Source organism: Streptomyces tardus, from assembly GCF_018101125.2.
In the GTDB taxonomy this organism is placed as follows: Bacteria; Actinomycetota; Actinomycetes; order Streptomycetales; family Streptomycetaceae; genus Streptomyces; species Streptomyces tardus.
In genome coordinates this window covers 1-115343 of record NZ_JAELVF020000003.1, presented here as the reverse complement: position 1 = coordinate 115343, position 115343 = coordinate 1, and the positions used below count along the sequence as shown (strand labels likewise).

General features: G+C 70.8%; 84 protein-coding genes, 1 tRNA gene, 5 pseudogenes and 2 riboswitches (1 of these 92 running past the window's edge). Of the genes and pseudogenes, 28 read left to right on the top strand and 62 right to left on the bottom strand.

The window, feature by feature from the left end; genetic code table 11:
• Positions 1–2036: the 5' portion of a bifunctional acetate--CoA ligase family protein/GNAT family N-acetyltransferase gene (locus JGS22_RS22540; RefSeq protein WP_211038908.1), read on the bottom strand. Its footprint begins 676 nt before the window's first position; only the first 2036 of its 2712 coding nucleotides appear in the window; it begins with the start codon at positions 2034–2036; the stop codon falls past the left edge of the window.
• Between the two features lie 172 nt (positions 2037–2208).
• Here JGS22_RS22540 and JGS22_RS22535 point away from each other — a divergent pair, with 172 nt between their 5' ends.
• Both JGS22_RS22535 and JGS22_RS22530 read left to right on the top strand, forming a co-directional pair.
• The gene (locus JGS22_RS22535; protein ID WP_211038909.1) at positions 2209–2490 is read left to right on the top strand and encodes an HPr family phosphocarrier protein; all 282 of its coding nucleotides are present in this window, start codon (positions 2209–2211) and stop codon (positions 2488–2490) included.
• Between the two features lie 248 nt (positions 2491–2738).
• Entirely contained in the window at positions 2739–2921 is a 183-nt protein-coding gene (locus tag JGS22_RS22530; protein WP_211038910.1) for a hypothetical protein, read from the top strand.
• A gap of 278 nt (positions 2922–3199) precedes the next feature.
• Here JGS22_RS22530 and JGS22_RS22525 read toward each other — a convergent pair whose 3' ends face one another.
• The 3 genes from JGS22_RS22525 to JGS22_RS22515 all read right to left on the bottom strand — a co-directional run bounded on the left by JGS22_RS22525 (position 3200) and on the right by JGS22_RS22515 (position 7100).
• Positions 3200–3958: a M23 family metallopeptidase gene (locus tag JGS22_RS22525; RefSeq protein ID WP_211038911.1), complete on the bottom strand. Its 759-nt coding sequence runs from the start codon at positions 3956–3958 to the stop codon at positions 3200–3202.
• An 11-nt stretch (positions 3959–3969) separates the two neighbouring features.
• Positions 3970–4122: riboswitch (cyclic di-AMP (ydaO/yuaA leader) on the bottom strand.
• Between the two features lie 231 nt (positions 4123–4353).
• Positions 4354–5721, bottom strand: a complete 1368-nt coding sequence (locus tag JGS22_RS22520) for a M16 family metallopeptidase (protein WP_211038939.1) — start codon at positions 5719–5721, stop codon at positions 4354–4356.
• Positions 5722–5753: 32 nt separating this feature from the next.
• Positions 5754–7100 (bottom strand): M16 family metallopeptidase, encoded by a 1347-nt coding sequence (locus JGS22_RS22515; protein WP_211038912.1) that lies wholly within the window; start codon positions 7098–7100, stop codon positions 5754–5756.
• 460 nt (positions 7101–7560) lie between these two features.
• Between JGS22_RS22515 and JGS22_RS22510 the strand changes: the two genes are divergently transcribed.
• On the top strand, positions 7561–10008 hold the full coding sequence (locus JGS22_RS22510; RefSeq protein ID WP_211038913.1) for a DNA gyrase/topoisomerase IV subunit A: 2448 nt from the start codon (positions 7561–7563) through the stop codon (positions 10006–10008).
• Between the two features lie 157 nt (positions 10009–10165).
• Here JGS22_RS22510 and JGS22_RS22505 read toward each other — a convergent pair whose 3' ends face one another.
• A complete protein-coding gene (locus JGS22_RS22505; protein ID WP_236074286.1) occupies positions 10166–11302 on the bottom strand; it encodes a CobW family GTP-binding protein in 1137 nt (378 codons plus the stop codon).
• A gap of 61 nt (positions 11303–11363) precedes the next feature.
• Between JGS22_RS22505 and JGS22_RS22500 the strand changes: the two are divergent.
• A pseudogene (locus tag JGS22_RS22500) lies at positions 11364–12264 on the top strand (ferredoxin family protein).
• A 241-nt stretch (positions 12265–12505) separates the two neighbouring features.
• Positions 12506–13051, top strand: coding sequence for an FBP domain-containing protein (locus JGS22_RS22495; protein ID WP_211038915.1), 546 nt, complete (start codon positions 12506–12508; stop codon positions 13049–13051).
• On the opposite strand, the gene JGS22_RS22490 is transcribed toward JGS22_RS22495, so the two are convergent.
• The 4 genes from JGS22_RS22490 to JGS22_RS22475 all read right to left on the bottom strand — a co-directional run bounded on the left by JGS22_RS22490 (position 13020) and on the right by JGS22_RS22475 (position 18594).
• Positions 13020–14660 carry a monocarboxylic acid transporter gene (locus tag JGS22_RS22490; RefSeq protein ID WP_211038916.1) on the bottom strand — a complete coding sequence of 547 codons (1641 nt, stop codon included), beginning with the start codon at positions 14658–14660 and terminating at the stop codon, positions 13020–13022. The two genes, JGS22_RS22495 and JGS22_RS22490, sit on opposite strands and share 32 nt — an antisense overlap.
• Positions 14657–15199, bottom strand: coding sequence for a DUF485 domain-containing protein (locus JGS22_RS22485; RefSeq protein ID WP_308405847.1), 543 nt, complete (start codon positions 15197–15199; stop codon positions 14657–14659). Before JGS22_RS22485 ends, JGS22_RS22490 begins: the two co-directional genes overlap by 4 nt.
• Before the next feature lie 235 nt (positions 15200–15434).
• Complete coding sequence (locus JGS22_RS22480) at positions 15435–16271, bottom strand: alpha/beta fold hydrolase (protein WP_211038917.1); 837 nt, start codon at positions 16269–16271, stop codon at positions 15435–15437.
• Positions 16272–16479: 208 nt separating this feature from the next.
• Entirely contained in the window at positions 16480–18594 is a 2115-nt protein-coding gene (locus JGS22_RS22475; protein WP_211038918.1) for a DNA gyrase/topoisomerase IV subunit B, read from the bottom strand.
• 419 nt (positions 18595–19013) lie between these two features.
• Here JGS22_RS22475 and JGS22_RS22470 point away from each other — a divergent pair, with 419 nt between their 5' ends.
• Positions 19014–19244 carry a DUF7455 domain-containing protein gene (locus JGS22_RS22470; protein ID WP_211038919.1) on the top strand — a complete coding sequence of 77 codons (231 nt, stop codon included), beginning with the start codon at positions 19014–19016 and terminating at the stop codon, positions 19242–19244.
• 150 nt (positions 19245–19394) lie between these two features.
• Here the strand turns inward: JGS22_RS22470 and JGS22_RS22465 are convergent, their stop codons facing one another.
• The 6 genes from JGS22_RS22465 to JGS22_RS22440 all read right to left on the bottom strand — a co-directional run bounded on the left by JGS22_RS22465 (position 19395) and on the right by JGS22_RS22440 (position 27688).
• Positions 19395–20231 carry a S1 family peptidase gene (locus JGS22_RS22465; RefSeq protein ID WP_211038920.1) on the bottom strand — a complete coding sequence of 279 codons (837 nt, stop codon included), beginning with the start codon at positions 20229–20231 and terminating at the stop codon, positions 19395–19397.
• A gap of 198 nt (positions 20232–20429) precedes the next feature.
• Positions 20430–21998 (bottom strand): RNA polymerase sigma factor, encoded by a 1569-nt coding sequence (locus JGS22_RS22460; protein ID WP_211038921.1) that lies wholly within the window; start codon positions 21996–21998, stop codon positions 20430–20432.
• Between the two features lie 373 nt (positions 21999–22371).
• Positions 22372–23340, bottom strand: a complete 969-nt coding sequence (locus JGS22_RS22455; RefSeq protein WP_308405845.1) for a FadR/GntR family transcriptional regulator — start codon at positions 23338–23340, stop codon at positions 22372–22374.
• Positions 23341–23461: 121 nt separating this feature from the next.
• Positions 23462–25405: an ATP-binding cassette domain-containing protein gene (locus JGS22_RS22450; RefSeq protein WP_211038923.1), complete on the bottom strand. Its 1944-nt coding sequence runs from the start codon at positions 25403–25405 to the stop codon at positions 23462–23464.
• A 194-nt stretch (positions 25406–25599) separates the two neighbouring features.
• Positions 25600–26361, bottom strand: coding sequence for an NUDIX hydrolase (locus JGS22_RS22445; RefSeq protein WP_211038924.1), 762 nt, complete (start codon positions 26359–26361; stop codon positions 25600–25602).
• A 166-nt stretch (positions 26362–26527) separates the two neighbouring features.
• The gene (locus JGS22_RS22440) at positions 26528–27688 is read right to left on the bottom strand and encodes a DUF4192 domain-containing protein (protein WP_211038925.1); all 1161 of its coding nucleotides are present in this window, start codon (positions 27686–27688) and stop codon (positions 26528–26530) included.
• Between the two features lie 139 nt (positions 27689–27827).
• On the opposite strand from JGS22_RS22440, the gene JGS22_RS22435 reads away from it, so the two are divergent.
• Both JGS22_RS22435 and JGS22_RS22430 read left to right on the top strand, forming a co-directional pair.
• Positions 27828–30008, top strand: coding sequence for a RecQ family ATP-dependent DNA helicase (locus tag JGS22_RS22435; RefSeq protein ID WP_211038926.1), 2181 nt, complete (start codon positions 27828–27830; stop codon positions 30006–30008).
• Positions 30009–30739: 731 nt separating this feature from the next.
• Positions 30740–31288: a hypothetical protein gene (locus JGS22_RS22430; RefSeq protein ID WP_211038927.1), complete on the top strand. Its 549-nt coding sequence runs from the start codon at positions 30740–30742 to the stop codon at positions 31286–31288.
• Positions 31289–32177: 889 nt separating this feature from the next.
• Here JGS22_RS22430 and JGS22_RS22425 read toward each other — a convergent pair.
• Positions 32178–32873 (bottom strand): hypothetical protein, encoded by a 696-nt coding sequence (locus tag JGS22_RS22425; RefSeq protein ID WP_211038928.1) that lies wholly within the window; start codon positions 32871–32873, stop codon positions 32178–32180.
• A 13-nt stretch (positions 32874–32886) separates the two neighbouring features.
• Positions 32887–33702, bottom strand: a complete 816-nt coding sequence (rnhB, locus tag JGS22_RS22420; RefSeq protein ID WP_211038929.1) for a ribonuclease HII — start codon at positions 33700–33702, stop codon at positions 32887–32889.
• 63 nt (positions 33703–33765) lie between these two features.
• Here rnhB and JGS22_RS22415 point away from each other — a divergent pair, with 63 nt between their 5' ends.
• The gene (locus JGS22_RS22415) at positions 33766–34056 is read left to right on the top strand and encodes a hypothetical protein (protein WP_211038930.1); all 291 of its coding nucleotides are present in this window, start codon (positions 33766–33768) and stop codon (positions 34054–34056) included.
• A 46-nt stretch (positions 34057–34102) separates the two neighbouring features.
• On the opposite strand, the pseudogene JGS22_RS27610 reads toward JGS22_RS22415, so the two are convergent.
• From JGS22_RS27610 to JGS22_RS22395, 4 genes and pseudogenes are all read right to left on the bottom strand, one after another.
• A pseudogene (locus tag JGS22_RS27610) lies at positions 34103–34336 on the bottom strand (ADP-ribosylglycohydrolase family protein); the annotation flags it as partial.
• Between the two features lie 481 nt (positions 34337–34817).
• Positions 34818–35474 carry a histidine phosphatase family protein gene (locus JGS22_RS22405; protein WP_211038931.1) on the bottom strand — a complete coding sequence of 219 codons (657 nt, stop codon included), beginning with the start codon at positions 35472–35474 and terminating at the stop codon, positions 34818–34820.
• A 239-nt stretch (positions 35475–35713) separates the two neighbouring features.
• Positions 35714–36361, bottom strand: a complete 648-nt coding sequence (locus JGS22_RS22400; protein WP_211038932.1) for a YdbC family protein — start codon at positions 36359–36361, stop codon at positions 35714–35716.
• Positions 36362–36410: 49 nt separating this feature from the next.
• The gene (locus tag JGS22_RS22395) at positions 36411–37214 is read right to left on the bottom strand and encodes an SDR family oxidoreductase (RefSeq protein WP_211038933.1); all 804 of its coding nucleotides are present in this window, start codon (positions 37212–37214) and stop codon (positions 36411–36413) included.
• Positions 37215–37370: 156 nt separating this feature from the next.
• Here JGS22_RS22395 and JGS22_RS22390 point away from each other — a divergent pair, with 156 nt between their 5' ends.
• A complete protein-coding gene (locus JGS22_RS22390; RefSeq protein ID WP_211038934.1) occupies positions 37371–38117 on the top strand; it encodes a dienelactone hydrolase family protein in 747 nt (248 codons plus the stop codon).
• A 124-nt stretch (positions 38118–38241) separates the two neighbouring features.
• Here JGS22_RS22390 and JGS22_RS22385 read toward each other — a convergent pair whose 3' ends face one another.
• Complete coding sequence (locus JGS22_RS22385; protein WP_211038935.1) at positions 38242–41115, bottom strand: vitamin B12-dependent ribonucleotide reductase; 2874 nt, start codon at positions 41113–41115, stop codon at positions 38242–38244.
• Positions 41116–41234: 119 nt separating this feature from the next.
• Entirely contained in the window at positions 41235–41768 is a 534-nt protein-coding gene (gene nrdR, locus JGS22_RS22380; RefSeq protein WP_211038936.1) for a transcriptional regulator NrdR, read from the bottom strand.
• A gap of 489 nt (positions 41769–42257) precedes the next feature.
• Here nrdR and lexA point away from each other — a divergent pair, with 489 nt between their 5' ends.
• Positions 42258–43064 carry a transcriptional repressor LexA gene (gene lexA / locus JGS22_RS22375; RefSeq protein ID WP_211038937.1) on the top strand — a complete coding sequence of 269 codons (807 nt, stop codon included), beginning with the start codon at positions 42258–42260 and terminating at the stop codon, positions 43062–43064.
• Positions 43065–43261: 197 nt separating this feature from the next.
• Here the strand turns inward: lexA and JGS22_RS22370 are convergent, their stop codons facing one another.
• The 3 genes from JGS22_RS22370 to JGS22_RS22360 all read right to left on the bottom strand — a co-directional run bounded on the left by JGS22_RS22370 (position 43262) and on the right by JGS22_RS22360 (position 48240).
• Positions 43262–45262: an ATP-dependent DNA helicase gene (locus JGS22_RS22370; RefSeq protein WP_211038938.1), complete on the bottom strand. Its 2001-nt coding sequence runs from the start codon at positions 45260–45262 to the stop codon at positions 43262–43264.
• A 91-nt stretch (positions 45263–45353) separates the two neighbouring features.
• Positions 45354–46091: a GNAT family N-acetyltransferase gene (locus JGS22_RS22365; protein ID WP_211042729.1), complete on the bottom strand. Its 738-nt coding sequence runs from the start codon at positions 46089–46091 to the stop codon at positions 45354–45356.
• Between the two features lie 13 nt (positions 46092–46104).
• Complete coding sequence (locus JGS22_RS22360) at positions 46105–48240, bottom strand: IucA/IucC family protein (RefSeq protein WP_443742861.1); 2136 nt, start codon at positions 48238–48240, stop codon at positions 46105–46107.
• 317 nt (positions 48241–48557) lie between these two features.
• On the opposite strand from JGS22_RS22360, the gene JGS22_RS22355 reads away from it, so the two are divergent.
• Together JGS22_RS22355 and JGS22_RS22350 are read left to right on the top strand one after the other, a co-directional pair.
• Positions 48558–49769: a trypsin-like serine peptidase gene (locus JGS22_RS22355; protein ID WP_211042731.1), complete on the top strand. Its 1212-nt coding sequence runs from the start codon at positions 48558–48560 to the stop codon at positions 49767–49769.
• 87 nt (positions 49770–49856) lie between these two features.
• Positions 49857–51071, top strand: coding sequence for a trypsin-like serine peptidase (locus tag JGS22_RS22350; RefSeq protein ID WP_211042733.1), 1215 nt, complete (start codon positions 49857–49859; stop codon positions 51069–51071).
• Positions 51072–51219: 148 nt separating this feature from the next.
• Here JGS22_RS22350 and panD read toward each other — a convergent pair whose 3' ends face one another.
• From panD to JGS22_RS22335, 3 genes are all read right to left on the bottom strand, one after another.
• On the bottom strand, positions 51220–51639 hold the full coding sequence (gene panD / locus JGS22_RS22345; RefSeq protein ID WP_211042735.1) for an aspartate 1-decarboxylase: 420 nt from the start codon (positions 51637–51639) through the stop codon (positions 51220–51222).
• A gap of 376 nt (positions 51640–52015) precedes the next feature.
• Complete coding sequence (locus tag JGS22_RS22340; RefSeq protein ID WP_211043812.1) at positions 52016–52312, bottom strand: hypothetical protein; 297 nt, start codon at positions 52310–52312, stop codon at positions 52016–52018.
• Between the two features lie 70 nt (positions 52313–52382).
• A complete protein-coding gene (locus JGS22_RS22335; RefSeq protein ID WP_211043814.1) occupies positions 52383–53252 on the bottom strand; it encodes an IS5 family transposase in 870 nt (289 codons plus the stop codon).
• A 377-nt stretch (positions 53253–53629) separates the two neighbouring features.
• Here JGS22_RS22335 and JGS22_RS26545 point away from each other — a divergent pair, with 377 nt between their 5' ends.
• On the top strand, positions 53630–53767 hold the full coding sequence (locus JGS22_RS26545) for a hypothetical protein (protein WP_236074285.1): 138 nt from the start codon (positions 53630–53632) through the stop codon (positions 53765–53767).
• A gap of 359 nt (positions 53768–54126) precedes the next feature.
• On the opposite strand, the gene JGS22_RS22325 is transcribed toward JGS22_RS26545, so the two are convergent.
• The gene (locus JGS22_RS22325) at positions 54127–55170 is read right to left on the bottom strand and encodes an XRE family transcriptional regulator (protein ID WP_216815116.1); all 1044 of its coding nucleotides are present in this window, start codon (positions 55168–55170) and stop codon (positions 54127–54129) included.
• Here JGS22_RS22325 and JGS22_RS22320 point away from each other — a divergent pair.
• From JGS22_RS22320 to JGS22_RS27175, 7 genes and pseudogenes are all read left to right on the top strand, one after another.
• Complete coding sequence (locus JGS22_RS22320; RefSeq protein WP_211040107.1) at positions 55169–55708, top strand: AAA family ATPase; 540 nt, start codon at positions 55169–55171, stop codon at positions 55706–55708. The genes JGS22_RS22325 and JGS22_RS22320 overlap by 2 nt on opposite strands.
• A 10-nt stretch (positions 55709–55718) precedes the next feature.
• Positions 55719–56482, top strand: a pseudogene (locus tag JGS22_RS22315) (MsnO8 family LLM class oxidoreductase); the annotation flags it as partial.
• A gap of 554 nt (positions 56483–57036) precedes the next feature.
• A complete protein-coding gene (locus JGS22_RS22310; protein ID WP_211040087.1) occupies positions 57037–57168 on the top strand; it encodes a lasso RiPP family leader peptide-containing protein in 132 nt (43 codons plus the stop codon).
• A gap of 96 nt (positions 57169–57264) precedes the next feature.
• Positions 57265–59115, top strand: a complete 1851-nt coding sequence (locus JGS22_RS22305; protein WP_236074298.1) for an asparagine synthase-related protein — start codon at positions 57265–57267, stop codon at positions 59113–59115.
• A complete protein-coding gene (locus JGS22_RS22300; protein WP_211040089.1) occupies positions 59115–59372 on the top strand; it encodes a lasso peptide biosynthesis PqqD family chaperone in 258 nt (85 codons plus the stop codon). Before JGS22_RS22305 ends, JGS22_RS22300 begins: the two co-directional genes overlap by 1 nt.
• Complete coding sequence (locus JGS22_RS22295; protein ID WP_308405842.1) at positions 59369–59842, top strand: lasso peptide biosynthesis B2 protein; 474 nt, start codon at positions 59369–59371, stop codon at positions 59840–59842. The genes JGS22_RS22300 and JGS22_RS22295 overlap by 4 nt, the downstream gene beginning before the upstream one ends.
• A gap of 72 nt (positions 59843–59914) precedes the next feature.
• Positions 59915–60241: pseudogene (locus tag JGS22_RS27175) on the top strand (hypothetical protein); the annotation flags it as partial.
• A gap of 132 nt (positions 60242–60373) precedes the next feature.
• Here the strand turns inward: JGS22_RS27175 and JGS22_RS22285 are convergent.
• The 7 genes from JGS22_RS22285 to miaA all read right to left on the bottom strand — a co-directional run bounded on the left by JGS22_RS22285 (position 60374) and on the right by miaA (position 69504).
• Positions 60374–61279, bottom strand: a complete 906-nt coding sequence (locus JGS22_RS22285) for a FecCD family ABC transporter permease (protein WP_308405841.1) — start codon at positions 61277–61279, stop codon at positions 60374–60376.
• Positions 61276–62319, bottom strand: a complete 1044-nt coding sequence (locus tag JGS22_RS22280) for an ABC transporter substrate-binding protein (protein ID WP_211040090.1) — start codon at positions 62317–62319, stop codon at positions 61276–61278. Before JGS22_RS22280 ends, JGS22_RS22285 begins: the two co-directional genes overlap by 4 nt.
• 57 nt (positions 62320–62376) lie before the next feature.
• A riboswitch (cobalamin riboswitch) is annotated at positions 62377–62552 on the bottom strand.
• Between the two features lie 338 nt (positions 62553–62890).
• A complete protein-coding gene (hflX, locus tag JGS22_RS22275) occupies positions 62891–64381 on the bottom strand; it encodes a GTPase HflX (RefSeq protein ID WP_211040091.1) in 1491 nt (496 codons plus the stop codon).
• A gap of 295 nt (positions 64382–64676) precedes the next feature.
• A complete protein-coding gene (locus JGS22_RS22270; protein WP_211040092.1) occupies positions 64677–66782 on the bottom strand; it encodes a RelA/SpoT family protein in 2106 nt (701 codons plus the stop codon).
• Positions 66783–66987: 205 nt separating this feature from the next.
• On the bottom strand, positions 66988–67860 hold the full coding sequence (dapF, locus tag JGS22_RS22265; RefSeq protein WP_211040093.1) for a diaminopimelate epimerase: 873 nt from the start codon (positions 67858–67860) through the stop codon (positions 66988–66990).
• Between the two features lie 141 nt (positions 67861–68001).
• The gene (locus tag JGS22_RS22260) at positions 68002–68451 is read right to left on the bottom strand and encodes a hypothetical protein (RefSeq protein WP_211040094.1); all 450 of its coding nucleotides are present in this window, start codon (positions 68449–68451) and stop codon (positions 68002–68004) included.
• 105 nt (positions 68452–68556) lie between these two features.
• Complete coding sequence (miaA, locus tag JGS22_RS22255; protein WP_211040095.1) at positions 68557–69504, bottom strand: tRNA (adenosine(37)-N6)-dimethylallyltransferase MiaA; 948 nt, start codon at positions 69502–69504, stop codon at positions 68557–68559.
• A gap of 366 nt (positions 69505–69870) precedes the next feature.
• Here miaA and JGS22_RS22250 point away from each other — a divergent pair, with 366 nt between their 5' ends.
• Entirely contained in the window at positions 69871–70107 is a 237-nt protein-coding gene (locus tag JGS22_RS22250; protein ID WP_211040096.1) for an antitoxin, read from the top strand.
• A 195-nt stretch (positions 70108–70302) separates the two neighbouring features.
• Here JGS22_RS22250 and JGS22_RS22245 read toward each other — a convergent pair whose 3' ends face one another.
• Positions 70303–71049 carry a class III extradiol ring-cleavage dioxygenase family protein gene (locus tag JGS22_RS22245; protein WP_211040097.1) on the bottom strand — a complete coding sequence of 249 codons (747 nt, stop codon included), beginning with the start codon at positions 71047–71049 and terminating at the stop codon, positions 70303–70305.
• Positions 71050–71215: 166 nt separating this feature from the next.
• Positions 71216–72703, bottom strand: coding sequence for a tRNA (N6-isopentenyl adenosine(37)-C2)-methylthiotransferase MiaB (gene miaB, locus JGS22_RS22240; RefSeq protein WP_211040098.1), 1488 nt, complete (start codon positions 72701–72703; stop codon positions 71216–71218).
• Positions 72704–72802: 99 nt separating this feature from the next.
• Here miaB and JGS22_RS22235 point away from each other — a divergent pair, with 99 nt between their 5' ends.
• Positions 72803–73798 (top strand): TAXI family TRAP transporter solute-binding subunit, encoded by a 996-nt coding sequence (locus JGS22_RS22235; RefSeq protein ID WP_211040099.1) that lies wholly within the window; start codon positions 72803–72805, stop codon positions 73796–73798.
• Positions 73799–73945: 147 nt separating this feature from the next.
• Here the strand turns inward: JGS22_RS22235 and JGS22_RS22230 are convergent, their stop codons facing one another.
• From JGS22_RS22230 to JGS22_RS22210, 5 genes are all read right to left on the bottom strand, one after another.
• Entirely contained in the window at positions 73946–75619 is a 1674-nt protein-coding gene (locus JGS22_RS22230) for an FAD-dependent monooxygenase (protein ID WP_211040100.1), read from the bottom strand.
• 258 nt (positions 75620–75877) lie between these two features.
• Entirely contained in the window at positions 75878–76777 is a 900-nt protein-coding gene (locus JGS22_RS22225; protein ID WP_211040101.1) for an amino acid ABC transporter permease, read from the bottom strand.
• Positions 76774–77421, bottom strand: a complete 648-nt coding sequence (locus JGS22_RS22220; RefSeq protein ID WP_211040102.1) for an amino acid ABC transporter permease — start codon at positions 77419–77421, stop codon at positions 76774–76776. The genes JGS22_RS22225 and JGS22_RS22220 overlap by 4 nt, the downstream gene beginning before the upstream one ends.
• 152 nt (positions 77422–77573) lie before the next feature.
• The gene (locus JGS22_RS22215; RefSeq protein WP_211040103.1) at positions 77574–78488 is read right to left on the bottom strand and encodes a glutamate ABC transporter substrate-binding protein; all 915 of its coding nucleotides are present in this window, start codon (positions 78486–78488) and stop codon (positions 77574–77576) included.
• Between the two features lie 62 nt (positions 78489–78550).
• Entirely contained in the window at positions 78551–79327 is a 777-nt protein-coding gene (locus JGS22_RS22210; protein WP_308405840.1) for an amino acid ABC transporter ATP-binding protein, read from the bottom strand.
• Between the two features lie 442 nt (positions 79328–79769).
• On the opposite strand from JGS22_RS22210, the gene JGS22_RS22205 reads away from it, so the two are divergent.
• Together JGS22_RS22205 and JGS22_RS22200 are read left to right on the top strand one after the other, a co-directional pair.
• The gene (locus JGS22_RS22205) at positions 79770–80480 is read left to right on the top strand and encodes a response regulator transcription factor (protein ID WP_211040104.1); all 711 of its coding nucleotides are present in this window, start codon (positions 79770–79772) and stop codon (positions 80478–80480) included.
• 239 nt (positions 80481–80719) lie between these two features.
• The gene (locus tag JGS22_RS22200) at positions 80720–82138 is read left to right on the top strand and encodes a sensor histidine kinase (RefSeq protein ID WP_211040105.1); all 1419 of its coding nucleotides are present in this window, start codon (positions 80720–80722) and stop codon (positions 82136–82138) included.
• Between the two features lie 138 nt (positions 82139–82276).
• Here the strand turns inward: JGS22_RS22200 and JGS22_RS22195 are convergent, their stop codons facing one another.
• The 8 genes and pseudogenes from JGS22_RS22195 to JGS22_RS26535 form a co-directional block, all read right to left on the bottom strand.
• Complete coding sequence (locus tag JGS22_RS22195) at positions 82277–85288, bottom strand: alpha-mannosidase (RefSeq protein WP_211040106.1); 3012 nt, start codon at positions 85286–85288, stop codon at positions 82277–82279.
• Between the two features lie 563 nt (positions 85289–85851).
• Positions 85852–87141 (bottom strand): glycoside hydrolase 5 family protein, encoded by a 1290-nt coding sequence (locus tag JGS22_RS22190; protein ID WP_236074284.1) that lies wholly within the window; start codon positions 87139–87141, stop codon positions 85852–85854.
• Between the two features lie 287 nt (positions 87142–87428).
• Positions 87429–87917 (bottom strand): hypothetical protein, encoded by a 489-nt coding sequence (locus JGS22_RS22185; RefSeq protein WP_211041138.1) that lies wholly within the window; start codon positions 87915–87917, stop codon positions 87429–87431.
• A gap of 499 nt (positions 87918–88416) precedes the next feature.
• Positions 88417–89178 (bottom strand): isocitrate lyase/PEP mutase family protein, encoded by a 762-nt coding sequence (locus JGS22_RS22180; RefSeq protein WP_211041139.1) that lies wholly within the window; start codon positions 89176–89178, stop codon positions 88417–88419.
• 99 nt (positions 89179–89277) lie between these two features.
• Complete coding sequence (gene recX / locus JGS22_RS22175) at positions 89278–89952, bottom strand: recombination regulator RecX (RefSeq protein WP_211041140.1); 675 nt, start codon at positions 89950–89952, stop codon at positions 89278–89280.
• Positions 89953–89955: 3 nt separating this feature from the next.
• Positions 89956–91101, bottom strand: coding sequence for a recombinase RecA (gene recA / locus JGS22_RS22170; protein WP_211041141.1), 1146 nt, complete (start codon positions 91099–91101; stop codon positions 89956–89958).
• A gap of 417 nt (positions 91102–91518) precedes the next feature.
• Positions 91519–91839 carry a DUF3046 domain-containing protein gene (locus JGS22_RS27455; protein WP_372454339.1) on the bottom strand — a complete coding sequence of 107 codons (321 nt, stop codon included), beginning with the start codon at positions 91837–91839 and terminating at the stop codon, positions 91519–91521.
• Positions 91831–92580, bottom strand: a pseudogene (locus tag JGS22_RS26535) (AraC family transcriptional regulator); the annotation flags it as partial. The pseudogene JGS22_RS26535 and the gene JGS22_RS27455, both read right to left, overlap by 9 nt.
• Before the next feature lie 421 nt (positions 92581–93001).
• On the opposite strand from JGS22_RS26535, the gene JGS22_RS22160 reads away from it, so the two are divergent.
• Both JGS22_RS22160 and JGS22_RS22155 read left to right on the top strand, forming a co-directional pair.
• Positions 93002–97624, top strand: a complete 4623-nt coding sequence (locus JGS22_RS22160; RefSeq protein ID WP_211041143.1) for an Lhr family ATP-dependent helicase — start codon at positions 93002–93004, stop codon at positions 97622–97624.
• A gap of 35 nt (positions 97625–97659) precedes the next feature.
• The gene (locus tag JGS22_RS22155) at positions 97660–98454 is read left to right on the top strand and encodes an Fpg/Nei family DNA glycosylase (protein WP_211041144.1); all 795 of its coding nucleotides are present in this window, start codon (positions 97660–97662) and stop codon (positions 98452–98454) included.
• Between the two features lie 406 nt (positions 98455–98860).
• Here JGS22_RS22155 and JGS22_RS22150 read toward each other — a convergent pair whose 3' ends face one another.
• From JGS22_RS22150 to JGS22_RS22115, 8 genes are all read right to left on the bottom strand, one after another.
• Positions 98861–99241, bottom strand: coding sequence for a helix-turn-helix domain-containing protein (locus JGS22_RS22150; protein WP_211041145.1), 381 nt, complete (start codon positions 99239–99241; stop codon positions 98861–98863).
• Positions 99242–99331: 90 nt separating this feature from the next.
• Positions 99332–99889: a CinA family protein gene (locus JGS22_RS22145; RefSeq protein ID WP_211041146.1), complete on the bottom strand. Its 558-nt coding sequence runs from the start codon at positions 99887–99889 to the stop codon at positions 99332–99334.
• A complete protein-coding gene (gene pgsA / locus JGS22_RS22140; protein ID WP_211041147.1) occupies positions 99879–100577 on the bottom strand; it encodes a CDP-diacylglycerol--glycerol-3-phosphate 3-phosphatidyltransferase in 699 nt (232 codons plus the stop codon). The genes JGS22_RS22145 and pgsA overlap by 11 nt, the downstream gene beginning before the upstream one ends.
• Positions 100574–102046: a 30S ribosomal protein S12 methylthiotransferase RimO gene (gene rimO, locus JGS22_RS22135; RefSeq protein ID WP_211041148.1), complete on the bottom strand. Its 1473-nt coding sequence runs from the start codon at positions 102044–102046 to the stop codon at positions 100574–100576. The genes pgsA and rimO overlap by 4 nt, the downstream gene beginning before the upstream one ends.
• A gap of 59 nt (positions 102047–102105) precedes the next feature.
• Positions 102106–102930, bottom strand: coding sequence for a helix-turn-helix domain-containing protein (locus tag JGS22_RS22130; protein WP_211041149.1), 825 nt, complete (start codon positions 102928–102930; stop codon positions 102106–102108).
• Between the two features lie 227 nt (positions 102931–103157).
• Entirely contained in the window at positions 103158–105872 is a 2715-nt protein-coding gene (locus JGS22_RS22125) for a DNA translocase FtsK (protein ID WP_211041150.1), read from the bottom strand.
• Positions 105873–106018: 146 nt separating this feature from the next.
• A complete protein-coding gene (locus tag JGS22_RS22120; protein WP_211041151.1) occupies positions 106019–106666 on the bottom strand; it encodes a response regulator in 648 nt (215 codons plus the stop codon).
• A gap of 243 nt (positions 106667–106909) precedes the next feature.
• Positions 106910–111211 (bottom strand): HAMP domain-containing protein, encoded by a 4302-nt coding sequence (locus JGS22_RS22115; protein ID WP_236074288.1) that lies wholly within the window; start codon positions 111209–111211, stop codon positions 106910–106912.
• Positions 111212–111717: 506 nt separating this feature from the next.
• Between JGS22_RS22115 and JGS22_RS22110 the strand changes: the two genes are divergently transcribed.
• On the top strand, positions 111718–114324 hold the full coding sequence (locus JGS22_RS22110) for a SpoIIE family protein phosphatase (RefSeq protein WP_211041153.1): 2607 nt from the start codon (positions 111718–111720) through the stop codon (positions 114322–114324).
• A 58-nt stretch (positions 114325–114382) separates the two neighbouring features.
• Here the strand turns inward: JGS22_RS22110 and JGS22_RS22105 are convergent.
• Both JGS22_RS22105 and JGS22_RS22100 read right to left on the bottom strand, forming a co-directional pair.
• Positions 114383–114455, bottom strand: a tRNA-Thr gene (locus JGS22_RS22105).
• An 81-nt stretch (positions 114456–114536) separates the two neighbouring features.
• On the bottom strand, positions 114537–115226 hold the full coding sequence (locus tag JGS22_RS22100) for a DegT/DnrJ/EryC1/StrS family aminotransferase (protein ID WP_211041154.1): 690 nt from the start codon (positions 115224–115226) through the stop codon (positions 114537–114539).
• Positions 115227–115343: the final 117 nt, after the last annotated feature.

The window sequence follows — 115343 nt, the reverse complement described above, 5'->3', positions numbered from 1 at the left end:
AGGGGGACGCTGCGGCCTCCGGCGGCGGGGTCCGCGGGAGCGTCCCGGTCCGCCGCGGCGCCCTCCAGGGCGGCGGTGACGAGGCGGGCGGCGGCGGCCTCGTCCACGTCGTACTCCGGTACGCGGCCCGGCTGTTGGGCGTCGGACCGCCACTGGGCGAGCCTGGTCGCCTCGGCCAGTGCGCGCACCGCGCGTTCGGGGGCGGGGTAGGTGGGGATCCGGCGGGAGCTCAGCTCCTCGTCCAGCCCCTCGATGGCCAGCTGGGCGACGGCGATCGGCTTGTCCGCCGTGCGCGAGGCGTCGAGCAGCGCGTCGGCCAGCTCCGCCGCCGCCCGCCCGGCGACCCACGGGATCGCGGTCACGACGACGGCGTCCGTCTCCGGGTCCGCCAGTGCTGCGGCGAGCGCCGCGCGATAGTCCTCCGGGGTGGCGGCGACGGTGAGGTTGACCGGCGGGGAGGGCCGCAGCCCCCGGGCGAGGCAGGCGTCGTAGGTGAGCAGGCAGAGCGACTCCGCGTTGCCGAGCACCGCGACGCGCGGCCCGGCCGGCATCGGCTGGAAGGCCAGTTGGACCCCGGTGTCCACCAGCTCGGTGACGGTGTCCACCAGCAGTACCCCGGCCTGCCGAAGCAGCGCCGAGACGGTGGCGTCGGGCGTACGGCTGGCGGGAACGGCGTGGCCGGGCGGCGGCGCGCTGGCACTGTGCCTGGCGCCCTTGACGACCACTACGGGCTTGCTCAGCGCTGTGCGCCGCACCAACCTGGTGAACTTGCGCGGGTTGCCGATCGACTCCAGGTACATCAGCACCACGTCGGTGTCGGGATCGTCGTCCCAGTACTGGAGCACGTCGTTGCCGGAGACGTCGGCGCGGTTGCCGGCGGAGACGAACGAGGAGAGCCCGGCGCCCTGGCGGTGCAGGGTGCTGAGCAGCGCGACGCCGATCGCGCCGGACTGGGTGAACAGTCCGATGCGCCCGCGACCCGGCGTCTCCGCGGAGAGCGTCGCGTTCAGCCGTGCGTCCGGCGAGGTGTTGATCAGCCCGAAGGCGTTCGGCCCGATCACCCGCATCCCGTACGAACGCGCCTTGCGCACCAGCTCGCGCTGGTCCTCGCGGTCGATGCGGTCGGCGAAAACGATCACGCCCTGCACCCCGCGCTCGCCGCATTCGGTCAGCACCGGGTCGACCTGGTCGGCGGGGACCGCGAGAACGGCCAGATCCACCGGCTCCTCGATCTCGCCCACCGAGCGGTGGGCGGGTACGCCCCCGAGCCGGTCGGTACCGGCGGGCAGCAGCCGGTTGACGGCGTGGACACGGCCGGTGAAGCCCGCAGCGGCCAGTGAGTCGATCACCGTGCGGCCCGTACCGCCGGGGTTGCGCCCCGCGCCGATCACCGCGATGGAGCCCGGGGCGAGGAGCCGCCGCACCGAGCGGGCCTCGGCGCGCTGCTCCCGGGCGCGCTGGACCGCCAGCGACTTCTCGGTGGGTTCGAGGTCCAGATTGAGGTGGACGGACCCGTCCTCGAAGCTGCGCTGCTGGGAGTAGCCGAAGTCCGTGAAGACTTTGATCATCTTGTGGTTGGCCGGCAGCACCTCGGCCGTGAAACGGCGCACTCCCCGTTCCCTGGCGCAGGCGGCGATGTGTTCCAGCAGGTTGGAGGCGACGCCGCGGCCCTGATGGGCGTCCTGCACCAGGAAGGCGACCTCCGCACCGTCCGCGGGGGCGGAGGCGGGGCGGCCGGTGCCGTCGATGCGGTCGTAGCGCACGGTCCCGATGAACTCGCCACCGACGGTGACCGCGAGCCCGACCCGGTCCACGTAGTCGTGGTGGGTGAAGCGGCGCACGTCTCGGTCGGAGAGCCGAGGGTAGGGCGCGAAGAAGCGGTAGTACTTCGACTCGTCCGAGACCTGCTCGTAGAAGCTGACCAGGCGCCCGGCGTCGTCGGGGGTGATCGGCCGGATCAGCGCCGTGCCCCCGTCCCGCAGCACGATGTCCGCTTCCCAGTGGGTCGGGTAGGCACGCTCTGTAGACCGCTGCATCGCCCCAGGGTAAGGGCAGTTGACCACGTCCGGGCGGGCTCGGAGCACCCGGCCCGCGGTCGGCCGCCCGCCCCCGTGGCGACGGCTCGGCAGGGGCGCGAACGCCGGGGGCGAGCGTGGCGATACGGTCTGGAGAAGCTTGTGAGAGTCTCCGTCTGAAGGGCAGAACACCATGGCAGAGCGCCGCGTCACCATCGGTTGGACTGAGGGCCTGCACGCCCGCCCGGCCTCGATCTTCGTCCGCGCCGCGACGGCCTCCGGCGTCCCGGTGACCATCGCCAAGGGCGACGGCGCCCCGGTCAACGCGGCCTCGATGCTCGCGGTGCTGGGCCTGGGCGCGGAGGGCGGCGAGGAGGTCGTGCTCGCCTCGGACGCGGAGGACGCGGACGCGGCTCTGGACCGGCTGGCGAAGCTGGTCGCCGACGGCCTGGAGGAACTCCCCGAGACCGTCTGACCGCGCTGCGGCACCACGCGGCTCTGCGGTCGCCACAGCGACCGGGCCGCAGCTCCCGCCGCGCCCGCACCGCTCACGTTCTGCGCCGGCCCACTCCGTGCCGGCCGGCGCAGAACAGGCCGCGCCCCCGGAAGCCGTACGACCCCGGCGACCCCCGCGACTTCGTCAACGGCCGGGCCTTCGACATCTCGGCCGAATCGGGGCCGCAACCGAGGCTCCAAGGACTCACGACGCATCTGCTGCCCCTCGTGGGTGCCGGCTCCGGCACCTACGAGCGTCACGGATACGAACAGGCGCTGCGGACGCAGATCGAGCACGGCGTCGTCGACTGCGTCGGCAGCCGCCGCGGTGCCACCGCGTTCGTCCACGAGTCCGAGCAGCGCTCCGCACGGATACGGAAGCGAGCGTCGCACGCGCCGTACACGCGGTGAGCAGGGCCGTACGGACGGGGACGACGTCCTCGCGGACGGGGACGACGGCTTCCGCAGTGTGACGCTCCCGGTCGGGGAAGGCGGGCGGCGGGGGTGCGACAGCACGAAGGACCCCGGGGTGAACCGGGGTCCTTCGTCGCGTCCGCGGTCTGCCACGAGCCGCCGCAGGTGGCGACCGCGTCCGCTGTGGTCGCGGGTTCTCCGCGGCCCGACGCGCGGCCGACACTCAGCAGACAGCCGGTCGCGCGGCGGGTACGGCCTCAGCCGTGGGGGCGGGGTCAGCCGAGGCCGACACCCTTGTCGCGGAGGTAGTTGATCGGGTTGACGTCGGAGCCGTAGGCCGGCGTGGTCCTGGCCTCGAAGTGCAGGTGCGGCCCGGTGGAGTTGCCGGTGGAGCCGACCCGGCCGATGGACTCGCCGGAGGTCACCTTCTCGCCGATGTTGACGTCCATCTTGGAGAGGTGGCCGTACTGGGTGAACCGGCCGTCGTTGTGCTCGACGACGATGTTGTTGCCGTAGGAGCCGCCCCAGCCCGCCTCGACGACGGTGCCGGGCCCGGCGGTCTTCACCGGGGTGCCCTCGGCGGCGGCGAAGTCGATGCCGCTGTGAGTGCCGGAGGACCAGCGGGCGCCACCGGAGTTGTACTGGGTGGTGACGTCGCCGCCCTTGATGGGGCTCGCGAACGCGTTGAGCTTGGCGCGCGAGGACCGGTCGGACCGCTTCTCGCCACCGCGCTCCGCGGCGTCCTTCTCGGCCTTCTCGGACTTGTCGCTCTTCTCGGACCCGCCGGAGACCTTCTCGCCGGCCTCGACGTCATCCTGGTCACCGGAGTCCTCGGAGTCCTCCGCCAGCGGGCCGACGGCCTTGGTCTGGGTCAGACCGGTCTGGTGCTCCGCGGTGGCCGTCAGTGCGGCGGTGGCGGGAGCGGCGAGCGGACCGGTGATGGCTGCCACGAGCGCGACGGCTCCGGCGGCACCCATGCGGTTGCGCTGCTTGCGGGACAGGTTGATCTTGCCGGTGGCACGGTTGAACGCCATGGAGGCGAACTCCTTTCCTTCCTTCTCGCCTACCGGGTTAGCTGACGGGTTCGGAGCAGGAAGGTCTCCTACGGGCGGCTGTCCCAGTTCGGACACAGCCCGATTCACCCCAAGGACTTGAATGGGTCCCCGGCTCCCTCGAAGGGACTCGGCGATGCTGCACGGTCGGTCGCGGTCGCGATCACTTCGGACGAGCAGCGACCACCGAAGCTAAAACGGACATCCGGCGCAGAGCAACCAGATCAGGCACTTTGAGGCACAGCACACATCAACCCAACGAAAAATGCGGCCAAATCGGACATAGTAGGTCCCCCGGTCGTGGCCTGAGCCACAACCGGGGGACCGGACAAGCGACTTCGCCGGAGCTGCTCGAGCGGCTCGCAGCGTCGGGGCGGTCAGCCGGTGACGACGGTCACCTCGCCGATGCCCAACGCCCGCACCTCCTCGCCGATCTTCTCGGCATCGCCCACGAGCACCGTGACCAGGCGGTCCACCGGGAAGGCGTTCACCACCGCGGCGGTCGCCTCGACGGTGCCGGTCTCGACCAGCCGGGCGTAGAGATTGCCCTGGAAGTCGTCCGGCAGCTCCTGCTCGACCTGGTCGGCAAGGGTCCCCGCGACCGCGGCAGCGGTCTCGAAGCGCAGCGGCGCCACTCCGACGAGGTTCTGCACCGCGAAGTCGCGCTCCTCCTCGGTCAGCCCTTCCGCGGCCAGCGTCCGCAGCACCTGCCAGAGGTCGGTCAGCGCCGCGCCCGTCACCTCCGTCGCCACCGAACCGGCGATACCGAGCAGCGCCGCGCCGCTGCCGTCCTGGGCGGAGCGCAGCACGTGGCTGTAGGCACGGACGCCGTAGGTGTAGCCCTTCTCCTCGCGCAGCACCCGGTCCAGGCGCGAAGTGAGCGTGCCTCCGAGGCAGTAGATGCCGAGCACCTGCGCACCCCACACGGCATCGTGGCGGTCCGCTCCGATGCGCCCGAGCAGCAACTGCGTCTGCACAGCGCCCGGTCGGTCCACGATCACCACCCGGCCGCTGTCGTCGGCGGTGATCGGGGTGAGGGCGTACGACTCGGCGGCGGTGCCCTGCCAGCCGCCGAGTGCCTCGGCGATCAGCGCCTCGGGATCCAGACCGGTGAAGTCGCCGACCGCGACGACCGTGGCCGTCGAGGGACGTACGTGCGCGTCGTAGAAGGCGCGCACCGCACCGGCGTCGATCCGGGCGACGGTCTCCTCGGTGCCCTGTCGGGGACGGGAGATCCGGGCGCCCGCGGGGTAGAGGGCGTCGGAGAGGGCGATGGCCGCACGCCGGGCCGGGTTGGCCAACTCGTGGGGAATCTCGTCCAGTCGGTTGGCCACGGTCCGCTCGACCTCGGCCTCGGTGAAGGCCGGGGTGCGCAGTGCGTCGGCGAGCAGCTCCAGCGCCTGCGGCAGCCTGGACACCGGCACCTCCAGGGAGACCCGCACACCCGCGTGGTCCGCGCCGGCGTCCAGCGTGGCGCCGCAGCGCTCCAGCTCGGCGGCGAACTGCTCGGCGTCGTGCTTGGCGGTGCCCTCGGACAGCGCGCGCGCCATGATGGTCGCCACGCCGTCCAGGCCCGCGGGCTCGGCCTCCAGCGGCGCGGTCAACTGCACCTCGACGGCGATCACCTGCTGGCCGGGACGGTGGCAGTGCAGCAGGGTCAGGCCGTTGGACAGCGTGGCGCGCTCCGGCTGGGGGAAAGCCCACGGCCGGGGCCGGCCCGCCTGCGGCTGGGGGTGGAAGTCCATTGCGGGGGCCACGCCCCGGTCGGTCGTCTCGCTCACTGCTCGGCACCTTCCTGCGCTGCCGCGTCAGCGTCGTCCGCCGACGGCTCGGTCGGTTCGTACACCAGCACCGCCCGGTTGTCGGGCCGCAGCCGGGCGGCGGCGACCGCGCGCACCTCCTCGGAGCCGATGTCCAGGACGCGGCTCACCGCGGTGAGCGCGAGCTGGGGGTCGCCGAAGAGCACGGCGTAGCGGCACAGCTCGTCCGCCCGGCCGGCGACAGTGGCCAGCCGGTCCAGCCACTCCCGCTCCAGCTGGGCCTGGGCGCGCTCCAACTCCTCAGCGGTGGGGCCGTGTTCGGCGAAGGCCGCCAGCTCCTCGTCGACCGCGAGCTCGATGTCGGCGATCTGCGCATCGCCCGAGGTCTTCACATCCAGCCATGCCAGGGAGGGCGCGCCGGCCAGGCGCAGCAGCCCGAAGCCGGCTGTCACCGCGAGCCGGTCGCGACGCACCAGGCGGTTGTAGAGACGGGAGGACTCGCCACCGCCGAGGATGGTCAGCGCCACATCCGCGGCGTCCAACTCCCGGGTGCCGTCGTGCGGCAGGCGGTACGCGGCGGTCAGCGCGGGCGAGGGCACCTCCTCGCGCAGCGGCTGCCGCAGCTCCTCGCCGATCACGTCCGGCAGGCTGCCGTCCCGGGGCGCCTGCTTGCCGTCGTGCGAGGGGATCGAGCCGAAGTACTTCTCGATCCAGGCCAGGGTCTGCTCGGGGTCGATGTCGCCCACGACCGAGAGCACCGCGTTGTTCGGCGCGTAGTAGGTGCGGAAGAAGGTGCGCGCGTCCTCCAGGGAGGCGGCGTCCAGGTCGGCCATCGAGCCGATCGGAGTGTGGTGGTACGGGTGGCCGTCCGGGAAGACCATCGCCGTCAGCTTCTCGAAGGCGGTGCCGTAGGGGACGTTGTCGTAGCGCTGGCGGCGCTCGTTCTTCACCACGTCGCGCTGGTTCTCCAGGGACTCCTCGTCCAGGGAGACCAGCAGTGAGCCCATCCGGTCCGCCTCCAGCCAGAGCGCCAGCTCCAGCTGGTGGGCGGGCATGGTCTCGAAGTAGTTGGTGCGCTCGAAGCTGGTGGTGCCGTTGAGCGAGCCGCCCGCACCCTGGACCAGCTCGAAGTGGCCGTTGCCCGGGACCTGCGCGGAGCCCTGGAACATCAGGTGCTCGAAAAGGTGGGCGAGACCCGTACGGCCCTTGACCTCGTGCCGCGAGCCGACGTCGTACCAGAGGCAGACCGCCGCAACCGGCGTCTGGTGGTCTTCGGAGAGCACCACGCGCAGGCCGTTGGACAGCCGGTGCTCGGTCGCTGTCAGCCCTCCTGTGGTCGGAGGAGGTGTGGCCGTGTGACCCATGGGCGGGGCCGTCCCTTCGGTTGTCGGTCATGGAAAAATCGGTGGTCCTGCCGCGAGGGCTGTCATGCGGAGCTTCGCCGGCCGGCGGTGCCCGGCACGCGACATCGCTCCCCGGTCCAGCAAGATCCAAACGGCGGACCGCAGCTGCTGTCACTGTATGCAACCGTGCGGTGGGCGCGCTAAGTTCCCGTCGGGCGGGCATCGGACCCTGCTCGACCCGGAGTTGTCGCACGTTGTCCAGCGGTGCTCGTGCGGCTGTCGTACGGCTGTCGTGCGGCTGTCGTGCGGCTGTCGCCAACCGCCTTGTGGGCCGCGCCGCTTGGGCCGGGCGCCGAAGTGTCAGCGACTGGGTTCACAATGGTCGGCGACCCGCCGGGTCGCCCGGCCCCGCCCGCCGCCTGCCACCACCGCAGGGGCGAGGCCCCGCACCGTCACGGATTCCGAAGGAGCCGCAGCCACAATGGCCCGCCGAGTTACGAAGTCCCCGCCGCCGGAGCCGTTCGAGGAGCGCATCCTCGACATAGACGTCGTGGACGAGATGCAGGGGTCCTTCCTCGAGTACGCGTACTCGGTCATCTACAGCCGTGCGCTGCCCGACGCACGGGACGGCCTCAAGCCCGTGCAGCGCCGCATCCTCTACCAGATGCACGAGATGGGCCTGCGTCCCGAGCGCGCCCATGTGAAGTGTGCGCGAGTCGTCGGCGAGGTGATGGGCAAGCTGCACCCGCACGGCGACAGCGCGATCTACGACGCGCTGGTGCGGATGGCGCAGCCGTTCTCGATGCGCCTGCCGCTGGTCGACGGCCACGGCAACTTCGGCTCGCTGGGCAACGACGACCCGCCCGCGGCGATGCGGTACACCGAGTGCCGCACCGCCCCCGCGGCCGGCCTGATGGTCGACTCGATCGAAGAGGACACCGTCGACTTCGCGCCGAACTACGACGGCAGCGAGCAGGAGCCGGTCGCACTTCCCGCCGCCTACCCGAACCTCCTGGTGAACGGCTCGTCCGGGATCGCGGTCGGCATGGCGACCAACATGGCGCCGCACAATCTCGGCGAAGTGATCGCCGCGGCACGGCATTTGATCAAGCACCCGGGCGCCGACCTGGAAACCCTGATGCGCTTCGTGCCGGGCCCGGACCTGCCGACCGGTGGCCGGATCACCAACATCGCCGGCATCAGGGACGCGTACGCCAAGGGCCGGGGCACCTTCAAGATCCGCGCCACCGTGGCGGTCGAGCAGGTCACCGCCCGCCGCAAGGGCCTGGTCGTCACCGAGCTGCCGTTCGCGGTCGGCCCGGAGAAGGTCATCTCCAAGATCAAGGATCTGGTCAACGCCAAGAAGCTGCAGGGCATTTCGGACGTCAAGGACCTGACCGACCGGGAGCACGGCCTGCGCCTGGTCATCGAGGTCAAGAACGGATTTCACCCGGAAGCGGTACTGGAGCAGCTCTTCAAGTTGACGCCGATGGAGGAGACCTTCGGCATCAACAACGTCGCCCTGGTGGACGGCCAGCCGCTGACGCTCGGGCTCAAGGAGCTTCTCGAGGTCTACGTCGACCATCGCTTCAACGTCGTACGGCGGCGCAGCTCCTTCCGCCGCCAGAAGCGCCTGGACCGACTGCACCTGGTCGAGGGCCTGCTGGTGGCGCTGATCGACATCGACGAGGTCATCGCCCTCATCCGCGCCAGCGACAACGCCGCGGCGGCCAAGTCGGCGCTGATCGAGCGCTTCGAGCTCTCCGACACCCAGACCCAGTACATCCTCGACACTCCGCTGCGCAGGCTCACCCGCTTCGACCGGGTCGAGCTGGAGAGCGAGGGCGAACGGCTCCGCTCGGAGATCGAGGAGCTCACCCGCATCCTGGACTCCGACGCCGAGCTGCGGAAGCTGGTCAGCTCCGAGCTGGCCGCGGTCGCCAAGAAGTACGCCACCCCGCGCCGGACCGTACTGCTCGACGGCGAGACGCAGACGCCGGTCGCCGCCGTCCCGTTGGAGGTCGCCGACGACCCGTGTCGCGTGCTGCTGTCCTCCACCGGCCTGCTGGCGCGCACCGCCGGCGGCGACTCCACCCTGGACACCTCGGGCCGCAGAGCAAAGCACGACGTCATCGTCTCCGCCGTACCGGCCACCGCCCGCAGCGAGATCGGAGCCGTGACCTCGGCGGGACGGCTGCTGCGGCTGTCGGTCATCGACCTGCCGCAGCTGCCCGAGCCCGCTCCCGGGACGCTTGCCGGCGGCGCCGAGATCTCCGAGTTCCTGTCGCTCGCCGACGGCGAGGCGCTGCTGTGCCTGACGACGCTGGACGAGTCCTCGCCCGGCATCGCGCTGGGCACCGAGCACGGCGTGGTCAAGCGCGTCGTGCCCGACTACCCGTCCCACAAGGAGGAGTTGGAGGTCATCACCCTCAGGGACGGCGATCGGATCGTCGGCGCGATGGAGCTGCGCACCGGCGAGGAGGATCTGGTCTTCATCACCAACGAGGCGCAGCTGCTGCGCTTCCCCGCCGGCCAGGTCCGCCCCCAGGGCCGCCCCGCGGGCGGAGTGGCGGGCATCAAGCTCGGCGACGGCGCGCGGGTGATCGCGTTCAGCGCCGTCGATCCGGCTGCCGACGCCGCGGTGTTCACCGCCGCGGGTTCGCCGGACACTCTCGACGGTGCCGCTGTCTCGGCCAAGCTCACCCCGTTCGACCAGTACCCGCGCAAGGGCCGTGCCACCGGGGGCGTGCGCTGCCAGCGGTTGCTCAAGGGCGAGGAAGGCCTGCTGTTCGCCTGGGCCGGGCCCGCCCCGGCACGCGCCGCCACCGCCGCGGGCAAGCCCGCGGAGCTGCCCGAGCCCGACCCTCGCCGGGACGGCTCCGGCGTGCCACTCGCCGTACCCGTCGCGGTGCTGGCCGGACCGGTGTAGCCCGGCCCGGCACCGTTGCCGGGCCGGGCCGTCGCGTCGCGGCCCGGCCCGTCGCGGCGCGGCCTTCAACGGGCCCGTACGGCCGGGGCGTACGGCATCTCCGTCGGATGCCGTACGCCCCGGCCGGCGGCGAAGGCGCGGGCCGGCGAGCCGCGCCTCAGTCGGCCGCGTGCAGCCCGGCCTCGTGCAGCTCTGTCTCGTCCAGCTCTGTCTCGTCCAGCGCGTCCTCGGCGCCCGGGCTGTCGGCGGAACGGGCCTGCGCGGAGGGCTCGTCGACGTAGCGCAGTACGCACCACATGCCGCTGGGCCCGCTCTCCTGCGGGCCGGGCCCGCGGCACTCGAGCAGCTCGGCCCGCAGCGTCGCGACGTCCAGACCCGCGCCGATCAGCACCAGCGCCGTGCTCGGGCGCTCACCGCGTCCCCACGGGGCGGGGGTGAACTGCAGATACCCCCCGACGGAGTGCACCGTCCAGCGCCGGTCGGCACCGTCCGCCCCGAAGTGGACCTGCCCCTTCATCCGGTAGAGCCCGACCGGCCGGGAATCCATCAGCGCCATGAACCTGCGCGGGCTCAGCGGCTCCTCGGTCTCAAAGTCGAGACTCTCGTAAGCGGTGTGGGTGTGCTGGAGTTCGCCCGTCTGCTCCAGGAGCAGGTCCTCGAACGTCAACTGCCGGCCGCCGCCCGGCTCTTCACCGACCGGTCTCCGGTCGAAGAACAACTCCGGGTCGATACGGCCGTGTTCGGCCCCCACCACCGGCGTGGCCGGGCTGACCCGTGCCAGCTCGGCGCGGAGCGCCTCCCGACGGCCGGCGTCCACCCGGTCGGTCTTGTTCAGCACGATCAGGTCGGCGGCCCGCAGATGCCGGTCCAACTCCGGATGGCGCTCCCTGACACCCTCGAACTCGGCCGCGTCCACGACCTCGACCAGACCTCCGTACACGATCCGCTCGTGTGTGCTGGCGAGCACCATCCGGATCAGCGTCTCCGGTTCGGCGAGCCCGCTGGCCTCGACGACGATCAGATCGATGCCCGCGGACGGTTCGGCGAGCCTGGCCAGCACCTCGTCCAGGTCCTCGGTGTCCACCGCACAGCACAGGCAGCCGTCACCGAGCGAGACCATCGAGTCGACCTGGCCGGCGAGCGCCAGGGCGTCGACCTCGATCCCGCCGAAGTCGTTGACCACCGCCCCGATCCGCAGCCCCGCCCGATTGTGCAGCAGATGGTTGAGCAGGGTCGTCTTGCCCGAGCCGAGAAAGCCGGCGATCACCATGACCGGGATACGGCTGCTGCTCAAGGGAGTTCCTCCAGGGTGGTCGGGCGGCCGGCGAAGCGTGACCAAGGTTAGGCTCAGCATCGTGAGCACGTGCACCACCGCCTCCCTCGAACTGGCCGAACCGCTGACCGCCACCGCGGCCACCGCCCGGACCTGGCTCCTGCTGGAACAACCGGGCCCCTGGGGCACGAACGCCCTGACGCACAGTCATCTCGACCCCGCGCTCGCCACCGCCCTGTCCGCAGCGCTGGAAGGCACCGAGACCCGGCTCGCCCTCATCCGCCGACCGGGCCGGCACCCCGACCCGCAGGCGCCCCGGCGGGTGTACGTCGCCCACACCGAGCCCGGCCGGTCCTGGGTGCGCACCACGACCCTGACCGACCCCGCCGAGCTGCTCGACCTCGATCTCGCCGCACTCGGCGAGGGCGAGCACCGCGGTCTGTGGCAGCCCCACGACGGACCGCTGGTCTGTGTCTGCACCAACGGAAAACGCGACCGCTGCTGCGCCCTGCTCGGCCGGCCGCTCGCCGCGGAGCTCACCGCCTCGGGGATCGAGACCTGGGAGATCACTCATATCGGTGGTCATCGCTTCTCCCCCACCCTGCTGGTGCTCCCGTACGGCTACGCCTACGGCCGCACGGACGCCCCAGCGGTCAAGGAGGTGACGGAGGCGCTGCGGGAAGGGCGGCTGGTCACCGACCGTTGTCGCGGACGTTCCGCCTGGGACCGTCCGGGCCAGGCCGCCGAGCTCGCGGTGCGAGAGCTGACAGGTGAGGACGGCGTGGACGCCCTGCGCGTCACCGGCCCACGGCGGCGCCCAGGATGCCGATGCGTGGGCGGTCGAGGTCACCCACACCGACGGGCGCCGCTGGCGGGTGAACATCGTGGCCGCCGCTGACGCTCCACCGCTGGCCGCGAGCTGCGGGGCGGCCCTCAGCAGGCAGCCCCGGATGGAAGCGGTGGCGGTCGCCCAACTCCCCTGACCGGAGCGGCCGTCCGGAGCGGGCGTGAGCACGTGGCTGCGGGTTGCGGGGGCGGATTGCCGGTGGCAGGAGGCGGGAGGCAGCGCTTGCGAGGCACGGCGGACAGCGCCCGAGGGCCGGTCCGACCCCGCGGCAGGCACGGAGGGCCTCACTGGCGGCCCGCCGATAAACCGTTGGCCGCCCTCACCCCTGCGATGCTTCAATCGGCCGGCCGACCCCCGAACTGTGAGGAGAGACCAGCGTGCAGCCGCTGAGCGAGACCGAGATCAGGCAGTCGTTCGTCAACTGTTCCAAGGGCGAGGCGAAGCGGTTGAACCTTCCCCGGGACTTCGCCGGGACCGCCTGGTCCGAGCTGGAGTTCCTGGGCTGGCGCGACCAGGGGACGCCCGATCGCGGCTATCTGGTGGCTCTGATCGCGGGCACCGCCGTCGGCCTCACCCTGCGGGTCCCTCCCGGGAGCAGGCGGAGCCTGCTCAGAACGTCCATGTGCTCGCTCTGCACCACCCGCCACCCCTCCTCCGGAGTGACCCTCTTCGCAGCGCGCAAAGAGGGCGCGGCCGGCCGCCGGGGCAACACCGTGGGCACCTACATCTGCGCCGACCTCGCCTGCTCGCTCTACATCCGGGGCAGACGGACGCCCGATGTGCTGCCCGTCAAGGAGACGTTGAGCCTGGAGGACCGGATCGCACGGGTCGAGGAGAACCTGGCGGAGCTGGTGGACGCCGTCCGGAACCAGGGCCTGTCCTTCGACTCCGCTACGCGGCCCCCGCGCCCGTCAGCGACCTGACCTCGGTCTCCGCGTGCCGGTGCACATCCGCACCGGCCCGGTCGGTGACCGTGCCCAGCCAGCCGGCGAGGAAGCCCAGCGGAATCGAGACGATTCCCGGGTTCTGCAACGGGAAGAGGGCGAAGTCCACTCCGGGGAAGATCGCCGCGGAATCGCCCGAGACCACCGGCGAGAGGACGACCAGGGCCACTGCCGGCAGCAGCCCCCCGTAGACTGACCACAGCGCGCCCCTGGTGGTGAAGCGCCGCCAGAAGAGCGTGTACAGCAGCACCGGCAGGTTCGCCGAGGCGGCGACGGCGAAGGCGAGGCCCACCAGGAACGCCACGTTCAGGTTCTGGGCCAGCAGCCCCAGCCCGATCGCCACCGCGCCGATCCCGACCGCCGAGATCCGGGCCACCGCCACCTCACGGCCGCTCCCGCGTGCGTCCTCTCCACTGCCCTCGAAACCGCCGCCGTCCGCACCCCTGCGCCGCCGTCGGCTGAACGAGGCGTAGAGGTCGTGCGCGACGGCGGCGGAGGAGGCGAGGGTGATCCCCGCGACCACCGCCAGGATTGTGGCGAACGCGACCGCCGCCACCACGGCGAAGAGCGCGGCGCCGCCCGTGGTGCCCGCACCGCCGCCCAGATGCTGCGCGAGCAGCGGTACGGCGGTGTTCCCGGCCGGATTGTCCGCGCGCACCGTCTCACTGCCGAGCAGGGCGGCAGCTCCGAAGCCGAGGACGATCGTCATCAGATAGAAGCTGCCGATGAGGCCGATGGCCCAGACCACCGATCGGCGTGCCGCGCGAGCGGTGGGCACCGTGTAGAACCGGGCGAGGATGTGCGGAAGCCCCGCCGTGCCCAGCACCAGCGCGATGCCCAGGCTGATGAAGTCCAGCCGGGAGGCCGCGCTTTCGCCGAAGAGCAGGCCCGGCCCCAGGAAGTCCTCGGCGTGGCCGCTGCCCTCCGCGGCCCCGGACAGCAGGGCGGCGGGATCTCCGTCGAATCGAAGCAGAACCAGCACGGTCAGGGCGAGCGCTCCGGCCATCAGCAGGCATGCCTTCACGATCTGAATCCACGTGGTGGCGCGCATCCCGCCGCAGGACACGTAGACCACCATCAGCGCGCCGACGCCGACCACCGTCCAGGTCCGCACCTCACCGCTCGACCCGCCGAGCAGCAGCGCCACCAGTGTCCCGGCGCCCACCATCTGCGCGACCAGGTAGAGCACCGACACCACGACGGAGGAAGCGCCCGTCGCCACCCGTACCGGACGCTCGCGCAGCCGGGTCACCAGTACGTCGGCCAGGGTGAACCGCCCGCAGTTGCGCACGAGTTCGGCCGCGAGCAGCAGCACCAGGAGCCAGGCCACCAGGAAGCCGACCGAGTACACCATCCCGTCGTAGCCGTGCAGCGCGATGAGCCCGGCCACGCCGAGGAAGGACGCCGCCGACATGTAGTCGCCCGCGATGGCGAACCCGTTCTCGGCCGGCGAGAAGAGCCGGCCACCCGCGTAGAACTCCTCCGGGGTGCCCTGTCTGCGCCGACCCGCCCAGGTGGTGATCACCAGGGTGACCGCGACGACGACGCTGAACAGCACCACGACCAGCGTCCGCTCACCGCCGGTCATCGCCCGACCTGCCTCGTCCGCAGCTGGGTCTCCCAGCGCAGCTCGAACGCAGCCCGGTCCCGCCGGCGGCCCGCGTTGTGCACATACGCCCAGGTCAGCAAGCCAGTGCTGAGGAACTGCGCGAGCCCGGCGAGTATTCCGATATTCAACGGCCCCTCCCCCACGGGGGTGGCCATCAGCGTGGGGAACGCGGTCGCGGTGACGATGTAGAGCAGGTACCAGCCGAGGAATCCGGCCGTGGCGGGGAAGACGAACCGGCGGTGGCTGCGGCGCACCCACTGGAACTCCGCACTCTGCTGCACGGCCAGATACACCGCGGCTCGCTCGCTGGAGGCGGCGTCCCGGCCGGGCTCGGAGTACGTCGTCACACCCGCAGGACCGTTCCTGCACGAGGGCGGCGCGTACGGTTCGCCCTCGGCGCCGGGATCGGCGGCCTCCGCGGCCCGTCCGGAGGCCAACTCGTCGTACCAGGGGTCCGCCACCCGCAGCGGCGCCGCGGTACGGATACCGGCGTCGCCCGTGGCCTCGTGCTCTGTCACCGCAACTGTCACCCGAACTCTCGTCGCTGCCCGGACCGTTGGCCCGTAGGGGCCGGTGGCCCTTGCTGGGCCGGTGGCCCTTGCAGGGCCGGCTGGCCGAGACCAGAATGGCGAGCGGCGAAGAGCGCGGGGCACGGTAATCCCGGACCTTCACCCCTTCAGGTGACGTGTACTGGACGGGGCCGCCTTCGCGGGGTCGGATACGGTCCGCCGTGCGGCCGTCCTGCGAGACGCGTCAGCCGACCCGGCGGAAGAACTCGACGAGTGCGGCGGTGAGTTCGGCGGGGGCGTCCTCCTGGACCAGGTGCCCCGCCCCCGCGAGGGGCTCGAACTCCGCCCCCGGGATCCGCGCCGCGAGCTCCCTGCCCTTCGCGACCGGGATCCAGGTGTCCTCCTCGCCCCAGCAGACCAGGACAGGCAGATCGATCTCCCCGTACCGGTTCTGGACCTCGTCGGTGTAGCGCTGGTCCGCCTGCGCGATCTGGCGGTAGAAGGCCGGCTGCCCGGCCTCGCCCGACCAGGGCTCCACCAGCCGGTCCAGGACTGCCGGATGCAGCCCCGGTCCGCTCGCGGAGGCGACGTACTCACGCACCAGAGCCCGGTGCAGCGCGGGCGGCAGCTGCTCGAAGACCTCGGAGTGCTCCCCCACCAGCCGGAAGAACGGCGATCCCCAGGGCGCCAGCGCCACGGGGTCCACCAGCGCGAGCGCCCGGTAGCGGGCTCCGTGCAGCAGATGTGCGCGCAGAGCGACCGCACCGCCGAAGTCGTGCGCCGCCACCAGCGGCGGCTGCCGGAGGTCCCAGTGCGCCAGGAGCCCGGCGAAGACCCGGCCCTGAGCGGCCAGCGAAACGTCCTGCCCGGTGGACTGCTCGGAGGCCCCGTAACCAGGCATGTCCCAGAAGAACACCTGGTGGCGGCCGGCGAGGGCGCGAGCGACCGCTCGCCACACAAGGGAGGAGAACGGGGTGCCGTGCAGCAACACCACCGGGTCGCGCCCGGGTTCGCCGAGGCTTCCCCAACGGACCTCGCCCGAGTCGCTTCGGTAGGTGTGCGGCAACGGCCATTCGCCCATGGATCCACTTCCTCCTCGATGCCGACGCCCGCTCGCGCCGCACATGTTCCGCCCCGCCACCCGGCCTGTCGGCCCCCGAACCTCTCAGCCCGGACCTGGACGGCCCCGTGCCCGGACACGGCAGGGCGGCCGGCAGCGAACAGCGAGCGGGGTGGGTCCCCTCCCGCCGGCCTCCGCCGACCCGCACCGTGCTCGCGCCGTCGCGCCCCTAGATGTCGATGCGCGAGCGGTCCAGCGTCGCCGCCGATGTCGTGATGAACTCCTTGCGCGGCGCGACCTCGTTGCCCATCAGGAGGTCGAACGCCTTCTCCGCGGCATCCAGGTCGCTGATGTTGATACGCCGCAGGGTGCGGTGGCGCGGGTCCATCGTCGTCTCGGCGAGCTGGTCGGCGTCCATCTCACCGAGGCCCTTGTAGCGCTGGATGGAGTCCTTGAAGCGCACCCCCTTGCCCCGCAGCTCCAGGACCGTCTGGCGCAACTCGTTGTCCGAGTACGTGTAGATGTACTTGTCCTGGCCCTTCTTGACATTGGTCAGCTCGAGGCGGTGCAGCGGCGGCACCGCGGAGAAGACCCGGCCCTGCTCGACCATCGGCCGCATGTAGCGCTGGAAGAGCGTCAGCAGCAGACAGCGGATGTGCGCGCCGTCGACATCGGCGTCGGCCAGGAAGATCACCTTGCCGTAGCGCGCCTGGTCGATGTCGAAGGTGCGACCGGAACCTGCTCCTATGACCTGGATGATCGCGCTGCACTCGGCGTTCTTCAGCATGTCCGAGACGGAGGACTTCTGGACGTTGAGGATCTTGCCGCGGATCGGCAGCAGCGCCTGAAACTCGGAGTTCCGGGCCAGCTTCGCAGTGCCGAGGGCGGAGTCCCCCTCGACGATGAACAGCTCGCTGCGCTCCACGTCGTCGCTGCGGCAGTCGGCGAGCTTGGCCGGCAGCGCCGAGGACTCCAGCGCCGTCTTCCGCCGCTGGGCCTCCTTGTGCTGGCGCGCGGTGATCCGTGTGCGGGCCGCCGAGACGATCTTCTCCAGCACGGTGCGGGCCTGCTGCTTGTCGTCCCGCTTGGTGGAGGTCAGGAACGCCTTCAGCTCCTTGGCCAGCACCTGGCCCACGATGCGGGCGGCGGCCGAGGTCCCCAGCACCTCCTTGGTCTGGCCCTCGAACTGCGGCTCGGCAAGTCGTACCGTCACCACCGCGGTCATGCCCTCGAGGGCGTCGTCCTTCACGACGTCGTCCTCGGCAACGCGGAGGAGCTTCGCGGACCGGAGCACCTCGTTGACCGTCTTGGTCAGGGACCGCTCGAAACCGCTCACGTGGGTGCCGCCCTTGGGCGTCGCGATGATGTTGACGAACGACTTGACCGTCGAGTCGTACCCGGTGCCCCAGCGCAGCGCGATGTCGACGCCGAGCTCCCGGGTGACCTCGGAGGGGATCATGTGGCCGCGGTCGTCCAGGACCGGCACCGTCTCCTTGAAGCTGCCCTGGCCCTGCAGCCGCAGCACATCGCAGATCGGCCGGTCCTGCGCCAGGTACTCGCAGAACTCGCTGATGCCGCCGTCGTAGCGGAAGACCTCCTCGGCGGTGGACACACCTTCCAGGGTGCGCTGATCACGGACCGTTATGGTCAGCCCAGGGACGAGGAAGGCGGTCTGGCGCGCTCGCGCGTACAGGGTCTCCAGGGAGAGACCGGCCTCCTTCAGAAAGATCTGCCGGTCGGCCCAGTACCGGATCCTGGTGCCCGTACGGGCCTTCGGCACCTTCTTGCCCTTGATCAAGCCGCTGGAGGGGTCGAACGGAGCCTCGGCCCCGGACTCCGTGAACATCCCCGGAACGCCCCGGCGGAAGCTGATCGAATGCGTCCGGCTGTTCCGGTCGACCTCGACATCCAGGCGCGCGGACAGCGCGTTGACGACCGAGGCGCCAACGCCGTGCAGACCGCCGGACGCCGCGTACGACCCGCCGCCGAACTTTCCGCCCGCGTGCAGCTTGGTCATCACGACCTCGACCCCGGACAGGCCCGTCTTGGGCTCGACGTCGACCGGGATACCGCGGCCGTTGTCGCTGACCTCGACCGAGCCGTCTTCGTGCAGCACGACCTCGATGCGGTCGCAGTAGCCGCCCAGGGCCTCGTCGACGGAGTTGTCGATGATCTCCCAGAGGCAGTGCATCAGACCACGACTGTCCGTCGACCCGATGTACATGCCGGGACGCTTGCGGACCGCTTCGAGCCCTTCGAGAACCAACAGGTGACGCGCGGTGTAATTGGAGCTGTCCCGATCCGCTCCGGTGAGCAGTGCGGTGGACGACGTCTCGGCGGTCACGCGGTTCGCTCCTCGCTGAATTCACTGGGGTGGCTTATTGCCGCTCAGAGGGTACCGACCCTTGCCAATGCTGGTGAAACGCCACCCGTGGGTAAACCTATGCTAGCGGCGAATCGTCCAGGCGTTCGATAACTCGCAAGGGTGACGTGTACATCACGTTCCCTTCGGGGCATGAACCATTTAGGCTCCGGGCACGTCCTCACCAACGAGTGGTGCACCCACTCGGAGACGACAACTGGACAAGCGCAACGAAACCGACAAGCTTCTAGAACCAAGCAAACGGCCCTTTCGCCGCCAACCGGCAGCATCCAACCGTCCCGGAAGGCGACTTCAAGGAAAGTGGTCCGAGGCGGGAACATCTCGGACTGGTTGGATGTTGACCCTGGTACGACAGCTCGTCGAGCTAGAGAAGAGGCGACGTGACTACTGTTCTGACACCCGCGAGCCCGCTGACCGCCGCTGACCGCTGCGACCGCTGTGGCGCCCAGGCGTACCTGCGCGTCGTGCTGGCAACGGGCGGCGAGCTCCTGTTCTGCGCCCACCACGGTCGCAAGTTCGAGCCAGAACTCAAGAAGATCGCCGCGGAAATACAGGACGAGACGGAGCGGCTCACCGCCACTCCGGCAACCGTGGGCGACGACGACCGCTGACCCGACGCACAGCGTCCTGACACCGACGAGCTCGGTTCCGGCCCAGGGCCGGGAAGACGACGGGCGGGCGACCACCGAGAGTGGTCTGTCCGCCCGTCGTCGTGCGCGCCCTGTACCGCCCGCAGCCGAGCGACCGACGGCTCGTCCCGCCTAATCGCGCATCCGCCCGGTGATCTCCTTCTCGAGCGCGGAGATCCTCGTGTAGACGCCGGGCTGCCCCGCGACGCCGCAGCCCGACCCCCAGGAGACGAGTCCGATCAGCTTCCCCCCGGCGACCAGCGGCCCGCCGCTGTCTCCCTGACAGGCGTCACGGCCGCCTTCGGGAAGCCCTGCGCAGACCATCGTCTCCGCCCGGAACCGCCCCGCCGCTGCGCCTCCCGGGTAGGCGGTGGCGCACTCCCGGTCCTTCAGCACCCGCACACGCGAGGAGTGCAGCGAGGACGCGTAACTTCCGTCCCCGCCGGTGTCCCCCCAGCCGTACACCGACGCGGACTGCCCGGCGCCGTACGCCGCGTCACCCGCCCCGGCCAGTGGGACCGCAGCACCGGGCAGCGGCTTGGCCAGCGTCAGCACCGCCAGGTCCCCGGCGTTGGTGCGCCGGTCGTAGCGGGGGTTGACCCAGATGTCGCTGACGGCCACTTCGCGGCCCTGCTCGCCGCGCAGATCGTCCCGGCCGGCGATCACACGGAAGTCCCGGACCCGGTCGGGGTCCGCGCCGAGGATCTGCCGGTCGAAGCAGTGCGCCGCGGTCACCACCGTGCGCGCCGAGACGACAGCAGCGCCGCAGAACTGGCCCGATCTGGCGGAGCCGAAGAGCTGCCGGCTCCCGACAGCCACCACCCAGGGGTGGTCGGCGGTGCGGGCGGCGTCACCGCCGATGACGGAGCGGTCCATCGCATGGGCCACGGGCGGCCCGACAGCCGCGACTGCGGTGAGGGCCAGGGACGAGACGAGGGTGGCGGTCAGAGCGCGCGTGAATGTGTTCATACCGCTAGCTGACTTTACGGAATCATCCGGTCACCCGCTGTCCGCCATACCGGCGAAAGTACCCACACCTCGTTGACTTCGCCGCCAGGCCCTTACAGCGACGGCCCGGCCACTCGCCCCGCAGGGAGTGTGGCCGGGCCGTCGTTGACGGGCAACGTCGGTCGCCCTTCGCCTGTCCGGCTCGTCAGTCCGGCTCCGTCAGTCCAGGTAGTCGCGCAGGACCTGGGAACGGGAGGGGTGCCGCAGCTTCGACATGGTCTTCGACTCGATCTGACGGATCCGCTCACGCGTCACGCCGTAGACCTTGCCGATCTCGTCCAGTGTCTTCGGCTGTCCGTCGGTGAGACCGAAGCGCATCGAGACCACGCCCGCCTCGCGCTCACTGAGGGTGTCCAGCACCGAGTGCAGCTGTTCCTGGAGGAGGGTGAAGCTCACCGCGTCCGCCGGAACGACGGCCTCGGAGTCCTCGATGAGGTCACCGAACTCGCTGTCCCCGTCCTCACCGAGGGGGGTGTGCAGCGAAATCGGCTCACGACCGTACTTCTGGACCTCGACGACCTTCTCGGGCGTCATGTCCAGCTCCTTGGCCAGCTCCTCCGGGGTGGGCTCCCGGCCCAGGTCCTGGAGCATCTGACGCTGCACCCTGGCCAGCTTGTTGATGACCTCGACCATGTGCACCGGGATACGGATGGTGCGGGCCTGGTCGGCCATGGCGCGGGTGATGGCCTGACGGATCCACCACGTCGCGTACGTGGAGAACTTGTAGCCCTTGGTGTAGTCGAACTTCTCGACCGCACGGATCAGACCGAGGTTGCCCTCCTGAATGAGGTCCAGGAAGAGCATTCCGCGACCGGTGTAGCGCTTGGCCAGCGAGACCACGAGTCGGAGGTTGGCCTCCAGCAGGTGGTTCTTCGCCCGGCGACCGTCCTCCGCGATGATCTCCAGCTCGCGCTTGAGCTTGGGTGCGAGCTTGTCGGAGTTGGCGAGCTTGTCCTCGGCGAACAGCCCGGCTTCGATGCGCTTGGCGAGCTCCACCTCCTGCTCGGCGTTAAGCAGCGGGACCTTGCCGATCTGCTTCAGGTAGTCCTTGACCGGGTCGGCGGTGGCACCCGCCGCGGCGACCTGCTGAGCAGGAGCGTCGTCCTCGTCCTCGTCGGAGAGCACGAAGCCCTCGTTCTCGTTCTTGCCCTCGGGGGCGGCCTCGTCGCCGGGTTTGCCGGGCTTGGCAGGGGCCTCCACGGCCTCCTCGTCGCCCTCGAGGATCTCGTCGACGACCGACTTCTTGGCCGTCTTCTTCGCGGCTGCCTTCTTGGTGGCCTTCTTGGCCGGGCCCTCGGCAACCTTCTTGGCGGCGGCGGTCTTCTTCGCCACTGCCTTCTTGGCCGCCTTCTTGGCCGGCTTGGCCTCCGAGTCGGCACCGGAGTCGACCGCCTCGGTGGCCGAGGCCGCGGTCGACTGTCCGGCAGCGACGGACTTGGTGGTCGTGCGCCGCGCGGGTGTCTTGGCCGCGACGCTCTTACGGGTGCGCTTGGGCGCTTCGGCGGCACTCACCATCAGCGTCACACCCTCCTCGTCGAGGATCTGGTTGAGGCTGCGCAGAACGTTCTTCCACTGGGTTGGCGGAATCTGGTCAGCCTCGAAGGCCCGACGCACGTCATCGCCGGCGATCTGCCCCTCAGCCTTTCCCCGCTCAATGAGCGCCAACACGGACTCGGACTCGGCGATCTCCGCGGGGAGCGTACGGGATGTGCTGGCCGACACGAACAACCTCTCGGAACGATGGAATTGGCTACGCCCCAGTCCCTCTTCGGAAGGGGCGCTGCGGGCACCGACGGGGATCAGTCGGCACCGGGATGGATGCGGAACGTCGGGGAACGGAACGCCGGCAAGCGGCTCTCCCATTCCCGTTGGCGCTGCTACCTCTTGAGTCATCGCGCTTCCACGGAAAGCGTTACGCCCAATTCGAGTGTCCCGAGTCACAGCCCATGTGTGCAGGTATCAGCACACATCCTGCTATATCACTGAGCCGAACGGTCCCATCGCTGTGCGGCCGGAGACCGTCGTGCGAGCCATCCGGAGAAGGGTTCGCACGACGGTCTCGGAAACGGGAGGACGCGGCTCGCGACTCAGCGCATCCGGCTCAGTGCTCGCGCGGAGCCGGAACGACGTGGTCCGCCGCCCTTCCGGCCGGTGCAGGAGACTCCGACCGCACCGCGAGCAGCTGCCGCATCGCATGCTCGGCACCGGCGGGGTCTCCGCCGCCGAGAGCGTCAACGATCGCCTGGTGCAGGCCGATCGCCGCTTCGGTCGGCCGGTCGCATCCGGTCAGCGGGCCGCCCGACACCTCCAGCGCCGAGGCGACGATCGCAGAGAGATGCTCCAGCATCTTGTTGCCCGCGGCCTGGATCAACAGGGTGTGGAACTCGGCGTCGGCCCGGGCGAAGGTCACACCGTCACCGGCGCCCAGAGCGTGGCCCATGATCTCGACCATCTCCGTGAGGCGCTGCTGCAGCTCGTCCCTGCCGTGGCCGACCGCGAGCCGGGCGGCGAGGGGCTCGATCGTCCAGCGCAGTTCGCAGAGCTCGCGGCGCTGGTCCTCCCGCTGAGGGCCGAAGGCCCGCCATTCGATGATGTCGGGGTCGAGCAGGTTCCAGTCGCTGACGGGTCGAACTCGGGTGCCCACGTTGGGGCGTGCGCTGACGAGGCCCTTCGCCTCCAGCACACGGAGCGATTCGCGCACCACAGTGCGCGAGACCTCGAAACGCTGGCCGATCTCTTCGGGCACCAGCGGGCGATCGGCGCCCAGCTCACCGGCGACGATCATCTGACCGAGCTGCTGAACGAGTTGGCCGTGCAGGCCGCGTCCCCGCGTACCGGTCGTTCTGCGGCCGGAACGCGTCGCCGCGTCGGGTTCGCCACCGTCCCAGCTGGGAGCGCTGGCGCCGGAGCGTGGGGCGCCGGCGGCAGCGCCGCCGGGATATCGGCCGAGCTCACCGGCACCGGTGAGGCTGGAACGGCCGGGCGAGGTCATCATGGAGTGCGCAAGGGTAGTCACGCATCCTTTGTCGGCGGCCAGTTGAGCCACCTTGAGGGCTTTGGTGAAAAGCACACGAAAGGGTGATCGCCGACTCGTACGCCCTTGACGGCCGGACGCACACGGGCGCCGTCGCCCTCCAGCGGAGAACTCGCAGCTGGGAGCCGCTGAAGCAACACCCGAATCGGCACCGCACCTACCGCACTCTGCCGCACAGGGTCCCGAACACATAGGCGCCGAACAAGCTGACGAGCGACAACATCATTGCACTGCCCAGCGGTTGAGCGAGCAGCTGTGCCACCGGCTCCGCCCACTCGTCGGCGGTGAAAGGAAGCGGCACCAGCAGCAGTGCCGTCAGTCGTTCACTCACGGCGGCCAGCGCTTCCACCGCCGGCGGAGCCAGCAGCTCGCGGACCGCCGGCGCCACCAGAAGCGGCACCGCAAGGACGCTCAGGACTCCCGCGAGAAAGGAACGGCAGATCGCTGCGGCCAGGAGACCGGCCCAGGCACTTCCCAGAGCCAGCAGGATCATCCCCATCGTCGCGAGCCAGGCCGGCAGTTGGGGGTTCGGCCCGGTCGAAGAGCCGTACAGGGTGAGCAGAACCGAGGCGTTCAGCGCGACCGAGGCCGCACACAACACCACAGCTACCCCGGCGGCCACCGCGAGCTTCGCCGACAGCAGACCGAGGCGCCTGGGGATCGGCGCCTGGGCCGGAGCCAGCGCCGGGTAGCGATGCTCCTGCCCGAACGCCAGGGCTCCCAACAGCCCGGCCACGGCAGCCACCGGCGGCAGCGGCCAGCCGGCCGGCCAGCCGACGAGCGCCCGGGCCGATTCGTCCACTCCGCCGCGGCCCACCCAGCACGCTGCCGCGAGCGCGGCAAGCAGGGCGGAAGCGACCAGCAGCCAGGTGGACCGCAGCCCGACCAGGCGCCGCAACTCGTACCGCAGCGGCCAGACCGGGCCGGGTGCCGGAACCGCACGCAACCGCGGCGGCAGCGGGGAGACTCCGGACGCGGCGGGCGTCTCCCGTCCCGAGCGGGACCGGCCGAGCGCGAGGCCGAGAGAGGCGATCCCGGCCGGCTGCAAGGCCCTCGACTCGGTGCCGCCGCCGCTGCTGCTTCCCTCACCGACACCCTGACCCGTGGCCTCGAGAGACAGCCGTGCATCGCGGCCGTCGGCTCGGTTCAAAGGCGCGGCGACGGCGGCGGATTCACCCGTCTCGTCGGCGAGCTGATGGACGAGAATGCCGTGCCGGTAGGCCGTCTCCCCCACCATCGCGCAACTGCTGCCGTAGACCGAGATCTGACCTCCGCCCTCGTTCACCACCTCGAGCGCCTCCGGCGACTCGGCGACAGCACTCTGAGCGACCGACGTCGAACGCGCTTGGGGAGGCAGCCCGGCCAGCGGCGAACGGGACTCCCGCAAGAGCACGCTGCCCAAACGCTCGGCGTGCGGGGAGCTGACAGCGACTCGGGGGCGCAAACGCGTGCGCGTGAAAGCCTGCACGTCCTGGTCGGCGACCAGCCGGCCGTCCTCCAGCGTCAGCACTCGGTCCGCGAGGCGCGACGCCTCCCGCGGCTCACTGGTGGTGGTGAGAACCAGCCCGCCTTCCTCTGCGTATGCGCGCAACAGGCCACGCAGCCAGGCTGCTTCGCGTGGCGCCAGCCCCTGCGAGGGATCGTCCAGCACCAGAGTGTGCGGATCTCCCAGCAGAGCAGCCGCGATACCCAGCCGTCGATCCATTCCCAGGGAGAACGTGCCGAGACGCTGATCGGCCAGACCGCTCAACCCGACCACGTCGAGGACTTCGTCGGCTCGCGAGGAGGGAACACCCGCGACTGCACTGAGCATGCGCAGGTGTCCGAGCGCGGTTCGCGCCGGATGCCCCGGGACGTCTCCGACGAGCACTCCCACCTCGCGGTACACGTGGGGCACTCGGTGAAGTGGACGGCCCCGGAAGAGGGTTACGCCCCTGCCGCGACGCAGCTGGAGCATCAGCCGCACCGCGGTCGACTTGCCCGAGCCGGAAGGTCCGCAGAGCACGGTCACATCGCCGGGCCTGGCCTCGAAGGTCAGGTCGGCGACTGAGGGTGGGCGGTTCCGGTGAGAGGCGCTGGTGAGTCCGATGGCCTGGATCATCACTTCTCCCCGCTGAACGCATGAGTGACTCAGGCAAGGTATCGCGACATTCCAGACATATAGCGAATAGCGCGATCCTGGCCGCGCCGCTGCCCGCCGGCGGGCGGTCCAGGAGAACGGGGCCACGGTGACGGCGGCAGTCAAGTGCCGTCCGTCCGAGAGCACTTCGGCGCACTGCCGGAACGGAGGCGACGTCAGATTTCGGGACGCAACATCGGCGGGTTGAGCACCGTGGCCCCGCCGGCGCGGAAGAGCTGCGCAGGCCGGCCGCCCTGACGTGTGGTCGTGCCACCGCTGGGGACCAGAAAGCCGGGCGTACCGGTGACCTTCCGGTGGAAGTTACGCGGGTCGAGCGCCACCCCCCACACTGCCTCGTACACGCGACGCAGCTCCCCCACGGTGAACTCCGGCGTACAGAAAGCGGTCGCGAGGGCCGAGTACTCGATTTTCGACCTGGCCCGCTCCACGCCGTCCGCCAGGATCTGCCCGTGGTCGAAAGCGAGTTGGTCGCTGTCCCGGTCGCTTTCGGGTTCCAGCTCGTCGCCGGCCTCGAGCAGCAGGGTGTGGACCGGCGCCCAGCGCGCCGACTGAGCGTCCCCGCCGGAAACCGGAGCCGGAAGATCCGGCGCGAGCACCAGATGCGCAACACTGACCACACGCATACGTGGATCGCGGTCCGGAGCGCCATAGGTGGCCAGCTGCTCCAGATGAACGCCGGCGGCGCTGCCCGCCGACTCCCCCACCCGGAGCCCCGTTTCCTCCTCCAGTTCCCTGGCCGCAGCCGAACCCAGGTCTTCGGAGGCGGCCACAAAGCCGCCGGGAAGAGCCCAACGCCCCTGGAACGGCGATTCACCGCGCCGGACTGCCAACGCGCACAGTGCGTGTTTGCGCACCGTGAGCACGACCAGATCCACGGTGACGGCGAAGGGCGGGTAGGCCGACGGGTCGTATGGCATGCGGTGATCATAGTCGTCTGCATGACGATAATCAGGCGCTCAGCACACCCGGCGCCAGGACCGCCACCGACTTGGGGTGCCTTGCGGAGCCGAAGGCCGCCACTCGGCGAATGACCCCGCGAGCGCAGCCGCCGGCTGCGCGACACCATCGGGCAGCTCGGGGCGGTCAACTGCTCGCCCATCGCTCGTAGTCGGCTCGCTGCTTGCGCAGACACTGACGCAGCGGCTCCGGGTCCAGGCCCCGGTTGCACGCACTGTGCAGGAGATGCGCGAAGGTGTAGCGGGGATCGAGCCGCAATGCCTGCTCGAGGGCCACACGGGCGCTCGGCTCGTCGCCTCCCGACCAGGCGACCCAGCCGGCAAGGGCGAGCGCGGGGGCGCCGTACTCCGCGTAGGTACCGACGCAGCGCCTGCACAGGGCGCGCCAGAGCCTCAACGCGGGCTCTGCCTCTTCGCCCTCCATCCACTCTGCGGCGCGATCACGGGTCACCCGGTCCTGAAGCCCGACGAGGAGCTCGGCCGCTTCCTCGTCCGCCAGGATTGCGTCGTCCTGGATGTCGTCGAGGCCAGGGCCGACCGGCAGCGTGCTCCTGGATGCGGCGAGGTACCTCCTGCGCAACCTCGCTGCCAGACGCAGGGTTCGCTCTCGGATTCGGGCGCGGCCCTCTTCCGTCACCAGGTCAGGCAGCAACCGCGCCGACGCCTCGCGCAGGGCGCCCTCCTGCCTGCACGCGCGCGGCGGCCCCAGGGGCGCGATCCTTCTCGTCAACTCCTGGGCGGAGCCACGCGTGCGGATGCCGGCGTAGGTGGTAGCAGCCGCAAGCTCCGAGACACCGGACGGACCGAGTCGCCTTCCCTCGGGAGGACAACAGCGGCCGTCCTGGCACAGATAGGTCCAGTACCGGCCGCCGGACAGGAAGAGTGACTCGTGAACCGGCATCCCACGCGCAACGAGGGCTCGGCGCAGCTCTTCCGCCAGTGGTCGGAGCTGCTCTTTCACCGCGGTGCTCGAATCATCCTCGACGGGCTCGCGGCAGAGGTAGACCAAAGAGGCGTCCGGGCGCTCGCCCCGTGCCAGCCCGGACTGCATCAGGCAGTCGGCGAGCTGACCGGCAGTGTCGGGCCACTCCGCCCGAACGGACGGGATGCCCAGCCGGATCCGGCCGCCGAAGCGCCCGCGCCCGCCGTACAGGCCGATGAGGACGATCGAGTCGTCCGGGTGGTAGCCGATCAGGTAGGGAAGCGCGTCCGCGAGCGCTGCGGGTCCCCGCAGTGTGACGTTGGTGAGTGTCCGGGCGGGCGGAACGTAGCTGGTGCCGTGGCTCATGCCGGAACAATCGCCCGGTCGGCGCGTCTCCCGTCGGGCGCTGTCCACAGGCATGGCCATTGGTCGTACGTTCACACCTATACCGAGTTGTCCACAGTGGCGTTGGCGAAGGACGCCACCCATCGGATTGCATGGGGCCATGACGTCCCACGAGCCGCTCGACGCGGCCACTCTCCGCCGCGAAGCCGACGCCGTTCTCGCTCCGCTCGTCGGCGCCCCGGTCGGCGGCGCCGCTCTGCGCGAGGACCAGTGGCGCGCGATCGAAGCCCTGGTGCGCGAGCGCAGGCGCACCCTCGTAGTACAGCGCACGGGCTGGGGGAAGTCCGCCGTGTACTTCGTCGCGACCGCCCTGCTGCGCGCTCGGGGCAGCGGCCCCACAGTGATCGTCTCCCCGCTGCTGGCGCTGATGCGCAACCAGATCGAGGCCGCGGAGCGCGCGGGTCTGCACGCGCGCACGATCAACTCCTCCAACACCGAGGAGTGGGAGGAGATCAACCGCGAGGTGAACGCAGGCACCGTGGACCTGCTCCTCGTCAGTCCCGAGCGACTCAACAATCCGGACTTCCGCGACCAGGTCCTGCCCCGTCTGGCAGCCGCCACGGGGCTGCTGGTGGTCGACGAGGCGCACTGCATCTCCGACTGGGGTCACGACTTCCGGCCCGACTACCGCAGGTTGCGCACCATGCTCGCCGAGCTGCCGGCCGATGTGCCTGTGCTCGCCACCACAGCCACCGCCAACGCGAGGGTGACCGCAGACATCGCCGACCAGCTCGGCACCGGCGCCGGCGAGCACACCGGTCAGGCCCTCGTGCTGCGCGGCGAGTTGGACCGCGAGAGCCTCTCCCTGTCCGTGCTCGGCCTCCCCGACGCCTCACACCGGATCGCCTGGTTGGACACCCACCTCGATGAGCTTCCGGGCTCCGGAATCATCTACACGCTGACGGTGGCGATGGCGGAGGAGATCAGCAGTTATCTGAGCCGGCGCGGCCACCGGGTGGTCGGATACACGGGCCGCACCGAACACGCCGACCGCGCAGCGGCCGAAGCCGACCTCCTAGCGAACAACGTCAAGGCGCTCGTGGCAACTTCCGCTCTGGGAATGGGCTTCGACAAACCCGATCTCGGCTTCGTCGTCCACCTCGGGTCGCCGTCCTCGCCGATCTCCTACTACCAGCAGGTCGGCAGGGCCGGCCGCGGCGTCGAACATGCCGAGGTGCTGCTGCTGCCCGGGCGCGAGGACGAGGCGATCTGGCGCTACTTTGCCTCGCTGGCCTTCCCCGCGGAGGAGCAGGTGCGCACGACCCTCGCCGCACTCGAGCGCTCCGACAGACCGCTCTCGCTGCCCACCCTCGAGACGGTGGTGGAGCTGCGGAGATCTCGCCTGGAGATGATGCTCAAAGTGCTCGATGTCGACGGCGCCGTCCGGCGGGAGCGGGGAGGGTGGACCGCCACGGGACGAAGCTGGGAGTACGACGCCGAGCGGTACGAGCGGGTCGCCCGGCAGCGAGCCGCGGAGCAGGAGGCGATGCGGGAGTACGCGCGTACCGGCGCCTGCCGGATGGAGTTCCTGCGCAGACAGCTGGACGACCTGGCAGCGGCTCCGTGCGGACGGTGCGACAACTGCACGGGAGAGCGCCCCGAGGAGACAGTTGCGTCGGACTCCCTGGCTGCGGCAAGGGGCGACCTGACACGTGCCGGGGTGGTTGTGGAGCCGAGACGGATGTGGCCCAGCGGACTGCCGGCAATCGGCGTGGAGCTCAAAGGACGCATTCCCGCGGGTGAACAGGCCCATGAGGGGCGGGCGCTCGGGCGGCTTTCGGACATCGGGTGGGGCAATCGGCTGCGTCCCCTGTTCACGGCGGGTGCGGCGGACGGCCCGGTGGGGGACGACGTGTTCGACGCCGTGGTGGGCGTGCTGCGGGACTGGGCCACAGGTCCGGGCGGCTGGGCCTCCTCCGAGGCGGGGGCGACTGAGCGTCCGACAGGTGTGGTCGCCTTGAGTTCACGCAGCCGGCCAGAGCTGGTGCAGTCGTTGGGCGCCCGGGTGGCGGAAGTCGGCCGGATGCCTCTGCTCGGCAGCCTGGAGTGGATCGGAGAGGGCCCGCTCGGGCAGACCAACAGCGCCCAGCGGGTGCGCGCACTCCACGACGGGCTGCTCCTCCCGGAAGCCGTGGCGAAGGCGGTCGGGCAGAGCCCGGGGCCGGTTCTGCTGATCGACGACTACACCGATTCGGGTTGGACACTCGCAACAGCCGCTCGTCTGCTTCGCAGAGCAGGCGCGACCGCCGTTCTGCCATTGGTGCTCGCCGTGCAGGGGTGAGCTCGCCGGCTCCGACGCCCGGCTGAGCTGAACGGGCCGGACGGATGGGCAACGCATCCGGCCTGCGGCCGGAGGCGTTGCCCTGAAGCCGGCGGCCTGGTCGTCCGCGTAGGACTGTCGTTGCGGTCTGGCTCAGCAAGGTCCGCGACCGGGGCCGGCGACGCGGCTGTGATCACAGTCGCCGGGACGGTGTCCCTCGAACGAGCTGAGGTACAGAAGACGCCGTTGGCATTCGCCTTCGGTCCGCACGCAAAGCAGCTTGCCCGTGAACTCCGGGCCTCCGCCGAAGGCTTGGCACACTGTGGAGAAGGGAAGGATTGAACGTATGGGGCCCCGCGGCGGAGAGGGTTCAGACCTGCTTCACGGTGGGCGTCGGAGGCTCGGTGACTGCCTTCCTCTCACGGAGACACGCTGTTGACGGAGCCGTCCGGGCAGTTGGGTCCGCCCGACCGCAATGCAGCCAGAGGGAGGGTTGGGGGCGGGAGGAGGCCACTCCCGTACGCCGTGTCGAGTTTTCGGGTCGCCCAGCGGTGGTGAAGGACGAGATCGCTTCTCCTGCCTTCCGTGAACGGCCGCTTGTCTGATCGCGGTTGACCTCTGCGCGCGCTCGCTGCGCGGAGTGCTGTGCGCTGTTGCTTGCACCGTCTGTACGTGCAGTCCGCTGCCGACCATGCGCACTCGCCCCGGCTGTCGGGCGGCTCGGCGCCACCGTCCCGGGAGGAAAGAGCGGTATGGCATTTGGTGTTCTCGGCTCGGCTCCGGCGCCGACACGAGGCGTCCCGACCCGGCTTGGTCGTGTTCTGGAACCCTCCGAATGGGCTGCGGCGGAAATTCCGCTCCTCAACAGCCCGCGAGAGGTGGTGACCGGTCTGCACGATCTTCATCGACCGATTCTGGCGACGGCAGTCGTCGGCGTGCTGGGACCGGACGAACGGGTCACCGCCAGCGCCTCGTTTCAGCACACAGCACGTCCTGACGGATGGGAGCTGCGCAACCTGCTGCTGAGTCAGCTCCGGCGAATTATCCCGCACGATCTGCGCCGTCGTCGTCCCATACGTACCGCTGTACTGCTCTACTACCGCGAGGGCGAGGGCTCTTGGACAGAGGAAGACGGTGCCTGGATGTGGGGCCTGCGCGACGCGTGCTTGCTGCACGGACTGCGCTGCGGCGCCTACGTCACCCTCACCGGTGCGGGCTGGCGCATACTCGGCGAAGGGCGAAGAGGTCGCAGACCGAGCTTCGCCGCGGAGCCGGCTTCGGCGGCACGAATGACCGCTTGAAGCCGGACGAGGGTGTCACCGGCCGAGCTGCCTGCACAGCAGAGGGCAATCAGGCAGACGTACCGACGGGGCGCTGCCCGGCAAAGCAGTCCGGCAAGGCTGCCGGGTGGGTGGGCCGGGGCAGGCGTGGCCCCGCTGGCGTACCTGTCGTTGTGCGCAGAATGCGATGCACTGCATCGGCCGGCCGTGCGGGGAGAATCGGCCGCCGAGGAGGGGCGATCCGCTCGCTCCTGCCGTGGTGGTGCGGCAGTTGATCTGTCTGCGTGCCGCACGGCCGGCGGTCCGGTGACCGAACGTCGGCCGGCGGCATCACGACCGCAGGTGCGTGAACCGGCGGCATCAAATGCCGGATCCGGGCCCACCACGACGCACCGCTCCGCCCCTCGGCAGACACGGGGTGGAGCGCAACAGCCCACTCGGAGCCCGGACTTCGCGAGAGCAGGATGCCGTGAGAGCGGGTCGGTGGGGCCAGATGTCACAGACCCGCACTGCGCAGAGCTGGACGGCAAAACTTGGGCTGCACGCGCCAGGCTCGGAGAGAGACCCGAGCTGAGTACGACCGAGCCTCCGGAAGCCGAGACAGAACACTTCGGCTTCCGGAAGCCGGACAGCGAGAACCAGGGCGCCGAGCGACCTCGGGCGACCGACCGCTCACGGGCCGACGCTCTCCGCGCTGAGCCGCCCAAGCGCCGCCGCTCAAGCGCGCGCCGACAGCCCATGCCCTGTAAGCCCGGCCAAGCACTGTGCCGGTCAGAGCGAAAGGCAGCCGGGGCAGGCGTCACTCGAGCAGCGCCGCTCAGGGGTGAGTGCCGGTCAGCTCAGAGCACCGATCGGGGGTAGCCAGTGAAGGCAGGTGCCTTCAAGCACTCCGCTCAGCGCACTGCAGCGGTCAGAGCAGGGTGCGCAGACGGGACGGGTCGCCGCAGACGATCAACTCGTCCGTGGCCCGCTCCAGTGCCTGCGGCAGCGCGCCGGCGACGTCCGCGTCACTGCCGCCGTTCACCGCGAGGATCACCACGGGTCGGGCAACGGCCTGTGCGGCATGGGAGGCGTGGGCGGCGAACACGTCATCGCCCTCGGCCTGCTGGCGCCAGTACGCATCGTCCCCGAAGCTCAACTCGTGCTGCGCCCACGGATGTTGATCGCCCGTGGTGAGCAGCAGTACGTCCGACGGGGCCCGACCGAGGTCGAGCAGGCGGTCGACAGTCTCGTCCGCGGTGTCGATCGCACCGGCGTCGGTGGTGTCGACGAGCTCGATCTTGGCGGTCGACGCGGTTTCGGTGGCGTCGGTCCTGACCGCGGTCGCAGTGCTCGCGCCGGTGCTCGCACCGGACGCCGGATCGGCGGTCGGATCGCCCGGCCGCTCGGAGGTCTGCGCCGCGCCAACAGCGGGACGCGCACCGGTGGTTGGGCGCGATGGCCCGGGACGGCTGCGGTCTGCGCGCGGCGGTGCGGGACGCGGACCGGGTCGTGGGCCGGCAGAGCCGGAAACGCCAGTGGGCTGTGAGGTACGGGCTGGAGCCGCGGGTTGACGCGGGCCCGGAACGCTGGGGTGAATCTGTGGCTCCTCGGAGCTGAGTGGCATGGTGAATTGTCTATCAAACGCCGTCGCGGGATTCCGCAGCGGGCTCCACCGCGACGGGACGCCCCGAGGGGGGCGAGGTCGGGGCGGGGACCGACGGCGGTGCGAAGAAGTCCAGCTGCCCGTCGACAGCTTCCGGCCGGCCTCCCACACCCCTCGGGGTGGGGACATCTACCGGGTCCGGCAGCCTGGTCTTCTTCAAATGCTGCCATTGCGGCAGGACATCAAGATACGACCAGGTCAACCGGTGGTGCGGAGTGGGGCCCAGTTCCGCGAGTGCCGCCTTGTGCACTGGCGCAGGGTATCCCGCATTGGCGTCGAAGCCGAAGTCGGTGTGCTGCGTGCCCAGTTCGGCCATGAGTGCGTCGCGCCGCACCTTCGCGATGACGGAGGCAGCGGCCACGGCGACGCAGCTCTGGTCCCCCTTGATCACTGTGCGTACTCGCCACGGCGGGCCGAGGTAGTCGTGCTTCCCGTCCAGGATCACCGCGTCGGGCCGTACCGGCAGCTGTTCCAGGGCTCTGGTGGCCGCCAGCCGTAGGGAGGCGGTCATCCCCAACTCGTCGATCTCCTGCGGCGATGCGTGCCCGAGAGCGTGGCTGGTGACCCAACGTGAGAGTTCGACGGCGAGCTTCTCGCGGCGCGCGACCGTGAGCAGCTTGGAATCGGTAAGCCCCTCGGGTGGCCGCCGCAGTCCCGTGACGGCCGCGCAGACGGTCACCGGCCCCGCCCAGGCGCCCCGCCCGACTTCGTCGACCCCTGCGACGACTTTGGCTCCGGTCGTCGCGCGCAGCGACCGTTCGACGCGGTGGGTGGGTGGCTCGTACGGCACAACCACAGCCTACTCGGCCGTGTGTGGCCGACGGTGGGGCACCCGGGAAAGCAGCGGTTCGACGTGCGAAAGCTGCACGGGCGGCTCGACGCTCGGGTGCCGCCCCGAGCACCAGCCGCCGTGGGCGCAGGTGTCGACGTCTCCGCGAACGGCGGCGACGACGACGTCGGCATCGAGCAGGTCGACGGCGCGGCGGAGCCCGGCCTGTGCGACGCTGCGAGGCACCACTTCGGTCACGCCCGCGAGCAGCTCCGCCCCGCAGCCCCGCACGTCCGTCCCGACACGTTCGCTCGCAGCGCGGTGGCCGCCGCGACGGCGACGGAGCCGCAGACGGCTTCCCTCTGCTGTGGGTGACGTACGACGAGAGCTGCGCCTGCGCCACAACGTACGCAGGATCGTCCGCGAACACGGCGCCCGGTGGCACAGTCCTCGTGGCCGTTCCGTTGCCCCCGGAACGGCGTCCTCCGAAAGGCTCGGCCGCCTCGTGCGCCGCGCCTCCCTGACGGATCAGCCGGAGCACGCGGTCGACCGCCGGACCGTAGCCGCGGTCCACGTCGTGGTGGCGGGCGAACGCGGCGGCGCGAGCGTCCTGGTCGAGATGGACTGCCGGTGCGGAACGTTCGTGCCGGAGCAGGCAGTTCCGTGTCGTCCGTCCGGTGCAGGCGCCCGGCTCCGGTCGTCGCTGCCGGACCAGGGCAGGTTCTCCGGGACGAACAACTGCGAGCCCAGAACGTCACCCACGGACAACCCCCGCGGACTCGCCGACGCACGGGCCCTGCGAGCGAGTTCTACGGTCATGGTGGCGGGCGCTCCGTCCGGTGCCGCGACCGTGAGCTGCGGACCGTCCGGCACGCGCCTCCTCCGCGCGTCGCCGCGGCAGCAGCACGAGGTGCCGTGCGCCGGTTCGCCGCGCACCTCCCGCCTGCCTCCTGTACTCGCCACTGCCCGGCCGCCGGCACCCGATCACACCAGCCCCTCCGACCACCCGGCCCCAGACCTCCCGACACACGACACCCCGGCCCCAGACCCTCCCGGCGCCTCGGCGCCTCGGCACCCCGGCGCCTCGGCACCCCGGCACCCCGGCACCCCGGCACGGTCCGCCGAGCCCGGACCGGCTACAGCGTCTCGAAGGGCTCGGGTACACACCAGCGTTCGAAGGGGCGGTCGAGGTGGTAGCGGCCGTCACGGCCCAGGACCAGGGCTCGTGACTCGGCGTTCCCGGGATTGGACAGCGACTCGAACTCGGCCACGCTCCAGTGCATCCAGCGCATGCAGAACAGCCGCATGGTCAGGCCGTGCGTGACCAGCAGGACGTTCTGCGGGTGATCGGCAGCCTCGAAGCTGCGCCAGAGGCTTTCGAGGAAGGCGCCGACCCGGTCGTAGACGTCGGCGCCCGATTCGCCCTGCGCGAAGCGGTAGAAGAAGTGCCCGTAGGTGTCGCGGGCGGCCTTCTGCCGCTTGACCTCGGGAGGGTCCTGCCAGTTCCCCCAGTCCTGTTCGCGCAGTCGCGGTTCCTCGCGGGCGCGGACGAGTGACGGGTCGAGGCCGAGATGGCGGTAGGTCTCCAGTGTCCGGCGGTAGGGCGAGACGTAGGCGGACACACGCTCGCCGTCGAAGTACGCGCGCAGCCGGGCACCCGCCCCCTCGGCCTGCTCCCGGCCCAGGGCGGTGAGCCTGAGTGCGTGGTCGGGCACGTGCTCGTACACCGTGTCGTCGACGTTGCCCTCGGATTCGCCGTGTCTGATCAGAACGATTCTCCGCGGTCGTGCCATACGGCCAGCCTAGGCCGCCGCCGAGAACGGCGGCGCTGGGGTGATCGTGGGCGGCCCCGCGGAGGCCGCCCACGACCGCCCTTCGCAGTATCGGCGGGACGAGCACCGCGTCCCGCGCACGCCGCCCGTTCGAGACCGCCCGCCGCATCCGCGACTCTCCGAACGGGCGCCCGGAGCAAAAGCTCAGAGCAGGAGCCCGGAGCAGGCGCCCGGAGCAGCGTCCGAGCGAAGCCGGGGCCTCAGAGCAGGCTCAGGTCCGGATCGTCGCTCTGACGGGCCTCGATGGTCCACTCCGGTTCCAGGTCGATCACATCGCCGTCGATCGCGGCGATGTCAGCGCCGGTCTGAGCGCGGAAGGCCAGGCGCTCCACTCGTTCCGTGCGGTACTTCCCGCGCTCGGCCGCGGTGTCCCACATGGACAGCACCAGGAACTCGTCCTCGCTGCCCGCCTGCGCGAAGACGCCGCGGACCATGCCCGGCGATCCGGCCATGGCGGGGTTCCAGACCTTCTCCTGCATCAGGGTGTAGTGCTCTATTCGGTCCTCTCGCACCGTGCAGTGCGCCACCCGCAGCAGGTCCGCACCGGAGAACTCGGGGCGGAACCCGGTCTTCACGTCGAAGCGGTACTCGAAGAGCGAGGTGCGGAGGTCGCTGTACGTGCCCACCTGGGCCGACTGCAACCGGTCGTGGGAACGCGCCATGAACGAGTCGTAGAACGCCCGGCTGTCCCAGAACCCGAAGATGTGCACCGTTTCCGGGGTGGATCGGCTCCATCCACCGCCCTGCCCGCGGAAACCGGGCTCGCCCAACAGGCCCGCCCACTTCCGCTGGGCACGTTCGAATCCACGGCGATCGCTTACGGTGCATCGCATCCACTTGACCAGCACCGCGCCATCGTACGGGCATCCAGGGCCCGGATGATCCAGGTCCGGAGGATCAACTCCCGTACCTGCGGCGGAGATACGTCTTGTGATCGACGGCGCCGACAGCTCGGTCCTCGGCCAGCAGCCCGCCCGACCGCACCGCACGCACGGCAGCGCCGGGCAGCCGCAGCGGGAGGACGGGACGCGAACTGCCGCGCGCCCGCCGGCTCATCGAGGCGAGTTCCCGCAGGTCGTGCACGAGCGGCCCGCCCATCTCGGCTGCCCGGCCCGACGGTTCGCCGAGCGCGAGCGCCGCGAGTCGTTCGGCCACCTCGCCGGAGTCGATGGGTTGCAGCCTCGCACCACCCGCAAGGGTGAACATCACCGGCAACCGACTCTGGGCCGCGAACATGTCGGCGACCAGGTCGTGGAACTGAGTCGTGCGCAGGATCGTCCACGGCAGTCCGCAGTCCTGTACAACGCGTTCGGCAGCCAGCTTGGCGCGGTAGTAGAACATCGGCACCCGATCGACACCGACGATCGAGATGTGGACGAGGTGCGGTCTTCCACCGCTCGTCCGCGCCGTGCGCACCAGACGCTGAGTGGCACGCACATCCGCGCTGCCGAGCGTGGTCGCGCAGTGAACGATCGCCGTCACGCCCCGTACAGCGTCGGCGATTCCCGTGCCCTCGACGAGGTCGGCAACCGCCCACTGAGCGGGAGGCCCGATCCGGTCCTCGACAGCGTCCGGTTCCCGGGGCCGGCGACTCATCACGCGTACGGGGGCTCCGTGGGCACGCAGCGCACGCACCACTTGACGACCGAGCGTCCCGGTTCCGCCGGTGACCAGTACGGGGCTGCTGGGCTGTTCGCTCATGGCGCCATCCTGTGGTGCCGGCGCCGCTGCGTCCGGTATCGCCACCCCTCGTTACGAAGCCCGCCATGAACCTCGGCAGGCGTTTCGAGAGCCGGAGAAGGCGTCTCCGGGTGCCGTCCTTGTGCGCGCGACCGGCGGCCGGAAGGATCACTCCACATGCACACCACCGCACTGGAGATCCCCACCGCCGACGGCCTCGCCGACGCCTACGCCGCCTTTCCCGAGCACCGCGGCCCGCTGCCCGGCGTTCTGCTCCACCCGGACGCGTTCGGCCCGCGCCCCGTGCTGGAGTCCTTGGCAGGGGAGTTGGCGAGCCACGGCTACTTCGTGCTGCTCCCGAACGTCCTCTACCGCAACGGGCGCGCGCCGGTGGTCGAACTCCCCTCGCGCATCACCGCGCAGGTCCGTCCGGCGCTCTTCGATCAGCTGATGCCGATGATCGCCGAACACACGCCCGACCGCGTACTGCGCGACGCGGACGCGTACCTGAAGTACCTCGCCGAGCGGCCGGAGGTCCGCAACGGCCCGGTGGCGGCGGTGGGTTACTGCATGGGGGCGGCGCTGGCGCTGCGCACCGCGGCGGCGTATCCCGAACGGGTGGCGGCCGTCGCCGGGTACCATCCCAGCCCGCTGCTCACCGACGCCCCGGACAGCCCGCATCTACTCGCCCACGACGTCACCGCCGAGGTCCAACTGGGTCTGGCCGAGGGGGACATGACGCCGGAGTCGTTCGCCGAGCTGACCGGGGCGCTGGACGCGGCCGGTGTGCGGCACCGCACCGAGATCTACCCCGGCACCGTTCACGGCTTCACCATGGCGGACACCGAGGCGTACGACGCCGCCGCCTTCGACCGTCACCGCAACAGTCTGCCGGCACTCCTGGCCCGCACTCTGCCGAACTGACGCTCCTGTCCGTCCGGTGGCAGCGGAGAGGGAGCCGACCCCTGGCCGACTCCCTCTCCGCTGTGCCGTTCAGCAGCCCGAGCGGTGGGCGCTCACGGCGCGGCGCAGGCCGCGCCGTCCGCCCTCAGCTGCAGCCGCTGGTGGAGCCGCAGCCTTCGCAGAGGTAGCAGCTGCCGGCGCGGCGCATCTTGGTACCGCAGGAGAAGCACAGCGGCGCGTCGGCGCTGAGGCCCAGTTGCATCTCTGCCAGCTCGGTCGAGTTGTGTGCCGCCCCGGTGGATGCGGGGGGCGTGGTGGGCTGCCCGGTGCTCTGCGGCGCCTCGGCGGCGGGGTGGGGCAGGCTGTCCGCCTCCAGCACCTCGTCCGGCTCGTACGAACCGGTCTCCAGGTGGCGCTCGCGCTCGGCCGCGGAGTGGATTCCCAGCGCCGAACGCGTCTCGAACGGCAGGAAGTCCAGAGCGAGTCGACGGAAGATGTAGTCGACGATCGACTGCGCCATCCGGACGTCCGGGTCGTCGGTCATACCCGCCGGCTCGAAGCGCATGTTGGTGAACTTCGAGACGTAGGTCTCCAGCGGAACGCCGTACTGCAGGCCGACCGAGACGGCGATCGAGAAGGCGTCCATCATGCCCGCGAGGGTCGAGCCCTGCTTGGACATCTTCAGGAAGACCTCGCCCAACCCGTCGTCCGGGTAGGAGTTGGCCGTCATGTACCCCTCGGCGCCACCCACGGTGAACGAGGTGGTGATGCCGGGGCGGCCCTTGGGCAGCCGACGGCGCACCGGGCGGTACTCGACGATCTTCTCCGGCTTGGCCTGCTCGGCACCGCCCCCGTCGGACGCGGCGTCCTCCGTCTTGGTGTCCTTGGACTTGGCGGAGAGCGGCTGGCCGACCTTGCTGTTCTCGACGTACACGGCGAGGGCCTTGGTGCCGAGCTTCCACCCCTGGAGGTAGATCTCCTCGACGTCCTCGACGGTGCTGGAGCTCGGCATGTTGACCGTCTTGCTGATCGCGCCGCTCAGGAAGGGCTGTGCGGCGGCCATCATCCGCACGTGCCCCATCGGGGAGATGGAGCGCTCGCCCATGGCGCAGTCGAAGACGCTGTAGTGCTCGGTCTTCAGGCCCGGTGCGTCGACGACGTTCCCGTGGTCGGCGATGTGCGCCACGATCGCCTCGACCTGCTCGTCCTGGTATCCGAGGCGCTTGAGCGCCTTGGGGACCGTGTTGTTGACGATCTGCATGGAGCCGCCGCCGACGAGCTTCTTGAACTTGACCAGCGCGAGGTCCGGCTCGACGCCGGTGGTGTCGCAGTCCATCATCAGGCCGATGGTGCCGGTCGGGGCGAGCACGCTGGCCTGGGCGTTGCGGTAGCCGCTCTTGCGGCCGAGCCGCAACACGTCCTGCCATGCCTCGCTCGCCGCGGCCCAGACGGGCGTGTCGAGGTCGTCGACGCGGGTGGCGGCGTCGTTGGCGTCGGAGTGCTGCTTCATGACGCGCTTGTGCGCGTCCGCGTTGCGCGCGTAGCCCTCGTAGGGGCCCACGATGGCGGCGAGCTCCGCGGACCGGCGGTAGGAGGTGCCGGTCATCAGTGAGGTGATCGCTCCCGCGAGGCCGCGGCCTCCGTGGGAGTCGTACGCGTGGCCGGTGGCCATCAGCAGCGCGCCGAGGTTGGCGTACCCGATGCCCAACTGCCGGAAGTCGCGGGTGGTTTCACCGATCTTCTCGGTCGGGAAGTCCGCGAAGCAGATCGAGATGTCCATCGCGGTGATGACGAGCTCGACAACCTTGGCGAAGCGCTCGGCGTCGAAGGACTGGTTGCCCTCCTCGTCTGCGCGCAGGAACTTCATCAGGTTCAGCGAGGCCAGGTTGCACGAGGAGTTGTCCAGGTGCATGTACTCGCTGCACGGGTTGGAGGCGGTGATGCGACCGGACTCCGGAGAGGTGTGCCAGTGGTTGATGGTGTCGTCGTACTGGATGCCGGGGTCGGCGCAGACGTGGGCGGCCTCGGCCATCTTGCGGAACAGCGCCCGGGCGTCGACCTCTTCCAGTGGCTCGCCCGTCATGCGTCCGCGCAGGGAGAACTTCGAGCCTGCTTCGACGGCCTTCATGAAGGCGTCGTTGACCCGGACCGAGTTGTTGGCGTTCTGGTACTGGACGGAGGTGATGTCGTCCCCGCCGAGGTCCATGTCGAAGCCCGCGTCGCGCAGGGCGCGGATCTTCTCCTCCTCCTTGACCTTCGTCTCGATGAAGGCCTCGATGTCCGGGTGGTCGACGTCGAGCACGACCATCTTGGCTGCCCTGCGGGTCGCGCCACCGGACTTGATGGTGCCGGCGGAGGCGTCCGCGCCGCGCATGAAGGAGACCGGGCCGGAGGCGTTGCCGCCGGAGGAGAGCAGCTCCTTGGAGGAGCGGATGCGGGAGAGGTTCAGGCCTGCGCCGGAGCCGCCCTTGAAGATCATCCCCTCTTCCTTGTACCAGTCGAGGATCGACTCCATGGAGTCGTCGACGGAGAGGATGAAACAGGCCGACACCTGCTGGGGCTGCCGGGTGCCGACGTTGAACCAGACCGGGGAGTTGAAGGCGAAGATCTGGTGCAGCACCGCGTACGCGAGCTCGTGCTCGAAGATCTCCGCGTCCGCCGGAGAGGCGAAGTAGCCGTTCTCCTCACCGGACTTGCGGTAGGTCGTCACCACACGGTCGATGAGCTGGCGCAGGCTCGTCTCGCGCTGCGGGGTGCCGACCGCGCCTCGGAAGTACTTGCTGGTCACGATGTTGGCGGCGTTCACCGACCAGGACTCGGGGAACTCGACGCCCCGCTGCTCGAAGTTGACCGAGCCGTCCCGCCAGTTGGTCATGACGACGTCGCGCCGCTCCCAGACCACCTCGTCGTACGGGTGCACACCGGGAGTGGTGTGGATGCGCTCCACGCGCAGCCCCTTGCTCGCCTTGCCGCCCTTGGTACGGGGACTCCGTGCCGGGCCGCTCGTCGTCTCGGTCATTCCGCCTCCCTGTGCAGGCATAACGCCCTGTGTGCCCCGGAACTTCCCGGATCACGGTTTGTTTCTGATGTGGGCGGGGCCGCTCAGTGGCCCCGGACTGCGCCGCGCGTACGGCGCAGTCAGTCCGCGGTCGCCGGACGGGCCGGGCGCGCGGCACTCGCGGCAGGGGCTCCGTCGCCCCCGCCGGTGGTCGGGGCCGGGCTCTCGTCGTGCCCTGCCCTCAGCTCCTCGATCGCCGCCTCGAAGTCCTCCAGCGAGTCGAACGCCCGGTAAACGGACGCGAATCGGAGGTAGGCGACCACGTCCAGCTCACGCAGCGGGCCGAGTATGGCCAGCCCGACGTCGTGAGTGGACAGCTCGGCACTGCCGGTGCCGCGCACGGCCTCCTCGACCCGCTGGCCGAGCTGGGCCAGTGCGTCCTCGGTGACCGGGCGCCCCTGACAGGCTTTGCGCACACCGACGATGACCTTGTCGCGACTGAACGGCTCGGTGACCCCGCTGCGCTTGATCACGGTGAGTGAGGCGTTCTCCAGCGTGGTGAAACGGCGGGCGCAGTGCGGGCACTGGCGGCGACGCCGGATCGCGGTGCCGTCATCGGCGGTCCTGCTGTCCACCACGCGGCTGTCGGGGTGCCTGCAGAAGGGGCAGTGCATGGCTTCCCCCCTCCTTTCTCACCCTCGCCGGCGCAGCATGACGTGACAGCTCCCCGCTGAACGAACAGCGGGATGGAACGTGCCCCCAGCATAGGCGATCCCCACCTCCAGATGGAGCAGGGGACCACTACTTCTGGTGGCTCGCGCCAATCTAACCACTAGATCTGGGGTCGGAACCCAGGAGACACGCCCGGCGTGTCGCAACCTCGCAAGCCCGCCACACGGCCCGGAGGAGGCTATCGCGGCACCGGCACCACCCCTCCCGGGGTCAGCAGCGAGCCCCCGTCGCCGAGGAGCGGCGAGCGACGCACGCGAACTCGGCCCCGCCGGAGCCCCCGCCCCCAACACCCGCACAGGGACGGCGACATACACCCTCTCCCGCTTCGAGGACCACCGAAACGACACATTTCACTCGAACGTGTGTTTGGCGCAACCTTTCGAAAGCAACTACCGTTGCGACTAGGGAGAACCGCTTGAGAAGGGGCCGACGTGACCACGACCGCAGACAGTGCCAGCATCGCCGCGCAGCAGCGTTCCGGCAGGGACCATCGCGACCTCCCGGAGCACTTTACGGGTGAGGATTCCACCGACGGCGACGAGGGCGCTCCGCCTCCCCGGCCCGGCCGCTCGCTGCCCGGCCGACCGCCGGGGATTCGCGCGGACAGCTCAGGGCTGACGGACCGGCAGCGCCGCGTCATCGAGGTCATCCGCGATTCGGTGCAGCGCCGCGGATACCCCCCGTCCATGCGCGAGATCGGCCAGGCGGTCGGGCTGTCCAGCACCTCCTCCGTGGCGCACCAGCTCATGGCCCTGGAGCGCAAGGGCTTCCTGCGGCGCGACCCCCACCGTCCGCGGGCGTACGAGGTGCGCGGCTCGGACACCCCGGCCAGCGCCCAGACCACGGACACCACGGGCAAGCCGGCCGCCTCCTACGTACCGCTGGTGGGCAGGATCGCCGCGGGCGGCCCGATTCTGGCGGAGGAGTCCGTCGAGGACGTCTTCCCGCTCCCCCGTCAACTCGTCGGCGACGGCGAGCTGTTCGTTCTGAAGGTCGTGGGCGACTCCATGATCGAGGCGGCCATCTGCGACGGCGACTGGGTCACCGTCCGCCGCCAGCCGGTCGCGGAGAACGGCGACATCGTCGCAGCCATGCTGGACGGCGAGGCGACGGTCAAGCGTTTCAAGCGCGAGGACGGCCATGTCTGGCTGCTCCCGCAGAACGCCGCCTACCAGCCGATCCCCGGCGACGAAGCCACCATCCTCGGCAAGGTGGTCGCAGTGATGCGCCGCGTCTGACGGCGACGCGCGGTCGCGGCGTCCTCCTCTCCCTGAGCGGCGCCGCGCACCCCCGTACTCCGCCTGCGCGGCCGGGCACACAGCGGATGCCGTGCGTCCGTCGTCACCCCGCACCGGACCCCGAGACCTCTGCGCCGGCTCGGGGTCCGTCGCTGTGCGCGGGCGGCCCGGGCTCCGCCGCGGGCGGCGCGCTCCGCTCAGCCCGTGGCGGCCGTGCGTGCGGACTCGTCGATCGCAGCGAGCGAGCGGCGCACCTGGTTGCGGTCCGTGGTGTACCAGAAGTCCGGCATGGACGCCCGCAGAAAGCTCCCGTACCGCGCCTTCGCGAGCCTCGGATCCAGCACCGCTACCACCCCGCGGTCCCCCGAGGCGCGGATGAGTCGGCCGGCGCCCTGCGCCATCAGCAGAGCCGCGTGGGTCGCGGCGACCGCCATGAAGCCGTTCCCCCCGCCCTCCTCCACCGCCTTCTGGCGCGCGGCCATCAACGGGTCGTCCGGGCGCGGGAACGGGACCCGGTCCATCACGACCAACTGGCAGCCCGCGCCGGGCACATCGACTCCCTGCCACAGCGACAGAGTGCCGAAGAGACAGGTGCGGTCGTCCTCGGCGAAGCGACGGATCAGCTCACCGAGCGTCTCCTCCCCCTGGAGGAGCACCGGTACGTCGAGCCGGCCGCGCAGATCCTCCGCGGCGAGCTGTGCGGCGCGCATCGAGGAGAACAGCCCGAGGGTGCGTCCCCCCGCGGCCTCCACCAGCTCGGACAGCTCGGAGAGCATGTCGGTGCGGCTGCCCTCGCGGCCGGGCGTCGCGAGGTGCTGCGCGACGTAGAGAATGCCCTGCTTCCGGTAGTCGAACGGCGAACCGACGTCCAGACCGCGCCAGTCGGGCAGGTCCTCGCTCTGCCTGCCCTCCGGGCCGAGGCCGAGGGAAGCGCCCACGCCGTTGAAGTCGCCGCCGAGCTTGAGCGTGGCGGAGGTGAGGATCACCGTGCGCTCGGTGAACAGCTTCTCGCGCAGCAGGCCCGACACGGACAGCGGCGCCACCCGCAGCGACGCGCCGAACCGGTCGTGGCGCTCGTACCAGATCACGTCGTACTCGGAGGCGGCGACGACCCGCTCGGCGACGGTGTGGACGTTCTCCACCGAGGCGAGAGCCTGCTTGCGCACCGCGTCCTCGTCGGTGACGGATCGGTCGCGGGTGTTCCCGAGTGCGGTGATGCAGGTGCGCGCGGCGTCCCGGAGGGCCATCAGCACCTGGGCGAGGTCCTCGGGAACGGTCTCCAGGCGTCCGGGCAGGGCGAGTTCCATCTGGCGCTCGAAGCCCTCGGCCGCCGTCTGGAGCTGGTCGGCCGCCTTCTCGTCGATCAGCTTCGCGGCCCGGCGCACCGCTCGGTTGACCGCTCCCGGAGTGAGCTCGCCCGTCGCGACACCGGTGACCCGGGACACCAGCTCGTGCGCCTCGTCGACAATCAGCAGGTCGTGGTCGGGGAGGATCGGCGCCCCCTCGATCGCGTCGATCGCGAGCAGCGCGTGGTTGGTGACGACGACCTCGGCGAGCTTGGCGCGCTCCCGGGCGGCCTCGGCGAAACAGTCGGCGCCGTACGCGCACTTGGAGGCGCCCAGGCATTCGCGCGAGGCGACGGAGACCTGCGACCAGGCCCGGTCGGAGACCCCGGGGCGCAGATCGTCCCGGTCGCCGTTCTCGGTGTCGTCGGACCAGTCGCGGATGCGCAGCAGATCCTGACCGAGCTTGCTGGTCGGACCTCCCTGCGGCTGCGACGCCGCCTCGAGCGGGTCGAAGAGGCTGTCCTCGTCCTCCTTGGGCACGCCCTCGTGGAGCCTGTGCAAGCAGAGGTAGTTGGATCTTCCCTTGAGCATGGCGAACTCGGCGCGACGGCCCAGCAGCGGCTCCAGCGCCTCGACCGTACGCGGCAGATCGCGCTCCACCAGCTGGCGCTGCAGCGCCAGCGTCGCCGTCGCGACCACCACCCGCTCCGTCTGCGCGAGCGCGGGGACCAGGTAGCCCAGCGACTTGCCGGTCCCGGTGCCGGCCTGCACCAGCCGGTGACTGCCGTCCTCGACGGCCTGTGCGACCGCCTCCGCCATGGCGACCTGGCCCGGTCGCTCAGTGCCTTTGACCGCGTGGACCGCGGCCTGGAGAAGTGCGGTCAGATCCGGGCCGCCTGCTGCTGTGCTCATAGGGCCGTCAGCTTACGCGGGACCTCTGACAACAGCCGCCGTACGGCGATTCCGCCGGGGCACGGGCAGGCAGGGCAGGGCAGGGCGACGGTCACAGCCGGTCGCGGTGGGCGCGGTCGTGCACCATGATCGCGGCCCGTTTGCCCGGCAGATACGCCTCGGCACCGAACCGGAAGCCCGCGCCCAGAAAGGCCGCCACCGACGGGGTGTTGGTGATGTCCGGCTCCGCCAGCACACGTCGGCAGGTGGGCCGGTGGTCGAGCACCAGCGCGGCGACGGTGCGCAGCAGCGCGGTGCCCAGGCCTCTGCCGCGCCGTTCCGCGGGCCCGACCAGCAGATGGACGCCGGTGTCGTGCGGCTGGACCGGGAAACTGCGGGCGAGCGGGTCGAGATCCGCGCGGTAGAGCTCCCAGTAGCTCATGGGCACCCCGTCCAGCAGGCCGAGGCAGGGGACGCTGCGCCCGTCGCCCGAGAGTTGCGGCGCGAGGTGCTCCCGTACGCGCTCCTCGTCACCTGCCAGCTCCCAGTAGCGGGCGACGGCGGGGTCGTTCATCCACTCCGTGAGGAGGCCGAGATCGCGTTCCAGGCGGACCGGAGCGAGTTGGAAGGCGGCACCCTCGCCGAGCGTGGTGGGCGGCCAGCTGTGCACGGAGTCGAGGAGATCGGTGGGGTCGGCCAGCAGCGGTGCCCGGCGCGGCGCGGGCTGCGCGTCGGCGGTCGACTCGCCGTGCGCAGCGAGGAGTTCGGGCGGGAGCTCGACCTCCAGCGTGTCGTCCTCGCTGGGGTCGGGCGGCAGTTCGGCGGCGGGCGCGGGGTCGGAGGCAGTCATCGGTCGTCGTCGTTCAGCCGCGACGGGCCAGCGGGTTGGCGATGGTGACGTAGACGGACTGGGTGTCCACCGGCCCGACCAGTTCGTCGAGCCCGTGCAGTCTGGTGAGGAGGTTGGCCTTGCAGCGCAGCTCGGGCGAGTCCAGGAGCAGGACGGGCAGCGGCGAGGCGGCCCCGGCGGGGCCTGCTGCGTCCGCGTGCGTCGCCAGGAAACTGCGGGCGGCGGCGAGCAGCAGCTCCTCGTCGGCCAGCTGTTCCGCGCCGAGGGCCCCGATGAGGCCGAGGATGTTGTTGACGCCCAGGTAGTAGGCGAAGCGTTCGTCGGTGACCGCGTCCTCGACGTAGCTGTCGCTGGCCGCCCCGACGCCGGGCAACCGGTGCTCCAGCGCCTCGCGGTGCGAAGTGCGCAGATAGTAGCCCTGGTTGTCCCGGTATCGCCCGCCCTGCGGCCAGCCGTCCGGGTCCAGGAGGACCAGGGTGTTCTGCTGGTGCGCCTCCAGCGCGACACCGGCCACGGCGTCCAACCACAGCACAGGGGCGACGACCGTCGACAGATAGCGCAGCAGCCACTCGGTGGCGACGGCTGGGCGGGGGCGGCCGGTGCGACGGGCGAGCGCGGCGACGGTCCGGGCCAGCGGCGAGGCCAGCTGTTCGGCGGGCGCGTCCGGCCAGGGGCGCGGCGAGGTCAACGCGGCGAGGCAGACGGGCCGTTCGCCCGGGCCGAAGGGGTAGTGGCGGATCACCGTGTCGAGGCCGGCGATCGGCTGTCCGTCGGGACCGTCCACGGCGAGCCAGGCGGGGTCGCGGACGATGTCGAAGCCGGGCCCGGCGGGGAAGGCCGCCCGCCACCGGTTGGCGAGTCCGGTGCGCAGCAGCCGGTGGATCTCCACACCGCGGTGCAGCTCCTTGCGGAGGTTCTCCCGGCGCGAGTTGGTGATCCGCAGGCCGAGCGAGAGCTTGAGCATCGCCGCGGTGCCGGGCTGGTGGACCGTGCGGACCGAGGAGGTCGGGTGCCAGTGCGCCCCGGCCGGTCCCAGGTCGAACAGCAGCCGCTCGTCCAGGAGTTGTCGCAGCTGCGGGCGGCGGAGCAGCTCCCGCGCCTGCCAAGGGTGCAGGGGCAGCGGTACGGTCTCGCCGGGAACGGCGACCCCGGGGCCGGCGAGAACGGCCGCCAACCGCGAGGCGGAGACCGTACGTCCGCGCTCGGTCCACGCGGAGTCGGCCGCCAGCAGCGAACGGTCCACGGCGAACCAGTGCAGCGGGAAGCTGCCGCGCAGCTCGGGCGCGAAGTCGCGGCTGTCGCGCTCGTCGAGGTGGTCGCGGCTCTTGGGCGCCGGGTGGAACGGATGCCCGAGCAGCAGCGACTGCTCGGCCTCCAGAAAGACCGAAGTCCCCGCGGGCGGGGCGGGTTCGGCCCGCCGGTGGCGAAGAATCCGCGCGGTCTGCCGCACGGAGTCGACGACTCGGCCGAGCAGGTCGGCGGTCTCCTCGGTGACCGCGGCCCCGGGCCCGGCGGCTTCGCGGACGAGCAGCGCGGCCAGGGTGACGGCGTCCACGGCAGCGCCCGCGGCCCGGTGCCCGGGCGACGCGCTGTCGCGCGCCCCGGGGTCGGCGCACGCCGGGTCGGCTGTCGTGGTCGCGGAGGGTGCGGGCGAGGCGGGGCGCAGCCTCGGAACACCGAAACGGTGCATCCCGGTGGCCGACCAGTGGCGTACCGGAACGATCAGTTCGGCGGCGGAGGCGGACAGTTCGACCCGGAGATCGGGGTACGGACAGCCCTGAGACGGCGCGGGAGCGAGCGCGCGTTCGCGCACCCAGCAGCGGAGCAGGTTCTCCGCGGTGGCGGCGTCGGCGGCGGCGAAGGGGTCGGCGGACTCCCTCGGGTCGGCAGGCTCCACGGAGCGCGGCGGCGCTGGCGAACGCGGCGGCTCTGGCAAACGCTGCGGCTCTCCGGGTTCACACAGGCCGCTAGGCGCCGCGGTCGACGAGCCGTACGGGCCGCAGGGTTCGGTGTCCGGAGTCAGCGGCTCGGTACGGCGCGGGCCGGGCAGCGGCGGGGCGTCACCTGCGGTGCGCCGCTCGCCTGTCGGCGGCGGGAGCAGCAGGCCCGTGTCCGCGCCCGGTTCCTGCGAGCCGCTCAGTGGGTTCACCGATTCCTCCCTTGCCGCGCGGGCGCGCCTCGGCCGGCGGCCCGACCGATACAACGACGCCGTACGCCGGTGAACACGGTTTTCGCGAAGGTTGGTTCACGGATTCACACGGTCGCGGCGCGACCCGGAATGCCTGGTTCCGGAAGACCGGGAGGTGCTGGTCGGCGGCGGTTCCGCCACGCGTTGCGCCGGGTTGGGAACCAAGGACCCGATGGCCGCCGTCGTAGGCGGCACCGGCATAGTGGGGGTCGCCTCCGCTCCGGCGAGGTCCATGACAAGAGGAAAGCAAGTTGATCCACTTCAGGGGGAGTTCATCCATGTCAGCTACCCGCACGGGGACGCGTCGTCGCTCGACGCTGGCCGCGGCAGCGGTCGTCGCGGCGCTCGCACTGACCGCCACGGCCTGTGGACCGGAGGACGAGAGCGACGCCAAGCCGTCCGAGTCCTCGCCCGCGGAGAACGACAAGAGCGGCGACGGCAAGGACACCGTCGGCCTGCCGGAGAACCTTCCGTTCGACCTGGATGACCTGAAGGACTGGAAGGACGGGGCCTGGAAGGACTGGGACCCGGACGGCTGGCTCGGCGACGCCAAGGCCTTCATCAACCCGATCATCGAGGACCTCTGGGACCGCGAGCGGATGGGCGACGCCGAGGAGCCCGACCGCGGCATCGACGAGGACGAGATCGAGGACGAGCCCGCGGGCGACGGTTCCAGCGAGGACGAGGGCGTGACCGACCCGACCCCCTCCGCCGTGCCGGCCAAGCAGGTGCCGACCTCGTACACCCAGAGCGCCCCTGCGCACGGCAAGGTCTTCTTCGACTCGCCGCAGGGCCAGATGGTCTGCTCGGCGACCGCGGTCAAGGACCCCAAGAACCCCGGCAAGTCCAACCTCGTCGCCACCGCGGGCCACTGCGTGCACGGCGGCAAGGGCAAGGGCTGGTTCCGCAACGTCGTCTTCGTGCCGAGCTACAACTCCAAGGGCGTCGCCGGTCCGCAGCTGGAGACCGCGCCCAAGGCCGATGTGACGCCGCACGGCGTCTGGTGGGCCGACAAGGCCGTCACCACCGACCACTGGCGCGGCAACGGTGCCGACAGCGGGGGCCGGGGCGCCGCCCAGGACTTCGCCGTCCTGGACGTCAAGCCGGAGAAGGGCAGCACCAACACCAAATCGCTCGAGGAGACGATCGGCGCGGCGGTGAAGGTCAACTTCGGTTTGCCGAAGGTGACTTCGATGAAGGACCTGACTGCTCGCGGCTACCCCGCGGCCAAGCCGTTCGACGGCGCCCGGATGTTCAGCTGCACCGACAAGCCGAGCCGGGTCACCATCGACCCGAACGAGCCGACCATGTACCGCATCGGCTGCACCATGACCGGCGGTTCCTCCGGCGGCGGCTGGGTCTCCGAGGGCCCGGACGGCGAGGACGAGCTGTACTCGGTGACCTCCATCGGCCCGCTGACCGCCACCTGGCTCGCCGCACCCCGACTGGGCGCGGACGCCAAGAAGGTGTTCGACCAGCTCGCCAAGTGATCGCGGGCGGGGCGGGTCCGAGGCGGACCCGCCCCGCCGTCGTCCCCCAACCGACAGAGAACAAGACCGGCCAGGAGATTCCAGACGATGCCTTCCATACGCAGGTCCTCGCGCAGGCGTCCGGCGCTCGCCGCGGCGGCCGTCGTGGCGGCGCTCGCCGTCACGGCCACCGCCTGCGGCCCCGGTGACGACGAGGCCGGTTCCTCCCCCGACGCGTCCAGCAGCGCGGGTTCGGACACTTCGCAGGGCAAGGGCGGCGACGAGTTCGACCTGAACCTGCCCAAGGACCTGCCCACTTCGCTCCAGGACCTGGAGAAGTGGAAGGACGGCGGCTGGGAGAACTGGGACAAGAAGGACTGGCTGCGCGACGCCGCCGACTTCGTCAACCCCTACATCAAGGACCTGTGGAAGCCGGACCGGATGCAGGACGCCCAGGACGCCACCAAGGACGTCACCGAGGAAGAGGTCGCCGCTGCGTCCGGCCCGCAGGACGACCCCGAACCGCGTCCGGTGCAGGCCTCGAAGGTCAAGACGCCGTACCACAAGCACGCGGCGCCGGTCGGCAAGCTCTTCTTCGACTCCCCCGAGGGCCCCTCGGTGTGCTCCGGCACCGTCGTGAAGGACCCGCGCAACCCGGGCAAGTCCAACCTCGTCGCCACCGCCGGCCACTGCGTCCACGGCGGCAAGGGCAAGGGCTGGTACCGGAACATCGTGTTCGTGCCCTCCTACAACGACCTCGGCCGCCCGGCGAACCAGGTGGGCAGCGGCTCGGCGCACGAGGTGTACCCGTACAAGCAGTGGTGGGCGACCTGGGCGCAGACCACCGGCTACTGGATCGACCGCGGTGACGGTGTCGACGGCGCCCGTGGCGCGAGCCAGGACTTCGCGGTGGTCCAGGTCAAGGCCGAGGACGGCTCCGCCAAATCGGTCGAGGAGACGGTGGGCGCCGCGTTGGAGATCAACTTCAACGCCCCCACGCCCAAGCAGCAGACCGGGCTGACCTCCTACGGCTACCCGGCCGCCCCGCCGTACGACGGTGCGCTAATGCACCGCTGCACCGCCCGTCCGGGACAGCTGACCACCGACCCGAGCCAGCCGGCGCTGTACCGCATCGGCTGCACCATGACCGGCGGCACCTCGGGCGGCGGCATCCTCGCCAACGGCGACGGCGGCAAGGCCCAGCTGGTCTCGGTCAACTCCATCGGGCCGCGTCCCGCGACCTGGCTGGCCGGGCCGTACCTCGGCACCGAGGCCAAGGGCGTCTTCGACGCGATCAGCAAGCGGCACGCGGGCAAGAACTGACGCGGCAGATCGCCAACGGCGAACGTCCCGGTGCTCCGTGCGGAGTGCCGGGACGTTCGCCTGTTGTACGGGCAGCGCACCGTACGCGGCGCGAGGCGGCGTACCCGGTGGTGGAGCGAGGCGTGCGGCGAGTGCGGTGCCGGAGGGGTCAGTGCGTCAGGGCCAACGGACTGCGCTCGGTGCTGCTGCCGGGAACGGGTGCGGAGATGTCACTGCCCAGTTCGACGATGCGGTTGTCGGTGTCGACATGGACCACCCGGGGCTCGTGCGCCCTGGCCTCGGCGTCTTCCATCTGCCCGTAGCTGATCAGGATGACCAGGTCACCGGGGTGGACCAGATGGGCCGCGGCGCCGTTGATACCGATGACGCCGGAGCCGCGCTCGCCCTTGATGGTGTAGGTCTCCAGACGGGCGCCGTTGGTGATGTCGACGATGTGGACGAGCTCGCCGGGCAACAGATCCGCGGCGTCGAGCAGGTCCGCGTCCACGGTGACCGAACCCACGTAGTTCAGGTTCGCCTCGGTGACCGTCGCACGGTGGATCTTCGACTTGAACATGGTGCGCAGCATCGAGGTACTCCTGGACGTAGGCTCCCTGCCTGCTTTTTGCAGGTCAAGTGCGGTTTCCTTACCCTACAACGAGTCGCATGTTCGGGCAGTTTTCCCAGGTTTTTCAGGACCCATGCTGACCGTTTGCTGACTTTTTTGACGCTTCGTCAGGTAAATACAGGAGAGCTTCGCCCACCCTTGGACCCACCGCGACGACTGCACAAGCTTACGCAGCAGCCCCCGAAGCGCGTCCGTGATCGTTGTCACTCTGGCAGGCCTGGGCGGCGGTCAGGAGCCACTGCAGTTGGCTGGCCGCCTGCCACGCTCCGCCGCGGCAGCCAAGCCCAGGCACCTCGTTCCGCCTGAAAGGAGGAGGCTCCCACGGCTAGGCCGTGTTTTAGAAGTCGCGGGCGGCCAGCCATTTGGTGAGGTCGCCCGCGATCCGGTCACGATGGTTCTCGATGGCGATGTCGTGCTCGCGGCAGGTGGTGTCGTGGCGGACGATCTCGAATCCGTCCTCGTCTAGGACGGAGACAGAGGCGAACCAGGCTGGCTCGTCCTCGTCGGGCTGGATGACGATGAAGGTGTTGTCGCTGTCGTTCAGATCGCTGATCAGCATGAATAGGGCATCCTCGGACGGGTCGTCGACGTGGTCGCCGTTCTCGCTGTCGGCGCAGTAGTGCCCGGCGGCCACAGGTCCTCCCCATGTGCGTGCTGATCGAACCGGTGGCCAGGATGGCACGGCCGGACGACCAGCCGATGGGTCACAGCCACTGGTGGATCGCCGCGATCTGCACGGTGGCCTCGAAGCGGACCGCCAGCTTGTCGTAACGCGTCGCCACCGCCCGGTGTTGCTTGAGCCGGCTGATCCCGCACTCGACCGCATGTCGGGCCTTGTAGTCCTCCCGATCGAAGGCCGGTGGCCTGCCGCCCACACGGCCTCGACGCTTGCGGTGGCGGATCTGATCGGCCGGCTCGGCGATGGTGCACCGGATCCCGCGTCTGCGCAGGTAGGCACGATTCGCGCGAGACGAGTACGCCTTGTCACCCCGCACCCGCAGTGGCCTGCGCCTGGGGCGCCCGCCACCGACCTTGGGCACCCCAATCGCTTCGAGGACCGGTTCGAACTGCGGGCTGTCACCCCGCTGTCCTGCCGTGACCAGCAGCGACAGCGGCTTCTGGCCCTGCTCGCAGGCCAGATGAATCTTCGTGCTGAACCCGCCCCTGGACCGTCCCAGGCCGTGATCGTCCGGCTCTTGGCCGACCCCGCCGGGCGGCTCCTTCTGCCCGACCCCGTCTCGGCGGGCACCAGCGGCGTGCTGATGAGCCCGGCAGACCGTGGAGTCGACGTTCACCTCCCACGTGACCAGCCCGGCCGCATCGGCCCGCGCCTGGAGCGAGGCCAGCAGCCGAACCCACACACCCTCGCGTTGCCACCGGCGGAAGAGCCCATACACGGTCTGCCAGGGTCCGTACTCGCCCGGCAGATCACGCCAGGGAACACCGGTCCGCACCCGCCACCGCACCCCGTCGATCAAACGCCGACGGTTCTGCGGCCGACGACCCAACCTCACCGCCGGCAACAACGGCTCCAGCACCGACCACTGCTCATCAGAAAGATCCCCTCGCCCCACACCATGATCATCACGCCGCAAGGCAAGACCCGGAGACCAGTTCTAAAACACGGCCTAATCGAGGTACCTGAGTGCGCGGCAACACAGCAGCCGATCGCCGGTCGGTCCCGACCAACGTTTCTCATGACCATGGCTACAACTCGTCCGGTGACTCCTGGCGGTGACACAGGGCGAGTGTCAATGACGTTTGGAATTCAGCCAGGGCAGAGCGCGAACCGATGCCGCGATCAGGCCCCAGCCTGCCGCAAGGAGCAGTTTTGCCCCTGGACCCGCAGTCGCACCCCGAAGCGACCCGCACTGACATCAACGCGTCGCGCAGGCACCGAAGCGTCGAGCCTGTCCTGATGGACACAGCTGAGGTTGCTGCGACACTCAACATGTCCACGAGCCGGGTCTACGGGGAGGCATCGAAATTGGGCTTGAAGTGCTACAAGCTCGGTCGAGGCAGGAACGCCAAGGTCCTGTACAAGAGGGCCGAAGTCTTCAAGTGGCTGGAGCAGCAGAAGATCCACTAGACGCCGACTCGGTTCCCCTGCTTTGCCGCCCGCACAAACCTCCGCCGCGAGGCGCGGGGTCGACAGTTCCAGGGCGGGGTCATTCCCGTCCTGGAGCGGACCATCCCCGCAGGCGCAGGGTCGACGGCGGGCGGCCCGCCGGGTGTGGGCGTGCCTCCGGACCATCCCCGCAGGCGCGGGGTCGACCAGGCCCGTGTTCGCGCTCCCTCGGCACTGGTAGCCACCGGGGAGGCGCTGCGCGCCCACCGGCCCCCTGCCTTGAGGCCGCTACCACCACCCGAACCCCGCGAATGGACTCAACTCCGCACCACGGAAGGGTACTTGCGCTGCGTCCCGGCCGATCTGGCCCTCGGGTACATTCACGCGGTCATCTCCTCCTTGAGGAGCCTCACCTGTTCCCCGGCAGTATCGGATACCTCCGGCAACGTGTGCCGGGAAACGCGGACGATTCGCTGCAGTTGGTGGGGCCGCCGCTGGCGCGCGGCTTCGGCCGCTGCAGAGCGCAAGGAGTGGGCGGCTCCGCTACGATCGCCCGCCACCAGCTGGACTTGGCCAACCGTTACCGCTTCGATCACTCGCCATTGAGGCGCCGCAGTGGTCGAAGCCGGCGGGCCGAGCAGGCCAACTGCGGCGACGGTGCGGCCGGTAGAGATCAGGCCGCGCAGGCGGATTTCGTAGAGCGCGGCCGGGTTGACAAGCGAGGTGTGGTTGACGGTGTCGACGAGAGCCTCTGCCTCGCTGATCGCCGTGTCGAACAGCTGGCTGTCGCCGAGTTCGCCTGCTGCGCGTACGAGCAGCGGCAGTACGGCTGCGCGGGCTCGCGGGTCGGATGCAAGTGCGGCGGCCTGGCGGAGACGATGTACCGCGGCCCAGTGCAGGCCGGCTTTGCGCAGTTCGTTGCCGTGCATTCGCAGGGCGTAGCTGGTGAACGTGGGGTCCTCGGTGAACCGGGCCAGGCGGACGGCCTTGGCTGTCCAGTGCGCGGCGGTTGGCAGCCGCTCTTCAGGGAGGACGTTGCCCAGAGCGACACCGAGGCCGACGCGTGCGCGGGCGAGCAGGCGCACGACTTCGCGTTCGGCGTGACCGTCTGCGATGCGCGCTTCCCATCTCGCGACCAGCGGCCAGAGTTCGGCCACCGCGTCAGCAGCGTGACCGTTCTGCCGAGCGATGTCGGCGAGCCGGATCGTGGAGGCACCGAACTGGACCATCGCTCGGTGGTCGCTGTCCGCGGGGTCGGTGATTCCCAGAACGTGCGGTGGCAGACGCAGCCGAACAGCGATGTGGCGGCGAGAGGCGAGGTCGTCGAGTCGTCGCCGACCCCGCTCGACAAGCGAGATGTAGGTCTTGTCGTAGCCCAGCGCTTCACCGAGTTGGGACTGCGCCAGGTCGTGGACAGACAACATTCCGGGTGACGGGGGCAGCAGGGGCGTCCTCGTCCTGTCGGGCATCTCCGCGGCGGGCAAGTCGACCGTCGCACAGGCTCTGGCCGAGCGGTTGGACCGGTCTGTTCACGTGCGCGGCGACTTCTTCCGCCGCATGATCGTCAACGGCCAGGTCAACATGACCGCCGACCCGGAGCCGGAGGCCCTGGAGCAGCTGCGCCTGAGGCACCGGCTGGCAGCGGCGTCCGCCGACGCGTACTGCCAGGCGGGCTTCACCGCGATCATCCAGGACATCCTGCTCGGCGAGCACCTCCAGGAGATCACCGAGACGATCAAGAGCCGGCCGCTGGCCGTGGGCGTGCTCGCTCCCAGCCCCGACGCCGTGCTGGCGCGGGAGGAGAAGCGCGCCAAGACCGGGTACGGCCCGGACTGGCAGCCCAAGGGCCTCGAGACGGTGCTGCGCGGAAGCACCCCGGAGGTCGGCCTCTGGCTGGACACCTCCGACCAGACCGTGGACGAGATCCTCAAGCGGGCCTGGACCGAGAGCGCCGTTTCCTGAACGACTCCGCAAGCAGTTCGGCAGCCCGGAGGCTTACGCCCCGGGCCGTATCGACCTCGGCCTCGGCCGCGCGCCCGGCACCGACGGCGCGACGGCCGCCGCCCTGCGCCGCACCGAGCGGCTACGCGAGGGCGCGGACGACTTCCCTCGGCAGCTCGCCGAGTTGACGCACTTCCTCGACGACGACTTCCCGGCCGGCCACCGCTACCACCGCATCCACGCCATCCCCGGCCTCGTGCAGGGGAGTTCGCCCGGCGGCGTCCAGTCGCCCGACCGGCCGCAGATCTGGCTGCTCGGCTCCAGCGGCTTCAACGCCCGCCTCGCCGGGGCGCTCGGGGTGCCGTTCTCCTTCGCGCACCACTTCTCGGCGCAGAACACGATCCCGGCCCTCGACCTGTACCGCGAGTCCTTCCGCCCCTCGGCGGTCCTCGACCGCCCGTACACGAAGATCGGTGTCGCCGCGCTCGCCGCCGAGGACGAGCGCGAGGCCCGCCGCCAGGTCATGACCGGAATGCTGTCCACGATCCGCCTCCGCCGTGGCGACCCCGGCCTCGTCACCACCCCCGAGGAGGCCGAGTCCTACCCGTACACGGACCACGAACTCGCCTTCGCCGAAGGCTGGTTGGCGAACGTCGTGCACGGCACCCCCGACCGGGTGCGCGACGGGTTCGACGAGCTGGCCAAGTGCACCGGCGCCGACGAGGTCATGCTGACCGCCAACGCCCACAGCGCCTCCGCTCCTACGAACTCCTCGCCGACGCCTACGACTTCCCCCGGCTCCCCGCGACCCCTGAGCGGAGAGCGCCGAACGACGTCTTCCCGACCCCGCCGTACAGCACCCCTCGGCCCGCACGGACGGGACGGACGGCGAACAGGGCAGTCGGTGCGGCTCCCGGCGCCGTGCGGACCCGCACGAGGCGGACGGGTGGACGCGGTGCGCAGGGATTTCAATCGTTGAATTCTGCACAGCATTTCACCGCTCCGAGGGAATGCGCGGAGCGGCGGTGACATGAAGTTGCCGCATCGGTGGATCGGCGTGAATGGGCAATGGCATTAAGTGGCCCGTGTGCGAGTCGCGGGCGTTGATGGAACCTGCTCTCACAGGGTCTGAGCTGTCCGTATTCGCTGTCCGTATTCGCTGTCCGTATTCGCTTCCCGTAGTGCCGTTCAGGACTTTATGGGTGACCCTCCTCGGCGGTGCGGAGGGAATCCCGCATTCCGGATGCGGTGGTTCAAATGAATCGAAGCGATCTTGTCCGCCCGTTGACGGCGTGACAGGGTGAGTCTGCGGATGAGGATTCCGTGAATCGATCGAAAAAGGTTATTCCATGCAGAATGAAATGGAATTCGTCGCCGAGTACGAGGCTCCGCTCTTCGAGGAGATGGGCGACTTCCAGGAGGAGACCGGCCTGTGGCCGTTCGGCCCCTCCGCCGACCACTTCGCCCCGGGCTTCATCTGAGGACACGGCGACCCGAATCGCTTCGTGACACCCCCTGGGGGCGCTGGGAAGTCGCGCCCCCAGGGGTACGGAAGGTCCGCAAGAACCGAGGTGAAGATGCTGAAGGCCGGTGTCCCGTTCTTCGTCGCCCTGCCCGACACGGAGGCGGGTCGCGCTGTCGCGCGTCATCCGCTCCTGCAGGACCCGGAGTTGGAGGTCCACACCCACAGCTCGGGGCGACCGTGGCTCATCACCCGCCCGCTGGAAGGGCGACTGCGCATCCTGCGAGCGGGCACGTCCGCCGTGGCCGTCGCCGGTCTCCACGAGGAGGACGCCGGACGGCTGGAACGGGCCCTGCGCAGGCTCCCCGACCGGGACGCCTTCGTCGCGGACGTCTCGCGCCTCGCGGGCGACTTCCACGTGATCGCCGCACACGGCGCGGAGCTGCTGGTGCGCGGGACCGCGTACGGCGTGCGGGCGGTCCACTACACCGAGCTGGAAGGCTGTGTCGTGGTGTCCGACCGGGCGCGCGTACTCGCCGAGCTCACCGGTGCGGACCTGGACGAGGGCGTGTTCGCGACGCATCTGATGGGGGCGTGGACGCACGCGCTGTTCCGGCGGCCGCTGTGGAAGGGCGTACGGGCCGTGCCGTCCGGGCGGTATCTGGCGGTGTCGAGCGGCCGCCCGGTCACGCGGCAGTGGCATCGTGTACCCGAGCCCGAGGTGCCGCTGGCGGAAGGTGCGCGTCGGCTGCGGGAAGAGCTGCTGACCGCAGTGGGCCTGCGCGTCGCGGGCGGTGGAACGGTCAGTGCGGACATGTCCGGCGGTCTCGACTCCACCTCGATCGCCTTCGCCGCTGCACAACTCATGGGCGACAGAGGCGAGTTGATCCTCACCAGCGGCGGTGACAGCGAGGACAGCGAGGACCTGTACTGGGCCCGGCGCGCCGCCAAGCACCTGCCGCACGTCGAGCACGACGTCTTCCACGGCCGCGAACTGCCGCTGTTCTACGAAGGGTTGCTGGATCCGGACGACGCCTTCGACTTCCCCGCCAACGTGCCCGTCTGCCGGGAGCGGGCAGGTGCGGTGCACCGCCGGATGGCGGCCAGGGGTTCCCGGCTGCACCTGAGCGGCATGGGCGGTGACCAGCTCTTCCTCGGACTGCCCGGCCACTACCACGACCTGGTGCTGCGCAGCCCGCTGGAGGCGCTGCACCGACTCCGCGGCTATCGCGTCATGTTCTCCTGGCGCCGGCGGGACGTGCTGCGCGCGCTGCTGGACCGCAGGTCGTACGCCGAGGCGCTGCGCACCTCCCTGCCGGACCCGGGCACGGGGACCGAACTTCTCGGCGTCGACCGTCTCGCCTGGTTCTTCAAGCCCCCCTGCCCGCCGTGGATGACCGAGCACGCCCGCGAGCTGGTCGCCGACGAACTCCGCGCCGCCGCGGCCACCGCCGAGCCTCTCCACCCGTGCCGGGGGCGGCACATGGAGCTCAGTTGCCTGCTCCTGAGCAGCAAACTACTGAACGCGACCGAGGACATGGCGCTGCGGATGGGCATCCGGATCGAGACGCCGTACGCGGACGACCGGGTGATCGACGCCGCGCTGTCCGTGCGGATACCGGACCGGGCGACCCCGTACGCGTACAAGCAGCTGATCGCGGAGGCGATGCGGGGCATCCTGCCGCGTGAGCTGGCCGAACGCCGCACCAAACTGTCCGGAGGGCAGGCGAACGAACGCGGGCTGCGCCACCACCGCTCGGCCATCGCCGCGCTCTGGGACGGCTCGGAGCTCGCCGCCCGCGGCCTGGCCGACGAGACGGTGCTGCAGCGGATGAGCCGCAACCCCAACTCCCGTGAATTCGGCGGCCAGACGCCGGAAGTCGCGCTGAACCTGGAAGCGTGGCTGCGCAGCACCGCCCCCGTCGCCGAGGGCAGGCAGCGCGCCACGCAGAGAGCGAGCAAGTGATGAACGCCGTACTGCCCGAGCACGTCGTGCTGAGCGAGACCGACTACGGGGCCGTTCTGCTGGACCAGCGGCGCAACACCTACTTCCAGCTCAACCCCACCGCCGTGCTCGTGCTGCGCACGGTCCTGGACGGCGGTAGCGAAGAGGACGCCGTCCGGCGCGTGACCGAGACCTTCCCGGTGGCGGAGGAACGCGCCGCCGGCGACGTGGCCGCCCTGCTGGAGCGGATGCGGGCGGCGGAGGTGCTGCAGGCGTGAGTTTCCAGGTGATGATTCCGTGGGAGCAGCGCAACCGCCGCCGCACCCTGCGGGACCGGATCGCGACCCGGCTCGCGCTGACCGCAGGCTACGTCCTGGCCAGGCAGCCGGCGCGGCGGCTGCGGCGGATCATGGAACGCCTCAGCCGGGGTGCGCGCCCGGCGACCAGGGCGGAGACGCAGGCGGCAGTGGACTCGGTGCTGTCGGCGAGCCTGCCGATGCACGGACTGAAGGCCTGCCTGCCGCGGTCGGTGTCGGTGGCGCTGCGCTGCCGGTTGCGCGGTACGTGGCCGACCTGGTGCACCGGCGTCTCCCGCTCGCTGCCGCCGGCGGCACACGCCTGGGTAGAGGCCGACGGCGAGCCGGTCGGCGAGGGCGACGGCGACCGCGGCGAGTTCGCGTTCGTCAAGATGCTCGTCGTCGCCCCGCGCGACGAGCGGACCTACGGGACGGCGCGTACCCGTAGCTGAGCCGCCTGCCCCTCCCCCGGGAGGGGCAGGCGCGCGGGCGCCGCTCGTCGTACGAGCACCGGGGCGTACGGGGTGCCCGACTCTCGCCTGCCGGGACGCCTGCTTGCGTACGCCCGACCGCGTCAGCCGGCCGCCCCGAGCGCGGCGGCCCCGCACCGGTCCGCGGTGAACGAGGCGGTCCCCACCCGCGCCCTCGCCGCGACGAGCGTGCTCGGCGGCGCGGTGGGCGCCGCGCTGCTGCTGACGCTGCCGTCGTCCTCCTTCGAGGCCGCCGTCCCGTGGCTGCTGGCCTTAGCCACCCTGCTGCTCGCCCTCGGCGACCGGCTGCCCCGGCTGCTGCACGCCGTACGGGGGCGGCCGCTCCGGATGGGCCAACGCGCCGTACCGGCCGCCCAGTTCGCCCTCGGCGTCTACGGCGGGTACTTCGGCGGAGCCGTAGGCATTCTCATGCTGTCCTGTGGAGCGTCGGCCTCGGGCTCGACACCGCCGCGGGCAACGCCGCGCGGCTCGTCCAGCTCGCGGCGATCTATCTCAGTGCCTCGACGCTCTTCCTCCTCGCCCTCGGAGCCCAGGGCGACGTACACGGAGACGGGTGTGCCCGGCGCCGGTGAGGACGCGGGTGGCGTGCGGCAGGACCAGGCCGACGAACCCGATCGCGCCTGCACAGCTGACCAGGACGGCCGTGAGCAGTGCGGTCACGCAGAGGAGGACCACGCGGGTACGGGCGACGCGGACGCCGAGTCCGGCGGCGGCCTCCTCACCGAAGGCGAACGCGTCCAGCGTGCGGGCGTGCCCCAGGCAGACAACGAGGACCACGGCAAGCACGACCGTGCAGAGCAGTACCTGTTCCCAGTCGGCCCCGGTGAGCGAGCCGAGCAGCCAGAACAGCACGCCCCGGGTGGTCTCCGCGTCCGCCGAGGTCAGGACGGTGAACGAGGTCAGCGCGGAGAACAGCTGCATGACCGCGACCCCGGACAGGACGACACGGTCGGTGCTGCCGCCGAGGGCGTGGCTGAGCGCCAGCACCAGGGCGAAGGAGAGCAGCGCGCCGAGGAAGGCGCCCGCCGACAGGGACACCACTCCCCCGCCCACACCGAGCACCACCACGGCGACCGCTCCGGTGGACGCCCCGGAGGAGACTCCGAGAACGAAGGGGTCGGCGAGCGGGTTGCGCAGCAGCGACTGCATGACCGCACCGCACACGGCGAGTCCGGCTCCGCACACAGCGGCCAGCAGGGTGCGGGGCATGCGCAGATCCCAGACGATGCCGTCGCGCAGAGGCGCCAGCGTGCTCTCGCCGAGGCCGAGGTGGGCCGCGACGGAGGCCCAGACGTCTCCGGTGGAGATGTCGGCTGGGCCGATCGTCACCGCCACGGCGATCGACGCGAACAGCGCGACCAGGCCGCCGCTCGTCAACACCAGAGGGCGGGCACTCACTTGACGAGCCCGAAGTCGCGCAGACCGGCTGCGACCTTCTCGATCCCCTCGACGGTGCGGATGGAGGGGTTCATCGCCTGCCCGCTCAGCAGGACGTACCGCTTCTTCTGCACTGCGGTCAGGTTGCGGGTGGCGGGGTTGGTCTCCAGGAAGCGGATCTTGGCGGCGGCGGTCTCCGCCGTCTGCTGCTTGCGGGTCAGATCGCCGATCACGATCACATCGGGGTCGCGGTCGGCGACCGTCTCCCAGCCGACCTGGGGCCATTCGTCGTGGGTGTCGGCGAAGGCGCTCTTCGCGCCGACCGCACGGGTGACGGCGCCCGGTGCGCCGCAGCAGCCGGCGAGGTAGGGCGACTGGGAGTTGGCGAACCAGTACATGAGCGAGACGTCGGAGGAATCGAGCCCGGCGGTGGCCGTGCTGACTCGCTTCTTCAGGGACGCGACCAGCTTCTCGCCCCGCGCCTTCACACCGAACGCCCGTGACAGGTCACGTATTTCGCCGTACACGACATCGAGAGTGAGCGGCTCGCTGCGCGATCCGTCGCCGCCGCTGTCGTTGTCCTTGCCCAAGCAGTCGGACGGTGAGACATACGTAGGCACGCCCAGCCTCTCGAACTGAGCGCGGGTGGCGACCCCGCCCTTGCCCAGGGTGGAGAGGAACGAGGCGGTGACGAGGTCGGGTTCGGCGTCCAGGGTCTTCTCGAAGGAGGGCGCGTTGTCGGCGAGGCGCGGTACGGACGCGTTCGCCTTCTCCAGCCCCTCCAGCACCGGGTCGGTCCAAGTGGCCGTACCGGCAACGCGGTCGGCGAGGCCGAGAGAGAACAGGATCTCGGTGGTGCCCTGGTTGAGGGACACGGTCCGCTTCGGGGCGGACTCCAGGGTGACCTTGTGGCCGCAGTTGTCGAGGGTCAACGGGTAACCAGCGGCTGAGGTCCCCTCGGACTTCGCGTCACCCGCGTCGGAGGAGCCGCACGCGGTGATCAGCAGGGCGGACGCGACGAGCAGCGCCGGGGTACGGAGGAGAGCGGGAGCACAGAGCACGGCATGCCTCTGGGGTCGGGGCTCATACGCGGAGCCTGGCCTGTGGACGTCCCCGCGCCGGGGCGCGGGGTGCCAGCAGGTCTTCGGACTCGGGTTCGTCCGGACGGGACGCCTTCCCGGTCTCCCAGTGGCGTCGTGCCCCGCCCGTCCCCCTCACCGCTGCGCGTCAGCTCCGGATTCGCACCGGATTCCCTGACCACGGATGTGGTTCGACTGGCCCGTGGAGGTTACCAAGGCAATCGCCGGGTCAACTCGTGTGCTCAGTCTTCCGGGTACGGCACCACGGTGCTGGTGTTCTGGCACGAGGCTCAGCCGCCTCGAACACCGCGGGCCCGCGGCCGAGCCCGGTCTCCCCCTCAGGGGTGCGAAACCGGCCTGCGGCGCGGGCCGTTCGGTGCGGTCATACCGACCGCTTCACAGCGCAGCGCGGCCATCTCGGACCGCTCCTGTGAAGCATGCCCCTACGGGCCGGCCGCTCGGCACGTCCGTCTCGGAAACACCGCTCATCACACCCGCCGGCCCGCTCAACGCGGCCCGGGTGCCTGCGCGTCGGCGGCTCACCCCTCGGAGGTCACCCCTCTGCGGCGACGGGCTGGTACGGCCGCAGCAGGGCGGCAAGCTCCTCGTGCACCCGGACCTTCATCAGGGTGCCTTCGGCCGTGTGCTCCTCGGAGAGGATCTCGCCCTCGCCGTGGACGCGGGAGACCAGCGCCCCCTCGGTGAAGGGCAGCAGAGCCTCCAACTCGACCTCGGGACGGGGCAGTTCGCTGTCGATCAGCTCCCGCAGCTCGGCGATGCCGAGACCGGAATGCGTGGAGACGGCGAGCGCGTGCGGCTCCGAGCGCAGCAGCCGCTGCACCGTCAACGGGTCGGCGACATCCGCCTTGTTGATCAGAACGATCTCGGGGACGTCCACCGCGCCCACGTCCCGGATCACCTCGCGCACGGCGGCGAGCTGCTCCTCCGGCACCGGGTGGGAGCCGTCCACGACGTGGAGGATCAGCGTCGAGTCGGCGACCTCCTCCATGGTGGACCGGAACGCCTCGACCAGGTGGTGCGGAAGGTGGCGCACGAAACCGACGGTGTCGGCCAGCGTGTACGCCCGCCCGCTCGGCGTCTCGGCCCGGCGCACGGTCGGGTCGAGGGTGGCGAACAGGGCGTTCTCCACCAGGACTCCGGCACCGGTGAGGCGGTTGAGCAGCGAGGACTTGCCGGCGTTGGTGTAGCCGGCGATCGCGACGGACGGCACCTGATGGCGTCGCCGCTCCTGCCGCTTGACGTCCCGGCCGGTCTTCAGCTCCGCGATCTCGCGGCGCATCTTCGCCATCTTCTCGCGGATGCGCCGACGGTCGGTCTCGATCTTCGTCTCACCGGGGCCGCGAGTGGCCATGCCGCCACCGCCGCCACCGCCCATCTGCCGGGAGAGCGACTGGCCCCAGCCGCGGAGCCTGGGCAGCATGTACTGCATCTGGGCCAGGGCCACCTGCGCCTTGCCCTCCCGGGACTTCGCGTGCTGGGCGAAGATGTCCAGGATCAGCGCGGTGCGGTCGACGACCTTCACCTTGACCACGTCTTCGAGATGGATCAGCTGGCCGGGGCTCAGCTCACCGTCGCAGACCACGGTGTCCGCGCCGCTGCTCAGCACGATCTCGCGCAGCTCCTGGGCTTTGCCCGAGCCGATGTAGGTGGCCGGGTCCGGCTTCTGCCGCCGCTGGATCACGCCGTCGAGCACCTCGGCGCCCGCCGTCTCGGCGAGCGCGGCCAGCTCCGCCAGGGAGTTGTCCGCCTCCTCGGCGGTGCCCGAGGTCCAGACGCCGACCAGCACGACCCGCTCCAGACGCAGCTGGCGGTACTCGACCTCGGTGACGTCCTCCAGCTCGGTGGAGAGTCCCGCGACGCGGCGCAGAGCCGCGCGCTCGGAGCGGTCGAGCTGGTCGCCGTCACGCTCCTCGTCGATCGAATGACTCCAGGCGACGTCCTCTTCCATCAGGGCGTCGGCCCGGCGCGTGCTGCTTTCGGAGCTTTGCTGAGCGCTGTGGGGAAGAGAAGAGGAGTGGGTCATTGCGTCCTTACGTCGAGGAGTGGTGCACGAAGGTGCGTGCTCTGCGGTAACGCGCGGGGGTCGCGGGAGTATTCCCGCCGGCCCGCTGTCCGCCGCCCGATCTGCGGGCGGGGCCGGCCGCGGTCGGTCACGGGAACGATGGTCCCACGGGCGTGTGCGGGCGTCACCCCGATTTTCCAGCGCGTCAGCCTCGCGCGTCAACGGCGCCGTCAGCCGCCGCGCCCGTACCCGCCGGCCTCGACCGCGCGGCGGTCGCCGGGGCGCTCGCGGGAAAATCGCCGGTGCTCGGGGCGGCTCAGTGCACCGGCTTGGTCACCCGGGCCACGTCGTAGACGCCCGGCACCGCGCGCATCGCACGCATCAGTGCCGGCAGCTCCCGTGAGTCGGCGAGCCGCAGGGTGTACGTGTGCCGCACCCGCTGCTCGCACGGTGGCTCGACGGCCGCGTAGAGCACCGCCGCGCCCTGGACCGCGATGGTCTCGGTCAGATCGGCGAGCAGCTGCTGCCGGCCGAACGCCTCCGCCTGGAGCGTGACCCGGCACGCGGCTCTGCCTCCCCGCCACCCCACCGCGACCTGCGCACGGCCGGCGTCGCGCATCCTGCGGACGGTGGCGCAGCTGTCGCGGTGCGCCGTCACATTGCCGCCGCGCACCAGGAAGCCGGTCACCGCGTCGGGCGCAACGGGGGTGCAGCAGCGGGCCAACCGCACGGTGTGGCCCGGGAGTTCCTCCGCGACGGCGCCGCTGCCGGCCGAGGCGGCGCTCGGCGGCGCGTCGTGGAGGCTGTCGCGCTGCGCCTCCGAAGTGCCCGCCACCGGCTCGGGTTCGGCGCCGTCGGCTTTTGCCGCACCGGCCTGGCCGGCCGGCGACTCCAGCTCGAGCCGACGGCGGATGGAGATGCGGGCAGCGGGCGTACGGGCGTGGTCGAGCCACTCGGGGGACGGTCCGGAGCCGCCTTCGGCCGCCATCAGCAGTTGCAGCACGTCGCCGTCGCGCAGGACGGTGGCCAGAGTGGTCAACCGCCCGTCGACCCGGGCGCCGATACAGCGATGTGCCTCCTCGCCGTATCGGGCGAACGCCGCGTCGAGGCAGGTGGCGCCACCCGGGAGGTGGAGGGCTGCCGTCCCGGCGGCGCTGCCCGGCTCACCGCAGAAGACGGTGATCTCGCGGTCCTGCGCGAGATCGTCGCGCAATGCGGCCCAGAAGGTGTCCGGATCGGGGGCGTGGCTCTGCCACTCCAGCAGCCGGGAGAGCCATCCGGGCTGGGTCGGGTCGGAGCGCTCGCCGTCGGCGGCGGGCTCGGCGGCGGGCTCCGCGCGGTGCGGATTGCCCAGCGCGACCACGCCGGCCTCGGCGACCTTGTGCATGTGGTGGGTGCGCATCAGCACTTCGGCCACGCGGCCCTGAGGGTCGGCGAAGGCGGTGTGCAGCGACTGGTAGAGGTTGAACTTCGGCACCGCGATGAAGTCCTTGAACTCCGAGATCAGCGGAGTGAAGCAGGTGTGCAGCTCGCCGAGGACGGCATAACAGTCGGCTTCCTCTCCCACCAGGATCAGCAGTCGGCCGAAGTCGCACGGGCCGAGCTCACCGCGTTTGAGCCGCGAACGGTGCACGGAGAGCAAGTGCCGCGGCCGGATGAGGACTTCGGCGGTGACCTTCGCCTCGCGCAGTATTCCGCGGACCTGCTCGGCGATTTCCTCCAGCGGATCGGCGGCTGCCCGATGGTCGCGCACCAGCTCGCGGGTCCGCACGTGCTCCTCCGGGTGGAGGATCGCGAAGACCAGGTCCTCCAGCTCGGTCTTGAGCGCCTGCACTCCGAGGCGCTCGGCGAGCGGGATCAGCACATCGCGGGTGACGGTGGCGATCCGCACCTGTTTCTCCGGCCGCATCACGCCCAGCGTGCGCATGTTGTGCAGCCGGTCGGCGAGCTTGATCGACATCACCCGGACGTCATTCCCGGTGGCAACCAGCATCTTGCGGAAGGTCTCGGGCTCGGCGGCGGCGCCGTAGTCGACCTTCTCCAGCTTCGTCACGCCGTCGACGAGATAGGCAACCTCCTCGCCGAACTCGCTGCGCACCTGCTCCAGCGTGACGTCGGTGTCCTCGACCGTGTCGTGCAGCAGCGAGGCGGTCAGCGTCGTACCGCCTGCGCCCAGTTGGGCGAGGATCAGGGTCACCGCGAGCGGGTGCGTGATGTACGGGTCGCCGCTCTTGCGCATCTGGCCGCGGTGCGAGGACTCGGCGAGCAGGTAAGCCCGCCGCAGGGCGTCGAGGTCGGCGTCCTGGTGGTGTCTGCGGTGGGCCTGGACGACGTGCTCCAGAGCGTGCGGCATACCGCCGCGGGAGGCCGTGCCCACCAGTGCAGCCCTGCCGAGCTTTCGCAGGCTCCGTACTGCGCTCATGGGCAGCCCCCTGGGTGTCGCGCCGTCAGTTACCCGATGCTATCCATCCCGCGGAGGCTCGCCGACGGGTCCCCCAAGACCGTGTGCGGGATCACTCCTTCGAGCGAAAAGTCGTGCCCTTCGTCCTCATCGGCCCGTCCACCGCGGGGAGTTGACGTCCGACACTGCCCCGGGGAGAGCCGACCGGCCGCCGAGCAGCCTTCGATCAGGCGCCCTCGAGCAGCGAGGGGTCGAGAATGCCCTCGGCGACGACGACGGCGGGGCCGGTCATCTCCACCTCGCCATCGGCGCGTTCGGTGATGATCAGGGAACCGCCGGGCACGTCCACGGTGTACGTCACCGTCTCGCCGTCGGCGGCCGGGTCCAGACCGTCTCGACGTGCGGCGGCGACCATCACCGCGCACGCCCCGGTGCCGCAGGAGCGGGTCTCGCCCGAACCCCGCTCGTGCACCCTCAGCGCCACGTGCCGCGGACCGCGGTCGACGACGAACTCGACGTTGGTGCCGTTCGGCACGGCCTCGGCGGGCGCCACCCCGGGCGCTTCGAGCAGCCGTCCCGCCTCGTCCAGGGAGTCGACGAAGGCGACGGCGTGCGGGTTGCCCATGTCCACGTGACGCGCGGACAGACTGCGCCCGTCCACCGTGACGGTGAGCCCGGGGCCCGGCAGCACCGCGCGGCCCATACCCACCGTGATCGCCCCGTCCTCGCCCAGCGTCACGCGGCGCACGCCCGCCCTGGTGGCGACCGCAAGCTCTCCGGGCTCCGCCAGCGCCATCCGCTCCAGACAGTGGGCGAAGACCCGTACGCCGTTGCCGCACATCTCGGCGACGCTGCCGTCGCTGTTGCGGTAGTCCATGAACCACTCGGCGGCGTCCGCCATCGCGCGCGCCTCCGGGTGGGCGGCCGAGCGGACGATGCGCAGCAGACCGTCGGCGCCGATCCCGGCTCTGCGGTCGCACAGCCGCGCGACCTCGGCGGCGGACAGCTCCAGGCGGCCCTCCGGGTCGGGGATGATCACGAAGTCGTTCTCTGTGCCGTGGCCCTTGAGGAAGGTGATCGGCTGCGCTGGGGTGCTCACACGACCGATCGTACGGGAGCACCCATGGGCACCCCGCGGGGCGTTCACCCGCAGCGGGGCTCTCGCCGGAACGGGGTGCCGTCGGCCGGCGGGCGCAGGCTGATGCCGTCGGCGGGCCGGGAAGGTGCCGGCGGCCGACCGCTAGCGCAGGGTGGCCACTCGCAGCGCGGCGAGCACCACGAGCAGGGCGACCAACAGGGCGTACAGGGCGACCACTCGCCAGTCCGCCCGGCGCTCGCCGCCCCTCGGCGGCAGACCGGGCCAGGAGAGTCCGACCCGGCGGGCGGCCATCATGCCCCAGCCGGCGGCGCAGCAGCTGATCAGCAGTCCGAGCATGGCCACGACTGCTCCGCCACCACCGAACTCGAAGGCGAGCGGGAAGGCGAACATCAGCGAACCGACAGCGGCCAGAGCGACGATCGGGGTGATCTGCCACAGCCTCAACCGGCGCGGTGGCCGCAGCTCGCCGTAGGACTCGCCGCTCTCCGCGACCGGGGCACTGTCCTCGCTCGGGGCGGGGGCCGTCAGGGGATCGCTCGACACCTGCGACGGCAGCGCAGGATCATCGTTTCTGCGAGGGCCGGCATCCATTGCCACGCGCCCTCCCAACTCCCGACATCGCGGCTCCGATCGTCGATGATGGCACGCCTGCACGCGCCTCCCGGCCGGACTGAGCGTCCCGATGCCATCACGTGATCAGGCTGTGACCGGGCGATCGATCAACGCCAGTGACCGTGCGAGGAGTTCCGCTCTTTCGGGTACGGCCCCGCTCAACCAGTGCACACGCTCGTCCCGGCGGAACCAGGTGTCCTGGCGGCGCGCGAAGCGTTTGGTGGCGCGTACGGTCTCGGCGCGCGCCTCCTCCAGGGTGTACTCCCCCGCCAGCGCTCTCAGCACCTGCTGGTAGCCGAGGGCCCGGGAGGCGGTGACTCCCTCGCGCAGCCCCTGCTGCTCCAGCGCCTCCACCTCGGCGACCAGCCCCGCCTCCCACATCCGGTCGACCCGTACCGCGATGCGCTCGTCCAGCTCCGGCCTGGCCACGTCGACTCCGATCTGCAGGGTCCGGTACACCTCGCGACGCTCGTCGGTCGGGGGAAGGTGCGCGGTGAAGGGGCGGCCGGTGATCTCGACGACCTCCAGCGCCCGTACGATCCGGCGTCCGTTGCTCGGCAGGATCGCCTCCCCCGCGGCCGGGTCGACGGCCGCGAGCCGCGCGTGCAGGGCGCCGGGCCCGAGGCGGTCGAGCTCCTCCTCCAGCCGCGCCCGCACCAGCGGATCGGTGCCCGGGAACTCCAGGGCGTCGATCGCCGCACGCAGATAGAGCCCGGAACCGCCCACCAGCACCGGGGTGCGACCGTCGGCGAGCAGTGCGTCGATCCGCTCTCTGGCCAGCGTCTGGTACTCGGCGACGCTCGCGGTGACGCTGACGTCCCAGACGTCCAGGAGATGGTGCGGCACGTTCCGACGCTCGGATTCGGACAGTTTGGCGGTGCCGATGTCCATCCCGCGGTAGAGCTGCATCGAGTCGACGTTGACGACCTCGCCGCCCAGTGTGCGGGCCAGCGCGACGCCGAGGTCGGACTTGCCGGCCGCGGTGGGGCCGACGACGGCGATGACCTGAGGGGCGCAGACACGACTGTTCACGCGCGCCAGTCTCCCAAACCCGGAGGACGGACGGGACCGTGCGTCCGCTCGGGTCCGCGGCGTACGTACGGTCCGGGGCGGGGTGCGGGCGGTGGCGGCTTCCACCCGGCGCGGGCCTGCGCCGGCACGTAAAATCGGACAGCGAGAGAAGACTGTCCGTCCGGAATGCGGAACGTCCCGTTCCTCGGGGCGGATACGATCAAGCGGCTTCGCGGAAGGTCCCGGACCACCGTGCGCGTGGGCGCCGACCCCTCACCGCTTGCGCGGAGGGTGCGGCAACTGCAGGGGTGCGGTGCGGCCGTGGACCGCACCGACCGCGAATCCGCCCGCAGGAACTCACCGTTGGACTCACGGAAGGCAGCCGTCATGGGAATCATGGAAAAGATCAAGGGCCTCCTCGGACAGCACAGCGACAAGGTCGGCCAGGGGCTGGACAAGGCCGGGCAGGCGGTCGACTCCAAGACCGGCGGCAAGTACAGCAAGCACATCAGGACCGGGACCGACAAGGCCAAGGAAGCCCTCGGCGACAACGGCAAGGGTGACGGCGGCAAGGGTGACGGCGGTCGGAGCGGCGAGGGCGACGACGGCACCAAGGGCCGCTGAGTCCCGCACTCCGCCCGGCCCCTGCGGATGCGGGTGCCGCGGCGTCCAGCGGTCGGCTCGTACGGAGAGGGTGCTCCCCTGCGAGTGCGAGCCGACAGCGCCGCTGCGCAGCCGGCGCCGGCTGTGCCCCGAGCCTGCGGGCGCGCGGGTCGCTTCCCGGGGGAGTGCAGGAGGTCTTCAGGGAGCCGCGAGGCCTCAGCTCCAGGACGCGACCAGGTACCCGACGCCGTACGGGGCGCTGTCGTGCAGGAGCCGGCCGCTGAGGCCGGCGTCCTCCGCCGCGCCGGCCAGCACCTGCCAGGGTGCCCGGCCCGCGGCGAGCAGCTCTCCGCCGAGATCGGCGTCCAGTGCGCCGAGGGCGGCGTGGTCGGCTTCTGCAAGGGCACGTGCGGCAGCCGCGTCGAAGTGCGCGGCCCGCTCGTCGAGATAGCCCGGTGCCTTGAGAGTGCGGCACGCGCTGCCGTCGCCGAGGACCAGCAGGGCCAACCGCTCCTCGCCCGCGGCCAGTCGACGGCCCTCTCTCAGGCATTTCGCGGTCGGCAGCGCACGGTCCACGCCGAGGCCGGAAACCGGCGCGGCCCGCCAGGAAACCGAACGCAGCAGCCACGCGCCGACGGTCAGCGGCGCCGGCAACTCCCGTACCGCCGCCGGTGGTTCTCCGCCGGCTTCGGTGGCAGTCTCCTCAAACCGGGCCCGGCCCAGGACGAACTCCGCGGGCACTCCGAAGCCGTGCAGCCCTCCGACGCTGCCCGCCGGGTACTGCCCGCTCCCGTCCCGCTCCACCGGGGCGAGGACCACCAGCCGCTCCGGGCGGGCCGCAGCGAGGGCCGCAAGCGCCTCGGCGCAGGCGTCGCGCACCGCGTCCAGCTCCGCCACAGCACCCTCCGCGACCTCGGGGACGAGAACCGGCGGGCAGGGGCAGACAGCGGCAGCGGCAAGCATGTCCGCAGCCTACCCGCGCCCCTCCCTGCGCCCGGCCCGGCGGAGTCCGTCGCCCCTCAGCGGGGGCAGCGCGTCCCAAGAGGCCCGTGAGCAGCGCGAGTTGGGCGAACGGGCCCCGCACCTGTCCACGAGCCGCGGCGGAGGATCGGACGTACGAGCCGTCGGCTCAGCAGGCGCTGCAGCCGCCCGTCGGAGCGGGCAGCGGCTCGGGTGCGCCGATCTTCGGCAGCCCGAGCATCACGCCGCCGCCCCCGGCCCCCTCGGGCGCGGCCTGCCGCGCTTCCCAGGCGTCGCCGGCACGGGTACGGCGCACCCCGAGCGGCTTGCCCTCGGCGAGCAGGTGGTGCGGGGCGGCGTAGCTGATCTCGACGGTCACCATGTCGCCGGGGCGCACGGGCTCCTCGGGGCGGGTGAAGTGGACCAGGCGGCTGTCCGGTGCCCGGCCGGAGAGCCGGCGCGTCTCGCCGTCCTTGCGTCCCTCGCCCTCGGCGACCATCAGCTCCAGGGTGCGGCCGACCTGGCGCTTGTTCTCCTCCCAGGAGATCTCGTCCTGGAGCGCGACCAGGCGCATGTACCGCGCCTGGACGACCTCCTTGGGGATCTGCCCGTCCATCTCGGCCGCGGGGGTCCCGGGGCGCTTGGAGTACTGGAAGGTGAACGCCTGCGCGAAGCGTGCCTCGCGCACGACGTGCAGGGTCTCCTCGAAGTCTTCCTCGGTCTCGCCGGGGAAGCCCACGATGATGTCGGTGGAGATGGCGGCGTCGGGCATCGCCGCGCGGACGTTCTCGATGATGCCGAGGAAACGCTCCTGGCGGTACGAACGCCGCATGGCCTTGAGGACCTTGGAGGATCCTGACTGCAGCGGCATGTGCAGCTGCGGCATCACATTGGGCGTCTCGGCCATGGCCGCGATCACGTCGTCGGTGAAGTCGCGCGGGTGCGGCGAGGTGAAGCGCACCCGCTCCAGCCCGTCGATCCGGCCGCAGGCGCGCAGCAGCTTGCTGAACGCCTCGCGGTCGCCGATGTCGCTGCCGTAGGCGTTGACGTTCTGCCCGAGCAGGGTGATCTCCGTGACGCCCTCGGCGACCAGCGCCTCGATCTCGGCGAGGATGTCGCCCGGCCTGCGGTCCTTCTCCTTGCCGCGCAGGGCGGGAACGATGCAGAAGGTGCAGGTGTTGTTGCAGCCGACCGAAATGGAGACCCAGGCCGCGTAAGCGCTCTCCCGGCGCGTGGGCAGCGTGGAGGGGAACGCCTCCAGGGACTCGGCGATCTCGACCTGCGCCTCTTCCCTGACCCTCGCGCGCTCCAACAGCACCGGCAGCTTGCCGACGTTGTGGGTGCCGAAGACGACGTCGACCCAGGGCGCCCGGCGGACGATGGTGTCCCGGTCCTTCTGCGCCAGGCAGCCGCCGACGGCGATCTGCATACCGGGCCGGGACGCCTTCTTCGGCGCGAGCTGGCCGAGGTTGCCGTACAGCCGGTTGTCGGCGTTCTCCCGCACCGCGCAGGTGTTGAAGACGACGACGTCGGCACCGTCCGCGTTCTTGGGCGCACGTACGTAGCCGGCGTCCTCCAGCAGACCGGACATCCGCTCGGAGTCGTGGACATTCATCTGGCAGCCGAAAGTGCGCAGCTCATAAGTCTTGGCAGTCATCTCAATCGACCAGGGTACGCGCATCCCGAAGGCACTCCTCCCCGCCCACCGCGAACGCGGGGGTCGGCCGCCGGGCCCGCGGATGGCAGGATCGGGCGCATGGTGAGGTTCCCGGCCCGCGGGCCGAGCAGACGGCATGTGCTGTGGGCGGTCGGCGCCCTGGTCGTGGTGGTCTCGCTGCTGTGGTGGATGACCCCCGGCGGGCGCGACCGGCCCACCGGGACCGCGACGCTCGCCACCGGCGTTCCGTCGGGGGTGTACGCCCGCTACGGAACGCTGCTCAAGGAGCGGCTCCCCCGCGATCTGCCGGAGGTCGAGCTGGGGCTGCGCCCGAGCCAGGGTTCGGTCGACAACATCGAGCAAGTGGTCGCCGGCAAGGTCGACTTCACCATCGCCCAGGCCGACGCGGTGGCGGCGTACCTCACCTCGGGAGGCAAGGATGCCTCCCGGCTGCGGGCCTGCGCCCGGCTGTACGACGACTACGTGCAGCTCGTCGTCCGCGCCGACTCCGATGTCGAGTCGGCGGCCGACCTGCGAGGGCTGAAGGTCGGTGTCGGCCAGCGGCAGTCCGGTGTGCGTCCGGTCGCCGAACGACTGCTGCGCGCGGCGGGGTTGGACCCTGCGAAGGACGTCCGCCAGGTCTACGAGGGCATCGGCCTGATGCCCGAACTCCTGGAGAACGGCGGCCTGGACGCCTTCTTCTGGACCGGCGGGCTGCCCAGCAGCGCCATCCAGGACCTGGCGGCCAGCAGCGACATCCGACTGGTGGAGCTGGGCAGCCTGGTGCCGGCGCTGCACGCCCAGGATCCGCAGGCCCGCCATTACCGTGCCGCGGTGATGCCGGCGGACGCCTACCCGCAGGTGCAGCAGGGCGAGGCGGTGGAGTCGGTGGCGGTGGCCAATCTGCTGGTGACCACAGACCGCGCGGAGAAATCGCTCACCGAGGGCCTGACCAGGGCACTTATCAAGAACCGGGACTACATCGGCTCGCGGGTGCACGCCGCCCAGCGAGTCGATCTGCGCACCGCGATCTACACCGACCCGCTCCCTCTGCACGAGGGCGCCCAGCGCTACTACCGCACCGTCAAGCCCTGACCGCCGCCGCCTTGGGCGCCCGATCCGTCCGCCTCCGGGCACGGCAAGACCGAGACGTTCTCGCGCCCCGGCACGACTGAGCGCGGCGGGACCCGGCCCGGTACGACGAGCCCGAGCCCGACGACTCGAAGCCGCCGCCGCGTGCCGTTACGCAGTGCCCTGCCCCGCCACCCGCGCGCCGTCCTCCGCCGGCTCCCGGCCGGGAGCCGGGTCCGGGTCCGTAGCACCGCCGCCCCTGGACGACCCCGCGGGCGGGCCGCCGTCCGACGCACGGTCCCGCCCGTCGGCCCAACCGGCCAACGTCGCGACGACGCGGCCGAGTTCCTCGCGGTGGACCCCCGGCAGCGCTGCCGCGAGATAGCCGTCGGGACGCACCACCAGCACCGTGTGCGCCGCCGCCCCCGGGTAGGACTCGGTGACGAACAGCTCGGCGGGAGCGGGCAACGCCCGCACGGCGGCGGCCAGTTCCGGCATCACCCCTGCGTTGAGCCAGTGCCGGCTGTCCCACACCGCGGTGCCGGGCGCCACCAGGACGACCAGCAACCGGGCACCGAGCCGCTCGGAGAGCGCCTGGCGGGTGCCGTCCAGCGCGGTCAGCGGGATGTCCTCCGCGCGCTCGCCCGGCTCGGTGGCGACGCCGCCACCGAGCGGCGCGGTGGTGAGCGGGGAGCCGCGGTGCTCCGGCGCGGCGCCGAGCGTCCCGCGGCCCAGATGGCCGTCGGTGAGGAGCGTCAGCCGGCTCCGGGCACCACCGGGGAGCAGGGTGCGCAACGCCCCGGCGTTGCGCACCAGGGGCAGCGCCTGGTCCACCGCGCGCAGCCGGGCGACGACGGCGCCGCGGCGCTCCTGCTCGTAGCTGTCCAGCAACCCCTCGTCGCCGGCGCCGAGCCGGTGCAGGGCGAGTTTCCAGGCCAGGTTGTCCACATCCCGCAGACCCTCGTCGACGGCCTGGGTGCCGAGCGCCCCCAGCAGATGCGCGGCGTCCCCGGCGAGCAGGACCCGTCCTCTGCGCCACTGCCGTGCCAGGCGCTGGTGGGCGGTGTGCACCCCGGTGTCCAGCAGCTCGTACGCGGGGTCCTGCTCGCCCGTCCAGGCCGCGAGCGTCTCCTGGATGCGCTCCAACAGGGCGTCGGGCGTGACCAGTTCACCGCGCGCGGGCAGCAGCCAGTCCAGCCGCCACACCCCCGAGGGGAGCGCCCGGGCGCAGACCTCGCCGCCCTTGCCGCCGGGCATCTCCCGGTGCAGCAGCGCCTCTTCCGGCCAGGGAAGTGCGACCCGCAGTGCCGCGACCGCGTGCCGTTCCACCGCCGTGCGGCCGGGGAACCGGGTACCGAGCAGCTTGCGGACCGTGGAACGGATGCCGTCGCAGCCGACCAGATGGCTGCCCCGCCAGACCTCGCCCTGCTCCCCCTTGGTGCGCGCACGCACCCCGTCCTCGTACGCCTCCAGCTCGACGACCTTGCTGTGGTCGACGATCCGCACCAGCCCGGTGCGCCCGGCCGCGGCGCGGAAGGCCTTGCGCAAGGTGTGCTCGGGCACGTGTAACGGGGCGTCGGCGGGGGTGAAGTCCCGCTGCTCCAGCACCTGTCCGCGACGCAGGGTGCGCCACACCATCCAGCGCGCGCCGGGAAGCGGTTCGGGAGCTATCAGGCGCTGTACGAGCGCGGCGGTGTCGGGCCGCAGTACGCAGCTGCGCGCGGGCCGGGGGGTGATCCGCCCGTCCCCCGCGTCCAGCACGACGGTGGGCACCTCGTGGCGCGCCAGCGAGAGCGCGAGCGCGAGACCGACCGGGCCGGCACCGACGATGATCACCGGTTCCACGGCTGCGAGACCTCCCGGCCCCGCGAGCGGGTCTCACTGCAGGCACGGTGGCCTGCGCTCTTGTGGGGACGGGGAGTTGACGCGAGGCGGCGGCCGTGGAGCGTGATCACACCCGGTATGCAACCCACTGCCCGTGCACGCGTCAAGTGAGCATGGGGTGGGCACCGACGCACCGAAGGGGAGCAGCGCCGACCTCGCGCTGCTCCCCTTCGCCGCCCGCGCCCGTGCGGGTGCTTCACACGGGCCGGTGCGGGTACTTCACTTGCCGTCCTTGCCGTCCTTGCCGTCCTTGCCGTCCTTGCCGTCGAGTGCCTTGTCCGGCTCCGCGACGGGCTCGGCGTCGGCAACCTTGATTCCGGTCTTGGCACGCCGGCCGCGCTTCTCCAGCCAGGTCGCGAACCAGGACAGCAGCAGGCAGATGCCGACGTACAGCGCACCCACCGCGCCCAGGAGAACGACCTCCGGGTTGGCACCGTTGATGAGGGTGTTGTCGGAGAACTGCCGCGCGACGTACAGCAGCTCCTCGTACACGATGATGTAGCCGAGCGAGGTGTCCTTGAGGGTCACCACCAGCTGGCTGATGATCGTCGGCATCATCGCGCGGACGGCCTGCGGGATCTGGACGGTCAGCATGACCTGGCTCTTGCGCATGCCGATCGCGTACGCGGCCTCGACCTGCCCCTTGGGCACCGAGAGGATTCCGGCGCGCAGCACCTCGGCCTGGACCGAGCCGTTGTAGACGGTCAGACCGAGGACCAGGGCCCACATCGGGTCGTTGATGAGGAAGCCCTGCCAGAACACGAAGATCGTGATCAGCAGCGGCACCGCACGGAAGAGCTCGATGAAGGCGGTGGCGAACCACCGGATCGGCAGGTGGTCGGAGAGCCGGGCGACCGCCAGCAGCACGCCGAGGACCACCGAGAAGATCCCGGCGAAGAAGAACGCCTTCAACGTGGCGACCAGGCCCTCGAAGATGCGCTCCTGTGTGGAGGTGTACTGCAGGATCTCCCACATCTCCGGCGCCAACTGCCCGGTGCGGGCGAGCCGGAAGACGATGAAGGCCCCGACACCCAGCAGGGCGATCCCGCCGACCACGGAGAGGATCAGGTTCCGCGCCTTGGCCCGGGGGCCAGGCACGTCGTAGAGGACTGAGCTCATCGCGCGACCCCCAGCTTGCGCTCCAGCAGTCGGAAGAGGCCGGAGATGGAAAAGGTGATGATGAGGAAGGCGACTGCGATCCAGAAGAAGACGAACAGGATGTTGTAACCCATGTCGCTGAGGTCCTTCTGGGTGCCGAAGAGCTCGGCGTTGCTGAAGGCGCCGGCGATCGCCGAGTTCTTGGTCAGCGCGATCATGATGCTGCTCATCGGGGCGATCACTGTTCTGGTCGCCTGCGGGAGCACGATCAGGCTCAGGGTCTGGGTGAAGGTCATTCCCAGGCTGCGAGCCGCTTCGGCCTGGCCGACGTCGACGGTGTTGATGCCCGAGCGGACGGCCTCGCACACGAACGAGGAGGTGTAGAAGCTCAGGGCCAGGACCGCCAGCACGTACGGGCTCATGCCGGGGAAGAGGACCTTCGGCAGGATGAAGAAGGCGACCACGAAGAGCAGGACGAGCGGGGTGTTGCGCAGCAGGGTGACCCAGGCCGCGCCGAACCAGCGCAGGGGCGGGATCGGCGAGACCCGGCAACCGGCGATCACCACTCCCAGCACAAGGGCGATCAGCGCGCTCGCGGCCGTGAGCGAAAGGGTTCCGATGAACCCCTCCCGGAACAACGGCAGGTTGTCGAGCAATACGTTCATCTAGGTCTCCGCGTTAATCTCCGCGCGGGCGGGGAGCGGGATGGGCAGGACAGAGGGTGCCCCGTACGCCCTCGAGTGCGGACATACGGGGCACCTCGTGCTTCACGCTTCGATCGGCCCGAACAGCGGGGTCCGGTCCGGTGTCAGCGGATTCAGGAGCGGTCGAGCTTCGGCGGGTCGACGAACTCCGAGCCGGAACGGCCGAGGGTCGCCTCGTACGCCTTCTTGTAGTCGCCGTTCTCGATGTGCGCCTCGATCGCGTCGGAGACCGCGTCCTTGAGCGCCTTGTCGCCGAGCTTGATGCCGACGCCGTAGGGCTCGTCGCTGAACGTCTCGCCGACGACCTTGAGGTCGTCGGGGCGCTGCGCCGCGTAGCCCTTGAGGATGGCGTCGTCGGTGGTCATCGCGTCGACCTGGCCGTCGACCAGCTGCTTGACGCAGTCGGTGTACTTGCCGAGCTCGATGGTCTTGGCACCGTACTCGGACTTGTTCTCCGTGATGTTGCGCAGCGGAGTGGAGCCCTTGATGGAGCAGACCGTCTTGCCCTTGATGCTGTCCGGGCCCTTGATCGCGTCGTCGTCCTTGCGCACCAGGAGGTCCTGGCCGGCCATGTAGTACGGACCGGCGAAGGCGACCTGCTTCTTGCGCTCGTCGTTGATCGTGTAGGTACCGATCATGAGGTCGACCTGGCCCTTGGAGACCGCCGTCTCACGAATGGAAGAGTCGATCGTCTTCCACTGGATGTCCTTCTCCGGGTCGAAGCCGAGGTCGGCCGCGATCATCTTCGCGATCTCGACGTCGAAGCCTTCGTACTTCTTGGAGCTGGGGTCCTGGAAGCCGAGGTACGGCTGGTCGGCCTTGGAACCGACGATGAGCTTGCCGCGCTTCTGGGCCGCCTTCAGCACGGGCGAGTCGACGTCGACGTCGTCGGCAACGGTGTACGTGGGGACCTCGGGGCCCTCCTCGTCGTTGTCGTCACCGGCGCTTCCCTCCTTGCCGCAGGCGGTGAGAGCGAGTACGACCGCCACGGAGGCGGCCAGGGCCGCGCTGGTCTTGCGGAGTCTCATGACTGAACTTCCCTCGTCTTCGGTTGATGTGCCTGGCCCCGCCGGGCCGCTGCGTCGTGTCTTCAGTGCTGGAGGATCTTCGACAGGAAGTCCTTCGCCCGGTCGCTGCGCGGGTTGCTGAAGAACTGGTCGGGAGTCGCCTCTTCGACGATCTTTCCGTCGGCCATGAAGATCACGCGGTTCGCGGCGGATTTGGCAAAGCCCATCTCGTGCGTGACGACGACCATCGTCATTCCCTCACGAGCCAGCTGCTGCATGACCTCGAGAACCTCGTTGATCATCTCGGGGTCGAGGGCGGAGGTGGGCTCGTCGAAGAGCATCACCTTCGGCTCCATCGCCAACGCCCGAGCAATCGCGACGCGCTGCTGCTGACCGCCGGAGAGCTGGGCGGGGAACTTGTCCGCCTGAGCGCCCACACCGACGCGGTCGAGCAGCTCGCGGGCCCGCTCGTCGGCCGCGGCCTTGCTTTTGCGGCGCACCTTGGTCTGGCCCAGCGTCACGTTCTCCAGCACCGTCTTGTGTGCGAAGAGGTTGAACGACTGGAAGACCATGCCGACATCGGCCCGCAGCTTGGCCAGCTCGCGACCTTCCTCGGGCAGCGGTTTGCCGTCGATCTCGATACGACCGGAGTCGATCGTCTCCAGACGGTTGATCGTGCGGCACAGCGTGGACTTGCCGGACCCGGAGGGACCGATCACGACGACGACCTCGCCCTTGGCGACAGTCATGTCGATGTCCTGGAGCACATGCAACGCACCAAAGTGCTTGTTGACGTTGTCCAGTACGACCAGCGGGTCCGCCGCGCCTGCGGCGTCCTTAGTCACCGATACTTCACCCATCGGCGTCACTCGCTCCCTCCTCATCGGTTGAGGGGACCTTAATGACCTGCGTGAACCGCCGTCAGTACATCTGAGGGGAAATTGAGCATAACGATCCCGTCACACGTCAACACCCTACGTAAAGGACCCGACCGGCAGCGTACCGGCCGGATAACGGAAGAACCCCTGGTGGGCGCAGAAGTCTTGACGCGACTGGCCCCCGTAAGCGTGGATGCGTAATCTGCGGCGCCGTACAACGAAAGAGCCCGCAGGGCTCCCGAAGTGCACGGACGCTCGTGGGGAACGGGTCCCGCGAGTGCTCACGGGACCTTGGTCGCCCACGGTCGGCCGGGTCACGTTGCGCGGGCTCTCACGGGGTCGGCTCGCAGACAGCGAGCCGACGGCGCACGGAACTGCCGAAATCGGCGGTGCCCGTCGCCGCAGAGTACGGAAGGAAGGTCCTATGCGGCTTCTGCTGGTCGAGGACGACACACATGTCGCCGCTGCCCTCACCGCCGTACTGGGGCGGCACGGCTACACCGTGGTGCACGCCGGCAGCGGCGAGGAGGCCATGCAGGCGCTGCTGCCGGTCGTCGGCGGCACCCCGTTCTCGGTGGTCCTGCTGGATCTGGGCCTGCCGGACCAGGACGGCTTCGAGGTCTGCGGACGCATCCGCCGCCACAGCAGCATCCCGGTGATCATGGTCACCGCCAGGGCGGACGTGCGTTCCCGCATCCACGGTCTCAATCTCGGGGCCGACGACTACGTGGTGAAGCCCTACGACACCGGCGAGCTGCTGGCCCGCATCCACGCGGTGAGCCGCAGGCACCCCGTCGACGATCTGCCCGAGCAGCCCGGCGACGACCGGCCCGGACGCGGCGTACTGCACTTCGGCACCGTCGCCGTCGACCTGGACACCCGACGGGTGCAGGTCGACGAGGAGCTGGTCTCACTGACCCGCAAGGAGTTCGACCTGCTCGCGCTGCTCGCCGGACGCCCCGGCGTGGTCTGCCGCAGGGAGCAGATCATCAGCGAGGTCTGGCAGACCAGTTGGGAGGGCACGGGCCGGACGCTGGAGGTCCATGTCGCCTCGCTGCGCTCCAAGCTGGGGCTGCCCCATCTGATCGAGACGGTGCGCGGCGTGGGGTACCGGCTGATCGACCCGGCGGGGTGACCTGGCCCCGGCGGGGTCGGCCGGGTGGACCGTGCTGCGGGGCCTCCGGGACGGCTTGAGCACCGCGGCTTCAGCGGCCGGAGCCTCGTGAGCAACCGGACCGCTTGTGGCGATCGGGCCGCCTCGTGAGCAACCGGGCCGCCTCGTGAGAGCCCGGATCGCCTCGTGCGCGGCCCGGATCGGTGGGTGGTGGCGGACAGCCCGTCGCTCCGCGGTCCCGCGTCGACTACGGTCATGCGGTGCGCGCCCGCCTTCTGCCCCTGCTGATCCTGCTCTTCGCCGGTGTCCTGCTGGCGCTCGGCTTCCCGTTGGCGATGAGCATGGCGGCCACCGAGCAGCAGCGGGTCGTGATCGACCGGATCGACGACACCACACGCTTCGCCTCGCTGGCCCAGTTCGTCACCGTGCCGCCCACCGACAGCAGCGACCCCAAGCGCCCCACCTCCGAACGCAACGAGCGGCTCTCCGCGCTCACCAGCGAACTCAGCCGGTACCACCAGCTGTACGGCATCCGCGCGGGTGTCTTCTACCGCGACGGGAAGGTGATGGCGGCCTCGCCCGGTGACTGGCGGCTGCCCGAACAGGGCGAGGGCGCGCAGGCGTTCAACGAGGCGTTGGCGGGACGGCGGAGCCAGGACCCGCCACAGGTCTGGCCGTGGCAGGACCGGCGCATAGCGGTTGCCTCCCCGGTGGTGCGCGACGGGGACGTGGTGGCCGTCGTGCTGACCGACTCCCCCACCGACCAGCTGCGTTCCCAGATCCTGCGCCACTGGCTGCCACTGGCGCTCGGAGAGGCGTTCGCCATGCTCTGCGCGGTCGGCGCGGCCGTACAGCTCACCCGCTGGGTGCTCCGCCCGGTCGGGGTGCTGGACAAGGCGGCCCACGACATCGCCACCGACCAGCTCGCCGCCAGGGTCGTCGCCTCCGAAGGGCCGCCGGAGCTGCGCCGCCTGGCGCGCTCCTTCAACGAGATGGCCGGCCACGTCGAGGAGATCATGGAGCAGCAGCGGGCGTTCGTCGCGGACGCCTCGCACCAGCTGCGCAACCCGCTCGCCGCGCTGCTGCTGCGCATCGAACTTCTCGGCCTCGAACTCCCGCCGGGCAGCGAGGAGTTCGCCTCGGTGGAGGCCGAGGGCAAACGCCTCGCCCGGGTGCTCGACGACCTGCTCGGCCTCGCGCTGACCGAACACAGCCGGCCCGATCTGCGCCTGACCGACGTCGGCGCCCTCGCTGCGGAACGGGTCGACGCCTGGCGGGTTTTGGCCGAACGGCGCGACATCATTCTGCGTACCTCCGGCAACAGCGCAGTCACCGCCTGGGTGGACCCGGTGGGGCTCTCCAGCGCGCTGGACGCCGTGGTCGACAACGCGCTGAAGTTCACCCCCGCCGGGGAGACCGTCACGGTGTCGGTCTCCCCGGACCGTGAACAAGTGACCATCGTGGTGGCCGACGGCGGGCCGGGGCTCACCGACGACGAGTTGGCACGGGTGGGCGACCGCTTCTGGCGCAGCGGCCGGCACCAGAACGTCAAGGGCTCGGGCCTCGGGCTGTCCATCACCAAGGCGCTGCTGGCGGCGGGCGGCGGAACGCTCTCGGTGGAGCCCAACCGTCCGCACGGTCTGCGCGTGGTGCTGGTGGTCCCCCGCAACGCGTCGTAGCGGGCCGTCCACGCCCGTCGCCGTTCGAGCCGCACTGCCGGCCCACGCCTCGTCGAGCGGGCGCGGGCCGGCGAACTCCGGCCGCCTGCGACGGGTGCCTCCGGAGTGGAGGTCCCGTCGTCCGCTCCGCCGCCCGGTTCAGCGGGAAAGGCGGAGGGTGAGGATCTGGAACGGACGGAGCGCCACCCGCACCCCCTCGTAGCCGGAGACGACCGCCTCGGCGTCCTCCTCCCTCGGCCGTTCCAACAGATCGACGGCGGTGACGGAGGTGATGGGGAAACCCGGCGTCAGCGCGGCGACGGCGCGACCGCCGTGCGACTCGTAGAGGCGTACCACCACGTCGCCGCTCCGGTCCTCGGCGAGCTTCACCGCGGCGACCACGATCTGCTCGCTGTCGACGGTGACCAGCGGCGCGACCTCCCGCTCGCCGCGCACCGTGCGCTCGGGAAGGTTCATCCGGTGGCCCTCGCGCACCGCGTCCCCGATACCGGCACCCGGGACCAGCGCGTAGCGCAGCACATGGGTGCCGTGGTCGGTCTCCGGATCGGGGTAGCGGGGAGCGCGCAGCAACGAGAGCCGCACCGTGGTCGTCTGCCCGCCGTCCTGGCGCACGTCACGGGTGACGTCGTGGCCGTACGTGGAGTCGTTGACGAGCGCCGCGCCCCAGCCGGGCTCCTCGACGTGCAGGAAGCGGTGCGCACAGATCTCGAACTTCGCGGTCTCCCAGGAGGTGTTGGTGTGGGTCGGCCGGAAGACATGCCCGAACTGGGTTTCCGAGGCCGACCTGTCCGCCTTCACATCCAGCGGGAAGGCGGCCTTGAGGAACTTCTCCGTCTCCTGCCAGTCGGCCTCGACCTCGCAGTCCAGCCGCGGCGACCCACCGGCCAGCGTCAGCCGCTGAACGAGCGTGGAGCTTCCGTACTCCCGGCGGACGGTGACGGTGGCGCTGTCATCGGCGGCCTCGACGGTGAGCGCGGTGTGGTCGGTCAGGTCGGTGACGCTGTGGCGGTAGAAGGCGTCGACGTCCCAGGCGTCCCAGAGGTTGGGGAAGTCGGGGTGGATCTGCAGGAGGTTCGCGGCGCTGCCCGGCGCCACCGCCTCCCGGCCGGACGCCAGGTCGCGCACGGAGACCACCAGTCCGCGGCCGTCGATCTCCACCCGGATCAGCTCGTTGGCGAGGATGTGGCCGCCGCCCGGACGCTCGTGACAGCCGACCGGCCCGGCCGGCGCCGCTTCCCGGGCTCCGCCCGCCGGCACGCCGTGGCGGGAGTGCGGCGCGGCGTTGAAGACGAGGGGACGGTCGCCGGCGCCCGCGAGTGCCTGCTGGGCTGCGAGGGTGAGGGCGGTCAGCTCTTTCTGCAGCCGCGCGTAGGTCTCCCTCGCCTCCCGGTGGACCCAGGCGATGGAGGTGCCCGGCAGGATGTCGTGGAACTGGTGGAGCAGCACCGTCTTCCAGATCCGGTCGAACTCCGCGTACGGATAGCCGTATCCGCTCACCCGCACCGCCGCGGTCGCCGCCCAGAGCTCGGCCTCCCGCAGCATCGACTCGCTGCGGCGGTTGCCCTGCTTGGTCCTGGCCTGCGAGGTGTACGTGCCGCGGTGCAGCTCGAGGTAGAGCTCACCGCTCCACACAGGGGCGTCCCGGTACTCGGCGTGCGCCTGCTCGAAGAAGGCGGACGGCTTCTCGATCTCCACCCGGGGCGAACCCTCCAGGTCCTTGAGGCGGGCAGCCCTGGCAAGCATCTCCCTGGTCGGCCCGCCGCCGCCGTCCCCGAAACCGAAGGGCGCCAACGAGCGCGAACCCGCGCCCTTCTCCCGGTAGTTGCGCGCCGCGTGCGCCATCTCCCGGCCGCTGAGATCCGAGTTGTAGGTGTCGACCGGCGGGAAGTGGGTGAAGACCCTGGTGCCGTCGATGCCCTCCCACCAGAAGGTGTGGTGCGGGAACTTGTTGGTCTGGCTCCAGGAGATCTTCTGCGTCAGGAACCAGTCGGCACCCGCGAGCTTCACGATCTGCGGCATCGCCGCCGTGTAGCCGAAGGAGTCCGGCAGCCACACCTCCCGGGTGTCGACCCCGAACTCCTCCAGGAAGAACTTCTTGCCGTACACGAACTGCCGGGCCATCGCCTCGCCGCCGACCATGTTGGTGTCGGACTCGACCCACATGCCCCCGACCGGTACGAACTGCCCGTCCGCCACCTTCTCCCGCACCCGCGCGTACACCTCGGGGCGGTGCTCCTTGATCCAGGCCAACTGCTGCGCCTGCGACATCGCGAATACGAGCTCGGGGTGGTCGTCCATCAGGTTGACCATGTTGGAGGCGGTCCTGGCGACCTTGCGGACCGTCTCGCGCAACGGCCACAGCCATGCCGAGTCGATGTGCGCGTGACCGACCGCGCTGACGCGGTGCGCCGAGGCGCGGGCGGGCGTGGCGAGCACCCCTGCGAGCTGCGCCCGGGCACCGGCCGCGGTGCCGGCCACGTCGCCGAGGTCGACCGCGTCCAGGGCTCGTTCGACGGCTCGCAGGACCTCCCACCGCCGGGCGTCCTCGACGGGCAGGGCGTGCATCAGACCGCCGAGGACCTCCAGATCCTGGACGAGCTCCCACACCTCGCTCTCGAAAACGGCCAGCTCCACGCGGTTCAGCCGGTAGAGCGGGCGGTCGCTCGCAGTGAGCCGGTCGCCCTCGTGGGTGGGCTGCTGCACGTTGAGGATCGGATTCGCCGCGGCCTCCACGTAGAACTCGAGCTCGCCACCGGGCGGGACGTCCGGGAAGCGCACCCAGTCGTTGCACGGATTGAGCGCCTTGACCGCCTCGCCGTCCGACCGGTAGACGAGACCCTCGCACTGGAAGCCGGGCATGCTCCGCTCGAACCCGAGGTCGACCACGGCTTCCACCGTGCGACCGGCCCAGTCGGCCGGCACCCTGCCACTGACCCTGAACCAGGTGGTGCCCCAGGCCGGCCCCCACTCCTGGCCGACGGCGGCGCTCACGTACTCGGCGGCCAGCCCTTCGGCCACCGGAACCGGCTTCCCGGGCGCGTCCCAGCGGGCGACGGTGAGCGGTTGCGGAGAGCTGTGGACAGCGGGCTTGATCCGCTCCTCCAGGACGCGGCGCAGGCGGTCCTCAACGATGTTGCGATCGTCATGCATGGTGTGCGGCTCCGTTGACGCGTGTGCGCGGGCAGGGGGTTGGGGTGAGGCGGTGGGGTGAGTGGGTGGGGTGGGTTCGGAACGTGGCGAGTTCGGAGTGGGTGAGGGTCGGAGGCGGGGTGCGGGCCGGGGCGCGTGCGGGGCTGAGGTGCCGGCGGGGTGTGGAACCGGCACGGACGGTGCGGTGAGCAGTGCCGTGTGCAGATGTGGTGCGGCCTCCGTCAGGGCCTTACCACTGACGCTGCCCCGCAATCGTCCGAAGGAGGACGAGCGGCAAGCCGTTCCCCGTGTGCGCACCCGATCCGAAGCGCGGTTCGCCGAGCGGGAGTTCGCAGCTTCCCCCACGGACTCGGCACTCATCTCCTCGAAGAACGCGGCGGACGGACCCGGACCAGCCGCACGCCCCTCCTCCCGCCCTCCTCCCGCCGGCCGCACGCGCCCTTCGGACGGGTTTCCCAGGGAGATACGGGCCCGCCGACCCAGCAACCCCGAGAGCGGCAGCCACCTCGGGCGGGCAGCGTCCCCGGCCGGCCGGCCCGAGGTCTGCCGGGCCAACCCCCGGGTCAGCCCGGTCTGTTGACCTCCTCCGGGCGGAGAACCTCGACGATTCCGCGCCGCGAGAGATGTGCGGGGTCCGATGCGCGCCCGGCGAGTACCGCGGTGGGGCGTACGCCCTGCTCCGCCAGCACCGCCCACGCCTCGTAGAACTCGCCTCCGGGCGCCGTGGTGGAACGCGCGGGGGCGTACTCCTCGTCGCCGACGTCCAACACCAGCGCCGTGCTCCGGGTACGCGGCGCGGGCGGATCGGCCCGCAGGGCAGCGGCGAACTCGCCGACGGCGTCGGCGAGCGGCTTGCGCGCGCGCTCGGAGGTGAGCAGGCCGAGGTCGTACTCCCGTTCGGGAAAGTCGCCCAGCGAGCGGGGCACGTCGTGGGAGCACCACCAGGTGACTGCCCGAACGTCCTCGCAGTCCCACGCGTTCCGCAGGGTCTCCACGGCGAACTCCGCAGCGAAGGACGGCGGGATCAAGGGCCCGGGCGCGCCCACCTCCTGGAGCCAGACCGGACGTCCCGGCTCTGCCCACGCCTTGGTGAGCTCGACCTGGTACGCGGCGTGGTGCAGGGTCGCCGCGCCGCCACGTCCGTGACGCTGCGCAGTGCCGTTGAAGACCCAGGAGTGCACCACGCTCGCCGCGCCGAGCCTCGCGACCTGCGCGGGCGTGAACGGGTGGTCGTCGCGGAACCAGACGGCGTCGTACGCCCCGTGGACGTGCAGACGGCCCGGAGCGGCCTCCTCGCACACGGCAAGCAGACGTTCCAACCAGGCGGTCGCCTCGTCGGGTGTGCAGAGGTCGGGGTCCGGGTGCGGCGGCCCGGAGAACTGGTTGACCTCGTTGCCGAGCGTCATGCCGAGGAAGTTCGGCCGGTCCGCCAACGCCGAGGCCAACGTGTGCAGATAAAGCGCTTCCGCCTCGACGACCTCGGGGTGGGTGAACATACTGCGTCGATGCCAGCTGTGCAGCCAGGACGGTACGAAATCGAAACTGGACAGATGCCCCTGCAGCGCGTCGACACAGACGTCCAGGCCGCGTTCGGCCGCCGCGTCGACGAGTGCGCACAGCTGCTCCACCGCGCGAGGCCGGACGAGGGTGCGGTTGGGCTGGAAGACCGGCCAGAGCGGAAAGACCCGCACATGGTCCAGCCCGATTGCCGCGAGGGAGTCGAAGTCCCGGCGCACGGAGTCGAGTTCGAAGTCGAGCCAGTGGTGGAACCAGCCGTTGGTCGGTGTGTAGTTGGCGCCCATCCGCGCCCCGCGGCGCCCGAAGTGCCTCGCGGCGTGCTGCTCGGTCGACATGTTCGGCACAACCCTTCGTTCGACGCCGCGGTGGGCACACGCGGTCTGCTTCCGCTCGGCCGCGGGGCTGCTCCGTAGCCGGGGAGGCTCGTCGGCCGGCCCGCTGCCCTGCCCCGTCCGGCGGTCCCGGCCCGGTGCTGCTCCCGCTCCCGTCCCGCTGCTGCGTACGCGGCCCCAACGAGCTCGTACGGGGACCAGCCGTGCGTACGCCATGCCCGGCAGCCCGGACGTACGCAAGGCCCGCTCCAGCGCGAACGGAAGGCCGACGGCCGGGACGGGGAGCCCGGTCAGCCCTGAACCGCCCGGCCCGCGGCGGGCACGCCCGTCAACCGCTCCCACACACGTGTCATCGCGTGCACAAGGGCCAGTGCGACGACCTGTATCGCCAGCGCGACCAGCGCATGGACCAGCCACGCGCCCGCCAGCGTCGGCCCGCCCCAGGCGTTGTCCAACACGGAGTCCGCGGTGAAGGGGTGGCCGATCGCCTCGATGACGTCCGGGCGTATCGGATAGAGGTAGCCCGAGATCCCCACGAACACCCCCAGGCCGACCAAGAACAGGGCCACCAGCGCGAGCACCAACGCAACCAGCGCCCCTGGCACCGCCAAGCGGCCGGGACGGCCGGAAGTGCCGCGTCCCGCCAACGCTTTCGCTGTCAACGGCAGGAGTGACAGACCCCGTCGGGCGGTGCGCAGGGCGGTGCACACCGCCGTGTACGCGGCACTGCGCAGCCGACCGTACTCCCGTGCGTCAGGCTGTCGGTCGTCGGATTGCATGGTCCCGTCCTCCTCGGGTGAACGGACGGCGGCCCGATGGAGCGGGCTCCCGCCCCGTCGGAGACACCCCAAGGGTCGCCCTCCCCCTGCCTGCGACGGCCGCTGATCGACCGACGCCACACCGCCAACCCTGCGTCGGCCGGACGCTGCCGCATTATGTGGCAAGCCCCTGTATCGCCGTGCGGCCCACCTCCTCCGGGCGGGCACCGGCCGACGCCGCATCCCTGCAGGTCGCAAGCAGCGTCTCCGTTCGACGAGGCGTCGGCGGTCCGCAGCACCGGCGCACCGCTTCGAACCGCCGGCCGCAACGGACCGCGTCTCAGGTCACCGCTCCACGGAGATGAGGTACCGCGGCGGCTGCGCGGAACGCGTCATGAACGCTTCGCGCACGCCCGTGTCACTCCCGCGCCTGTCACTCGCGCCCTCGCCGCTCCGCAACACGCGTCGCCGAGCCCCGCCTCCGACTCGGCGCGCGCAGTCGATGTGCACGGTGGTGCTGCTACGGCGCCCAGGGCCCCAGCATGTCCTTCATCGCGTCGGTCGCTGCAAGTTGGAGCAGTGGGCCGTAGGTGATCCGACCGACGCCGAGGCGGCGGAAACGTTCGAGGTCGTGCTTGACGGGGTGAGCAGTGGAGTTCACCGGGATGCCGACTGAACCGGTCACCGCCGCGAGCAGCTCGTCGTCGTCCTGGATACGGACCGGGTAGACGCTGTCGGCGCCCGCCTGCTCCAGGGCCCGCAGCCGCTCGATCGCCTCGTCGAGGACGTCGGCAGCCGCCTCCGCGTGCAGAAAGAGATCGGTACGGCCGTTGACCCAGACCGGAACTCCCGCGTTGTCGGCCGCCGCGCGCAGTCCCGCGATGTAGCTCGCGTGCTCCTGCGTACTGCGCATCCGACCGCCTTCGGAGTGGACGGTGTCCTCGATGTTCAGACCGACACCGCCGATCTCCGTGAGTCCGGCGATGAGGTCTGCCGGCTCTTTCCCGTACCCGGCCTCCAGGTCGACGGAGACGGGCACGTCGACCGCCGAGACGATCGGCCGTACGGCGGCGAGCACCTCTTCGAAGGTCTGTCCTTCCTGGTCCTCCGCGCCCCTGGAATCGGCGAGCGGATGACTTCCGACCGTCAGTGCGGGAAACCCGGCGCCGGCCGCCGTCCGCGCGGACCACACGTCCCAGACGGTCGGCAACACGAGCGGCTTGTACTCGGCGTGAAGCTGCTTGAGGCGTTGAGCGCGCTCAACAGTGGTACGAAAGTCCATGCCGAGGACGCTACCCCCGGAACCCCGTCCGCAACGTGCCGACGGGCGCTTCCGGACGGCGGAGCAACAGCGCCCCGGCACGGCTCGGCGCCATCCGCCTCAGTCGTCCGGCAGATGATGATCCAGGAGCTCTTCCTGCTCCCCCTCCTCCTCAAGGGCCTGTCTGACCACGCGCATTGCCAGCCCCTGGCCGTACCCCTTGCGGGCGAGCATGCCGACCAGCCGGCGCATCCGTCTGGCCGGATCCACTCCGCGAGTGGAGGCCAGCTTCCGGTCCACCAGACGTCTGGCGGTCGACTCCTCCTGCTCGGGGTCGAGTTGCTCGACCGCCGCGGAGATCACCTCGGAATCGACGCCCTTGGTCCGCAACTCCCGCGCAAGGGCACCGCGCGCCAACCCTCTGCTGCGGTGCCTGGATTCCACCCAGGCACCGGCGAACGCGGCGTCGTCGATGAGGCCCACTTCCTCGAAACGGGACAGCACCTCCTCGGCTACCTCTTCCGGGATCTCCCGCTTATGAAGGGCTTCGGCCAACTGCTGTCTCGTACGGGGAGTGCCCGTGAGCAGACGGAGGCAGATCTGCCGCGCCCGCTCCGCCGGGTCGGTGGGCTCCGAAAGCTCGTCCTCAGCCTCACGGCCTCGCCCTCGCGAGCGCCTGCCCTCGCCGAACTCCCTCGATCCGCGCGGTGGCCCCGCTCCGGCCCTCGACGGACCGGGGCCACCGCTGTCATCAACCGGTGCTGCGTCGACCGCCCACTCGGTGCGTCGTGTCACCGGTCAGCTCTTGGCAGCGCTCGGCTTGGCCTTGCTCTTCGGTGCGGCGGTGGCGGCCTTCGCAGCCACGCCGGCTCCGGCGCTCGTGGCCAGGGGCTCGACCGCAGGGCCGCCGGCCGCATCGGCGCCGGGCTCCGCTTCGGGAGACTCGGTGCGCACACCGATGCCCAGCTTCTCCTTGATGCGCTTCTCGACCTCGTTGGCGAGGTCTGGGTTGTCGCGCAGGAAGTTGCGGGCGTTCTCCTTGCCCTGGCCGAGCTGGTCGCCCTCGTACGTGTACCAGGCGCCGGACTTGCGGATGAAGCCGTGCTCCACGCCCATGTCGATCAGACCGCCCTCGCGACTGATGCCGACGCCGTAGAGGATGTCGAACTCGGCCTGCTTGAAGGGCGGTGCGACCTTGTTCTTCACGACCTTGACGCGGGTACGGTTGCCGACCGCGTCGGTGCCGTCCTTGAGCGTCTCGATCCGCCGGATGTCCAGCCGGACCGAGGCGTAGAACTTCAGCGCCTTGCCACCGGTCGTGGTCTCGGGCGAGCCGAACATGACGCCGACCTTCTCCCGAAGCTGGTTGATGAAGATCGCGGTCGTCTTCGAGTGGTGCAGAGCACCGGTGATCTTCCGCAGCGCCTGGCTCATCAGCCGGGCCTGGAGTCCGACATGGGAGTCGCCCATCTCTCCTTCGATCTCGGCCCGGGGGACCAGGGCGGCGACGGAGTCGACCACGATCAGGTCCAGCGCACCGGATCGGATCAGCATGTCGGTGATCTCCAGCGCCTGTTCGCCGTTGTCCGGCTGGGACAGGATGAGCTGGTCCACATCGACCCCGAGCCTCTTGGCGTACTCGGGGTCGAGCGCGTGCTCGGCGTCCACGAACGCCACGGTGCCGCCGGCCTTCTGGGCGTTGGCAACGGCGTGCAGAGTCAGCGTCGTCTTTCCGGAGGACTCCGGGCCGTACACCTCCACGACCCGGCCCCGGGGCAGGCCACCGACACCGAGCGCGACATCCAACGCGGTCGAGCCGGTGGGGATGACCTCGATGGGCTCGTTCGGCCGCTCGCCCAGGCGCATCACGGCGCCCTTGCCGAACTGTCGTTCAATCTGCGCGAGTGCGGCGTCGAGCGCCTTCTCGCGGTCCGTACCTGCCATGGGTGCCACCCGGTTTGCTTGAGTCGATCGCTTCACGTCCGAGACGCTAGCGGCTGCCACTGACAATCGATCCGGCCGTGGCCACCTGGCCACCCCGGCACACTCATGGGAATCCATGTTCGATTTACGTGTCAAGTGCCGCCCCGCACCCTGTGGATAACTCGAATCCGCAGGTCACAGCGGTAGAAAGGCATCACATCGACTCGTGGAGCTGCGACGTGACTCAAACGAGTGACCTCGCGAAATCAACCTCAAGGCGCACGAACACCCACATTCCGCAAACACCGGTCGGGGCCCGGAACTTGGGCGGGGCGGACCGGAGGAGCGACCGCGGTCCGGCCGACCTTCCGCACCCCACCGGCACGGACGAATCCCCGCGCCGGCAACCGCCCACGACCGTCCGGGCGTCGAGCCCTGTCAGCGCAGCTCGGCGGGTACGTCGACGGCCCGGCACACCGCCCGCCAGACGCTCTTCGCGTCCCACCCCGCGTCCAGTGCCTCGTGCACCGTGCGCCCACCCAGCTCCGACATCACATGGTCGCGCGCGAAGGAATCCGCGTAGGCGGCTCCGAAGTGGGTGGACATCCGCTCCCAGAAAATCGTCAACCGCATGACCCCAGTATCACGCGCTCGGCACCGGGCTCCGTCACCGCGAACACCGCGAGCGCCGCGAACACCACGAACACCGCGAACACCGCGAGCACCACGGGTGCCGCGAACACTGCGAACGAATCCCACCGCCGCCGCAGCCTCGGCCGGTCGGACTCCGACATCCAGCAGGCCGCGCGCACGCCGGATCCGGGCGTCCGTCAGCCAGGCGTGCGGAGGCAACCCGTAGCGCGCCCCGAACGCCCTCGTCAGCGCGAACGGGCTCGTCCCGACCTCCGTGGCCAGCTCCTCCAGACTCGGCGGCTCGGCCATGCGGCTCTCCAGCACCTCGCGGGCAGCAGCCGCGTTCCGCGCGCCGGCTCCGTGGACCGTACGGACCGGCAGCGGGCCGCCGTGCCGGTGCAGCAGCCGATGGACGACCTGTCGCAGCAGGCTGTCCGCGGCCAGCGCGTTTCCCTCCTCCGCCGCACGGTGCACCGCGGAGATCAGCGCGCAGGTCTCGCCGTCCCGTACAGCCGGGACGGCGAAGGCGGCCGTACCGCGCAGGGTGGTCGTCTCCCGGGCGACGGCGGCCACCAGCCCGCGTGTCGGGTAGAGAGTGTCGTACGCCCACCCCTCCGGCGCGCCGGCTCGCGCGGTGTGCGGCACCTCGGGGTTGATCATGACGACGCCGCCCGGTGCGACCGAGACGGCGCCGTCCGGCAGCCCGACGGTCTCGACACCGCCGGTGACCGCGGCCAGCACATAGCCGTCGTGGCTGTGTCGCGAGAACGTGTGCCGCACATAGCGGGCACGCAGCAGATCGGTGTCATGCAGCTCCTCGCAGCGCCAGTGCCTGGCCCACTCCCCCGCAGCCGCCCGGCCCGTCACCGCGGCCTCCGCGAAGGTGTCCGCGCCGGCCACGTCGTCGGGCCGCACCGCCGGCCTCCGGTACCCGGCGCCGGTGCGCGGCGCCTGCCCGGAGGCCGGCGTACGGTCGATCCCGCGGTCGATGGGCGCCGTCGCACCGCACCGAGCGCTCGGAGGTCCGCCGAAGTCCTGTCCCACCCGGCCATTGTCGCCAGGGCTCCCGGCTCTCGCGCCTTGCGCCCGGACTGCGAGACAGGGACCGCCCCGCAGACCTCGCCCCCCCCTGCACAGCGAAGCGCCCAGTCGCCGCCGATCGGGGGGTACGGGCGCCCCTCGAGGGTCGGCGCGCCAGCCCGTGCCGCACCGCCGGCAGGCCGCCGCCCCACGCCCGCCGGGGCCGAAGCCGACGGTCGATGTCAGTGGTCCGGTGCACCATGTAGGCATGAGTCACGCAGCGGCTCTCGACGCCTTCTCGCCCGCCACCCGCGCCTGGTTCACGGCGGCCTTCAGCGCGCCCACCGCCGCCCAGGAGGGCGCCTGGCAGGCGCTGGCCGAGGACGCGGACGCGCTGGTGGTCGCACCGACGGGTTCGGGCAAGACTCTGGCCGCGTTCCTCGCCTCGCTGGACCGTCTGGCGTCCGCTCCGCCGCCGGCGGACGCCCTTCGGCGATGCCGGGTGCTGTACGTCTCGCCGCTCAAGGCCCTCGCCGTCGACGTCGAGCGCAATCTGCGCAGCCCGCTGACCGGTATCCGCCAGGAGTCGATACGGCTCGGCCTCCCCGAGCCGGAGGTGCGGGTCGGAATCCGTTCGGGGGACACCCCGGCCGTCGAGCGGCGCGCCATCGCGCGCCGCCCGCCGGACATCCTCATCACCACGCCCGAATCGCTCTTCCTCATGCTCACCTCCGCCGCCCGGGAAGCGTTGCGAGGCGTGGAGACGGTCATCCTGGACGAGGTGCACGCCGTCGCGGGCACCAAGCGCGGCGCCCATCTCGCCCTGTCTCTGGAGCGGTTGGACGAGCTGCTGGACCGGCCCGCCCGCCGCATCGGGCTGTCGGCGACGGTGCGCCCGGTGGAGGAGGTGGCGCGGTTCCTCTCTCCTCAGCGGTCGGCGAAGATCGTGCAGCCCCCGTCGACGAAGCGCTTCGATCTGCGGGTGGAGGTCCCGGTCGAGGACATGGGGGAGCTCGGCGGCTCGCCCGTGCAGGAGCAGGGCGGTGCCGCCGAGAAGCCCTCGATCTGGCCCTCGGTGGAGGAGCGGATCGCGGACCTGGTCCAGGAGCACAGCTCGACCATCGTCTTCGTCAACTCCCGTCGCCTGGCCGAGCGCCTGTGCAACCGGTTGAACGAGATCGCCTACGAGCGCGCCACCGGTGAGCCACTGCCCGAGGCGCACTCCCCCGCGGAGCTGATGGGCGGTTCCGGCGGCGCGCTCGGCGCCGTGCCCGTGCTGGCCCGCGCCCACCACGGTTCGGTCTCCAAGGAGCAGCGTGCCGAGGTGGAGGAGGAGTTGAAGGCCGGTCGGCTGCCCTCGGTGGTCGCCACCTCCAGCCTGGAGCTGGGCATCGACATGGGAGCGGTCGACCTGGTGATCCAGGTCGAGTCGCCGCCCGCCGTCGCTTCCGGGCTGCAGCGGGTCGGGCGCGCCGGGCACCAGGTTGGCGCGGTCTCCAGCGGTGTGGTCTTCCCCAAGTACCGCGGGGATCTGCTGCAGTCCGCGGTGGTGACGGAGCGGATGCGCGAAGGCGCGATCGAGGCGCTGCGGGTGCCCGCCAACCCGCTGGACGTACTGGCACAGCAGCTCGTGGCGATCACCTCGGTGGAGAGCCGGGACGTGGAGGAGCTGCTGCGCCTGGTCCGCCGTGCCGCGCCGTTCGCCGCGTTGCCCGAGTCCGCGTACCACTCGGTGCTGGACATGCTCGCGGGCCGCTATCCCTCCGACGCTTTCGCCGAGTTGAGACCGCGTCTGGTGTGGGACCGGGTGGCGGGGACCGTCACGGGTCGACCGGGGGCGCAGCGGCTGGCGGTCACCTCCGGCGGGACGATTCCCGACCGAGGTCTCTTCGGCGTCTTCCTCGCCGGCTCCGACCCGCGCCGGGGAGGAAGCCGGGTCGGAGAGCTGGACGAGGAGATGGTCTACGAGTCCCGAGTCGGTGATGTCTTCACTCTCGGCACGACCTCGTGGCGCATCGAGGACATCACCCGCGACCGAGTGCTGGTCACCCCGGCGCCCGGGGTCCCGGGCCGGCTCCCGTTCTGGAAGGGCGACCAGCTGGGGCGTCCGCTGGAGCTCGGCCGGGCCCTCGGCGCCTTCGTGCGGGAGGTCGGCGCGCTCCCCCGGGAGGCGGCCGAGGAGCGGCTGGCCGCGGCCGGTCTCGACACCTCGGCCGTGCGCAACCTGCTGGAGTACCTGGCCGAGCAGCGCGAGGCGTGCGGCCATCTGCCCGACGACCGCACCATCGTCGTCGAGCGCTTCCGGGACGAGCTGGGCGACTGGCGGGTGGTGGTGCACTCACCGTTCGGCGCGCAGGTGCACGCGCCCTGGGCGCTTGCGGTGGCAGCCCGGCTGACCGAGAGATACGGGCTGGACGCCCAGGTCATGCACGCGGACGACGGCATCGTGCTGCGCCTTCCGGACGCCGATCTGCTCGAGTACGACCTCGACGCCGACCTCGACCCGGAGCGCGCGCAGGACCTCGGCCGGGCGGCCCTCGCCGTCCCGCAGGACGGCAAGCCGCCGGTGGCCGCCGCGGATGTGCTCTTCGAGGCCGGCGAGGTGGACGGGCTGGTGACCGAACAGGTCGGCGGCTCGGCCCTGTTCGCCGCTCGGTTTCGTGAGTGCGCCGCCCGGGCGCTGCTGCTGCCGCGCCGCAGTCCGGGCAGACGCACCCCGCTGTGGCAGCAGCGCCAGCGCGCTTCCCAACTGCTCCAGGTCGCCTCCGAGTTCGGGTCGTTTCCGATCGTGCTGGAGGCGGTGCGCGAGTGCCTCCAGGACGTCTTCGACGTGCCCGGCCTCACCGAGCTGATGGGGGACATCGAGTCCCGCCGGGTGCGGCTGGTGGAGGTCACGACGCAGGACCCGTCACCGTTCGCCCGCTCCCTGCTGTTCGGCTACGTCGCGCAGTTCCTCTACGAGGGCGACTCGCCGCTCGCCGAGCGCCGGGCCGCTGCCCTGTCGCTGGATTCGGGGCTGCTCGCCGAGCTGCTGGGCCGCGCGGAGCTGCGCGATCTGCTGGACGCCGACGTCGTCGCAGACCTCGAGCGCGAGCTTCAGTGGCGTACCTCGGAGCGCCGGATCGGTGACGAGGAGGCGGTCGCGGACGCGCTGCGGGTTCTCGGCCCTCTCGCTGTCGAGGAGTTGACCGAGCGGGGCGCCTCACCGGAGTGGGCCGAGCGGCTGGAGCGTTCACGGCGCGCGGTGCGGGTGCGCATCGCCGGCGACGAGCGGTGGGCAGCGATCGAGGATTCGGGAAGGCTGCGGGACGCGCTCGGGGTGGCGCTGCCGGTAGGCGTTCCGGAGGCCTTCACCGAGCCGGTCGGGGACCCGCTCGGTGATCTGCTGGGCCGGTTCGCGCGCACCCACGGCCCGTTCACCACGGAGCAGGCCGCCTCCCGTTTCGGTCTCGGCGTCGCGGTGGCCGACGGCGCGCTGCACCGGCTGGCTGCCGAAGGCCGTCTGGTGCAGGGCGAGTTCCATCCGGCCAGAGCGGGCGGCGGCCAGGAGTGGTGCGAGTCGACGGTGCTGCGCCGCTTGCGCCGTCGTTCTCTGGCTGCGCTGCGGCAGGAGCTGGAGCCGGTCCCCGCACCGGCGCTCGCGGCGTTCGTCCCCCGCTGGCAGCACCTGGACGGCACCGGGCTCTCGGGCCTCGACGGACTGTCCAGGGTGGTGGAGCAACTGCAGGGCGCGGCAGTTCCGGCCTCCGCTCTGGAGCGCCTGGTGCTGCCGGCGCGGGTGCGGGGGTACGACACGACCCTGCTCGACGAGCTGACCGCTTCCGGCGAGGTCGTCTGGGCCGGGGCGGGGGCGCTGCCCGGCAAGGACGGCTGGATCGCTCTCTACCCGGCCGAGGTGGCACCGCTGCTCCTGCCCGAGCCGCTGCCGCTCGAGCTTTCGGCCGCGCACCGTTGCGTGCTGGAGGCGCTCTCCGGCGGTTTCGGGCTGTTCTTCCGGCAGTTGCTGGAGCGCGCCCGGGCCATCGACCCGGACCTCGGCGAGTCCCAACTGGCGGATGCGGTCTGGGATCTTGCCTGGTCGGGCCGGCTCACCAACGACACCCTGGCGCCGCTGCGGAATCTGTTGGGCTCCGGCCGTACCGCCGGTTCCACGGCGCATCGCGCCCGCCGCCGGGCACCTCGAGGCCGCTACGGCTCACTGCCGCGTACCGCCTCGCGGGTCGGCCCGCCGACCGTCGCGGGGCGCTGGTCGCTGCTCCCCGACCGGGAGCGGGACCCGACGGTGCGCGCACACGCGCTGGCCCACACCCTGCTGGACAGGCACGGTGTGGTCACCCGCGGCGCGGTGGCGTCCGAGGGCGTGGCCGGCGGTTTCGCCGCGGTGTACCGCGTGCTGGCGGCGTTCGAGGAAAGCGGCCAGACCCGGCGCGGTTACGTCGTGGAGGGCCTGGGAGCCGCCCAGTTCGCGATGGCCGGGGCGGTGGACCGGCTGCGTGCGGCGCACACCGCGCGCGAGCGCGCCGAGTCGCCGGAGGCGGTGCTGCTCGCCGCCGCCGACCCCGCCCAGGTGTACGGCGCCGCGCTGCCCTGGCCGGATCCGCCGGAGGGCTGCGGGCACAAGCCGGGCCGCAAGGCGGGTTCCCTGGTGGTCCTGGTCGACGGCGAGCTCGTTCTCTATCTGGAGCGCGGCGGCAAGACCCTGCTCTCCTGGTCGCCGCCGCTGCTGCCGCAGGCGGTGGAGGTCCTCGTCGACGCGGTGCGCCACGGCCGGGTGGGCCCGCTCACAGTGGAGCGGGCGAACGGCTCGCCGGCTCTGACCTCACCGCTCGGACAGCAGCTGGAGACGGCCGGCTTCCACGCCACCCCGCGAGGGCTGCGGCTGCGCCCCTGAGAGGTGGACCGCGGAGCGAGAGGAAGGGAAGCGGCGTGCCCGAGGGAGACACGGTCTGGCGTACGGCCCGGCAGCTGAACGACGCGCTGGCGGGGGCCGAGCTGGTCTCGGCGGATCTGCGGGTGCCGCGGCTCGCCACCGTGGACCTGGCGGGGCGGGAGGTGCTGGAGACGCTCCCGCGCGGCAAGCACCTGCTCACCCGGCTCTCCGGCGGTCTGACACTCCACACCCACCTGGGTATGGAGGGCAGTTGGCGCTGCCGCCCGGTGGGTTCGCGCTGGGACGGCGGGCCCGCGCACCAGGTGCGGGCCGTCCTCGTCGGTACCGAGCAGCAGGCGATCGGCTACCGTCTTCCCGTTCTGGAGCTGCTGCGCACCCGCGAGGAGGAGTCGGCCGTCGGCCATCTCGGCCCCGATCTGCTCGGCGCGGACTGGGACCCCGGCGAGGCGTGGCGCCGGCTGACCGCCGAGCCCTCCCGCCCCCTCGGCGAGGCGCTGCTCGACCAGCGCAATCTGGCGGGCGTCGGGAACGTCTACCGCTCCGAGCTCTGCTTCCTGGTGCGGCTGCTCCCCTGGGCTCCCGTCTCGGCCGTCCCGGACCCGGACCGACTCCTGCGGCTCGCCCACCGGCTGCTTGTCGTCAACCGCGACCGGCTGCGCCGTGCCACCACCGGCGAGCGCCGTGCCGCCGGCCGAGCGCTGTGGGTGTACGGGCACCGATCGGCGCCCTGTCTGCGCTGCGGAGCACCGATCCGCCGCGCCGAAGTCGGGCCGCCCGACCGGCTCCGCCCTGTCTACTGGTGCCCCCGCTGCCAGCACGGCGGCCGATAGTCCGAGGCGGCTCTGCCCACCAGCCGTGCTGCATGCGCTCCCACGTCATACGGCGTTCGTAGGGCACCGCCTGCACGGGTATCAGCCCGAGCCCCCAGCTGCCGACGAGCACCGCCGCCTCCCAGGCGCCGGCCGTGTCGGGCGCGGTGGTCAGCCGCCACAGCGCGAGCGCGCCGGCGAGCACGCAGCAGACAGCGAGGGGGATACGGCACATCCTGGATATGCACATGGCGTCCATGCTCACCGAGGGGGCCCGGTCCCGCGAGCGCGCCAGCACAGCGGGACCTTCGCTCGGGCAGGGGTTGCGCACGAGCCCGAGGATGGCGGCCCCTGACACCGGGCCCCGGCACCAGCAGAGGCGCCGGGAGAGATCCTCCCGGCGCCTCTGAAGGCTTGTGGTGACGCGTCAGGCAGCGACGACGTCCACGGCTTCGGCAGGCCGCTTGATCGTCACCCGCTCCCCCGGGCGGCTCGTGACCGAGGTCACGGATACAGGGTTGAGCATGGGTCGCATCGGCGCAGGCACCGCATCTTGTGTCGCGGACTGTGCCAGCTCGGCGAGTGCCAGCTCATCGCTGACCTCCCGCATCAGCTCGGACATTCGGATGTCCAGCGCGTCGCAGATCGACGAAAGCAGCTCGGAGGAAGCCTCCTTCTGCCCCCGCTCGACCTCGGAGAGATAGCCGAGAGAGACGCGCGCGGATGCGGAGACTTCGCGCAGGGTACGGCCCTGACGCTGGCGCTGCCGACGCAGCACGTCACCAAGCAGGCGACGAAGCAGAATCATCGGTGGCTCCCTCCTCGGACCGCGTTCCTGAATCCTTCATGCCCCACCGTACCGTCTACAACCGTGGTAGCGCGGGGCGCTATCTCGTGTTCACTCTGGGCTGTAAACATCAGGTCCCCCATTTTGCTCCGTATGGTTCGTACCGCGTCGGCCCGCGGGCTCCTCGCGGTGCTCCGCGATCCGTGCGCACAGCAGTTCAAGCGCCGCGTGTACGCTTTTGTTCCGGATCTCGCCGCGCTCCCCCTGCAGCATCAGTCCCTCGACGGCCGGCTCTGCGGACATAGGTCCGGCGACCGCGACGAAGACCGTGCCCACCGGCGCACCGTCCTGCGGTTCCGGCCCCGCGACTCCGGTGGTCGCGAGCCCCCACTCGGCGTTCAGCAGGCGACGGGCGCCGGACGCCATCTGCCGGGCGACCTCCGGCTGCACCGCGCCGCCGGACGCCAGCAGCTCCCCGTCCACGCCGAGCAGTCCGCCCTTGAGGTCCGTCGCGTAGGCCGTCACTCCGCCCCGGAACGCACGGGAGGCGCCCGGTACGTCGGTGAGCGCGGCGGACACCAGCCCGCCGGTCAGCGACTCGGCCACCGCAAGGCGTTGGCCCGCGTCGGTCAGCAGGCCGAGCGCCCGTGCCGCGGCCTCACCGCTCACGCGGCTCCTCCTCCGGCAGTTCTGCCGGCTCGGGCCGCACCGCGGCAACCGGCCCGCCGGACGCCGCCGCGAGGCCGGCTCGGCGCAGCACAACCGCCTGCCGAACGTAGTCCGCGGCGGTCAGCACCGTCAGCACGACAGCGACTGCCATCACCCACCAGCGCAGCGTGGCCAGCGGCCCGGTGAGCGCCAGGATGTACATGCCGACGCCGACCCCCTGGGCCAGCGTCTTCATCTTCCCGCCTCTGCTTGCCGGGATGACGCCGTGCCGGATGACCCAGAACCGCATCAGCGTGATGCCCAGCTCCCTGGCGACGATGACACCCGTCACCCACCAGGAGAGGTCGCCGAGGGACGAGAGGCAGATCAGGGCGGCGCCCATGATCGCCTTGTCCGCGATCGGATCCGCGATCTTCCCGAAGTCGGTGACGAGGTTGTAGCGCCGGGCCAGCTCGCCGTCGAAGAGATCGGTGATCATCGCGATGGTGAACGCCGCCCACGCCAGTGAGCGCCAGGCCGGATCGTGACCTCCGGCGACGAGCATCAGTGCCACGAAGGCGGGCACCAGACCCAGCCGGATCATGGTCAGAATGTTGGCGATGTTCCACAGGCTGACCTGCCGCGGGGCGGCCTTCGTGGCACGCGCCACGGACCCGCCTCCCGCGGCCGAAGCCGGAACACCGGTCATAGGGACGCCTCCCCGCCCGGCAACCGCTCGGCAACCAGGTCGACGCCCTCGCTGGCCACCGCCTTGGCGAGCACCAGCTGCCCCGGCTGCGGCTCGGAGCCTTCCGCCCAGTCGCCCAGCAGTCGCACCTGCCCGTCGGTCTCCGGCGCCTGGTGCAGTGCGCGGCCGAGCACTCCGTCCTCGCCGTCCACCGACTCCACCAGGACCGACAGTGTCTCGCCCAGACGCTCCTCGGCCCGCTGCGCGGTGAGCTCCTCGGCCAGGGCGCTGACCCGGGCGAGCCGCTCGGCGACGGTGTCCTCGTCGTGCTTGTCCTCGTATCCGAGCGCCTCGGTGCCTTCCTCGTCGGAGTAGCCGAAGACCCCGATGGCGTCCAGGCGCGCGGCTGCGAGGAACCGTTCCAGCTCGGCGACGTCGTCCTCGCTCTCGCCGGGGAAGCCGACGATGAAGTTCGACCGGACGCCGGCCTGCGGTGCCTTGCTGCGGATCGCCTCCAGCAGCTCCAGGAAGCGGTCGGTGTCACCGAAGCGGCGCATGGCGCGCAGCACCTTCGGTGCGGAGTGCTGGAAGGAGAGGTCGAAGTAGGGGACGACCTTGTCCGTGCCGGTGAGGACCTCGATCAGCCCGGGCCGCATCTCGGCGGGCTGGAGGTAGCTCACCCGGACGCGTTCGATGCCGTCGACCGCCGCCAGCTCCGGCAGCAGGGACTCCAGCAGCCGGATGTCACCGAGGTCCTTGCCGTAGGAGGTGTTGTTCTCCGAGACGAGCATGACCTCCTTCACGCCCTGCTCGGCCAACCACCGTGTCTCGCCCAGCACATCGGAGGGCCGACGGGAGATGAAGGAGCCGCGGAAGGAGGGGATGGCACAGAACGAGCAGCGCCGGTCACAGCCGGAGGCCAGCTTGACGGAGGCCACCGGGCTGCGGCCGAGCCGGACGCGCAGCGGCGCGCGGGGGCCGGAGGCGGGCGCCACGCCTTCGGGGAGGTCCTCCGGCGCCGAGTCCCCGTGGCCCGGCAGTGCGACGGAGCTGCCCTGCCGCTCGGCCGGGCTGATCGGCAGCAGTTTGCGCCGGTCGCGCGGAGTGTGGGAGGCGTGGACGCCACCCGAAAGGATGGTCTGCAGTCGGTCGGAGATCTGTGCGTAGTCGTCGAAGCCGAGCACTCCGTCGGCTTCGGGCAGCGCCTGGGCGAGGTCCTTGCCGTACCGCTCGGCCATGCAGCCGACGGCGACCACGGCCTGCGTACGGCCGCTGTCCTTCAGGTCGTTGGCCTCCAGGAGGGCATCAACGGAGTCCTTCTTGGCGGCCTCCACGAAACCGCAGGTGTTGACGACTGCGACATCCGCTTCGGCGGCTTCCTCGACGAGATCCCAGCCGTCCGCTGCCAAGCGGCCTGCGAGCTCCTCCGAGTCCACCTCGTTGCGAGCACAGCCAAGAGTGACAAGGGCGACGGTACGGCGTTCGGGCATGGGCTCAGCCTACTTCGTCCCGCCCGGCACACTCTCCCGCACCCGGTGGACGGCTGTGATCAGCCCTGCTCCGGGTCTCCCTTGGTGTAGGTGAGCCGCTCGACCTGGCCGGGGCCGGTGGTGCGCTCGACCTTCTTGCCGTTGACGAAGAGCTCTATCGCGCCGCCGTTGCCGAGGACAAGCGAGATCTGGTCCTTGTCCATGAAGGTCTCCGACTGGCCGTCCTCCAGCAGGCCCTCGTGCAGCCTGCGACCCGTACGGTCCTCGACCGAGACCCAGCTGCTGCCCTCTGTCGCGACGACCTTGACGGTCACCCGGTCCTCGGGGGCCGCGGCGATCGGGCTCTCGGTCGGGTCGGGCGCGGTCTCCTCGGCGGGCTCACTCGGGTCCGGCCCCTTGGTGGTACCGCCGGAGTTGCCGGTGATGCTCGGGGACGCCTGGGGCGACGCGCTCTTGCCGCCCTCCTCACCACCACTGAAAAGAGTGAAGCCGACAAAGCCCACCACGGCGACTATTGCGGCCACCATCGCGGCCGTCCAGTTGGGGCGGCGGGACTCCGGCTTGACCCGCTCGGCGTCGAACAGCGGGGCGGCGGAGGTCGGTTCGGGGCGTCCGCCGTGCTCGGCGTCGTACTGCGCGACGAGCTCGTCGGCGGTCTCGGTGCCCAGACCCGCGGCGCGGGCGAGCGAACGGACATGGCCTCTGGCGTAGACGTCGCCACCGCAGCGCGAGTAGTCGTCCTCCTCGATGGCGTACACGATCGGCGCCCGGACGCGGGTCGTCGCGCTGACCTCGTCAACGCTCAGGCCGGCGTCGACACGGGCCTTCTTGAGAGCTCGACCGACCGAAGGCCGGTCCTCTGCGGAGGAGTTGCCGATGGACACGGGAGAGCCTTTCGAGCGTGTAGCCACCTGCTGGAAGTTCAGTCTATGGGCGGTGCGAAAGTTTCGGGCAAGCGGGCGGTGAATGTTTGTCCGCCATCGGGAGTCGCGGGACTCCCGTGGCTCGGGGTGTGAAGGAGCGTTCTCCTACACCTGTCCCAACTAGCGTGACGTATGCCTCACCGGAAAGGTTGTCTTGACGTTTATTACGACTGGGCCACGTACGGCGCTCACGCCTCGCCGCGGATCCGGGCCAGCACCTCGTCCAGCCCGTCCGCGTTGATCAGCACGTCACGGGCCTTGGAACCCTCGCTGGGGCCGACGATGTCCCGGCTCTCCATCAGGTCCATCAGCCGGCCCGCCTTCGCGAAGCCCACCCGCAGCTTGCGCTGGAGCATCGAGGTCGATCCGAACTGGGTGGAGACCACCAGCTCCGCCGCCTGGCAGAGCAGGTCGAGGTCGTCGCCGATCTCCTCGTCGATCTCCTTCTTCCTGCTCTGGCCGACCGTCACGTCGTCCCGGAAGATCGGCGCCATCTGCTCCTTGCAGTGCTGGACGACCCGGCCGATCTCGTCCTCGGTGACATAGGCGCCCTGCATACGCGTCGGCTTGCTCGCGCCCATCGGCAGGAACAGGCCGTCGCCCTTGCCGATCAGCTTCTCCGCGCCGGGCTGGTCGAGGATGACGCGGCTGTCCGCGAGCGAGGAGGTCGCGAACGCGAGACGCGAGGGGACGTTCGCCTTGATGAGTCCGGTGACGACGTCCACCGAGGGCCGCTGCGTCGCGAGCACCAGGTGGATACCGGCCGCCCGCGCCAGCTGGGTGATGCGCACGATGGCGTCCTCGACGTCCCTGGGCGCCACCATCATGAGGTCCGCCAGCTCGTCGACGATCACCAGCAGGTAGGGGTACGCCGACAGCTCCCGCTCGCTGCCGGGCGGGGTGGTCAACTTGCCGCTGCGCACTGCGGCGTTGAAGTCGTCGATGTGGCGGTACCCGAACGCCGCGAGGTCGTCATAGCGCAGGTCCATCTCCCGCACCACCCACTGCAGCGCCTCGGCGGCCTTCTTGGGGTTGGTGATGATCGGGGTGATCAGATGCGGGATGCCCTCGTAGGCCGTGAGCTCCACCCGCTTGGGGTCGACCAGCACCATCCGTACGTCCTCGGGGCTGGCCCGCGCCATGATCGAGGTGATCAGCCCGTTGATGCAGGAGGACTTTCCGGACCCGGTGGCACCGGCGACGAGGATGTGCGGCATCTTGGCGAGATTCGCCGACACGTAGCCGCCCTCGACGTCCTTGCCCAGTGCCACCAGCATCGGGTGCTCGTCGCCCGTCGCCTGCGACGAGCGCAGGACGTCCCCGACATTGACCATCTCCCGGTCGCTGTTGGGGATCTCGATCCCCACGGCCGACTTGCCGGGGATCGGCGAGATGATCCGCACATCGGGGCTGGCGACGGCGTACGCGATGTTCTTGGTCAGTGCGGTGATCTTCTCGACCTTCACCGCGGGGCCGAGCTCCACCTCGTACCGCGTGACCGTCGGGCCGCGGGTGAAGCCGGTGACCGAGGCGTCCACCTTGAACTCGGTGAACACCGTGGAGAGCGAGTCGACGACGGCGTCGTTCGCGGCGCTGCGGGTACGGCCGGGCCCGCCTCGTTCGAGCAGATCGAGCGAGGGCAGGGAGTAGGTGATGTCACCGGCGAGCTGGAGCTGCTCGGCACGGGGCGGCAGCGAGTTGGGCTCGGAGCCCGCGGGCTTCGTCAGATCGGGTACGACGCCCTTGTCCAGGCCCTTCGCGGCGTCCTTCCCGGCGGTCCGAGCGGCGCCGTCCTCGGCGAGCAGCTCGTCCTGCTGCGACTCGGCGAGCTTGGCCATCCTGGCGCGCGCGGACTGGTTGCCCGACGCCGAGCTGCTGAGGTCGGCGATCAGCGAGGACGGCTGAATGCCGTGGAGCACCGCGCCGTCGAGATCGGCCGCAGCCGCCGCAGCGATGTCGACGGCGTCCAACGAGCTGTCGGGGCCGGAGTCGTTGACCGACCGGCTGTCCTCGCGGCGTCGCGTACGACGGGAGCGGCGGTTGTCCAGTGCCTCCTTCTCGGCGTGGATCGGGTCGACGTCCTTGCGGAGGTTCGCCCGGCGGGAACGGGGCGGGCGGCGCTGCTCGTCCTCGTCCGTGCGCTCGTCGTCGGCGTCGTCCTCATCGGCTTCGTCCGCGTCCACCAGGCCCAGGCGCACGCCGAGTTGACGCAACCGCTCGGGAATCCGGTTCACCGGTGTTGCGGTGACCACCAGCACACCGAAGAGCGAGAGCAGCGCCAGCAGAGGCACGGCCAGCGCCTCGCTGACGGTGAAGATGAGCGGCTTCGAGGAGGCCCAGCCGATCAGGCCGCCCGCATCCTGCATCGCGTCGTGGCCGTCGGAGCGCCCAGGCGCACCGCAGGCCATGTGCACCAGCCCGAGCACACCGAGCACCAGCGCGGAGAGCCCCACGACGATCCGGCCGTTGGCCTCCGGCTTCTCCGGATGCCTTATGAAGCGCACCGCCATGACGCCCAGCAGGATCGGCACCAGCAGGTCGAGTCGCCCGAACGCGCCGGTGATCAGCATCGTGATCAGATCTCCGACCGGCCCGCGCAGATTCGACCAGGTTCCGGCTGCCACCACCAGGCCGAGGCCGAGCAGCAGCAGCGCGAGCCCGTCCTTGCGGTGGGCCTGGTCAAGTCCCTTGGCCCCGGCCCCTATTCCGCGGAACACCGACCCGACCGCGTGCGCGACGCCGAGCCAGATCGCGCGCAGCAGCCGGTAGAGGCCGTTGCCCGGCGGAGGGGTCGGTGCCGCCTTCTTGGCGGGCGCCTTGCGGGGGGAGGCCTTCTTCGCCGGAGACTTCCCGGCCGCTGCTTTCTTCGCGGGCGCCTTCTTGCCGGACGTACGTGAGGCCATGACGGAGAGGTTACCGCCGTCCGTGAGCGGGGGCGCGGAGGGATTGGGCGGAGCAAGGAGGCTGACGGCTCGTCAGCCTCCTTCTCTGCACCTGCGAACGGTCCTCGACCGCATGGAAGGCAGCCGACGCTGCGCCTGACCGGCTGCTACTGCGTGCCGGGCTCCAGGGCGTCAAGTGCCCTGCGCAGCCCGGTGAGCTTGCGCTCCAGGTGGGAGGCCGTGGCGACCGCCGCCCCGTCGGAGCTGTCGGCGAGCTGCTTGGAGAGTGCCTCGGCCTGCTCCTCGACCGCGGCGAGGCGGGCGGAGAGCTCGGCGACGAGCCCCACTGCCTCCCGATCCTCGGACGAGGCCGCCTGGCCGCCGTCGAGCTGCGCGCGCAGCAGTGAAGCCTGCTCCCGGAGCTGGACGTTCTTCATGTAGAGGTCGACGAAGACCGACACCTTCGCCCGCAGCACCCACGGGTCGAAGGGCTTGGAGATGTAGTCCACGGCGCCGGCCGCGTAGCCGCGGAAAGTGTGGTGCGGCCCGTGGTTGATAGCGGTCAGGAAGATGATGGGGATGTCCCGGGTCCGCTCCCGGCGTTTGATGTGTGCGGCTGTCTCGAATCCATCCATACCCGGCATCTGCACATCGAGCAGAATCACCGCGAAATCGTCCGTCAGAAGTGCCTTGAGCGCTTCCTCCCCGGACGATGCCCGCACCAGCGTCTGATCGAGCGCGGAGAGAATTGCCTCCAGCGCCAGCAGATTTTCCGGCCGGTCATCGACCAGGAGGATCTTGGCCTTCTGCACCATGACCCGTCCTCCTCGCCCCGGCAGCGCCTGGGACGCCACCCCTTGGAACGACTCTTCTGCGCCGCCCGTTCTTGTGCCGGTCATGGTAGCCGCACCGAGCGGCCCACCACACCCTGTCACCGAGATGTCACCGTGCACGTACCGGGAACGCTTCGGAAGACCAGAAGGTTCCTGGAATAACGCACTTCCACCCCCAAACGACCACAGTCTGTCAGCAGTGGTCCCCCGGAAGGGTATCGGGCGTCACTTCTCCCCCATCCACTGGTCCATCACAGTCAGAAGATGATCGGTGTCGACCGGCTTGGTGACGTAGTCCGACGCACCCGCCTCGATGCTCTTCTCCCGGTCCCCCTTCATCGCCTTCGCGGTCAGCGCGATGATCGGCAGCCCCGCGAACTGCGGCATCCTGCGGATCGCCGTCATCGTCGCGTAGCCGTCCATCTCCGGCATCATGATGTCCATCAGCACGAGCGCGGCGTCGTCGTGCTGTTCCAGCACCTCGATGCCCTCCCGGCCGTTCTCCGCGTAGAGCACCTGGAGACCGCTCTGCTCCAGCACGCTGGTGAGTGCGAAGACGTTGCGGATGTCGTCGTCGACGATCAGCACCTTGCTGCCGCGGAACCGCTGCGCGAACTCGGCCGGCCCGAACCGCTCCTGCTCACCGACCCCGCCGGACTCACCGCTCTCGGGATCCGCGCCGTCCGCCGAAGCCTCCGGGCTCTGCCCCTGCGCACCGTCCTCGACGGCACGCCTGCCGCCCGCCGCCGCACGGCGACGGCTGCGCTCCGCCAGGGTGTTGGCGGCCTGCTCGGCGTCGGGTACACCCGCCGGCAGCGCCGGCAGCCCGGGCGCCTCCTCGACCGCCGCAGGCTCCCGCGGCTCCTGGACGCCCTCCCGCGCGGCCGACGGCAGCGCCTGCGCGCCACCCAGCTGTGCATAGCCGTGCGGCGGCAACTCCGTGGGGAACAGCGGCAGATAGAGCGTGAAGGTGGAGCCCCGCCCCGGCTCGCTGGCCGCGTAGATCTCACCGCCCAGCAGACGCGCGATCTCCCGGCTGATCGACAGCCCGAGCCCCGTACCGCCGTACTTCCGGCTCGTCGTACCGTCCGCCTGCTTGAAGGCCTCGAAGATCACCCGCATCTTGCTCTGCGCGATACCGATACCGGTGTCGGTGACCGAGAAGGCGATCAGCTCCGCGTCCGCGTCCTGGAGGGAGCCGTGCTCCAGCATGAACTCCCTGATCGACACCGGTACGTCCGCCCGGGCCGAGCGGATCACCAGCTCCACCGCGCCCCCGTCGGTGAACTTCACCGCGTTGGAGAGCAGGTTGCGCAACACCTGCAGCAGCCGCTGCTCGTCGGTGTGCAGAGTCGGGGGCAGCTCGGGCGAGACCCGCACCGAGAAGTCGAGGTTCTTCTCCGCCGTCAGCGGACGGAAGGTCGCCTCCACGTAGTCGACGAGCTGCACCAGCGCGATACGGGTCGGACTCACGTCCATCTTTCCCGCCTCGACCTTGGACAGGTCCAGAATGTCGTTGATCAGCTGCAACAGGTCCGAGCCCGCTCCGTGGATCGTCTCCGAGAACTCCACCTGCTTGGGCGAGAGGTTGCCGTCGGCGTTGTCCGCGAGGAGCTTGGCGAGGATCAGCAGGGAGTTGAGCGGTGTACGCAGCTCGTGCGACATGTTCGCCAGGAACTCCGACTTGTAGCGCATCGAGACCGCGAGCTGTTCCGCGCGCTCCTCCAGGACCTGGCGGGCCTCCTCGATCTCGGAGTTCTTGATCTCGATGTCCCGGTTGGTCTGGGCGAGTTGGGCGGCCTTCTCCTCCAGCTGGGCGTTGGAGTCCTCGAGCGCCTTCTGCCGGTTCTCCAGCTCCGCCGAGCGGTCCTGGAGCTGCTCGGTCAGCTCCTGCGACTGGCTCAGCAGGACCTCGGTCTTGGTGTTGACGCTGATCGTGTTGACGCTGGTCGCGATCATCTCGGCGATCTGGCTGAGGAAGTCCTTCTGGATCTGGGTGAACGGCTGGAACGCGGCCAGCTCGATCACTCCCAGCGTGAAGCCCTCGAAGACGACCGGCAGCACGACGACATGTGTCGGCGTCGCCTCTCCGAGCCCCGAAGTGATCTTGAGATACCCAGCCGGGGCGTTCTCCATCAGGATGGTGCGCTTCTCCACCGCGGCCGTGCCGATCAGCGACTCGCCCGGTCCGAACGTCGTCGGCATCGCACCGAGCGCGTAGCCGTAGCTGCCGAGGAGCTGGAGCATGTAACTGCCGTCCGCGCCCTGGCCGACCGCGACCGTCTCCTTGTCCTTTCCGGTCGGCACCGCCAGGAAGAACGCGCCGTGGTGGGCAGAGACTGCGGGGGTCAGCTCGCTCATGATCAGCTGGGCGACGTCCTTGAGGTCGCGCCTCCCCTGCATCAGCCCGGAGATGCGCGCGAGGTTGCCCTTGAGCCAGTCCTGCTCCTGGTTGGCGAGCGTGGTCTCGCGCAGGTTGCTGATCATCGTGTTGATGTAGCCCTGCAGCTCCAGGATCTCCCCGGAGGCGTCCACGTCGATCCGCACGCCGTGGTCGCCCCGCGTCACCGCGGTGGCGACCTGGGCGATGGCGCGCATCTGGCGGGTGAGGTTGCCCGCCATCTCGTTCACGGACTCCGTCAGGTCCTTCCAGGTGCCGGCCACGTCGCGCACTCGCGCCTGGCCGCCCAACTTGCCCTCGGTGCCCACCTCTCGGGCCACCCGCGTCACCTGTTCGGCGAAGGACGACAGCTGATCCACCATCGTGTTGATCGTGGTCTTCAGCTCCAGGATCTCGCCCCGGGCGTCCACGTCGATCTTCTGCGAGAGATCGCCGCGCGCCACCGCGGTGGCCACCTGCGAGATGTTCCTCACCTGAGCGGTGAGGTTGCCCGCCATGAAGTTCACCGAGTCCGTCAGATCGCGCCAGACACCCGCGACGCCCGGCACCTGCGCCTGACCGCCCAGACGGCCCTCGGTGCCCACCTCGCGGGCCACCCTGGTCACCTGGTCGGCGAAAGCGGAGAGCTGGTCCACCATCGTGTTGATGGTGTTCTTCAGCTCCAGGATCTCGCCGCGGGCGTCGACCTCGATCTTCTGCGAGAGATCGCCGCGCGCCACTGCAGTGGTGACCTGCGCGATCTGCCGCACCTGCGAAGTCAGGTTGCCCGCCATGAAGTTGACGGAGTCCGTCAGGTCCTTCCAGGTGCCCGACACTCCGTCGACCCGCGCCTGACCGCCGAGGCGGCCCTCCGTGCCCACGTCCCGGGCCATCCTGGTGACCTGCTCGGCGAAGGAGGAGAGCTGGTCGACCATGGTGTTCACGGTGTTCTTCAGCTCCAGCATCTCGCCGGAGACATCCACCGTCACCTTCTGCGACAGGTCACCGTTGGCCACCGCCGTGGTCACCTGGGCGATGTCCCGCACCTGACCGGTGAGGTTGCGGAACGCGGTGTTGACCGAGTCCGTCAGGTCCTTCCAGATTCCCGCGGCGCCGGGCACCTGCGCCTGACCGCCGAGGATCCCCTCCGTACCGACCTCACGCGCCGCACGGGTCACCTCGTCGGCGAACGTACGCAGGGTCTCCGTCATCGTGTTCATCGTTCCGGCGAGCTTGGCGACCTCGCCGCGGGCGTTGACCGTGACTTTCTGGGACAGGTCGCCGCTGGCGACCGCCGTGGTGACCCGGGCGATCTCCCGCACCTGGGAGGTGAGGTTGCCGGCCATCAGGTTGACGGAGTCGGTGAGGTCCTGCCACACCCCTGCGACGCCGTCGACCCGTGCCTGACCGCCCAACTCGCCCTCGGTGCCCACCTCACGGGCCACCCTGGTCACCTCGGACTGGAACGAGGAGAGCTGATCGACCATCGTGTTGACGGTGTTCTTCAGCTCCAGCATCTCGCCGGCCACGTGCACCGTGACCTTGCGCGACAGATCGCCCTTCGCCACCGCCGTCGTCACCAGCGCGATGTCGCGCACCTGGGCGGTCAGCCGGGAGGCCATGGTGTTGACGGAGTCGGTCAGGTCCTTCCAGGACCCCGACATCCCGCGCACCTTGGCCTGGCCGCCGAGCTTGCCCTCCGTACCGACCTCGCTGGCCACCCGCGTCACCTCGTCGGTGAACACCGACAGCAGCTCGACCAGGCCGTTGACCGTCTTGCCGACCTTCAGGAACTCCCCGCGCAGCGGCTGGGTCCCGTTGGCCCGCTGGACCCGGAGGTCCATCCGCTGCTCGAGATCGCCCTCGGCGACCGCGTTCAGCACCTGCCCCACCTCGGACACCGGCCGCACGAGGTCGTCGACGAGCGAGTTCGCCGCCTCGACCGAGGTCGCCCAGGCACCCTCGCCGGCGCCCACTTCCAGGCGCTCGGTGAGCTTGCCGTCCCGGCCGACCACACGCCGTACGCGGCTCAGTTCGCCCGCGAGGTGCATGTTGCGGTCGGCAACCTCGTTGAAGATCGCGGAGATCTCCGCCATCGGTCCTTCACCGGTGACGGTCAGGCGTTTGCGGAAGTTGCCGTCCCGCATCGCCTCCAGAGCCGCTCTCAGCCTGTCCACGGCCGCGGCGTCCACCTCGACGGTTCCCGCCCTCCGGGATCGTCCGCTCTTCGTACGCGTGCCAGAGGCCCGCGTCTCAGCGCCAGACTCCACCGTGTCCCTCCCGCAGGTCGACCAATTCACCCGGGTTCTCTCTTCGAGCCTTCCCAGTGTTTCACTGCGGCCGAACCAGGCGATAACAGTTCGGCAGCATCGCACACCGAGATCTGGTTCCGCTGCGGGGGGAATCATTCACTCCGGCCCACATCGGGCCCGGATACGTAAGTAACCTGGCTGCTTGCTGCCTATCCGTACCGGTCGCACCGAAATCGGGACGACCACGCCAAGACGGGCAGGATGACGGACGGCAGAGTGACACGAAAGGCAACGGAGGGGCAGCCGCGGTGAACCAGCACAGCGCCGAGCGGGGACGAGCCGCAACCATCCCCGCACAGGTAGGTTCGCAGAGCAGCAGCACAAGATTCTTGGGGAGTTCAGTGATCACGGCCCGGGCCGCCGCCACCTACGAGCCGGTCGGACGCTCGGTCGCAGCCGCCCGCGGCTTCGTCCGGGACACCCTCCACGGCTGGGGGCTGGCGGACGTCGTGGACGACGCCGTGGTCCTCACCAGCGAGCTCGTCACCAACGCCGTTGTCCACGCGGGCACCGCCGCGGACGTCATCTGTCTGCGCGAGGACACCGGGATCCGCGTCGAGGTCCGGGACCGCCACCCCGAGCGTGAGCTGCCGCTCCAGGAGAGCAGCCACCAGCCCGGCCACCCGGACCGCGAGGGCGGGCGCGGGCTGCTGCTCTGCGCCGCGCTCGCATCCCGCTGGGGCGTGGAGTACACCGCCGCCGACAAGCGGGTCTGGTTCCGTCTGGACATGCCGGACCGGCCGGTCGGCACCCGTCTCGCCGGCCCCGAGCTGCCCGAGGAAGAGCTGCCGGTCACCGACCACCGAGTGCGCGTGGCCGTACTGCAGGTCGACGGCGCGGGCGCGGTCTCCGCGTGGAACGACGACGCCCAGTCGCTCTTCGGCTACTCCGCGGAGCAGGTCATCGGCAAGCCCCTCACCGACCTCGCCGCCTGGCCGCACACCCCCGGCACCGGCACCGGCATCGCCGAGGCGCTCGTCCTCTCGCGCTGGGAGGGCACCTACGGGCTGCGCGACGCCGGCGGCCGTACGGTTCCGGTCTACGCCTCGCACCTGCGAGTGCGCGACGAGGACGGAGCACCGTCCACGGTCTGTCTGCTCGTCCTCGACAGCGAGCGGGCCGTACTCCAGTCGCACCCACGTTCCAAATCGCACGACGGCGGCCACGGCGAGCGCGAGTCCCGTACCACCGACCCCTTCGAGGCGTTCATCGGTTCGCCGCCGCCGGAGGACCTCGACGGGCTGCTCCAGCGCACTGTCGAGCGCGCCCGCGACATGCTCGACGGCGACGCCGCGTACCTCCTGCTCGCCACCGACGACGAGACGGAGCTCGAGGTACGCGCCAGCACCGGTCTGCCGTCCGCCCGGCAGCGTTTCGCCCGAGTCCCCGTCGAGGCCGGCACCGGCCGGTACGGCAGTGCGCGAATGCCCTCCGTCCACGAGGACGTCACCTCCGCTCCCGGCTCCGTACCGCTGCTCAGCGGCACCGGGATGCGTTCTGTGGTCACCGTGCCGCTCAAGGTCGAGGGCCGGCTGACCGGTTCCCTCGGGGTCGCCGCGGAGGCCGCCGCCCGGTACACCAACGAAGAGGCGTTGCGGCTCCAGTTCGCCGCCGACCGCATCGCACTGGCCGTCGAGTCCGCCCGGCTCACCGAGCTGGAGCGGCTGCGGCGCGGCTCGCTCAGCTTCCTCGTCGAGGCCTCCGACCTGCTGGCCGGCACTCTCGACCGGGACCAGACGCTGGCGCTCATGGCCCAGATGACCGTCCCGACCCTCGCCTCGTGGTGCGCGGTCTACACCGTCGCCGACCAGACCTCGGAGCCCTACCTCAGCTACGTGCTGCACGAGGACGAGGACCGCATCGACGGCCTCAAGGCGCTGCTGGGCAAGGTCGACGCCCCCGAGCCCCTGATCACCCCCGGCGCCCGCGTGTGGACCGCTCCCAGCGACGCCGCCCACTCCGCGGCGCTGCGCACCTCGCTGCGCACTCTGCTGCTCGACGACCCCGCGCTCACCGCACCCGGCACATCCCTGGCCACAGCCTCGGCAGTCGGAGGCGAGACGGTCGTACTGCCCCTGGTCGCCCGCAATCGCGTCATCGGCATGCTCGTCCTCGGCAAGCCGACCGACGAGCGGTTCCGCCAGGAGATCCTCGAGCTGGCCGAGGACCTGTCCCGCAGAGCCGCGCTCGCCCTGGACAACGCACGGCTCTACTCCGAGCGCACCACCATCAGCCAGTCGCTCCAACGCAGCCTGCTCCCACCGGAGTTGCCTCCGATCGACGGCGTCGAGGTGGAGGTCATCTACCGAGCCGCGGGCGAGGGCAACGAGGTCGGTGGCGACTTCTACGACCTCTTCCCCATCAGCGACGGCGCGTACGGCTTCGCGATCGGCGACGTCTGCGGCACCGGCCCCGAGGCCGCAGCGGTCACCGGCCTCGCCCGTCACGCACTGCGGCTGCTTGCCAGAGAAGGCTTCGGCGGCCCGGCCGTGCTCGAGCGTCTGAACACGGCGATCCTCGACGAGGGTGCACGCAGCCGCTTCCTCACTCTTCTCTACGGCGAGCTCTGGCCACAGGAGGACGGCAGCGCGCTGCTCAAGGTGGTCTGTGCCGGCCACCCACTCCCGCTACGGCTGAGGCCCGACGGCACGGTCGAGCCCGCCGCCGAACCCCAGCCGCTGCTGGGCGTCATGGACGATCTGGAGCTGTACGAGCAGGTGCTCACGCTCGACCCCGGCGACGTCCTGCTCTGCGTCACCGACGGTGTGACCGAACGCCGTGAAGGCACCCGGATGTTGGGGGACGACGGACTCGCCGACTGCCTGAGCAGCTGCACCGGTCTCAACGCCGGCGCAGTCGCCGCCCGCATCATGCGCGCGGTCGAGCGATTCGCCGCCGACGCCCCGTCGGACGATATGGCAATCCTCGCGATGCGCGTACCGCACTGAGGCGCCAAGAACCCCGGACACGAAGAAAGGCCCGCCAATGGCGGGCCTTTCCTGTGCGAGCCCCAAAACGGAATCGAACCGTTGACCTTCTCCTTACCATGGAGACGCTCTGCCGACTGAGCTATTGGGGCCTGTCGACAAAGTCGATCATACCTGACTCCGAGCGGTGCCTGCGACATCGGACTCTGCCCGGCTCGCCCCGGCCGTTGACCTCAGCAGGCAGGTTCCATCAGAAGACCACCGAGCGAGTTGCAGGCAGAGGCGATGCGCGAGAGCTGACGTCGGCTCATGGAGTCCTCGAGCGTCAACGCCAGCCCCTGCTCGGCCGCCAGTTCGGACTCCTGCAGCCACTGGGCGGTACGCAGCCCACGGGCTCGATGCGCAGGGGTCACTATCGGCACGTAGCACTCGATGCCCCGCGCGCGCAGCGCGTGCCGGAAGACGTCCCGGTCCGGACGCCCGTTCCCGGGCACCCGCACCACGTACTCCTCGAAGGCGTGCTCGGCGCCGGCCCGGGTCTGCGGGGGCAGCACTCCGCGCAGGCGGCTCCCCAGGAACGAGGCCCGTTCACGACGGCGGAGCGCCTGGCCGGACGGGATCTCGCCGAGACTGCGACCGTCCTCGACCAACTCTGCGCCGCGACGCTGAGCGAGTTCCTCCAGCCGCACCATGTCGGCGGGGTGGCCGAACAGGTGGATCGCGACGATCGCCACTGTCCGCTCGCTCATCACCGCTTCTGCAGAACTCGGTGAGAGGCAGAAGCTCAGCGGGTCGATGTCCGCGAACACCGGTACCGCGCCCGCCAGTTGGACCTCGCGGGCCGCACGGTCGCCGCCGTAGGACGGGAGGACGACTTCGTCCCCGGGCCGAAGTCCGAGCGCTGCCAACTGTGTCATCGCCATGCCAGGATCATCGAGGCAAGACATGAACTCCCGGTGACAGAACACAAAAAGGCGGGGTCGTCCGGAGTGAACTCCGGACGACCCCGCCCTCAATGATTGTTCGGCGGCGACCTACTC

Excerpts from the sequence above, each read along its gene's own strand:
- JGS22_RS22100 (WP_211041154.1), bottom strand. The coding sequence starts at position 115,226 with ATGGCGATGACACAGTTGGCAGCGCTCGGACTTCGGCCCGGGGACGAA.
- JGS22_RS22405 (WP_211038931.1), bottom strand. The coding sequence starts at position 35,474 with ATGGCACGACCGCGGAGAATCGTTCTGATCAGACACGGCGAATCCGAG.
- JGS22_RS22260 (WP_211040094.1), bottom strand. The coding sequence starts at position 68,451 with ATGGATGCCGGCCCTCGCAGAAACGATGATCCTGCGCTGCCGTCGCAG.
- JGS22_RS22250 (WP_211040096.1), top strand. The coding sequence starts at position 69,871 with ATGGGAATCATGGAAAAGATCAAGGGCCTCCTCGGACAGCACAGCGAC.
- JGS22_RS22310 (WP_211040087.1), top strand. The coding sequence starts at position 57,037 with ATGCAGAATGAAATGGAATTCGTCGCCGAGTACGAGGCTCCGCTCTTC.
- JGS22_RS22350 (WP_211042733.1), top strand. The coding sequence starts at position 49,857 with ATGCCTTCCATACGCAGGTCCTCGCGCAGGCGTCCGGCGCTCGCCGCG.
- JGS22_RS22125 (WP_211041150.1), bottom strand. The coding sequence starts at position 105,872 with ATGGCCTCACGTACGTCCGGCAAGAAGGCGCCCGCGAAGAAAGCAGCG.
- JGS22_RS22180 (WP_211041139.1), bottom strand. The coding sequence starts at position 89,178 with ATGGACTTTCGTACCACTGTTGAGCGCGCTCAACGCCTCAAGCAGCTT.
- JGS22_RS22190 (WP_236074284.1), bottom strand. The coding sequence starts at position 87,141 with ATGTCGACCGAGCAGCACGCCGCGAGGCACTTCGGGCGCCGCGGGGCG.
- JGS22_RS22370 (WP_211038938.1), bottom strand. The coding sequence starts at position 45,262 with ATGAGCACAGCAGCAGGCGGCCCGGATCTGACCGCACTTCTCCAGGCC.
- JGS22_RS22520 (WP_211038939.1), bottom strand. The coding sequence starts at position 5,721 with ATGGACTTCCACCCCCAGCCGCAGGCGGGCCGGCCCCGGCCGTGGGCT.
- JGS22_RS22235 (WP_211040099.1), top strand. The coding sequence starts at position 72,803 with ATGGTGAGGTTCCCGGCCCGCGGGCCGAGCAGACGGCATGTGCTGTGG.
- JGS22_RS22535 (WP_211038909.1), top strand. The coding sequence starts at position 2,209 with ATGGCAGAGCGCCGCGTCACCATCGGTTGGACTGAGGGCCTGCACGCC.
- JGS22_RS22205 (WP_211040104.1), top strand. The coding sequence starts at position 79,770 with ATGCGGCTTCTGCTGGTCGAGGACGACACACATGTCGCCGCTGCCCTC.
- JGS22_RS22430 (WP_211038927.1), top strand. The coding sequence starts at position 30,740 with ATGGCATTTGGTGTTCTCGGCTCGGCTCCGGCGCCGACACGAGGCGTC.
- JGS22_RS26545 (WP_236074285.1), top strand. The coding sequence starts at position 53,630 with ATGTCCACGAGCCGGGTCTACGGGGAGGCATCGAAATTGGGCTTGAAG.
- JGS22_RS22365 (WP_211042729.1), bottom strand. The coding sequence starts at position 46,091 with ATGACTGCCTCCGACCCCGCGCCCGCCGCCGAACTGCCGCCCGACCCC.
- JGS22_RS22120 (WP_211041151.1), bottom strand. The coding sequence starts at position 106,666 with ATGGTGCAGAAGGCCAAGATCCTCCTGGTCGATGACCGGCCGGAAAAT.
- pgsA (WP_211041147.1), bottom strand. The coding sequence starts at position 100,577 with ATGACCGGTGTTCCGGCTTCGGCCGCGGGAGGCGGGTCCGTGGCGCGT.
- JGS22_RS22450 (WP_211038923.1), bottom strand. The coding sequence starts at position 25,405 with ATGATCCAGGCCATCGGACTCACCAGCGCCTCTCACCGGAACCGCCCA.
- hflX (WP_211040091.1), bottom strand. The coding sequence starts at position 64,381 with ATGACCCACTCCTCTTCTCTTCCCCACAGCGCTCAGCAAAGCTCCGAA.
- JGS22_RS22300 (WP_211040089.1), top strand. The coding sequence starts at position 59,115 with ATGAACGCCGTACTGCCCGAGCACGTCGTGCTGAGCGAGACCGACTAC.
- JGS22_RS22385 (WP_211038935.1), bottom strand. The coding sequence starts at position 41,115 with ATGACCGAGACGACGAGCGGCCCGGCACGGAGTCCCCGTACCAAGGGC.
- panD (WP_211042735.1), bottom strand. The coding sequence starts at position 51,639 with ATGCTGCGCACCATGTTCAAGTCGAAGATCCACCGTGCGACGGTCACC.
- JGS22_RS22480 (WP_211038917.1), bottom strand. The coding sequence starts at position 16,271 with ATGGGCGAATGGCCGTTGCCGCACACCTACCGAAGCGACTCGGGCGAG.
- miaB (WP_211040098.1), bottom strand. The coding sequence starts at position 72,703 with ATGACTGCCAAGACTTATGAGCTGCGCACTTTCGGCTGCCAGATGAAT.
- JGS22_RS22185 (WP_211041138.1), bottom strand. The coding sequence starts at position 87,917 with ATGCAATCCGACGACCGACAGCCTGACGCACGGGAGTACGGTCGGCTG.
- rimO (WP_211041148.1), bottom strand. The coding sequence starts at position 102,046 with ATGCCCGAACGCCGTACCGTCGCCCTTGTCACTCTTGGCTGTGCTCGC.
- JGS22_RS22220 (WP_211040102.1), bottom strand. The coding sequence starts at position 77,421 with ATGAACGTATTGCTCGACAACCTGCCGTTGTTCCGGGAGGGGTTCATC.
- JGS22_RS22270 (WP_211040092.1), bottom strand. The coding sequence starts at position 66,782 with ATGAGCGCAGTACGGAGCCTGCGAAAGCTCGGCAGGGCTGCACTGGTG.
- JGS22_RS22305 (WP_236074298.1), top strand. The coding sequence starts at position 57,265 with ATGCTGAAGGCCGGTGTCCCGTTCTTCGTCGCCCTGCCCGACACGGAG.
- JGS22_RS22515 (WP_211038912.1), bottom strand. The coding sequence starts at position 7,100 with ATGGGTCACACGGCCACACCTCCTCCGACCACAGGAGGGCTGACAGCG.
- JGS22_RS22325 (WP_216815116.1), bottom strand. The coding sequence starts at position 55,170 with ATGTTGTCTGTCCACGACCTGGCGCAGTCCCAACTCGGTGAAGCGCTG.
- JGS22_RS22225 (WP_211040101.1), bottom strand. The coding sequence starts at position 76,777 with ATGAGCTCAGTCCTCTACGACGTGCCTGGCCCCCGGGCCAAGGCGCGG.
- JGS22_RS22525 (WP_211038911.1), bottom strand. The coding sequence starts at position 3,958 with ATGGCGTTCAACCGTGCCACCGGCAAGATCAACCTGTCCCGCAAGCAG.
- JGS22_RS22245 (WP_211040097.1), bottom strand. The coding sequence starts at position 71,049 with ATGCTTGCCGCTGCCGCTGTCTGCCCCTGCCCGCCGGTTCTCGTCCCC.
- JGS22_RS22390 (WP_211038934.1), top strand. The coding sequence starts at position 37,371 with ATGCACACCACCGCACTGGAGATCCCCACCGCCGACGGCCTCGCCGAC.
- JGS22_RS22435 (WP_211038926.1), top strand. The coding sequence starts at position 27,828 with ATGACGTCCCACGAGCCGCTCGACGCGGCCACTCTCCGCCGCGAAGCC.
- JGS22_RS22510 (WP_211038913.1), top strand. The coding sequence starts at position 7,561 with ATGGCCCGCCGAGTTACGAAGTCCCCGCCGCCGGAGCCGTTCGAGGAG.
- JGS22_RS22425 (WP_211038928.1), bottom strand. The coding sequence starts at position 32,873 with ATGCCACTCAGCTCCGAGGAGCCACAGATTCACCCCAGCGTTCCGGGC.
- JGS22_RS22465 (WP_211038920.1), bottom strand. The coding sequence starts at position 20,231 with ATGAACACATTCACGCGCGCTCTGACCGCCACCCTCGTCTCGTCCCTG.
- JGS22_RS22195 (WP_211040106.1), bottom strand. The coding sequence starts at position 85,288 with ATGCATGACGATCGCAACATCGTTGAGGACCGCCTGCGCCGCGTCCTG.
- JGS22_RS22210 (WP_308405840.1), bottom strand. The coding sequence starts at position 79,327 with ATGGGTGAAGTATCGGTGACTAAGGACGCCGCAGGCGCGGCGGACCCG.
- JGS22_RS22490 (WP_211038916.1), bottom strand. The coding sequence starts at position 14,660 with ATGACCGGCGGTGAGCGGACGCTGGTCGTGGTGCTGTTCAGCGTCGTC.
- nrdR (WP_211038936.1), bottom strand. The coding sequence starts at position 41,768 with ATGCACTGCCCCTTCTGCAGGCACCCCGACAGCCGCGTGGTGGACAGC.
- JGS22_RS22160 (WP_211041143.1), top strand. The coding sequence starts at position 93,002 with ATGAGTCACGCAGCGGCTCTCGACGCCTTCTCGCCCGCCACCCGCGCC.
- JGS22_RS22150 (WP_211041145.1), bottom strand. The coding sequence starts at position 99,241 with ATGATTCTGCTTCGTCGCCTGCTTGGTGACGTGCTGCGTCGGCAGCGC.
- JGS22_RS22440 (WP_211038925.1), bottom strand. The coding sequence starts at position 27,688 with ATGAGCCACGGCACCAGCTACGTTCCGCCCGCCCGGACACTCACCAAC.
- JGS22_RS22445 (WP_211038924.1), bottom strand. The coding sequence starts at position 26,361 with ATGCCATACGACCCGTCGGCCTACCCGCCCTTCGCCGTCACCGTGGAT.
- recA (WP_211041141.1), bottom strand. The coding sequence starts at position 91,101 with ATGGCAGGTACGGACCGCGAGAAGGCGCTCGACGCCGCACTCGCGCAG.
- JGS22_RS22355 (WP_211042731.1), top strand. The coding sequence starts at position 48,558 with ATGTCAGCTACCCGCACGGGGACGCGTCGTCGCTCGACGCTGGCCGCG.
- JGS22_RS22215 (WP_211040103.1), bottom strand. The coding sequence starts at position 78,488 with ATGAGACTCCGCAAGACCAGCGCGGCCCTGGCCGCCTCCGTGGCGGTC.
- JGS22_RS22395 (WP_211038933.1), bottom strand. The coding sequence starts at position 37,214 with ATGAGCGAACAGCCCAGCAGCCCCGTACTGGTCACCGGCGGAACCGGG.
- JGS22_RS22115 (WP_236074288.1), bottom strand. The coding sequence starts at position 111,211 with ATGCGGGACGGCAACTTCCGCAAACGCCTGACCGTCACCGGTGAAGGA.